The organism is Xanthomonas sp. NCPPB 4467 (genome assembly GCF_041475665.2).
Taxonomy (GTDB): domain Bacteria; phylum Pseudomonadota; class Gammaproteobacteria; order Xanthomonadales; family Xanthomonadaceae; genus Xanthomonas; species Xanthomonas dyei.
Genome location: NZ_CM191260.1, coordinates 230,687 through 344,570, shown reverse-complemented (window position 1 = coordinate 344,570; position 113,884 = coordinate 230,687). Strand labels below are relative to the sequence as shown.

Here is a 113,884-nt window from a genome sequence, read left to right as displayed (position 1 = left end):
GGGAGAAGGAAGCAACGCAGAAAAGGAAGCAACGTGGGGAAGCAAGCAGCGCCGGGAAGGCGAACATTGCGCGTCGCGCTTGAGCCCCTCTCCCGCCTGCGGGAGAGGGGTTGGGGTGAGGGGACGCTTGCGCAGATGTCTTGCAGGCTGAGTGGACGTTTCGACCTCTCTTGGCGCTTCTGCCGCCGGAGGAACTGCTGTCTTGAGCCAGCAGTGGCGAGGGTGCCCCCATCCGCCCTTCGGGCACCTTCCCCCGCAGGCGGGAGAAGGAAGCAACACAGAAAAGGAAGCAACGTGGGGAAGCAAGCAGCGCCGGGAAGGCGAACATTGCGCGTCGCGCTTGAGCGCCTCTCCCGCCTGCGGGAGAGGGGTTGGGGTGAGGGGACGCTTGCGCGGATGTCTTGCAGGCTGAGTGGACGTTTCGAGCTCTGACCCAGGCACACCAACATCACGCCGTCTGCATTGCTCCCAACCCCGCCATTTCCCAGCCAAACAACGCACACGCCTTGGCAAATTCCACATCCAGCGGCGCGGTGACGCTGATGCGCCTGCCATCGGCCGGATGCGGAAATTCCAGCCGTTCGGCGTGCAACAACATGCGGTGGATGCCGAGCATGCGGAAACTGCGATTGTGGCGTCCATCGCCATGACTGGTGTCGCCGATCATGTGATGCGACAGATGCTTCATGTGGCGGCGAATCTGCCGGAAGCGCCCGGTCTGCGGTTGGCAGCGCAGCAACGCATAGCGTGACGTGGCAAAGCCGGTGGACGGGATCTCCAGCTCGCCGGTCGCCAGCCGCTGGAAGTGCGTCACCGCCGGTTTCTTGACCGGTTTGCCGGGGCCGCCGTCCAGGTCGTGATCGACGATGAACCGATCCTCGGCCGGCCAGCCGCGGCACACGGTCAGATAATTTTTATCTACCTCGCCGGCCATCAAGGCCTTGCCCAGCGCGCTGGCGCTGTCGCGGTCGAACGCCAGCAGCAGGCAGCCGCTGGTGGCGCGGTCGAGCCGGTGGACCAGGAAGATCGGCTTGCCCAACTGCTCGCGCAGGCGGTCGGCCAGAAAGTCGTCCTCCCCGCGCGCCAGCTTGCTGTCATGGACCATCAGGCCCGCGGGTTTGTCGACAACGGCCAGAACATCGTCCTGGTAGAGAATCTGCAGATGCTTTGGGGATGTGCTCACCGGCGGATTATCCGCATCGCTGACACCGCATGCCACTGCGCGCTCTGCCCACCGCGCGTTGACCCCATCACGCGGCTGGCACAGCATGCGGGTTCCCCTTGATGGAGCGTCCCCCATGCGCACCTTGCTGCTGCTTTGCCTGCTGGCGGTCGCACCGCTGGCACAGTCTTCGACCCTGCCGTACGACGACCATGCCGACGCCGGCACCCAGCTGCGCGATGCGTTGGTCGCCGGCAAGAAAACCCACAAACCCACGCTGGTGATTTTCGGCGCCAACTGGTGCCACGACTGCCGCGCGCTGGATACCTCGCTGCACAGCGCAAAGAACGCGCCGCTGATCGCTCGCTCGTTCGTCGTGGTCAAGGTGGACGTGGGTAACTTCGACCACAACCTGGACATCAGCCAGCGCTACGGTGACCCGATCCAGAACGGCATCCCGGCTGCGGTGGTGGTATCGCCGGCCGGCACGCTGCTCTACACCACGCATGCCGGCGAGCTGGCCAACGCACGCAAGATGAGCGACGACGGCATCTATCAGTTCTTCGACCAAGTGGCGCACGCCCACCGCGCGCCCTGAGGTGCGGGTGTGCACGGTTGGCGGTGCGGGCTCACACCAGGGCGCGAACCGCCAGCCGTTCGCGCAAGCCGGGCAACATCGCGCTGCATGTCACGGCCGCGGTGTGCAGCGATGCGCTGCACGCGGGCAGTGCAGCAGCGTGCACGCGCGGATTGTCGCGCAGCCAGTTGCCTAACGACGCAGCCACGCGACCAGCAACGCGACCGACCCGGCGCCGCCGCTGATCCAGCTCCACACCGGCACCGTGCCCAGGTACCAGCCATCCGGATGTAGGCCGTACAACACGGCCGCCACCACCAGCAACCCGCTACCGGTGATGGCCGTGACCACGCGGGTCTGCAGCTTGCGCAGGCTGATGTCCAGCGCGCGCAATTCGCTCGAACGGATGTCCAGCTGATGCCGGCCTTCCACCTGCTGTTTCAACCAGCTGTGCACCAGGCGCGGCATGTCCGGCGCATGGGTCATGATTTCCGGTAGCCGCTTGCTCAACTCGCCCAGCATGCGACGCGGGCTGTAGCGCTCGCGCAGGATGCGCTCCAGCACCGGTCGCGCCACCGCCCAGATATCCAGCTTGGGATCGAGCTGACGGCCGACGCCTTCGATGTTGAGCAGCGTCTTCTGCAGCAGGATCAACTGCGGCTGCAAGGTCAACTCGTAGCGCTGCGCAACGCGGAACAACTTGATCAGCACCTGCGCCAACGAAATTTCCGACAGCGGCCGGGTGAAGTACGGCTCGCACACCGAGCGCGCGGCCGCTTCCAGCTCGTCGATGCGCACGTTGGACGGCATCCAGCCCGCCTCCACGTGCAGCTCGGCCATGCGGCGATAATCCTTGTGGAAGATCGCCATGAAGTTCTCGGCCAGGTAGTACTGATCTTCCTGCGAGAGCTGGCCCATGATGCCGAAATCCAGCGCGATGAAACGCGGATTGAGGCGGCGCTCCGGGTCCGAATCGACCCAGATGTTGCCGGCGTGCGCGTCGGCATGGAAGAAGTTGTCGCGGAATACCTGCGTGTAGAACACGCGCACGCCCTTGGCCGCCAGCGCCTTGCGGTCGATGCCGGCGGCATCGAGCTTGGCGATGTCGTCGGACGGAATGCCGTACACGCGCTCCAGCGTGAGCGCGCGCTCGGCGGTGTGCGACCAGATCACTTCCGGCACGTACAGATCGTCCGAGCCTTCCCAGAACCGGCGCAGCACGCTGGCATTGGCGCCTTCGCGCTGCAGGTCGAGTTCGGCCGACAAGGTGCCTTCGATCTCGGCCACCACTTCGCGCGGACGGATCTTGTCGGCGCGCGGATGGGTGCGTTCGACCAGCGTGGCCAGCGAATGCAGCAGCGCGATATCGGCGTCGATCTGACGCTCGATGTCCGGGCGCAGCACCTTGACCACCACTTCGCGGCGCACGCCGTTGGCGTCCGGCGGCAAGGTGGCCGCATGCACCTGCGCGATCGAGGCCGATGCCAGCGGCACGGTGTCGAAGGAAGCGAATGCCACGCTGACCGGCAGGCCCAGCGCGCCTTCCACGATCAGGCGCGCAGCCTCGCCGTCGAACGGCTTGACCCGGTCCTGCAGCAAGGTGAGTTCTTCGGCCACATCGGCGGGAATCAGGTCGCGACGGGTCGACAGGATCTGCCCGAACTTGACGAAGATCGGGCCGAGTTCCTGCAACGCCAACCGCAACCGTGCACCGCGCGATTGCGCGGCGATTTCGGCACTGGCACGCGGCACGAACGGCTTGGCCACACGCAGCCAGCGTTCGGCAGCGGTGCCTTGCAGCAGGTCGTCCAGGCGGTAGCGCAGGATCACCCGGCCGATGCGGCTGGCCCGCAAAATCGCCTTCATGCCGCGCCTCCGGCGGCACGCAGGCGGCTCACGCGCGCGGCCATCCGCTCCACGTCGTCGCGCAGCTCGTCCACGTCATCGTGGAAGGCCTCGAGCTCGGCACGCGGCACCACATCGCGCGATTCTTCGGTGACGAATTCGGCCGCGCTCTGCGCCAGATCCGAGGCGCTGCGACGCGCCTGCTGCAACGCTGCACGCACCGCGCCGGCGATCTGCACGCCCAGGATCTCGCCGAACACCGCCACGAACGGCAACTGCCAATCCGGGTCGAAGCGGCCGGCCAGTTGCTGCAGCTGACGCGCCAGTTCCGCATCGCCGGAGACCTTGAGCCGCCTCGCCGGTGCGCCGCTGTGGCGCGCGTTGGCCAGAAACGGCAGCTGCCCCAGCAAACCGGCCAGGCTGCTGCGCACCGCCAGATCCGGCTCGTGTGTCTGATCCACCGGGCCGACCAGCAGCCGGCGCTCCTGCACGCGGATCTGCAGCGCCACCGCGGGCGCGTCCAGGGTCAGCGCGATGCGCTGGCCTTCCAACGGCAACAGGGCGTCGCGGGTATCCGGGTCCAGCGCCAGTGCGCGATTGAGCGCGGCCTGCAGGGCCTGGCCGGCGAGCGGCTTGAGAGAGTTGAAAAGTGATCCGGGCATGGGCGCATTCTACCGCCCCTGCATGTCGCAGCTGACTGACGATGGTGGGCGCTGCGCGCCGGAGGCTGCCGCAGTGGCCATGGCAGGCGCTTGCCTGGCGGTGGAGCGATCGATGCAGGGGTCGCTACCTGGATTGCCTGGCCGGCAGGCGCAGCACTGGGGCTCGCCGGGATGCGGCGCTGTGCAGGCGGCACGTCATGGGCCATCGCGCCCTGCGACGATGAGCGCGGCGTCCGTGCACAGCTGCCGACTTCCTTCGGCCGGCCGGTCACGGGCATGCTGGCGCCCTTCTCGAACAGTTGGCAGGAGCAGGCGATGGGCAAGATCCGGGTCGGTCTCATCTTTGGCGGCAAATCCGCCGAGCACGAGGTTTCGCTGCAATCGGCGCGCAACCTCCTGGACGCGCTCGACCCGCAGCGCTTCGAGCCGGTGCTGATCGGCATCGACAAGCAGGGCCAGTGGCATCTGAGCGCGCCGGACGGCTTTCTGCACGATGCCGACGACCCGGGCCGGATCGCCCTGCACCGCAGCGGCCGCTCGGTGGCGGTGCTGCCCGGCGCCGAGCAGGCGCAGCTGCGGCCGGTGGATACCGAGCAGGCACTGGCGCAGATCGATGTGGTGTTTCCGATCGTGCACGGCACCCTGGGCGAGGACGGCTCGCTGCAGGGCTTGTTGCGCATGGCCAACCTGCCCTTTGTTGGCTCCGGCGTGCTCGGCTCGGCGGTGGCGATGGACAAGGACATGGCCAAGCGCGTACTGCGCGATGCCGGCCTGGCGGTGGCGCCGTTTGTCTGCTTCAACCGCCACACCGCCGCGCAGGCCGATGTGGATGCGCTGATCGCCCAGTTGGGGTTGCCGCTGTTCGTCAAACCGGCCAACCAGGGCTCGTCGGTCGGCGTCAGCCAGGTGCGCAGCGCGGATGCGTTTGCCGCCGCGCTCGCCTTGGCGTTGTCCTACGACCACAAGGTGCTGGTGGAAGCGGCCATTATCGGTCGCGAGATCGAATGCGCGGTGCTGGGCAATGCCACGCCACAGGCCAGCGTGTGCGGCGAAGTGGTGGTGCACGATGCGTTTTATTCGTACGACACAAAATACATCAGCGCAGATGGCGCCGACATCGTGATCCCCGCCGATCTCGATGCGCAGACGCAGCAGCGCATCCAGCAACTTGCGGTGCAGGCCTATCAAGCGCTGGACTGCGCCGGCATGGCGCGCGTGGATGTGTTCCTGTGCGCAGACGGACGCATCGTGATCAACGAAGTCAACACGCTGCCGGGCTTCACCCGCATCAGCATGTATCCAAAGTTATGGCAGGCAAGCGGGCTGGACTATCGCACCTTGATCACGCAGTTGATCGAGCTGGCCTTGCAACGGCATGCAGACGATCAACTGCTGCGCAGCGCGGTGGACGCGCGCGCATGAGTGCGGCGCAGTTGCGCGCAGTGCAAGCGCACGACCATGCGGCACTGCTCGCACTCAACAATACGCACGCCACCGCACTGTCGTTGCTCGATGCCGATGGGCTCACCGCGTTATTGCAGATGGCCTGGCATGCACGGCTCGTCTCACCGGCCGACGGCCTGCTGATCGCACTGGATCAGAGCGCTGCCTATGCCAATGCGAACTTTGCATGGCTGGCGGAGCGCTTCGCACGCTTTGTGTACGTGGACCGCATCGTGATCGCCGCCCATGCGCAGCGACGCGGCCTTGCTGTGCAGTTGTACGACGACCTCATCCGCAGTGCGCGTGCAGCAGCGCAACCGCGCGTGGTGTGCGAAGTGAATCTGAGCCCGCCCAACCCGGCCTCCCTCGCATTGCATCGACACCTGGGATTCGTACCGATCGGCGATGCGGTGCTGGCCAATGGCAAGCAGGTGCAATATCTGGAAAAGCTGCTGTGAGATGCAAAAACCCCGCTGAAAACCGCCACAACGCACATGGCCCGCCTCCTTGCGGAAGCGGGCCATGTGAGCGCCGACCGGCAGCGCCGCTGCCGGGACGTACCGCGGTGAGGCGTTAGACCTTGCCGCGACGGAACATCGAGATCACTGCCAGGATCAGGAACACCACAAACAGGATCCAGGCGATGTTGGTCGCCGCACCGGCGATACCGCTGAAGCCCAGCACAGCGGCGATGATGGCGATGACGAAAAAGATGATGGCGTAATGCAGCATGGCAAGGGTTCCAGAAATTGTCGTGCCGAATCGGCGCAGACGTATCCTGATCAGATGGCGGTCTTTATCGAGTGATGGCAATGTCGTTGGAAGATGAGGATCGCAGCCGATTCAGGCCTTCTTCGATGCTGATACGCGGCACATAGCCGAAGTCGCGGCGCGCTGGTTCCATGCTGTACCAATGCGGCGTACACAACTGTTCGACCAAGAACCGCGTCAACGGTACTTCGCCTGGCAGACGCAACAGTGGCCATAAGGTTTCGCACACCGCACCGATGCGATACGCGGTCTTGAACGACAACGAGCGCGTCACTGCCGGCGCGTCCACGGCCGCAAGCAAGCGATTGAGCAGCTCGCGCATCGGCAATGGTTGGCCGTTGGAAATGAAGTACGCCTTGCCCGCGCAGGCAGCACCCTGCGCAAGATGGTCGAACGCATCGAAATGCGCTTGCGCGGCGTTGTCGATGTAGGTGCTGTCCACCAGGTTGCTGCCATCGCCCACCATGCGCAGGCGACCGGCGCGCGCGCGCGCGGCCAGACGCGGCAACAGATGGTTGTCGCCCGGCCCCCAGATCAACCGCGGACGCAACGCCACCGTGGCCAGCTGCGCATCGTTGGCCGCCAAGACCGCACGCTCGGCGATCGCCTTGGTCGCTGCGTACGCGGCGCGCAGGTCTTCGCCATACGGCACCTCGTCGGCGCCCAGGCCCTCCACCGGATGGGTGGCGCGATGGGTGACGCTGGGTGTGGAGGTGTAGATCAGCCGCGGCACGCCATTGGCGCGGCATGCGTCGAGCACGTTCTGCGTGCCCACCACATTGGCCTGGTGATAGCTGTCGTAGCTGCCCCAGGCGCCGGCCTTGGCGGCGTTGTGAAACACCGCATCGATGCCGCTGAAGGCATGCCGCACAGCCTGCGGGTCGGCCAGGTCGCCACGGATCTGGCCCACGCCCAGCGTCTGCAGCACCGGGTAATCGCCGCGCTGGAAACTCACCACCTCGTGCCCACGCGCACGCAAGCCGCGGCACAACGCCTGGCCAAGAAATCCACCACCGCCGGTCACCAGCACTTTCATTACGCCACACCCATCGCTCCTGCAGGGCGCACACAATAGCCGGACAGGACCGTCAGGGCGACGCGGCGTGCGTTTCTTCTCGCGAGCGGCGTGGCTAACCCATTGATCGCAAAGACCTTCATAAATCTTCATTGCGGCATCAGGTAGTTCATTCGCGGCGCAGGCGTCATGGCCGGACCCTCGATCGCTGGAGTTGCCATGACCCGCCTGTCACTGCTGTTGCTGCCCCTGCTTTACGTCTCCGCGCTGCACGCCGCGGCGCCAGTTGCCGCCTCGACAGCAGCAACGCCCGCGCCGCCAGCCGCCACACCGCTGGCCCTCGACGACGGCTGGCCGGTCGCCAACGCTGCCGCCAAGGGCTGGAACCTTCCAGTGCTGGCGCAGATGGAGCAGGCGCTCGCCGCCGATCTGGCCCCCTCCACCACCAGCCTGGTGATCGCCCGCGACGGCGCATTGGTCTACGAGCGCTACCTGGGCGACGCCGATCGACAGACCTTGCACGACACCCGCTCGTTGACCAAGAGCGTGACCGGGCTGCTGGTCGGGGCGGCCATCGCGCGCAAGCTGATCCCCGACGTGCAGACCAAGGTCTATGACGCTTTTGGCGAGCGGCACTGGCAAAACGCCGATCCGCGCAAGCGTGCGATCACCGTCGAAGACCTGCTGACAATGAGCTCGCAGCTGGAATGCAACGACGAAAATGAATTTTCGGCCGGCAACGAAGAACGCATGTACGTGAGTGCGGACTGGACGCAGTTCGCGCTGGATCTGCCGATCCGCGGCTATGCGCCGTGGACGCCGCGGCCCGCACAGAGCCCGCACGGCCGCGCGTTTTCGTATTGCACCGCCGGCTCCTTCCTGCTGGGTGCGATGCTGGAAAAAGTCGCCGGCAAGCCGCTGCAGGCCTTTTCGGCGCAGGTGCTGGAAACACCGCTGGGCATCGAGCGGGCGCAGTGGAACCTGTCGTCCGAAGGCGTGGGCATGGGCGGTGGCGGCACCCGCTATCGCAGCCGCGACCTGGCAAAGCTCGGCCAACTGCTGCTGGCGCACGGCCGCTGGCAAGGCCGCCAGGTGATTCCCGCCGACTGGGTGCAGGCGATGACCAGCGTGCATGCGCAGGCACGCGAGGATGCCGATTACGGCTATCTGATCTGGCACTTCCGGTTTCCGGTGCGCGGTGTGCAACGCGATACCTGGGCGATGTCCGGCAATGGCGGCAACTACGTGTTCGTCGTGCCTGACGAACGCCTGGTGGTGGTGCTCACGCGCAGCGCGTACAACACGCGGCAGATGCACCAACAGTCGCAGCGCTTGCTGACCGACTATGTGCTCAAGGCGCTGCCCGAGCACTGAGAGCGGGTAAGACAACGTCGCGAGCAGTCCTCAGGTGGGTGTGGACGGCGCGCTCTGACTCGGCATGTCCGCGTGGCACATGCCGGACCGAGCACCGGTCGCATCTGTCTGGCGGTGACTGCAGCTGTCAGTTAGTCGCTCCAAGCATTGGCTGGCATGCATCGCGTGTTCGCCACCCGGACCTGGCAACCGATGCGCTACCACACCGACGCGCCGCAGGGCGCGGCCGGTGCCTGGTGCGGCGCAGATCTCGATGGCTCACTCTGGATCTGGCCTCACCGTCTGAGCATGCAGTCGGACCGTCCTGACCACGCTCACCCAAGTGTCAATCGCCGTTGGATGTTGCCTGCGCACGCAGCACATCGGCACGCCGCAACTGCCCACGCTGGGCAGCAAGATCGGCATCGATACGTGCCAGCAACGCGGCAAACTCCGGCGAGCCGCGCAATGGCTGCAGTAGCGGCGATTGACGCAGATAGCCGGCGTTGCGGTAGCCGGCGGCGTCGGCGCGTTGCAGGGCGCGCATCGCCGCGTCGGGCGCATCCGCACCCAGCAACAACACGGCGGCATCGACTGCATCGAACGGGTCGCCGCCACGCGCGACGCTGCCGAGCAACTCCTGCGCATGCGCGTGCAGCGTGGCGGCTGACGGCGGCGGCTCGGCGTGCAGCGCCCACACCACCGTCTGCGCAAAGCTGCCCTGTGGACGCAGCTGCAAGGCCCGCCGCGCCGCGCTGCGTGCCAGCGCGGTGTCGCCACGCGACCACGCCAGCTGCGCCTGCAACAAGGACAGCCCGGCATAGTCGGTGCCGCGGCCCAATGCCTCGTTCAATGCCGTCTGCGCCTCTGCCGCACGGCCATGCTCGAACAGAAACGTGGGCCAAGCCAGATTGGAAAACGCATCGTCCGGGTACAGCTGAAAGTTTTGCCGATAGCGCGCTTCGGCGGCACTCGCATAGCCGAGCAGGCTCAGGTTGCTGGCAATCTGGATCGGTAGAAAGCGCACGCGTTTTGGCTCGCGCACGGCCAGGTTGGCCGACAGCGCCTGCACCAGTTTGCCCTGTCGCTCGTACAGGTAGGCGGCCGAGCCGCGCACGGCATCGGCCGCCGGATCCAGCTGCAACGCCTGCTCGTAGGCGGCCAGTGCAGCGCCATTGCGGCCCTGGCAATCCAGCGCGTAACCACGCGCGGCGTAGGCCGCCGCAAGACGCGGTTGCGCCTTGATCACCGCATCGGCCAGGTGCTGGGCCTGCTGTGCAAATCCGCCATCGCCATCGTATTGGCACACGCGTGCGGCGTAGGCACGACTGAGCCCGAGCTGGGCCTGGCGGTCGTCCGGCGCTTGCTGCAGACGTTGCCGATACAGACCGATTGCGCGGTCGTTGTCGTCGCGCTGGCCGATGCCGGCGTAGTAGTCGGCACGTTGCAACAACGCCGCCTTCGCCGGTGGTGCGTCGCTGCGCTGCACCCACCAGGCCGCAGCGCCGCCCACCACGACCAGCATCGTCACGGCAGCGGCGATCCACACGCCATGCCGCCGTGGCGCGGGCACAGGCGGCGCCTGTTCCTGCTGCACCGGCACGCACAGTTGATACCCCTGCCCCCGTACCGAGCGCAGATAGCGCGGCTGCCGCGAGTCGTCGCCCAAGGCCTGCCGTAGCAGCCGCACACGTTGGGTGACGGTTTCTTCGTTGACCAGCGCCGGTGCCCACACGTTCTGGATCAACGCGTCGAAATCCACCACGCGTTGGCCCTGCTGCAGCAGGTAGTGCAGCAGGCGAAAACTCAGCCCACCCACCTCAAGCGCCACGCCGTCGCGCTCCACGCGCTGCCGCGCCACATCGATGCGCAGATCATCCAGGCGATAATGCGCGGACATCGTGGACGTCAGGAGCGCTGCGCCGCCGCCCAGACCGCCAGTTTTTCGCGGCCGATCTTGGCGTTGTGGCGAATGTCGACCGGAAAGCCGGGATGCCGCAGAAAACGCGCAATACCGGCGGTATGCGGATGCGCCGCGCCCAGCGCACGCAATGCGGTTTGCACGTCCGCAAAGGCCGATGCCGACACGCCCGGCTGCAACTCCACACACAGCACCGGTTGCTGTTGCCCGGGCGCGCCCACACCGACCAAGGCGGTGCGCCGCACCTGTGGATGCACGTTGAACACCGGCTCCACCTGTTCGGTATACAGCGGGCCGCTGGCCGTTTCCACGCGATGGGTCTTGCGCCCGCAAAACCACAAGCGTCCTTCGGCATCGAAATAGCCGACATCGCCCATGCGGTGCACGATGCGCTCGCTGCCATCGTCGCTGCGCTCACGGATCTTGGCGATGCGTGTGGCCGCATCGCGATTGAAGTAGGTATCGGTGGTGGTGGGGCCGGCGACAGTGATCTCACCGACGTCGCCCACGGCCAGCACGCGCGCGCCGCTCCAATCGGCAATGGCCGCATCGTCGATGGCGATGATGCGCACCTCATTTGGCGCGACGACCTGCCCCACGCAGGTGCCGGCCCCGGCTTCGGTGGCGGCGCGGGTCGCGTCCAGGGTGCGGCCTTCGATCGCCGCTACCGGCAGACATTCGGTGGCGCCGTATGGCGTCCAGAATTGCGCATCGGCCGGCAGCAGCGCGCGGATGGTGGCCACCACATCCGGCGGCACCGGTGCGCCTGCCGACGTCGCCAGGCGCACGTTGGGCAGCGGCTGCCCATAGTCGGCCAGCACGCGCATCAACGCCGGCGAGCCGAACAACTGCGTCACTCCGAAGCGGTTGAGCGCATCGTGCAGCTTGCGCGGGTCGGCGGTGGCCGGACGGGTCGGGTCCATATCCGGGATCACCGAGGTCAACCCCAGTGCGGGATCGAACAAGGCAAACGGTGGAAACGTCGGCAGATCCACACCACCGGGCTGCATGCCGAAGGCGTTGCGCAGCAGCTCGATCTGCCCGACAAAATGCCGGTGCCGGTACACCACGCCCTTGGGCACGCCGGTGGAGCCGCTGGTGAACAGGATCGCCGCCACATCGTTCGGTGCGGTATCGGCCAGTTGGCTGCCAGCGCCGGCGCCATCGCGCTCCACCCGTGCCAGCGTCACCCCACCCCAGCCGTAGCGTCCACCGACGCTGACGATCTGCTTGGCAGAGCGCGCCCAGCGCAGCAACCGGCGCGCCAGCTGCGCGAGCGGAATGCCGATAAACGCCTGCGGCTGCGCTTCGTCCAAGCACTGTTTGAGCGCGCGTTTGTCGATGCCCGGGTCGACCAGCACCGGCACCGCACCGGCCTTGAACAACGCAAACATCAGCAGGAAGAACTCCGGCGACGGCCGCACCATCACCACCGCGCGCGCGCCACGGCCGATGCCGTGCAGCGCCAGGCCGGCCGCAATCGCATCGCTGCGTGCATCCAGTTCGGCATAGCTCAAGGTCACGTCGTAGGCCGCAAACCCGTTGGCGGCGCGGCGGCCGGGGCAGCGGATGGCGATCTGATCGGGGCGCTCGCGCGCCAGCTGCGGCAAGGTGGCAGCGATATTGCAGAGAGTAGTCATCGCCGTATTATCACCCATGCACTTACGGTGCCGGCTGCTTGTTTCTCTCTCCAGGATCAGGCGTGCACTTAAGAGCAGCCAACAAAACGACTGTGCAGCCGCCAGGCGGGCGCGGCCGGTGCTCGGTGCGACATGTACCACCAGTACACTCCGGTTCCTCCGCGCCGTCCACGCCCACCTGACGACTGCTCGCTACGTTTTGTTAGCCGCTCTAAGTTCCTGCAGGGATCGCGCACGCCGTACGCCGCGCCCGAACTGATCGAACCGAAGCAGACGTACGGATGCGGCGCATGGTTGGCGCTGTACGCCTAACCACCGCGCAATGCATGCATGCTCTTCGCCGGTCCTGATCGGTCCAGGCAGACGAATCGCTGACCTGCACGCCACCACGCCTCTTGTATCGCAGCACGGTTCGGTCAGAATGCCGCGCTCCCCACGCGATTTCGCCGCGCCAGGCCCGGCATTCCATGGCACATCCCTGCCTTACCTGCGGCGCTTGCTGCGCCTATTTCCGCGTCAGTTTCCACTGGAGCGAAGCCGACCCCGCATTGGGCGGCAGGGTGCCGATCGAACTGACCGACTCCTTGCGCACGCACGAGCGCGTGATGCGCGGCACCTCGCAATCGCAGCCGCGCTGCATCGCGCTGGATGCGGACATCGGCCGCTACAGCCGCTGCAGCATCCACGACCGCCGCCCGTCCTCCTGCGCCGCCGTCCCGGCCTCGCTGGAATTCGGCGAGCGCAGTGCGCAATGCGACAAGTCGCGCCTGGCGCATGGGCTGCATGCGCTGACCGAGGCTGACTGGTCAGACGTACGTGAGAGCGAAAAGAATCCATTGCCGGATATGTAAAGCACTAGAGTTCAAACTGTAGTTTCAGGCTTTTGCCGCAAATGCGAGCAGTCGAGAGACATTCGTCATAAAAATTTTTTTGGGATCAATGGAGGGTTGACCCGCCTCCATGAACTCCATGTATTGATGATAGACCTGGAAATCGATCTCACGCCCATCCTCTCCCAGCCTGTAGAGGAACCATGCGTGGTTGAACGATAGCCTCCTCCACAAGGAAAGATGAGGCCGAAAAGCCTCTACGGCCTGCTCCAGCTTCGGATAAACGGACCGAAGCCTTGCGTCAACGTTAGAAGGCCAGTTCGACGGTGTCGGATACATGCCTGAGAACGCCTCAAGCAGGGCTAGCCTAAATATATCCGACGCACGCTTGGCGCTAGCGCGATGCTGAAGAAAGGCACCGCTGAGCGCTCCTGTTAAGAAGCTTGAAAGGGCAATCCCTATCGTCAGGGGACGCAGATCTGACAGGCCCGCTAGCAAGTCGCCCATGCAAATCAGCCCTCAAGCGGATGCGTGTCCAGAAACGTGCGGATCGCCGGCACCAACACGTCGTGCTTGTCTTCGAGCACGTAGTGATTGGCATCCTCGAATGCAGTCACTTCCGCATTCGGCAATGCGCGGCGAAAACCGGCGAGAAAGTGCTTGTCGAAGCAGATATCGCGCAGGCCCCAGGCGATAAACGCAGGACGGTCGGCAAACGACGGCAAGGCCTGTGCGGAACGCTCCAGCAACGACCAGCCCTTGTCGGCCGGCGACAGCGGAATGTCCTGCATGAAACGGATCGTGGAGATGCGGTTGCGCCAAGTGTTGTAGGGCGCCACATAGGCGCGCCGCACGGCCGAGGGCATGCGCTTTGATACGCCGAACCATGAGGCGCCGGACGAAAACGCATTGAAAGTGCGGATAAACCATTCGCCCGGCCGCCAATGGCGCCCCATCGCGATCTGCCATGGCATCGGCTTTTCCGGCGGCAGCGGGAATGCGGCGGTATTGGTGATCACCAATCGCTTGACCTGCGCATGATGCGACAACGCCCAGCCGAACCCGATCATGCCGCCCCAGTCGTGCACCGCCAGCGTGACCGGGCCGGTGATGCCCAGGTGCCGCAACAAGGTATCCAGATCGTCCACGCGCGACTGCAAGGTGTAGTCATAGCGCGGCTGCGCATCGGGTGCATCGTCCGGCTTGTCGGACAAGCCCATGCCGATATGGTCGGGCACGATGCAGCGGTAGCGATCGGACAGCCCGCTGACCAGATGCCGCCACAGATAGCTCCACGACGGATTGCCGTGCAGCATCACGACCACCTCGCCATCGCGCGGACCCTCGTCCAGATACGACATCGCAACGCCTGGCCGCACATCGAGGCGCTTGGGGATGAAGGGGTAGCCTGGGTAGTTCATGCCAAAGGGATCCGGTTTGTTTCAAGAAGAGCTACATCGCGCTGGCGTTGGCCCGAGCGATGCAGATAAAAATCCTGCAGCGATCGCATGCTGCGCCCTATCAGACGGCAGCACTGGATGCATAAAGTGGCAGCAGTCTTAGAAATCATGGAGTTTCTTGCGGACTTTCTCGGTAAGGCGGCAGTTGATGACCGTCAGCGGAGAGTAGTTGCAGGAAGGCCGGATGCAGGAACAACTTCTCCTTGCCCAGACGCTGCTCCTTGAGCACGCCGATATCCACCAGTTCCTTGAGATGACGCGCTGCGGTCTGGCGCGTCACGCCGAGCGCATCCACCACGTTTTGAATGCGGCAGCACGGCTGGTTGAAAATCACATCGACAAGCTCCCGGCTATACGCCTTGGGTGCAAGGCGGCGAACGTGATCACGCGCCTGCGTCTCCAGGCCACGGATTGCCTGAATTTTCGCGGTTGTCCAGGCAGCGGTCTCCGCGACCGCAGCGAGCATGTAATGAATCCACTCGGCCCAGTCCCCATGCCGCGTCACGTCCAGCAGCAGGCGGTAGTAATCGCTGCGATGGCGAATGATGTAGCGCGACAGATACAGCACCGGCACATCCAGCAGACCCTGTTCGATCAGCATCAACAGATTCAGCACCCGGCCCGTGCGACCGTTGCCGTCGGTAAACGGGTGGATCGCTTCGAATTGGTAGTGCGCCACCGCCATCCGGATCAGTGGATCGACGTCGGTGTGCTCATGGATGAAGCGCTCCCAGTTCGCGAGCTTGTGGCGCAGCAGCGTTTCGCCAACCGGCGGGGTGTAGATGATCTGCTGCGTTTGGTCGTTGGCCAGCGCAGTGCCCGGCACGCGACGAATCTGCATCCGCACCGCTTTGATGCGGCTACACACCACAACAGCGGTGTCGGTACACAGCGGCCGCTGCTGGAGCGATTGAAACCCCTCGTACAGCGCACTGCGGTAACGCAGCACTTCTTTGGTCGCGGGATGTTGCGCGCGCTCCTGATCGTCTGCGTAACGAAACAACTCGTCTGTGGTGGTGACGATGTTTTCGATCTCCGAACTGGCCTGCGCCTCCAGGATCGGAATCGTATTGATCAGCACGGTCGGATTAGGCAGCAGCGCGGTGGCCTGCTTCAGCTCGGCCAACGCGGTGCGGGCAACGATGCAGGCCTTGAGCAGGCTGCGGGTTTCGATATCTCCCGCCGGCGGTAGCGGCGGGAGAGCGTTGTGCGGCTTGGTCGGATCGAAATTGGTTGGATCGAAAACGGAGGTGTCGTCCATGTCACCTACTTATGTTGCGAAAGCGAACATGATGCAGCGACGCGTTCTAAAAATCCATTTTTTTTAACACATCCTCGTAGCACTCACCAAACCACTTCCGCCATCGAGCAGTTCAGCCCCGAGCCGATTCCCAGCAGCGCGATCCGGTCGCCCTTCTTCAGACGGCCCAGTTCCTTGAGCTTGCTCAGCACGATCGGCACCGAGGCCGGGCCGATGTTGCCGTGTTCGCCGAAGATGGTCATGACCTTGGCCGGGTCGATGCCGAACGATTTGACGAATGCGGCCGTGTGCGGGCGGCTGACCTGGTGGATCACGAACTGGTCCAGCTCATCGACCGCCCAGCCCAGCACCTGACGGGCCGCCAGGAAGGTCTTTTGTGCCAGCTTGATGCCTTCGATCAGCAGCAAGCGGGTGTCGGTGACCATGCGGTCCAGGTTGCCGCGGCACAGCTTGTTCCACTCGGTAGCCGAGCGGGTCACGCCACCCTTGTAGCGCGGCGCGTCGGGCACCAGCTCGGTGCGTGCCATCACCATCGCGGCAGCGCCGCAGCCCAGGGTCAGCGCGGCGAGTTCGTTGCGGAACTCCTCCTCGGTGACGTCCGGGGAGGTCATGCGCTCCAGGGTCTTTTCATAGACCAGGTTGGCGGTCTCGCCATCGACGACCAAGGCGTAGTCGATCTCGCCGCGCTCCAGCATGCGCGCGGCGATGTCCATGCCGTTGATGAAGGCAAGGCAGGCGTTGGTCACATCGAAGGTCACGCAATGGTCGCTGACCCCGAGGTTGCCGGACACGATGGACGCCGTGGACGGCTCCAGGTAGTCGCGGCTCACCGAGGTGTTGACCAGCAGGCCGATCTTCTCGATGCCGATGCCGGCATCGATCAGCGCCTTGCGCGCGGCCTGGGTAGCGGCGTCGGATGCCTGAACATCCTGGTCCCACAAGCGCCGTGCATGGATACCGGCAACGTCGCCCAACACGTCGGTCTTGATCCCGAGGCGGTCGTAGGTCGGTTGCAGGCGCTCGTTGATTTCCTTGGAAGTCAGCGTGTGCGGCGCATCAATATGCGCCAGTCCCGCGATGGAGACATTCTGGAAGAGCATCGAAGTAGCGCCATGGCGTCAGGCGAGGGGGCGCTAGTCTAGCCGCTGGCTGGTTTTACCGCATCTTTACATTTGAACCGCCCGCGCCCAAGCCCAACGGTTCAGCGCGGCGGGCAGCGGAAGGCGTTGAAGCGCTGGCTTCCGTCGGCCGGCTGGCCTTGTGCCTGCACGGTGTTGGCGTTGGCGCCCGGCGCCTCGTTGCGCGCCAGGGTTTCCAGTTCTTCCTGCACGCGTAGCGGGTTGCGGTTGTAGAAGCCGACCTTGCTCTTGACCGTCACCACGACCTCGCCCTGCTGCTGACAGCCAGCCGGCACAGGGCCTGCGGGCAAGACCTGCACGCTCTTGCCGCTTTGTTCGATCGGCACCCAGGTGCACGCCGCAGTGGTGGTGGCAACCAGAACAGACAGCATCAGCACGCGCATAAGTCATCCACACCGAAGGGCAAAGCCGGATTGTGCCGCAGTTGTCCGGTGGTCAAACGCGTGCCCGGCATGTGCCATACGCCTCATTCAGCACACCGGAACCTGCCGCCAGCTGCCCATTGCCAGCGGCGGCGGCGCTGTCCACTGCCCGCAAACGCGTCCGGGTGTCCGGACGCGGACACCCGCGGATTCAAACAACTCCTTTCAAAACAATGCATTCGAGATGGCACGCGGTTTGCTCTATCCACCAGGCAACCGAAGTCGAGAACGCAAAGCTGACTTTTTGCTGAACAAATAAATCAGCCCTCCGAAAGTTCTTGCACGTACCGAAACGGTGTACTACCTTACTACCACACCACTGATCACCCACACCAAGAGACCTCGCCATGAAGACCCAGACCCTGCGCATCGCCCTCTCCGCCGCCCTGCTGGCCGGCACCACCTTCGCCGGTTTTGCCCAGGCCGCCAGCCTGACCACACTGGACACCGTCCAGGTTCGCCCGGCCGCCGACCAGATCGCCCAACAGACGCTGGAACGCAGCAGCGACATCCGCACCCTGACTGCGGTGCAAGTGCGCCCGTCCGCCGAACAGCTGGCTGCCTTCGCTGCCGAACAGGCCGGCCCGCGCGTTGTCACCCTTGCCGCAGTGCAGGTCCGTCCGTCGGCCGAACAGCGCGCCGAGCTGGTGGTCCGCAGCAGCGCCGCCACTGCCCAGAGCGCCTCCGGCCAGACCGCCGCCGCCATCGGTGCGTTGATGGGTCAGGTCATGGTCAATCTGCCGGTGCCGCAGCTGCAGCCGTCGCCGGCCGAACTGGAAGCGCTGGTCAGCGCCGCCATCAGCCTTTAAGCACGCGCGCAGCTACACTTGCGCGCATGTCAGCACCCGTCCTCGATGTCATCCTGTTTCAACCGGAAATTCCGCCCAACACGGGCAATGTGATTCGCTTGTGCGCCAACACCGGCGCGCGCCTGCACCTGATCGAGCCGCTCGGCTTCGACCTCAGCGACAAGCAGCTCAAGCGCGCGGGCCTGGACTACCACGAATACGCGACCCTGCACGTGCACGCCGACCTGCCAACTGCATTGGCTGCCATCGCGCCCACGCGTGTGTTTGCCCTGAGTACGCGCAGCACGGTGCGCTACGACACACCGCAGTTCGCCGACGGCGATGCGTTTTTGTTCGGCCCGGAAACCCGCGGCCTGCCGGCCGAGGTGCTGGAGTCGATCCCGCCGCAGCACCGGCTGCGTCTGCCGATGCGCCCGGACAATCGCAGCCTCAATCTGTCCAACACCGTGGCGGTGATGGTGTTCGAAGCCTGGCGGCAGTGGAACTTCGCTGGCGGTCAGTAAGCGCGACGCAGCGCAATCGCCAAACACTGCGGCTCTGCTCCCGGCAATCGGCAATCGGCATGGACCACTGCAAACTCAGTGCTCGAGCGAAATGCGCCCGCGTCTACCGATCAGGTGCTGCAGTTGTTGGCCAGGCGTGATCGAACGCCACACACCCAGCACTGCCCACAACTCACAGCACGCTCGTGATTGCCGTGTTGCCTGCCTGCGCACTACGCGTCTTCCGTCCTTGCATCAAAGCGTGCGATCTTCGACGACACAGCGCAATTGCACACCACGCACCGCTGGCGATGGACGTCACTACACACGCGCTTTCTTGCACGCACCTGCGCCGCCACTACGACGCGGTCTGCACGTCGGCCGCTGCCTGCAACAGGCCGCGGCAGCCGGCCCATAACGCCACTGCCAGCAAGGCGATGGCGCCCAGGCTCAAAAACGCGATGCGGTAGCCGAAGGCGTGCGCGAGCCAGCCGCCAAACGCCGGGCTAAGCGCCGCGCCAACCCCCTGCACCGTCATCACCGCGCCCTGGCCGACGTTGACCCGGCCGGTGCCGTGCAGCAAGCGCGCCACCAATGCCGGCACCACCACGCTTTGCAGACCGGCGCCGAGCCCATCGAGGATCTGCACCGGAAATACGCCCCAGCCGTGAATCACCGAGGCCGCCACCAGCGCGCGCAGCGGCAAGGCCATGAAGGCCAGCAGCAACACCCCCCAATGCCCGTGCACGCGGATCCAGCGCATCGCCAGCAACGCAACCACCACCATCGTGGCTTGGGCAACCACAATCGTGGTGGCGGTCAGCGCGCTCGGGTCGCCGGCATGCGCGGCCACGATCGCCATGCCGTACAACGGCAGCATCGCCGCGTTGCCCAGATGAAACAGCCCCAGCGTGACCGCCAGCAATGCAAGCGACCGGCAGGTCAGCAACACCCGCCAGGCGCTCAATGCGTCTGCACCATCGGCATGCCCCAGGCCGCGTGCAGCGCGATGGTCGATGGCGGTTGCCGGAATCGACAGCACGGCCGTCAGCGCCAACACGCCGAACACCGCCGTGAGCGCGAAGATCGCGCCAAACCCGTAGCGCCATCCCAACCAGCCGGCCAGCACCGCCGCCAGCATGTTGCCGGCATGATTGGCGACCTGGTTGCGCGCCAGTTGATGATCGAACCCGCGCGCGCGCACCAGGCCCAACGTGATGCCGGTCAGCGCCGGGCCGATGCCGGCCGCCGCCAGCGCCGATGCGATCTGCGCGGCGACCACGCCGGAAGGCGTCGGGCTTAGCCAGATCAACGCGGTGGCGAGCAGGATCGCCAGACAGCCGACCACCACCACGGCGCGCTTGCGCCGGGTGACATCGACCAATGCGCCAGCCGGCGTGGTGGCGAGCATGCCGGCAATGCCGCCCACGCTCATCACCGTGCCGATCACGCCCACCGACCAGCCCTTGGACTGCAAAAACACGCTCAAAAACGGCCCCAGCCCGTCCTGGACATCGGCCACGCTGAAATGCAGCGCTTCCAGCGCGCGCGTGCCACGCGGTCGGGTCGACGTGCTCATGCGCATCGCCCTGCTGCGTGTTGCCCTGCACGGCCTGCCTGCAGGGCAACACCGATGACGCCTGTCTCATTGCAGCGCAGCGGGCACATTGCGGCGCCTAGTGCTTGGGCTTGGGCTTGTGCGCGCCCGGGCCATGCGGCGGACGGTCGATCTGCTTCAACGCAGCAGCCTTGCTGCCCAGCGCATGCGCGTGGATCAACACGCCATGCGGTGTGGCCTTGGTGTCGCCTTCGACCACCAACGGCTTGCCGACCACCAGCTGCTTGGCCAAGTCGGCGCCGGCATGCGGCGGAAACCGCACCGTTACCCCGTCGTCGAACAGCACGCCATGCACCTGCCCGTGCGGGCCATGCAGCAGCCGCGCGATGGTGCCGACGTGCTGGGTGAGCTGCGGCTTGGGCGGCTTGCCGGCCGGCGGTTTGGGCTTGGGCTTGGCATGCGGCCCATGCGGGCCTTCGTCGAGGATGCGCTTACCGCCGTCCGGGTCGATCGCCAGGGCCACCAGCATGTCCACATCGCGTGGCTTGAGGCCGCGCACGGTCAATGCGCTGCCGGGCTTGAGCGCCTTGAGCAAGGCCGCCGACAGATGCGGCGGCGTGTGTACTTCGGTGCCATCGGTGAGCAGCAGGCCGTCGATATCGGCCTTGGGATTGAGCAGAAAACGCGCCAGGGTGCCGCGGGTTTCAGGGAGGAAATCAGGATCGACCCAATGCATTGTGGACTCCAACTAGGTAGGACCGGCCAACGCCGGCAAGCCGCGCCCGCCGCCACGCGGGTGGCATGGCGGAGGCGCGTAAACGAAGGTCTGGGTGGGCGCCGCCGTCGCGTTCGCGGCGGCGGCTTGCTTCAGCGCGGTGTGGGTGGGGCCGCTGGCGGCACGGGCGGCCCGGGTGGTGCCTGCGGTGGTGGCGGTGGCGGTGGCGGTGGCGGTGGCAGCGGGCCATCCGGGCGCGGAGGAACGAACAACGCACGCTGCGACGCGCGGTCACGCCCCACCTCGGTGGCTTCGATCGCGCGCCCGGCCGCGGTGGCGACACCGAACCCGCGCACGCTCAGCGGTGCACCGGTGCGCAGCAGGTCACGCAACTGCAATGCCAGATGCGGCGGCATCCGCACCACAGTGCCGTCGCTCAGCAACGCACCGTTGGTTTCGCCGCCCGGGCCGTAGACCAGGCGCTCGATGCGTCCGTCTGCGGTTAAAGGCGTGAGTGCGGCAGGCGCGGGCAGCGGCATGTCGCCGGCCAACGGCGGGCGGTCCACCACCTCACGCTTGCTGCGCGTGGAGCGGATGCTGCTGGCACGCAGTACCGGCAAGTCGCCCAGGCGATAGCCTTGCACGCTCACCGCATCGCCGCGGCGCACGGCTGCCTGCAGGTCAGCGGACAGATGCGGTGCAAACGCCACCTGGGTGCCGTCGCGCAACCACAGCCCGTCCACGTCGCCGTTGGGATTGAGCATGAAACGCTCGACGGTGCCGCCGACCCGCACCGGCGTGGCGGCCACCGGTGCCGGCGGCGCAGGCGGCATGGGCGGCGGTGGGGGCGGCGTGCCCACCGGCGGACGCGGTGCGACCGGCGCGGCAGGCGGCGGCGGAACCTGCGCCGCCGCGGTAGCCACGCTGCAGGCCAATGCAACAGCAAGTGCGGTCTGACGAAGCATGTGATGTCTCCAGCGCGGCAGGAGCGCCGCTCGCAATGCGTACAACGCAGACATCGTGCCAACTCGGGAAGCCTTGTTTTTCAAGGCTGATGGACTTGAACAGGGCACCTAAGATGTCTGCATTTCATCCAGCGTTGTCCGTTTTGCAGACACGTGCGCTGCGGTGTCCCCTGTCCGGGCAGCATCGGAGGCCGGCGTTCGCGATTGCAGGCTGTGGCTGTGGCTGTGGCTGGCTGCACGGCTAATGCTAACGCTGGTCCATTGCCGCCTGTCGATGCACTGGCGATGGGATGCCTCTGTTTGCAACGTCCTGCCGGCAATCGGGCTGGGCGGGCGAACCACTCGATCGGCACCGGTTCGTCACCCATCCGCACAGCCTCGCATGCGCCAGCCCGCGCGCCTACTGCAAGCCGTAGTCGTCGAGCTTGCGATACAGCAGCTGCCGATGAATGCCGAGCCGGCGTGCGGCCTCGGCACGATTGCCGCCGCTGTGTGACAGCGCATCCTGGATCATCTGTTTCTCCAGCCGCGCCACCGCTTCGGGGAGCTGCATTTCCGGAGCCGCCGGCGGCGCCTGCGGCGGCGCGAGGTCGCCGAGCGCCTCGTCCAGATCGTCCGCCTCGATGCTGCGCCCGCGCACCAGCACCTGGCTACGCTGCATGACATTGCGCAGCTCGCGCACATTGCCCGGCCACGGGTAGGCCAGCACGCGCGCCTGCGCGGCCGGCGACAGCGCGCGTGCACTGCCCTGCCCTGTACGTAGAAAGTAGTCGGCCAGCAGCACGATGTCCTGCCCACGCTCGCGCAGCGGCGGCAGCTCGATCGGCACCACGTTCAAGCGGTAACGCAGGTCGCTGCGGAACTGCCCGGCGGCCACCCACGCGGCCAGATCGCGATGAGTGGCCGCCAGCACGCGCACGTCCACCTTCTGCGCACCGCGGCCGCCCAGCGGCGTCACTTCGCCTTCCTGCAGGAAGCGCAGCAGCTTGGCCTGCATCGGCAACGGCATGTCGCCGATTTCATCCAGAAACAAGGTGCCGCCATCGGCCTCGCGGATCAGGCCGATGCGGTCGCTGGTCGCACCGGAAAAGGCGCCCTTGCGATGACCGAACAACTCGCTCTCCATCAACTCCAACGGAATGGCCGCGCAATTGACCGCGACAAACGCCGCATTCGCACGCGCACTGGCGCGATGCAATGCACGCGCGGCCAACTCCTTGCCGGTGCCGGTCTCGCCGGTGATCAGCACAGGCAAGTCCGATGCGGCCGCCAGGCCGATGCGCTTGTGCACGGTGCGCATCGCCGGGCTGTGGCCGACCAGCGCATCGTCTTCTTCGGGCAGCGGGATCGGCGGCTCGTCGGCTGCAGCATCGGCGCGGCTCAGCAACGCACGTTCCACCACATCGACGATATCGGCACGCCCCACCGGCTTGACCAGATGATCGAACGCACCCAGCGTCATCGCCTCGATGGTGTTGCCGCTGGACACATGGGCGGTAAGCATCACCAGCGGCACCTGGGCCGCCTGTGCATCGCCCGCCCGCGCGCGCAACACCTCGATCCCGTCCATGCCAGGCATGCGGAAATCCACAAACGCCAGATCGACACCGCCTTCGCGCAACTGCGCCAGTCCTTGCGCTCCGTCGCTTGCGGCAATCACGCTGTGCCCGAGCGAGCGCAGCGTCGCCTGCAAGGTGGCGAGAAACGCTGCGTCGTCGTCGATGATCAGGATGCGCGCCATGGCAGCTCCACATTGAAATGGGTCATGCCATCGGCATGGGTGTACTGCGCCTGGCCGCCGTGCGCGCGCGCGATCTCGCGCACCAGTGCCAGCCCCAGCCCATTGCCGTCGCTGCGGCCGCTGACGAACGGTTCGAACAGCTGCGCCGCAATCGGCTCGGGTACGGGCGCACCGTGATTGCTCACTTGCAAATGCAACATGCCTTGGCGCTGCTCCGCACACATAACAATCTGCGTGCCTGGGTCGGCGTGCTGCAACGCATTGCGCAGCAGATTGTGCAATGCGCGCCCCAGTTGCTGCGGATCCAGTGACCACTGCAGCGGCGCATCCGGCACCTGCAGCTGCAATTGATGCGCGGTGTGCGGCAACGGTGTGGGATCCAGCAGCTCCTTCAGCCAGTCCTGCACCACCACTGTCTCCAGTTGCAGGCGGATCGGCTGCACCATGCCGAGCAGGCTTTCGACCACGCCATCCAGGCGCCGGATCTGCGCCAGCATCAGCGCGCCATGCGCGGCATCGTCGGGAGTGACATCGCGGCGGGCGATCTCGTTTTCCACCGCAAGCCGCATGGTGGCGATGGGGTTGCGGATTTCATGCGCCACCGTTGCAGTCATGCGCCCGAGCGCGGCAAGCCGCTCGTGCCGCGACAGCTCGTCGGCCAGCTTGCGTGTCTGCGCCAGCGCCTGCGCAGTGCGCTGCGCGTAACCCGTCACCGCAGCGCCAAGTCGATCGAGTTCGGGCGCGCCCGTGTGCGGAATCTGCGGCATCTCTGTATCGGCCGCCAATGCGTGTTGAATCTTCTGCAGACGCTGACTCCAGCGCCGCACCACCACGCCCAGCGCAATCGCCGGCACCGCGACCATCGCAAAGATCAACACCATGCCGACCACCAGCGGCCGCCACGCATCCGCACTGCTCGCCGGCACCCGCGACATGGTCCACGCCGCGGTGCCGGCCGCCAACGGGCAGGCGCTGATCAGCAGCACCTCGCGACTGCCATCGCGGCGGAACTGCACGGGCTTGTGTCCCTGCGCGCTTTGCCGCGCGGTGCCCACGATGGTTGTCCACTCGGCTGCGGGGATATCGGTCTTGTGATCGCTGCCGTCATAGGTGGGGTAGGCATAGGCGATGAAGCCCTTGTCCACATTCCACACGCCGCCTTCCACGCCCGGCGCATCGGCCAACACCAATTGCACCACCACCGCAGCCAAGCCGGCGCCGTTGTCGCCGCTGCGCGCGGCCTCGCTTGCGCCGGCATAGCGCTGCACGATGCGCATGCACTGGCCGCTCAACTGTTGCCGAGCGTCTTCCAGCCGCACACCTTCGGTCTGGCGATACAGGCCATACAACATCGTGGCCACGCCCAGGCAGGCGGCCACGATCACCACCCAGATCAGCAACAATTGCCGCAGTAGCGAACGTGGCATGCAAGCGATCCGGGCAAGGGCGGCCGATGATAGAACTGGTCGCGTTAGCGCAGGTTGGTCTTGACCAGCTCGATCACCTCATCGCCCCGCCCGCTCATCACCGCCTTGAGCAGGTACAGGCCCATGCCCTTGGCCTGTTCGAGCTTGATCGCCGGCGGTACCGCCAACTCCTGCGTGGCGATGCGCACATCCACCAGCGCCGGACCGGAATGCGCAAAGGCCTGCCGTAACGCACGCTCCAGCTGCGACGATTCGTCCACGCGGATGCCCAGGATGCCCATCGCATTGCTCATCGCGGCAAAATCCGGGTTGCGCAACTCGGTGCCGGTATCCAGATAACCGGCAGCCTTCATTTCCATCGCCACAAAGCCCAGCGAGGCATTGTTGAACACCACGATCTTCACTGGCAGGTTCAACTGCGCCAATGAAATGAAATCGCCCATCAACATCGCAAAGCCGCCATCGCCCGATAGCGCAATCACCTGCCGCCCGGGGAACGCCGCCTGCGCACCCAGCGCCTGCGGCATCGCATTGGCCATCGAGCCATGGTTGAACGACCCCAGCAAACGGCGCTTGCCATTCATGCGCAAATAGCGCGCCGCCCACACCGTGGGCGTGCCGACATCGCAAGTGAACACCGCATCCTGATCGGCAATCTGGCTGATCAGCCGGGTCACGAACTGCGGATGCAACGGCTCACCAGGATCGGCCGGCACTGCCAGGTCATCCAGCCCTTCGCGCGCCTTGCGGTAGTGCTCCAGCGATTTTTCCAGGAAGCGGCGGTCTTCGCGCCGCTGCAACTGCGGCAGCAAGGCCGCGATGGTTTCGCCCACATCCGCCGCAATGCCCAGCTGCAGCGGCGTGCGCCGGCCCAATGCACCCGGATCGCGGTCCACCTGCACGATGGTGGCGTCCTTGGGATAGAACTGCCGATACGGGAAATCCGTGCCCAACATGATCAAGGTGTCGCAGTTGAGCATTGCGTGGTAGCCGGAACTGAAGCCGATCAAGCCGGTCATACCGACATCGAACGGGTTCTCCCACTCCACGTACTCTTTGCCACGTAGCGCGTGCACGATCGGCGCGCCCAGCCTCTCTGCCAGCGCCACCACCGCATCGTGTGCGCCTGCGCACCCGCTGCCGCACAACAAGGTCACCGCCTTGCTCTGCTGCAACAGCTCGGCCAACTGCTGCACATCCTCGGCCGCAGGCAGCACGCGCGGCGCGCGCAGGGCCGGCCATGCGCTGGACAGATGCTTGTCCACCTCCAGCAACGCGATATCGCCGGGAATCACCACCACCGCCACGCCTTGCTGCAGGATGGCCGTGCGCATCGCACGATGCAGCACTTCCGGCAGCTGCGCCGGATTGGTCACCAGCTCCACAAAGTGGCTGCACTCGCGGAACAGCTCTTGTGGGTGGGTTTCCTGAAAATAGTTCAGACCGATCTCGGACGACGGAATATGCGCGGCGATCGCCAGCACCGGCTGCCGGCTGCGATGGCAGTCGAACAAGCCGTTGATCAAGTGCAGATTGCCCGGCCCACAACTTCCGGCGCACACCGCCAGCGTGCCGGTCACCGCGGCCTCGGCGCCTGCGGCAAATGCGGCAACTTCTTCGTGGCGCACATGCATCCACTCGATGGTCTGCATCTCGCGCAGTGCATCGGTCAAGCCATTGAGGCTGTCGCCGGTCACGCCCCAGATCCGCTCCACACCCGCGCTCTGCAGCGTCTCGGCCAGAAACCGCGCCACCGTCTTCTTCTTCGCCACGATGCAGCTCCGCTACTAGTCGACAAGCGTGCAATGCTCCCAGCGGCGATGTCAGTGCAATGTGCTCATGCACGAAAAATGCAGGAAAACCCGATGATTTCTGGACGTGTGCGCACGCGTCTCATCTTGCGGGCGCGCAATGAATGCCGCGTCACGTTTTACATGTGCGTTACGCGCATCCGCTGGGGACCACAAGAAAGCGCAGCTGAATCTGGCGCGATGATTCATTCACTGCTCAGTTCAAAATTCATGTCGCGTTCCATCGAATAACGGAGAATTTACATCTCGGCAGCGAACGGCATCCGCCTCAGCGCCGGCCCAAACCATAAGTACAGGTATTGATCATGAAGACTTCACTGCTGGCCCTCGGCCTCCTCGCAGCCCTGCCGTTTGCGGCCTCCGCTGCTGAAAACCTCTCCTACAATTTCGTCGAAGGCGACTACGTGCGCACCCCGACCGAAGGTCGCGATGCAGATGGTTGGGGCCTGAAGGCTTCTTACGCCGTTGCTCCGAACTTCCACGTGTTCGGTGATTACAGCAAGCAGAACGCTGACGACAACGACAGCGTGTTCGAAAGCTCCAACTCCGACTTCCAGCAGTGGGGCGTCGGTGTGGGCTACAACCACGAGATCGCCACCAGCACCGACTTCGTTGCCCGCGTTGCTTACCGCAAGCTGGACCTGGACAGCCCGAACATCAGCTTCGACGGCTACAGCGTGGAAGCCGGCCTGCGTAACGCCTTCGGCGAGCACTTCGAAGTCTATGCCCTGGCTGGCTACGAAGACTTCTCCAAGAAGCGCGGCATCGACATCGGCGACAACTTCTACGGCCGCCTTGGCGCCCAGGTGAAGTTGAACCAGAACTGGGGCATCAACGGCGACATCCGTATGGATGGCGACGGCAACAAGGAATGGTCGGTCGGCCCGCGCTTCAGCTGGTAAGCCGCACGTTTGACTGCAACGCGACTCTCTCCCGCGTTGCATTGGAAGCCCGGTCCCCCGACCGGGCTTCTTTCTTTTGCGCGATGGATACACAAGCGCGTGCAGAAACGGCAGCAAGGCGATGCGACGCATGTGGCCTTCAAAGAGGCAATGCGCTTGATCGGCTGCAATACGCCCCTGAGGGGTGCGATCGTCAGCCAACAAAAAGCCCGGCATTGCCGGGCTCTGTTGATGCCATGTGGCGCGCAAGCACGCGACGCTGCGATCAGGTAAACAAGGTCTGCGGGTACTCGGGCTTGCGCTCGCGGGCCAACAGCCCCTTCAACCCGGCTTCCGGGGTGATCTCGCCATGCAGGACCGCACGCACGGCGTTGGAGATCGGCAACTCGATGCCGTGCTGTTCGGCCTGGCGCATGACTTCGTCGGCGGTTTGTACCGACTCGACCACCTGACCGATTTCGCGGATCGCATCGTTCAAGCTCTGCCCGCGACCCAACGCCAACCCCAGCCGGCGGTTGCGCGACAGATCACCGGTACAGGTAAGCACCAGATCGCCCAACCCGGCCAGGCCCATCAACGTTTCCGGGCGCGCACCGATCACTGCAGCCAGGCGCAACATCTCGTTCAAACCGCGCGTGATCAGACCGGCGCGGGCATTGAGGCCAAGCTGCATGCCGTCGGCCACTCCGGTGGCCACCGCCAGCACGTTCTTCATTGCGCCACCGAGTTCGGCACCCACCATGTCATCGCCGGTGTAGGCGCGGAAGGTGGGGCCATGCATCGCATCGGCCACGACTTGCGCAAACGCCGCATCGTCGCCGTGCACGGTGATGGCCGTGGGCAAGCCGAGCGTGACTTCCTTGGCGAACGACGGCCCGGTCACCACCGCCAGCGGAACGCTGGGGCCGAGCAGATCGCGCGCCACTTCATGCAGAAAGCGCCCGGAACCGGGTTCGAATCCCTTGGTCGCCCATGCCACGCCAGCGTTGGCCGGACGCAACGGAGCGATCACGCGGATCGTTTCGGTGAATGCATGCGAGGGCACCACGACCAGAATCCAGCTTGCATCGGCCATGGCCGCCTGCAGGTCGGTGGTGGCACGCAAGGTCTCCGGCAGCGGAATGCCGGGCAGGTAACGCACGTTCTCGTGGGTGCGGTCGATGGCATCCACCATCGCCGCATCGCGTCCCCAGAGCACGGTCGAGTGACCGTGTCTGGCGAGCAGCGCGGCCAGGGCCGTACCCCAGGAGCCGGCGCCAAGAACGGCGATCTTGTGGGTCGAATCGCTCATCGGCGCAGACGGTGCTTAGGCGTTGCCAGCCGGCTCGGAATCGGCCAGCGAGGTGCCTTCGCCCTGCGAGCGCTGACGCAGGGTTTCGGCGTACAGCGCTTCGAAGTTGATCGGCTGCAGGTAGAACGGCGGGAAGCCGCCGGCCTGGATCAGGTCGCTGACCAGGGTGCGCACGTACGGGAACAGGATGTTCGGGCACTGGGTGCCCAGCAGCACGTCGATCGCCTGCGGGTCCAGGCCGACCAGGCCGAACACGCCAGCCTGCTGCACTTCGGCCACGTAAGCGGTCTTGCCACCGGCGGTGCAGGTCAGGGTCACGGCCAGCACGACTTCGAAGGCGTTGTCGTTGAGGCGCTGGACCTTCTGATTGAGGTTCAGCTGCAGCTCGGGCTGGTTGGCGTCATTGAAGACGGCCGGCGCATTCGGCGATTCGAAAGAAACGTCCTTGACGTAAATCTTTTCGATGGTGAAAGCGGGGCCAGCAGCGGCGTCGGCCGGCGCGGCGGCGCCGTTGAGGATTTCGTCGGACATTCCTAACTCCAAAAGCGGTTCGGTGGGTGCAGCGTTGAGTGATGCAGACGTGAAAACGCGAGTATCTCACGCAAGCAATGGGGGCTTGCGAGCTGCCGCACAAGGCGGATCAGCGGCCCTTGATCAGTGGCAACTCGGCCATTTGCCAGGCGGCGATGCCACCTTCGAGCCAGTACACCTTTTCGAAGCCGGCTTTCTTCAGCGTCTTGGCCGCACCTGCGGAGGTGTTGCCGCTACGGCAGACCACCACCACCGGCGATGCCTTGGCGTTGGCCAGCAGCTTGCTGGCCGGGTCGAACTTGGCCAGGGCCACGCTGCGGCTACCGGCGATATGGCCTTTTTCGAAATCGGCGGTGGGCGACAGATCGATCACCAGCGCGTCTTCGCTGTTGATCAAACGGGTCAGCTCGGACGGCTTGAGTGCGCGATACCCGCGGAACAGGCGCGCAACCTCGGTGACGATCAGGGCAATGGTCAGGCCCACCAGGGCCAGCGACAACATGGGGTTGCGGCCGACAAAGGCCTGCAGCTCTTCGAAATTCACGGGGTCAGGGTCAGTCGAGCGGGCGGGAATTGTCGCACAGCTGGCGCGCGCGACGGCCAGCAGGCAGAGGCCGGGCTACTGGCCCTTCCACAGATCGGGCAGGCCGCTGACCAGCCACCAGCGCTTCTGTTCCGGATTCCAGTGCCAGATCTCGCTGCTGCGCACCAGCCGTTCGGCCTGGGTATTGCGGTTGATCACGCGCAGCTCGACTTCCCGGCGCAGGTCGCCATTGGGCTCTTCGCCCACGCGCAACTCGCGGTAGCCGGAGATCTGCACCTGCTCATAGCGCGAGCGTTCCAGGTCGCTGAGCGGATGGGCCTGGGCGTAGGTCGGTTCGACAAACCCCTGCGCGGCATCGAAATCGCTCCAGCGCACCGCCGCCGTATAGGCGGCCTGGGTGGCTTCCAGCGCGCGCGCCTGGGCACGACTGCCGGCAGTGGCCACCCCGCTCAGCATCGCCAGCCCCAGCAGGACCACCGCTCCCATCAGTGCACGCATGCGCATTCCCCCCTTGATCCAGCCCGCATCCTACCGTTTTGGAAACGCTACGAAACGCCCGCTCAGTGTGGCCGCCGCTGCGCCCGAGCCCAGCGCGATCTGCGCGCGCATGCCGATGCGCGCCTTGCCGCGCTGACGGAAGGTCGCCAGAAAGGCGTCCCAGCCGCCCGACTCGGCAGGCCCGGCATCGGCCACCAGGTCTTCGTACACCGGCGCGACATAGCGCAGCTGGCTGTCGGCGACATACACGTCGGCTTCGTGGCCGGCCAATTGCAGTTGCAGCGTCAGCCACCCCCAGCTGGCCAGCGTCATCAACGAGGCCAGGCTGCCGCCGAACGCATTGGCTTTGTCGTTGACGTTGGCCTGCAGCGGCGCGCGCAGGCGCAGCGCGCCATCGTGCAAGCCATCCACGGCAATGCCCATCGACAGCACCGGCGGCATGGCGATGAACTGCGACTGCAGCGACTGCAGGGCGGAGACGAGCGTGCACGAAGGAGTCATCGGAAGGCTGGCAGACGGCGAAGGGCGGCATCATGCCGCAATGTCCGGCGAGCGTCTTGTGCATATGGATGACATGCGGTACCGCATGGTGAACGCGTGCAGGATCGGGCGATCGCACGCGCTGGTATTACGTCGTCAAACCGGTGGATCCCTCGGCATCAACTGCTGCGGGCTGCGCGCGCAACGGCGGCGTGCGAATGCGCACCTGCAAGGCCTGCGATCAGCGGCGCCACCGTGTCGATCACTTTTTACGGTGCGAACACAACCTTGCGATAGCCCTGCGCCACCCGTAACAGCGTGGTTGCCTTGGCTTTCCAGCGCGCGCTGCGTTGCTTTTGCGCGCGCGTCAGCGGCGCATCGATGGTGCTGGTGAACACGATCTGCTCCGGCGCTGCGTGGAAGAACTTGTCCTGGATGCAGGCGGCCGGCGAGAGCTGATAAGTGGACAGCTGCTGCGCCACCGGCGATTCGTTCCAGCCGAACAGAAAGATATCGGCCATGGTGTGCCAGCGCGCGTCGGCGGCCAGCAGCAGTCGCGCCGCCTCGCGGCTGATGATCAGCGCGCCGGCGCACACCGGCCAGCAATGTTGATAAGTCGATGGACGCACCAGCCGCAGCTGGCGCCCGGCGATGTCGGCGACCTTGGCATCGAGCTTGATCCGGTTGTAGGACGGCTCCAGGCGCACGATGCTGCTGCCCGACGGGAGCCAGTCGGTGCTGCGCAACAGCGCCGGCAGCGCATCGGACAGGTGCATGTCGTCTTCGAAGATGGCGGTGTACGCAGCGTCGGACTCGGCCGCGATGCGCCAGGCCGCCTGATGGCTGAGGAAGCAGCCGATGTTGGACGCTGTCCATTTGCGCGGGCCGGTGCTGAACGCATCGCCGGAGTTTTCCAACGGGCGCTCACGCACGAAATCGGCGATCTGCGCAGGCGTGAGCGTGGCACCATCGACGGCGGGAAGGCGCTCGAACGGGATCCCCAATGCCTGGAACCGCGCCGCCATCGCCTGCAGGCGATCGCCGCTGCGCTGCATGTTGATGAGGTAGGACTTGATCACGCTGCCACTCCGGCTCGATTGTCGTGGCGGATCGTGGGCGGAGGCGGCAATCGGCACAGACCCCAACACGAGGTTCTGGCCGCAGAAACGCAGGCATCACGCTGCGCGGCACACAACGCACGACGGGGCGCATCAAAACGACTGCGCCACCACCAAACTGGCGTGGCCTGTGCCGGGAATCGGCGTTTACCAGGCGTACGTTCCAGCTTCAGTAAGCCGTCGGAAACCGCCTGGCAGCGGCTCGCTACGGTTTTGGGGCGACTCTAAGTCCTCGTCCGCACCGATACCGCACGCAATACCCACCCCGAGACGACAGCGCTCTCGCATAATCGCCAGATGACCCGCCCTCGCCTGCTCGCCGATCCCTGGACCCTGCTCTCGCTGCGTCCCAGCGGTGAGCACGCGCCGTTGCGGCGGGCGGTGGCACGGCATGGCGGCCGGCTGCTTGCATTGTCGCCGTGGCGCCTGCAGACCAACGACACCGCGCAGGCGCGCGCCGCTTTACAGCGCGCGCTGGAAGCGCCCATCGCGGTGTTCACCAGCCCGGCAGCCGTGCGCGCCGCGCATCAACTGCGGCCCTTGCAGCGGCCACCCCAGGCGCAGTGGGTGAGCGTGGGCGAGGGCACCGCGCGCGCGCTGCAGGCCTGTGGCATCGACGCGGTCGTGCGCCCTGCGCGCATGGACAGCGAAGGCCTGCTCGCCTTGCCGCTGTTCGCAGCGCCGTTGCAGCGTGTCGGCCTGATCACCGCGCCGGGTGGACGCGGCATGCTGGCCCCTGCCCTGGAACAACGCGGTGCGCGCATCCTGCGCGCGGATGTGTATCAACGCGTGCCGCTGCGCTTGCGCCCGTCGGCGCTGCACGCCTTGACCGATGCACTGCCGCGCAGCGTGCTGGCCATGAGCAGTGCCGAGGCGCTGACGCTGGTGCTGCAGCAGTTGCCCGCCGCGCTGAGCGAGGCAGTGCGGCAACGCCCGTTGGTGGCCTCCAGCGAACGCCTATGCGACGCCGCGCAAGCGACGGGCTTCTGCCACGTCGTTCGCGCGGCAGGGCCGTTGCCGGAGCAATTGGTCGCTGCCGCTGCAGCGATCGTGACACCATCGCGACCTTGCTGAACTGCGAACTCAAACACAGCTTGCGGCGCTCTGCCGGCGCACGCCATGCTGTGCCAGATGACTGCGGCGCCTGCGCCGGTCGTGACCGCCCGAGGATGTTCGAATGACCGAAATGCCCGCCACCACGCGACGGTTTCCCTGGGCCTGGCTGCTGCTTGTGCTGGCCGTTGCCGCCGTGGGCGTGGCGCTGTTTCTTGGCTGGCGTGCGTGGCACAACTATCACGACGCGCAAGTGCAGGCCGCGCAGGCGCAGCAGCAACGCTGGGACGGCACCCAGCAATTGCTGGAAACACTGCGACGCGATCAACGCCTGGCCAATGAGCGGCTGCAAGACGCAGCGGCGACCAATCGCGTGCTGCGCGATGAAATGCTGGGCCTGAGCCAGCGCAGCGCCTTGCTCGAAGACACCGTGCAGAAGCTTGCCGACCCGAACCGGCATGGCGCGCAGGCGCTGCGTCTGGACGAAGTGGAACTGCTGCTGCGGCTTGGCCAGCAGCGGCTGAGCATCGCCGGCGACGCCGATGGCGCCCGACGCGCCTACGCACTGGCCAACGGCGCACTCAACGGCATCGATGATCCTGGCTATCTCAATCTGCGCCAGGCACTGGTGCAGGAGCGCGATGCGCTGGACCGCCTCGGCGCCGGCCCGCAGGCACAGGCGGCGCAGGCGCTCGACCAGTTGGCCATCGATCTGCAGCGCCTGCCGGAACAATCCTCACAAACCACCGAAGCGGTGCGGCCGTGGTGGCAGAAAGTGCTGGCACCGTTGGTGGACATTCGCCCCAGCCGTGGCGACGCTTTGCTGACCGCTGGCGACCGCCACGCCGCCAGCGATGCCTTGCAGATCGAAATCAGCCTTGCGCGCGCCGCCGCAGAACGCGGCGATCCGCAGGGCTTTGCACAATCGCTGCGCCGAGTGGAGACCTGGGCCACGCGGTTGTGGCCGGACTCGCCGCAACGTCGTCAGGTGCGTACGCGCCTGCGCACACTGCAACAAACGCCACTGCGTCCGCAATTGCCGGAACTGGGCACCACCCTGCTGCAACTGCAGGCCATGCGTGAAGGGAGATCCACCCAATGAAAGTGTTGCGTACCGTCTTGATCCTGTTGGTGGCCGTGGCGCTGGGCGTGCTCGGTGCGCAGTGGCTGTCGCATCAGAACAGCTACGACCTGGGCAACGTGGTGGTGAGCGTGGGCGGCAACGACTACCGCGCCGCAATGCCGCAGGCGGCGCTGATCCTGATCATCGCGCTGCTGGTGATCTGGCTGCTGTGGACGCTGATCAGCCTGCCGTTCCGCGTGTGGGGCAAGTACCGCCGCAAGAAGGGCCGCGCGCGCCTGATCGAAGGCCTGCGCGCGGCCGACCACGGCCAGTGGCAACGCGCCGAGCGCCTGCTGGTCACTGCCAGCGAAGACGACGACGTCAGCGGCATTGCGCTCGCCAGCGCGGTGCGCGTGGCCGATGCACGCGGCGACGAGGCATCGGCCACTGCGCTCGCACAGCAGTTGGCCGAGCGCGACCCCACCGCGTACGCGCTGTTGCAGGGTGAGCGGCATCTGGCGCGGCAACGGCCGGTCGAGGCGATCAACGCGCTCGATGCTGCCAATGCCCAACCGCTGCCGGCACGCGGCCTGTTGCTGCGCACGCATGCGTTGACGCAGATCGGCCGTGCCGATGAAGCCTACGGCCAGCTCGGCGCCTTGCGTCAACAGGCGGTGCTGGCACCGGAGGCCTACAGCGCGCTGGAGGCAACGCTGGCCGAACAGACCCTGTTGCAGGCCGGCGATGCCAATGCGCTGGCCGAGCGCTGGGAGGCACTGCCCAAGCCGCTGCGCACCTACCCGGCCGTGGTCGGTGCCTACGCGCAACGTGCCGCGGTGCTGCATTGGGACGATGCCGCCGTGCACAGCCTGGAACAGGCGCTGGATACGCAGTGGGACGAATCGCTGGTGCGCCTGTACGGCGTGTTGCCGCTGGAGAAATACGATTCGCGCCGGGCCAGTGCGCAGCGCTGGCTGACCCAGTCTCCGGACAGCCCCGGCCTGCTGTTGACGCTGGCGCGGCTGGCACGCCATCAGCAGCAGTGGTCGCAGGCCGAAGAGTTCCTGCACCGCGCGCTTGCCAATGGCGCCGGTAGCGAAGCCTGGGAAGAGTTGGGCCATGGATTTGCCGCCGCTGGCGACCTGCTTTCTGCGCAGCATTGCTACGCCAATGCATTGCGCGCCGCACGCGGCGAGCCGGTGCATGAGCCCATGCCACAGCAGTCGCTGCGCGGGCCGATCGTGTCGACGGGTCCGACGCCTGCGGCCGAGCCAATCGCCCCGGACGATCGCACCCTGTAATCGCTGCGGTTGTTCGATCTTGCAGCGGCGCACACCACAGGTGCGCCGCGTTGCATCAACGCTGGCGCGATGCCTGTGGCGGTGGCGGCAAATCGCTCAGGAATGCATCGCAGGCACCCAGATACCGTGACTGCGCATGGTCGACCTGCGTCGGCGACAACACGCGCGAGCCCAGGCGGCCGATCAACAGCATCGCTGCCATCACGCCGGCACCGATCACCCAGCGTAACGGGCTGTCGATCGACAGCCCGCACACCAGCAATGCCAACACCGATGCCATCGCCACCGCGACGTAACGCACGCGGCGGCGCTCGTGTTGCGCGCACAAGCTGAGCACATGCGCGCTGCGTTTGCGTAGCGCAATGGCCAGGATCACGTACGGCAACACGCCCAGCAATAGCGCGGCGTAAATCACCGGGTGGTGCCAATGAAAGATGTAGCGACGTGGCGGCATGTCGGCCGGCGCATTGCACTTGACGCACCGCGGCGGCAGGTTGGCGCCCGCAGTACACACCAGCACATCACCCTCGCGCCACACATCGCCGTTCGCCGGCGGTAGATACAGGCTGGGCGGCACGCGAAACGCGTCATTCGACATCCATGCGTCCTTGCTGGTTTGGGAGTGGGGATTGGGGAGTAGAGATTCGGGATTAGTAGAAGCCGGATTTCTCTAGCGAATCTCCAATCCCGGTGCGCAGCAGCCTAGCGCTCGACGATCGCCACCACGCCCATGCCGCCGGCGGTGCAGATCGAAATCAGCGCGCGGCCGCCGCCGCGTTCTTCCAGTTGCTTGGCGGCGGTGGCTACCACGCGCGCGCCGGTGGCGGCGAACGGGTGGCCGGTGGCCAGCGACGAACCCAATGGGTTGATCTTGTCCGGGTCGATGCGGCCCAGCGGCGCGTCCAGGCCCAGGCGATTGCGGCAGTAATCCTCGCTCTCCCACGCGCGCAGCGTACACAGCACCTGCGCGGCAAAGGCTTCGTGGATTTCGTAGATGTCGAAGTCCTGCAGGGTCAGACCCTGGCGCGCCAACATCTGCGGTACCGCGATGGTCGGCGCCATCAGCAGGCCTTCGCCATGCACGAAATCCACCGCCGCCACCTGCGCATCGCGCAGGTACGCCATCGGCGTGTGGCCATGCGCCAGCGCCCAGGCCTCGCTGGACAGCAGCACCGCGGCGGCGCCATCGGTCAGCGGGGTGGAATTGGCGGCAGTCAACGTGCCACGGCCGGAGGTCTTGTCGAACGCCGGGCGCAGGGTGGCCAACTTTTCCAGCGAGGTGTCGGCGCGCAGGATGTTGTCGCGCGACACCCCACGGAACGGGGCGATCAGCGCATCGAAGAAGCCGCGCTCATACGCAGCGGCCAGCTTGTGGTGCGAGGCCACCGCCCATTCGTCCTGCGAATCGCGCGAGATATTCCATTCCTTGGCCATGTCCTCGCAATGGTCGCCCATGCTCTTGCCGGTGCGCGGCTCGGCCACGCCGGGAAACTCGGGCTTGAGCTCGCTCAGCTTGAAGCCGCGCAGCAATGCCTTGAGTTTGTCGCCAGTGGCCTTGGCGCGGTTGGCGGCCATCAGGCGCGCGCGCAACTTCTTGCCGTAGACGATCGGCACTTCGGAGGTGGTATCCGAGCCGCCGCCGATGCCCGAATCGATCTGCCCCAGCGCGATCTTGTTGGCGATGGTGATCACCGAATCCAGGCTGGTGCCGCAGGCGCGCTGCAAGGTGATGCCCGGCGTCAGCGGCGACAGGCCCGACGACAGCGCGGCCTCGCGGGCCAGGTTCCAGTCCGAGGAGTGCTTGATCACCGCCCCCATCGCCACTTCGCCCAATTGCTGGCCGTGCAGGCCGAAGCGTTCGACCAGCGCACCCAGCGTGCGCACCGACATGCCCAGGTTGCCCACGTCCGCGTATGCGGTGTTCTGACGACAGAACGGGATACGAACGCCGCCCAGAATGGCGACGGGACGGGCTGCGGGCATCGGTTGACCTGGCATGAAGGACTCGGGGACATGGCCTGCACAGGGCCGGCAGGCATAATGGCCGCAGTGTAGCTTCGACCCCGTGATGGGCCAACCGCGAATCATGAGCAAGACCGAACACGGCGTGACCGCCATGGGTGTAATGGCGCTGGAGTTGACGGGCGGCACCGCCCCCGAGCGCGGCGCTCTGGCGCCGGAGCAGGCCGGCATGCTGGCCGAACGCATCGGCCGCGACCTGGCGCAGTGGATCCCGGAGATCCGCGCCCTGGAGCTGAGCGTGGCGATGGCGCATTTCGACCCGGCCGAAGTGCTGCGGCCGGGCTGGCCGCTGCATCGCCGGCTGGAAGAACTGCATGCCCGCGCGCCGGGCCGCGACCAGGGCCCGCGAGTGCTGGCCTTCGGTGCCGATGCGCACGGCGAGATTCCGCTACCGTTCCAGGCCGATGCCCAGTTGACCGGCGGCGGACTGCGCGTGCTGCCGTTCCTGCTGTCGGGCGACCCGCAGATCGTGGCGAACGTCGCCGATGCGATGGAAGAAGTGCTGCTGGCCCAGGGCATGGCCCAGGCCGATACCGCGCTGCTGGCGCAGGAGAGCTTCGGCGCGCGCATCGAGCACGCCCGCTATCTCACCGCGCACGATCTGGCGGCGATGATTTCGATGCAGTACGACAACCAGGGCCTGGCACCACTGTGGCCGCTGATCGAAGCCGCCCTGCTCGCTCCCGACAGCGAAGAATGGCTGCAGCAAGCGCCCGAGCCGGTGCTGCGCTATGTCGATGGCGAAGTGCGCATCGCATTGTTCGACCCGGCCGGCTGGTGCGATTACTACACGCACGACCGCGAGAATTGCGAGCGCCTGCGCGGTGTCTACGAACAATTCCTCTCGCGTCAGCGGCAGATGGCTGCCGTACTGGAAGCGCACGGATTGCCGGTGCTGTACGTGCATGTGGAGCCGGGCCAGGATCCGCGACAGGCGCTGGCTGCATAAGCCGCCGACCGGCTCCACGGCTCCCGCAGTTGCGGGGATCCTGGAGACGCGGCTGTATGGGCCGGTCTCGAACGTATCTGTGCGTTCAATGACCCCGATCGGCACCTGAGTCGCACTGGCGATGTCTGGGCTCTGGCCGAACGACTGAGCGTGCACGTCATCGGTTGACGGTTACATCGCGCGTTGCAGCGCTGGCTGCTCAGCATCCCGCATCTGTCCGTGATGCCCGGAAGCATGGCCAGGACATTGCCCGCCGACAGGAGGCGCCACCGCGACCGCGGCGGGTGGCCCTTCGAATGCTGACAGCGGTGCAACCAGTGCTCTGCAACTGCATTCCAATTGGGATGCCGCGCGCGTGTCCACGACCACCCGCAGCGCACGTCGACGCGGGCCGACGTTAGAGCGGCTCACAAACCGCAGCGAGCAACCGCCAGGTGGCTATAGACGGAACGCTCAGCAACGGAGTGCACGCGTAGTAATACATGCCGATTCCGGGCAACTGCCACGCTCGCCTGGCGATGAGCGCAGTCGTTTTGCTAGCCGCTCCTGGACGTCGAACGACTTCCTGATCGGGCAATGCCCACCCTGATCGTCGATCACGCTACCTGCAGCGTTGGTCAATATCACGCCGGAAGTGTTTATGACCAACTGCGGCACCATCGCTCAACCGGATGCAACACATGCGCTTCCGCGCACTTGCTCGTTTATGACATAACGTCTTCGCGGTCGAAATGGATGCGCGCTTAGGCATCAGGCACAGTGTCGCGCGATTGGACGGAAGCAGCACGCATGCTCTCACGCTCAAACTCCGGCTACTGCCATTACGACCGCGCGCAGTATCGACCTTGCCGGCCGACAACCCAGTGCGCATCGGTTGCAGCCGTCCGCAGTGGCGCGCGCAGCCAAATACATGGCGTAACCGCAGGCCGATTTGCGCCCACTCTCCCGCTGATTACCCAGCGCGAATAAAAACGTCATCGGGAACGCGTAACCACTCAGCGCAGCACGCAGCGACTCGACCAACTGCCTTCCGCTCCAACGCTTCGCCGAGCTTCGACTCAACTGGTACAGCTGATCTCCATCCTGCACTTGAGAGAACACATCCATGCGCACAAAGCCCACACAACCCTTGGCCACCATGCAGCGGCTTCTTGCCTCCAACCGCTCGCAGGCGCATTCCCCGTGTGCGTCGCCGTCCACAGCGTCTGGCACCACCGAGACGAGCGGCTTGCTGGGGGCCTTGCCCGCGCGAAAAGCCAGGCAAGCAGCGCAAGAAGGCACACACCAGGAAAACGTCGGCCGCGGCGCACACTGGGCCTCTCGAGCCGCCAAATACGCGCTGGGAGTTGCCGGCGCCGGTTATGTCGCAGACAATTTTTTCTTGTCCACGACCTCGCTGGTGGATGGCAAAGCCGGATTTACCAGCAATGATCGGTTGGAGAAAGCATGTGCGAAAGCGGAGAAATATCACGCTCGCTACCGCAGCGCCACCGAAGACGAACGCGCATCCCATAGCCGCCCTTTCGTACCGATCAAGACATGCGGGTCCAACCAGTTCGCCACCATGAGCGACTACCGCGCGGCCACCAAGGTCCATCTCGGCCATCTCTTCGATACCAGAACCGCACGGGAATCGCTGCTCACCAACCTCGCCTGTCTCAAGGGCGAGCGGATCAAGCAGGAATGCATCGCCAAGTATTCGCCTGCGAAGGTCCCGGCCGATCCGGACCTGAGCAAGAGCCAGATCTACGACAAGAAAAACAAGTACTCGTTGACTGGCGTACCCAATACCCACACCGGAGCAAGCGGATATACCTCGCGCTCCATCACCCAACCCTTCATCAACCGCGGCATGCAACATTTCAAAGAGGCTTCCCAGAGCGACAAGGCACTGTCTCTCAAACAATGCATGGAATCGCTTGAACGCGCATTGTCCGGCAATGACACGCTCAGCACGCAAGCACAGCACGCCGCCGGCCAGGCAATCCTGAATTTCCGGCAGGTCTATGCTGCAGACGAGCATTGGGGTCACCCAGAAAAAGTCATCATGAAGACCCTGATCGCCAACGGACTGCTGTCGCAGGAGCAAACCGACAAGATCGATGCAACCTTGATGTTCGAGGATCCATCCATCAGCGTCTTGAAGAGAAACACCAGTATCGCCGGGCCGTTATTGCAAAAACTGGAAACGAAGATGCAATCCAGGCGCCTGCAGGATCAACCGGAAGCGCTCGCCGATTTCATGGAGATGGCAAAGCAGAAGAATATGGAAGGCCTGCCAATCGCGCACTTCAAACTCAACGCGGAAGGCACCGGCTTTGAAGATTGCTCTGGCCTGGGCGACTCGTTCACCAGTGCAAATGCCGTTGCATGCATCAACCACGCACGTTTGATGAGCGGTGAGCCGCGCCTTTCGAAACAGGATGTCGCGGTGGTGGTGGCATGCCTCAATGCCGTCTACGACGATGCCAGCAGCATCCGGCATTCGCTGCATGAAATCGCACGCGGATGCTTCGTGGGAGCCGGCTACTTCACCGAGGACGCCGATGCCTTCTATGAGGAGATCTGCCAGGACGCTGCACAGGCGTTCTATGCAGGGAGGTCCATGATCAACAGCAACTAGGGCGGTTTTTTAATCGCCTCTTGCCCACCTCATACGCGCCGGAGACAACACGGCGCCGGGTAAACATTGCGCACTCGCGATGGATGCGACTGCAGCCTTGCGCCGCGGTGTGGGCCGCGGCGCAAGGCATGCGCTTACTTGGTTGCCGCCTGCGCGTTGTCGGTGGTGATCACGCCGCAGGCCAGACGGCCGCCGGCGTTGCCGGTGGGCTGGGTTTTGTAGTCGTCGGCATCGGCATGCACGATCACCGCGTGGCCTGCGATGTCGAACTGATCGGCCTTGCCCAGGTTGACGTTGCTGGAGACCGGGCCGTCGATGCTGGCATTGCCCTGCGCGTCGGACTTGATGTTGGGCATGTCGCCGCCGTGATGCGGGTCGGCACCGACGTTGCCGTGGTCGGACTGGGCCGGGTTGAAGTGGCCGCCGGCGCTGCTGCCGTCCGGGGCGCTGCAATCGCCCTTTTCGTGGATATGGAAGCCGTGTTCGGTGTTGGGCTTGAGCCCACTGAGCTGACCGGTCACGCGCAGCGCGCCGTCGACGGTCTTGAAGGTCACCGTGCCCTTGACCTCACTGTCCTTGGTCGGCTTGAGCTCGGCGGTCGCCGTGGTGGTGGCGGCCGCCCCGGTCACCATGGCGGCGGCATGCTCGCCACTGTGCGCCGCATCGGCTGGCGTGCTGGCGGTCGGTGCGGGCGTGGGCTCGGCCGGTGCGGGCTCATCGCGCTTGCACGCGGTCAGCACCAGAGCGGTTGCCAGGAACAGGGTGGTGGGAAGAATACGCATGGGAAAACTCCTGTAGAGACCGCAGTTGCGGCCATTGATGCCCAAATTCAGGGCTGCGAAGGGGGTGTACGCCACTGGGTGACGCGGATGACGCCGCAGGCCAGACGGGCGCCTGCATTGCCGCTGGGCTGGCTGCGATAGTCGTCGGCGTCGGCATGCACGATCAGCGCCTTGCCGATCACATCGCTGGGCGCGCCGTCGCCCAGGCTGATGCCAGACAGGATCATGTCCAGATGCGCGACGCCCTCGGCGTCGGCACGCAGGTTGTCCATATCGCCTAGATGATGGGTGCCGCTGCCGGCGCGGCCGTGCGACGCGCCGGTCGGGTTGAAATGCGCGCCCGCGCTGCTGGCATCGGCCGCGCTGCAATCGCCGCGTTCGTGCACATGGAAGCCCGCCACGCCGCCTGGGCGCAAGCCACCGACCGTGCCGGTGATGCGGATGCCCTGCAACGCCGGCACCAGCACGACCCGGCCGCTGACCAGGCTGCCCGACGCCGAAGCTAATGCGGCCTCGGCCTGCTGCACCGGACGCGTGGGCACCACACGTGCTGCTGGCGGGGGTGGCGGTGGAGGCGGCGGCGTACTGCTGCAAGCGGCAAGCGCCAGAGCGGTGAGGGCAACGATCGTGGACGACCGATAACGCATCGAGCTGTTCTCCTGATCAGGCTGAAACCTATGCGGGCGCATGTTCACGTGTCATGAAATGCGTTTGGGGCAGCCCAGGAGTTTACGGGGTTGGTGTGGATCGCCGGGTTGTTTGCGTGCCCGCTGTGCGGCATGCGGTGCGGGGAGCCTTGCAAGGCACGCGCGCCCGAGGCGCGCAAGCCGTGCCTTCTCGCCCCGCAGGCGGGAGAGGGAATTCATCGCAGCGATCTTATGGCTTCATCACGGCGATCGGGGCTTCATCAAACCGATCATGGGGGTTCATCGCAGCGCTTGAGGGCTTCATCGCAGCGATCGGCAGGGTTTGCCGCAGGCATCACCTGACTGCCTTCTCCCGCCTGCGGGGGAAGGTGTCCGAAGGGCGGATGGGGGCATCGTTCGACACCGGGAGACCAAAGCAGTTGCGCGCACGCAAGCGCAAAAACGCCCACGCATGCACCCAGGCATGATGCCGATCCCGCCCGGGTAGCCACCGGAGCGCTCAGCGACGCTTGCGGCCCGGGCCGAGTTTGCGGGTGACGGTATTGCGGCCCAGGCCCAGGCGGGCGGCGGCTTCGGCACGGCGGCCCTGGGTGAGTTGCAGGGCGGCTTCGAGCAGGGTCCTGTCCAGGCGTTCGCGGGCTTCGGCATGCAGGCCCTGGGCGCCTTCGCTGAGGCGTTGCGCGGCCCAGCTGGACAGCATGTCGTCCCATTGCCCGACGCTGCTACGGCCGGTGCGCTGGCGGCCGCGTGCCAGGGCAGCGTCCACGTCGACCACATCGATGATGTCGGCGGTGGCCAGGGCGGCCAGGCGCCAGCAGACGTTTTCCAGTTCGCGCACGTTGCCGGGCCAGTCGTATTGGCGCAGGTCTTCCAGTGCGGCCGACGACAGCCGCTTGGGCAGCATGTCGAGCTTGCGCCCGGCCATGGCCAGGAAATTTTCCGCCAGTTGCGCGATGTCGCCACGGCGTTCGCGCAGCGGCGGCAATTGCAGGCGCACCACATCCAGGCGATGCAGCAGGTCGGCACGGAAGCGGCCTTGTTCGACCAGCGCTTCCAGGTCCTGGTGGGTGGCGGCGATCACCCGCACATCAACCCGGATCAACTCGCGCCCACCGACGCGAAAGAATTCGTTCTCTGCCAGCACGCGCAACAGGCGCGTCTGCAATGGCAGCGGCATGTCGCCGATTTCGTCCAGGAACAACGTGCCGCCATCGGCTTGTTCGAAGCGGCCGATGTGCCGTTTGGTGGCGCCGGTAAACGCGCCGGTTTCGTGGCCGAACAACTCGCTTTCCAGCAACTCGGCAGGAATGGCGGCAGTGTTGAGCGCGACGAAGGGTTTGCGCGCGCGCGGCGATTCGTTGTGCAGCGCGCGCGCGACCAACTCCTTGCCGGTGCCGGTTTCGCCGTTGATCAGCACCGACAGCGGCGCCTGCGCCAGCCGGCCGATCGCGCGGAACAAGGCCTGCATCGCCGGGGTGTCGCCGATCAGCGCAGCCGAGCCTTCGGCCAGCGGGGTGCCGATGATCTTGTCGACACCGGCATCGGCGTCGGGCAGCGCGCGTGCGGCCAGCGCCACCGCATCATCCAGATCGAACGGTTTGGACAGGAATTCGTGCGCGCCACCGCGAAAGGCGCCGGCGGTGCTGGCGACATCGGTATAGGCCGACATCACGATCACCGGCAGCTGCGGGTGCTTGGATTTGAGCTTGTCGAGCAGGCTCAGGCCGTCTTCGCCGGGCATGCGCACGTCGGTGAACAACAGGTCCGGCATCGGCCGCATCGACAGAGCCTGCAGCGCGGCGGCGGCGCTGTCGAAGCCATCGACGGCGTAGCCGGCGTCGCGCAAGGCCGTGGACAGCACGAAGCGGACCGAACGGTCGTCGTCGACCACCCAGATGTGGTGGGATGCGGCGGCGGCCTCAGCCATGCAGATGCTCCTTGTCGTGATCGCCGGCCAGCTCGGGCAGCAGCAGGGTGAAAACGGTATGGCCCGGACGCGAGCGGTAGGTCAGGGTGCCGTGGTGTTCGCGCGAGACCTGCTGGGCCAGCGCCAGGCCCAGCCCACTGCCTTCGGCGCGGCCGCTGACCAGCGGCAGGAACAGGTGCTCGGCCAGTTCTTCCGGCACGCCGCCGCCGTCGTCGATGATTTCCAGCCGCAGCGACATCGCATGCACACGGTCGCGGATGCGCTGGCCGTGCTCGACGCGGGTGCGCAAGGTCACGCGGGTGGCGCCGGCCTGGAAGGCGTTGCGCACCAGGTTCCACACCGCCTGGGTGAGCCGGTCCACATCGCCCAGGATGTCGGGAATGCTGGGGTCGTAATCGCGTTGCACCTGCACCGACCAGCCGCCCTCGGCTTCGGCCAGGCGCAGCACGCGCTCGAGCACCACGTGGATGTTGAGGCGATCGTGCGGACGCAGCGGCGATGGCGAGAGCAGGCGCTCGAGCAAGGTGTTGAGGCGCTCGATCTCGGTGCCGATCAACTCGATCAGCTCACGCTCGTCTTCATCGCGGCCGGCCGAGCGGCGCGCCAGCAACTGCGCGGCGCCCTTCAAACCGGCCAATGGGTTGCGCAGTTCGTGCGCCAGGCCCTTGAGCGCGGCGCTCAAGGCATTGGGCAGCGCGTGGGTGGGATCCAGCGCGGGGAATTCGTCGACCGGGTGGGTTTCCAGCAACCAGCCGCCATCGTCCAGCCGCGACAGCCAACCTTCGGCAAAGCGTGGCGCGTCGTTGGGCAGGCCCAGCGCCAGCCGATGCAGGCGCAGCACATCGCGCTCGTCGTTGAGCAGGAAGCGCGCCAGCGCGTCGCCCTGTACTTCCAGCGCGGCCAGCGGTTGGTCGACCAGCCGCCGTGCGCTGACGCCGAGCCAGCGCGCGAACGCCGGGTTGACCCCCAGCACGCGACCGTCGCGGTCGGCCCAGGCCACCGGGGTGCCCAGGCTGTCGAGCGACGGGGTGGAGGTCGTCATCCGCATTGCACCAATTTAGTGCAAGCAGCATCGGCGTGCGCGGATGGCGCGCCAAACGCAGCGTGCATCGAAGTGTTTCGGGCCGGGTCGCAATGGCGTGGCCAGACCTGGCTCGCATCCGCGCCGACAACGACGGGCGTGGGGCTGGTCATGCAGGCACCTCGGCAATAAGGCCGCGCCGGCATCGGCCGCGGCAGAAACCAACCCGGCGCGGGCAGCGCCGGCCGGGTCGTTGCGCCACCCGCGGAGATCTCGCCGCGGGTGTGCATGCTCAGGACTCGTATGCGGCTTCGCCGTGCGAGGTGATGTCCAACCCCTCGCGCTCGGCTTCTTCGGTGACGCGCAGGCCGAACACCAGCTTGGCGACCAGGAAGCCCACCACCGACACCACACCGATCCAGCCCACGGTGATGCCCACGCCCAGGGCCTGGATACCGACCTGATGCAGCATGTCGTAATCGCCGCCCTTCTGGCCGCCCAGCGAAGCCGCCGAGAACACGCCGGTCAGGATCGCGCCGATGATGCCGCCCAGGCCATGCACGCCGAACACGTCCAGGCTGTCGTCGGCACCGAGCAGGCGCTTCAGACCGGTGACGCCCCACACGCACAGCACGCCGGCCGCCAGGCCGATCACGATGGCGCCGAACGGACCCACGGTGCCGCAGGCCGGGGTGATGCCGACCAGACCGGCAACCATGCCCGACGCCACACCCAGGGCGGACGACTTGCCCTTGATGATCTTCTCGGTGAGCGACCAGCCCAGGATGGCGGCTGCGGTGGCCAGCAAGGTGTTGAGGAAGGCCAGCGCCGCACCGGCATTGGCTTCCAGGTTGGAGCCGGCATTGAAGCCGAACCAGCCCACCCACAGCAGCGAGGCGCCGACGAAGGTCAGGGTCACGTTGTGCGGCTTGATCGCCTCACGCCCCAACCCGGCCCGCTTGCCGACGAAGTAGGCACCCACCAGACCGGCGATACCGGCATTGATGTGCACCACGGTGCCGCCGGCAAAATCCAGCGCGCCCAGCGCAAACAGATAGCCGCCGGTTGCCCAGACCATATGCGCCAGCGGCAGATAGCCGAAGGTGAACCAGATCACCGAGAACAGCAGCACCGCGGCGAACTTGGCGCGTTCGGCGAAGGCACCGACGATCAGCGCGCCGGTGATGCCGGCAAAGGTCGCCTGGAACGCGACGAACACGTATTCCGGCAGGCTCACGCCCTTGGTGAAGGTGGCCGACAGGCTCTCGATGGTCACACCCTTGAGCAGTGCTTTATCCAGATTGCCGATCCACGGGCCTTCGCCGGAAAACGCCAGGCTGTAGCCGTACAGCACCCACAGGATGGTGAGCAGCGAGAACACCGTTGCGACCTGGATCAGCACCGACAACACGTTCTTGGCGCGCACCATGCCGCCGTAGAACAACGCCAGGCCCGGCACCACCATCATCAGCACCAGCAGCGTGGACGTCAGCATCCAGGCGACGTCGCCCTTGTCGACCACCGGCGCGGCTTCGGCGGCAGCAACCGGCGCGGCGGCCGGCTGCGCGGACGGCAGCGGTTCGGTGGTGACCGGCTCGGTCGGCAACGGGGTGACCTGCGGGGTGGACTGCGCTTGCGCGCTGCCCATGCCGCCCACCACCAGCGCGCTGAACAGCATCAGCATGCACACGCTATAGAACCGGGCTTTCCACCCGGCAAACAGAGCTGTCTTCATACGACCTCCAGAGGTGGGGGACTCAGAGCGCATCGGCGCCGATTTCGCCGGTGCGGATCCGCACCACTTGCTCGATCGCAGTCACAAAGATCTTGCCGTCGCCGATCTTCCCGGTGCCGGCCGCGTTCTGGATCGCTTCGACAACGGCGTCCAACCGGTCGTCGGTCACCACCGTTTCGATCTTGATCTTGGGCAGGAAGTCCACGACGTACTCGGCGCCGCGATACAGCTCGGTGTGGCCTTTCTGCCGCCCGAAGCCCTTGACCTCGGTAACGGTGATACCCGACACGCCAGCGGCGGACAGGGCCTCGCGGACCTCGTCGAGCTTGAACGGCCGGATGATGGCGGTGATCAATTTCATGCGCATACCCCGAAAGGTGGAAGGAACCGGCCGGCATTGCGCCGCCCGGCGGTGTCAGTCACCTGGATGCCAACCCCGGCATCCAATCGTTCGCGGATCGCGCAGACCCCGACGGATGCCATGCATCCGCCTCGTGGGAGAGGTCAGGCCCGCGCGTTGCGAACGGTGTGCTCTCTCGTACCCCTGGGCTCCCTGGCGGTGCCAGGGAGCCATCGAACATGTGCGGCGATGGCGGAGGTGGGAGGGGGGGCCTCCGCCATCACCGCGGTGGAACTCAGTTGCCGTAGTACAGCTGGTACTCCAACGGATGGGTCGCAGCGCGGAACTTGGTGACTTCCTGCATCTTCAGTGCGATGTAGCCGTCGATGAAGTCGTCGCTCATCACGCCGCCGGCCTTGAGGAACTCGCGATCCTTGTCCAGCGCTTCCAGTGCCTGGTCCAGGCTGGAGCAGACCTGGGGGATCAACTTCTCTTCTTCCGGCGGCAGGTCGTACAGATCCTTGTCGCTGGGCGCGCCCGGGTCGATCTGGTTCTTGATGCCGTCCAGGCCGGCCATCATCAGCGCGGTGAAGGTCAGGTAGCCGGACTGCAACGGATCGGGGAAGCGCATTTCGATGCGGCGCGCCTTGGGGTTGGTGACCCACGGAATGCGGCACGAGGCCGAGCGGTTACGCGCCGAATAGGCCAGCATCACCGGCGCTTCGAAGCCCGGGACCAGGCGCTTGTAGCTGTTGGTGCCGGAGTTGGCGAAGGCATTGATCGCGCGGGCGTGCTTGAAGATGCCGCCGATGTACCACAGCGCCAGCTGCGACAGGCCGCCGTAGCCGTCGCCGGAGAACAGGTTGCTGCCGCCCTTGGCCAGCGACTGGTGCACATGCATGCCGCTGCCGTTGTCGCCGACGATCGGCTTGGGCATGAAGGTGGCGGTCTTGCCGTTACGGTAGGCGACGTTCTTGATGATGTACTTCATCGTCAGCAGTTCGTCGGCCTTCTGCACCAGCGAGCTGAACTTGGTGCCGATCTCGCACTGGCCGGCGGTGGCCACTTCGTGGTGGTGCACTTCGGTTTCGATGCCGACCTGTTCCAGCGTCTTGATCATTTCCGCACGCAGGTCGTGCAGGGTGTCGGTCGGCGGAACCGGGAAGTAGCCGCCCTTCACGCCCGGACGGTAGCCGCTGTTGCCGCCGTCGTACTTTTCACCGGTGTTCCAGGCCGCTTCTTCCGAGCCCACCTGGAAGAAGGTGTGGCCCATGTCGTTGGCAAAGCGCACCGAATCGAAGATGAAGAATTCCGGCTCCGGGCCGAAGAACGCCTGGTCGGCGATGCCGGACGACTTCAGGTAGGCCTCGGCGCGCTTGGCGATGCCGCGCGGGTCGCGCTCATAGCTCTGCATGGTGGCCGGGTCGAGGATGTCGCAGGTCAGCACGATGGTCGGATCGGCGAAGAACGGATCCAGGTACGCGGTGCCGGCGTCGGGCAGCAACACCATGTCCGACTCGTTGATGCCCTTCCAACCCGCGATCGAGCTGCCATCGAACATCTTGCCTTCTTCGAACAACGCCGGCTCGATGATGCTGGCCGGGAAGGTGATGTGCTGCTGTACACCACGCATATCGACGAAGCGCAGGTCGACAAACTCGACCTTGTTGTCCTTGATCAGCTTTTCAACGTTTTCCACGGACATCGGAAGAAACCTCGGATTGGAGTGAAGTGGCTCGTGGGCGGGACTACAGCAGGGACCATGCCAAATCACTAACGTTTACAAGTCGTTGATTTTGCTTGCATCGCTTGAGACCGCTCACGGTTTGATAGCACTAAATTGGTGCTACCTGTGCTGAGCATGCACCGATGTGGTGCATGCCGCAATGCACTATCCTGACGCCTCCCCCCCAACCCTCCCCTCCCGTCCGATGTCCGATCTGATTTCCGCCCTGCTACTGGGCATTCTCGAAGGCTTGACCGAATTTCTGCCGATCTCCAGCACCGGCCACCTGTTGATCGCCGAACAATGGCTCGGACGCCGTTCTGACTTCTTCAATATCGTCATCCAGGCCGGCGCCATCCTGGCCATCTGCCTGGCGCTGCGGCAAAAGCTGTGGACCCTGGCCACCGGCCTGGGCGAGCGCGCCAACCGCGACTACGTACTCAAGATCGGTGTGGCCTTCATGGTCACTGCCGTGGTCGGGCTGATCGTGCGCAAGGCCGGCTGGCAACTACCGGAAACCGTGCATCCGGTAGCCTGGGCGCTGCTGATCGGCGGTCTGTGGATGCTGGTGGCCGAGCACTTTGCCGGCAAGCTGCCCGAGCACGACGTGGTCACCTGGAAGGTCGCCATTGCGGTGGGCCTGGCGCAGGTGGTGGCCGGCGTGTTCCCCGGCACCTCGCGCTCGGCCTCGGCGATTTTCCTGGCCATGCTGCTGGGCCTGAGCAAGCGCTCGGCAGCAGCGGACTTCGTGTTCATGGTCGGCATCCCCACCATGTTCGCGGCCAGCGGTTACGCGCTGCTGGAGATGTACAAGGAAGGCGGGTTCGGCAGCGAGAACTGGACCGATGTGGCGGTGGCCTTCGTGGCAGCGACCATCACCGGTTTTGTGGTGGTGAAGTGGCTGCTGGGCTACATCAAGAAGCACCGCTTCACGGTGTTTGCGGTGTATCGCATCGTGCTCGGCGCCGCCCTGCTGTTGTGGTTGCCGGTCGCGGCCTGAACCGCAACACGCACCTGCCCTGCCCGTCGCCGTAGATGCGATCGGCAGGGCAATTGCGCGGGCAGTGACGCCGGTCATTGCCGCCGCCGCACGCTGGCGGTATCACTGAGGCCTTGATCGCCTGGAGCCGCCGATGCGTGCCGTGTTCTTTGCCCCAGCCCTGCTGGCGGCGGGCGTGACGGCCTGCGGCTCGGGCGCGACATCCGGTGCCGACGGCGCCGCGCCAGGCACAACTGCCGCCTCGACCGCAGCGGCCGCGCCGGCGCGCGACAACGTCCCGTTACGCGCCGCCTTGCAAGCGCAGCACTGGCAGCTGCAGCAGGCCAGCGATGCGCACGGCACCGCTCTGCGTAGCCTGTTCGTGGCCGGCAGCGCGCCGCTGCAACTGGACTTTGCCGATCAACGCATCCAGGTCAGCCAGACCTGCAACGCGCTCGGTGCCAACTACAGCGTGGCCGAGACGCAACTGCAGATCGGCCGCGTGGTATCGAGCAAGCGGCTGTGTGCGCAGCCGCGAAAAATGTCCCAGGAACGCGCCGCCAGCGACCTGTTGTCCGGCCGCTTTGCGGTGACGCTGGACACCGCACAAGCCGCGCCGCGGCTGACCTTGACCCGCAGCGATGGCACCCGCCTACTGTTCAACGGCGTGCCCACGGCAACCACCCGCTACGGCGGGCCGGGGCAAACGCTGCTGATCGAAGTGGCCGCCGACACCGTGCCCTGCGACAACGACCGGCCGCGCGCCTGCCTGCAACTGCGCGAGCGCACCGATGCACAGCCGGCGACCGCATCCTGGCAACCCTTCGACGGCAGGATCGAAGGCTTCAACCACGAAGCCGGCATCCGCACCCTGCTGCGCGTCACCCGCTATCGGCCAGCCGCCGGTCAGGGGGGTGCACCGGTGTATGTGCTGGAGCAGATGATCGAGGCGAGCGGCTAGCGTTGGGAGTTGGGAGTTGGGAGTTGGGAGTTGGGAGTTGGGAGTTGGGAATCGGGAATCGGAAATCGGAAATCGTCGAGCGTTGCGCGATTGGTGATGCGATTGGCGCATCGACAGCGTTGACGCGCTCGGCGCTGCAATGCGCGTGACGGTCGGCCAGCTGGGTGCCGTCACAGCAGCGGCCCGGTCATCGTGGCCTGGTGCAGACGCCATGCCGGATGCGCTCTTTGGCTTGCGCGTCGCACGGCATCAAGACCAGGTCGCCGGCACCCCGGCCCGCCGCAAAGAACTTACCGGCTGAGCACATCCGCGCATACCACGCGTGTGCGGGGGATCGGCTTGCGTCCAGGATGATGCGCAGTGGCCAGTCAACGCATGCATCAGATCGATACGCGCTGTTGTTGCGCTTGACGGGCATCTACGCACCTTTTCCGGGAGCGCTCCGCTAGACGGAAGTGGATCATTGCGCGCGTCCACGCGGGCTTTGCGCAACCGCACGTCGGCCGGATTGCCCGGACAGAACGTGCGGATGCGGCGCTTGCAGCTTCCTTGGATACTCGTTGCCGCCCTGACCGCGCAGCCTGGCGGCCATGCGGTCCTCAGCGCAGCGATGGATTCAGCGTGTAGGTGCCGTGCAGCGCCGCTTCGGCCAGGACGTGACCCTGGATGGCCGACAGCACATCGGCTGCAGTGAAGCTGGCGGGCAGGCTGAGCGTGGCCACATCCAGCGCGAACACGCGGAAGAAATAGCGGTGCAGCCGCAGGTCGTTGAACGGCGGGTACGGGCCGTCGTAGCCCAGATAGTCGCCGGCCATGTCGGGGTTGCCGGCAAACCACTGCGTGTAGGAGTTCAGGCCCTGGCGTGCGCCTGCCGGACCAGCCGGCAGCTGCTTGCCCTTGGGAACAAAGCCGTCGCTGCAGCTGCCTGCGGCAATCTCGTGCACGTCGGCGGGGATGTCGGCCATCGCCCAATGCACGAAATCGGCGCGTGGCTGCTCGACCGGAATCTGCACATCCTGGCGCCCCACCGTTTCCGGCACCGTCGGCACATCCGGGTCCAGGCACAGCAGCGCGAACGAGCGCGTGCCTTGCGGAACATCGCTCCAGGCCAGATGCGGGTTGCGGTTGGGCGCGAAGCCATCCGGCGTGCCGGCGGCAAATTCCACCGCGATGGGCTTACCGTTTTCGATGCTGGTGCTGGTCAGACGCATGCAAAGTCTCCGTGGATCCAAGCGCCCAGCCTGCCTGGATTGGCGCGGCAACGGAAGCCGCTGCAGTGGAACCTTGTGTGGCGCGGCTGGCGCGGTTGCGTGCACGTGTCGTCAGGCGCGCTTAAGTTGTGCACAGCGGCCAGTGCCGCGTGAGCGAGCAATGGGACAACCGTTGGCATGCCACTTCGCCGGGCAGGGATCGCTGGAATCGTTATCCGCCCCCGGCATCCGTGCGCGCCGCGCCATCCGGATACCTGGATATCCGGACATCCGTAGGAGCGGACCTGGCCGCGACGGGCTTCACCGCTATCGATACCGCCTCGTCGCGGCCGGGTCCGCTCCTACGACAGCACTGCGGCTGGGAGATGTAAGCGGCAGGCCGTGCGCTGGTCAGTGCTCCAGATCTTCCGTCGATGCCATGGCGAGCGGCGGCGCCGCAGCAAGCACCGCACCAGCTGTACCTATGTCACCGCTACTGTCACCGCTACAGCGCGGATCGCTGCCATCGTTATCTGTAGCCCGCTTTATCTCGCCTGCCATCCACGCGCACTGCGCCATCCGAACATCCGTAGGAGCGGACCTGGCCGCGATGGGCTTCACCGCTATCGGTAACGCCTCGTCGCGGCCGGGTCCGCTCCTACGACAGCCTTGCGCTGCGAGATGTACGCCGCAGGCGGTGCCTCAGTCCTGCGGGTATCCGAAGCGCACTGCGATCAAGGTGAGCAGGTCGAACTGGGCGCCGAGTACGCCGCGATAACTGCGCCAGCGACCGGACGCCAGGCGGGCCGGGCCGCGCGGTTCGACCAGCGGGAAATTCAGCCCGAACGCCTGCTCCAGTGCGGTGGAAATGCCCTGCGGGTCGCTTTCGATGCCATCCAGGCGGATGATCCGGTGCGGGTACAGATCGCGTTCGTGCAGCACGGCCAGCTGTTCCAGCGCCGCCAACAACCAGTCGGTGGCCTGCTGCGGCGACTGCACCGCCAGCGGCGAGGATGCGCCGGCCGAGAGCCAGTCCAGCAGCATGTCGCGCGGGTCGCGCAGCGCAATCGCCAGGCGCCCCTCGGGCAGATGCGGGCGTAGCGCGGTGAGCAAGGTGTTGTCCCACCACAGCAGCCAGTCGATGACATTGCCATCGTCGATGCCGCGGCGCAGCAGCTGTGCTTTCCAGCCTTCCACCAAGGCCATCGGCGCCAGTTGCCCGGATGCCAATTGCTCGACGCTGCGGTAGCTCTGCAACGCATCGGACGGCGGCGTGGCGCCGTAACGGTCGCCGCGCACCAGCGGGGTGGCGGCGTCCATCACCGCGATCAGGCGTTCGACATGCGAGCCCGGGGTGCCCCAGACAAACAGCGGACGCGCGGTAACGGTGTCAGGAATGCTGCCCAGCGCCGGCCACTGCATCGGTTGTTTGGCAGCCTGCGGCGGCAACGGCAGTCGGTGCTGGGCCTGTTCGCGATGGAACTGCATCCAGGTGGCTAGCGCGGCGTCGGGCTGGCCGGCACGGTCCTGCACATGACCCAACCACGGCCGCAGCACGGTCTGCTGCGGTGCGGGCAACGACTCGATCAAGGATTCGACACAGGCGATCGCCGCCGGCGGGTCGCGCTCCAGCAGCGCTTCGACGATGCGCTGTTCGCCGCTGATGCGGCCCGGCTCCACCGCCACGATCTGCCGCGCCACCATTTCCGCGTCCTCGGCGTGGCCCTGCATGTCGTGCACGCGCATCAGCGCTTCCAGCGCGGGCAGATGCTCGGGCATGCCCAGCAGCCAGCGCTCGATCACCGCCTGCGCCTGCGGCCCGCCGACCGGCTCCACCGCCAGCCGCGCCAGCCATAGATCGTGCGCATTGCTGGAGGTGGCCAGCGCCGCATCCAGCGTGTCGCGCGCATCGTCCACCGCGCCCAGACGCTCCCAGGCGGTGAGCAAGGCATGCAAGGTGCGCCGGTCTGCCGGCCAGTGGGCCAGCGCCAGACGCAGATGCGCGGCCGCCTGATCGGGGCGACCGGCCTGCAATTCCATCTCGCCGGCCAGCCGGCGCATCGCCGGGATGTCGCCATCGGGCTGGGCCAGCACGCCCTGCATCGCGGTCAGCGCATCGTCCAGGCGGCCCTGGCGCTGGGCCAGCTGGGCAATGAACGCGCGCAGCGCAGTGCCCGGCGGATTGAGCTCGACCACGCGCTCGAAGGCGCGCTCGGCGAACGCGAAGTGTTCCTTCTGCAGATACGCAAAGCCCAGCGCGAACATCACCCGCGGGTCGTCCGGCAACTGCTCTGCAGCGCGGGTCAGCAGCGACAGCGCGCGGTCGCTCTGGCCACGACGCATCTCCACCACGCCATCGACCGCCAGCAGCTGCGGGTGGTCCGGCGCCAGGCGTGCGGCGGTACGGCTCAGCCGCTCGGCGTCGTCCAGATCGCCGCGCCCCACCGCCAGATGCGCCTGCATCACATAGGCGTTGAACTGGTTCGGGTCCAACGCGGTACTGCGCGACAACGCGGCATCGGCCGCCGACAAATTGCGCGTGGCCAGCAGCAGCCCGGCGTGCAGCAGGTGAAGATCGGCGTCTTCCGGGGTCAGCGTCAGCGCGGTTTCGATACTGGTCAGCGCCAGCGCCGGTTGGCCTTGCTGCTGCAAGGACAGCCCGAGCCAGCGGTGCGCGGCCGCGTTATCCGGCGCGGTGGTCGCCCACTCGCGGGCCAGCACCACCGCATCGTCGGCCGCATTGCGGCGCAGGGCTTGAAGAATGGCGTCTTGCATGGCGGCGGCGTGTCCCGGACAAACCGCTATTGTAACGATGCGCGCTGCGGCGCCGACCTACGTGTGCGCCGCCAGCCGCTCGGCCACCCAGCGTTCGGCAAAGCCGTCGCCGCGGGCGTTTTCCAGAAAGCCGCAATGCCCGCCCCAACGCGCGATTTCCAGGTGCGCGTGCGCCGGCAGTTTCCAGCCGGCGAAGTCCTCGAACGGAATCACCGGGTCGTCTTCGGCCATCAGGATGTCCGAGGGCACCTGCAGTCCGGCCAGGCGTTCGCCGGCGATCGAATAGCTGTCGAAATACGCTTCCAGCGAGCCGTGGCCGGTGTGCTGCACCGCCAGCCAGGCCATCAGCTCGCGCATGTCCAGCGCCAGGGTGGCGTCGTCGTAGCCGTGCTGGTCCGGGAACAGCTTGCGCTTGCGCAGCAGCGATTCGCGCCATTTGCGGCGGAAGTACCAGTCGTAGAACTGCGGGCCTTTTTCCAGCTGGGCCATGGTGGCGGCTGGGTCCAGCAACGGACACACCGCCGCCACCCGCGCCAGCGGCAGGCCCGCTGCCGGTGCCCGCAAGGCCAGCCGCAGCGCGAAGTTGCCGCCCAGCGAATACCCGGCCGCCAGCAGCTGCGGCGCGGGAAAGCGCCGCCACAGATCGCCGGCCGCGTTGACCACCTCGTCGATGCGATCAGAGTGGAACAGGTCCACATTGAGATGGTGGGTGTCGCCGTGATCGCGGAAGTTCAGCCGGAACACCTGGTAGCCCAGGCCGAGCAGGCGCGCGGCGGTCAGCCGCATGTAATTGGAATCGGCGCTGCCTTCCCAACCGTGCAGCAGCAGCACGGTACCGCGCACCGGCGCATCACCGGGCGGTACGCTCATCCAGCCCTGCAGCCGTACGCCGTCGCCGCCGTCGAGAATATGTTCGCTGGTGACCGCGCCGCTGGCGCTTAGCAACTGGCGGCTGCGCAACCGGCGCAAGCCGCTGCTGGCCAGCACCGATTGCACATGAGGATTGCGCAGCCAGCGCGGCGGCTGAAAGTCGGAGGCGTTCATGCGCGCATCGGGCCAGGTACGAGGACGCCAGCCGCTGGGTGGATGAGCGCGTGCATCGCCGGCTCAGGACTCCATCGCGGCGATGATGCGTTGACGCGAGGTGTCGGCCAGGCGGCGACGTCCTTCGATATCGAACGCGCCGATCGGCTCCAGGAAATGGAGTTCGGCCAGGCGCGACGGCTCGCCGAGCAGGCGCACGATGTTGGCGAAGAAACTCTCGCGCTCGCCAAAGGCCACCACCGCCTGTGCATTGCCGCGCACGCCGTAGCGCAGCGCCACCGGCTGCACCGGCACACCGGCTTCCACCGCCGCCTGGAAGATGCGCGCATGGAACGGACCCACTTCGGTACCGCCGCGGGTGCGCCCTTCCGGAAACACGCCGACCGGCTTGCCACTGCGCAAACGCTGCAGCATTTCCAGCAGCACCCCGCCCAGCGATTCGGTGTTGCCGCGTTGATGAAAAATGGTCTGGCCCTTGGCCGCCAGCCAGCCCACCAGCGGCCAGCCGGCGATTTCGCGCTTGGCCACAAAGCCCATCACCCGCTGGCTATGCAGCATGGAGATATCGACCCAGCTGACGTGATTGGCCACGAACAAGGTGGCGCCCGACAGCGGCGTGCCGAAGCGGCGCAGACGAAACCCGAAGATACGCATCAGGTTGCCCTGCCACCAGCGGATCATCAGTTCGTCCAGGGTGTCCTGGGGGCCGGTGCGGATGCGCGCCAGCGGCGGCGTCACCACGCACAGCATGGTGATCGGCAGAAACACACACAGATGCAGCAGCAGCAGCGGCACCCGATACAGGTACCGGAACCAACGCAGCGGGCCGCCAGCGTCGCGCGTGGCGTCCAGGGATGACTCGCTCATTCGACGAACGGGACCGGTAACGGGGGAAGGAGGCACGGCTATTGTGACAGCAGCTCGGCCGCGGCGCAGTGCCGGCAGCGGATGGCGCTGTTCCACCCATGCAGCTGCCAGGCGTGTTCAGCCATTGGTGCGCGCCACCACCGCCAACGTCAGACGCGAGACGCAGACGCGCTTGGCGGCCGGATTTTCGATGACGATGTCCCAGACATGCGTGCTGCGCCCCACATGCACCGCGCGCGCGGTGCCGGTGACCAGTCCCTCGGTGGCCGCGCGCAGATGGTTGGCGTTGATCTCCAGCCCCACGCACATCTGGGTGCTCATCTCCACGCACAGATTGCCGGCGCTGCTGCCCAGGGTTTCGGCCAGCACCACCGAGGCGCCGCCATGCAGCAGGCCATACGGCTGCTTGGTGCGCGCATCCACCGGCATGGTGGCGCGCAGCCAGTCGTCGCCAGCGTCGGTGAACACGATGCCCAGCTGTTCGATCAGGGTGTTGCGGCTGGAGGCGTTGAGGGCGGCGAGATCGACGGGAGCGCGGAAGGTCATGGGCTGGGGATTGGGGATTGGGGATTGGGGATTGGGGATCGGGAATCGGGAATCGGGAATCGGGAATCGGGAATCGCAACAGCATCTGCGAGATTGCGGCTGGTGCAACGCCTGCCGCTGTCTGGTGGATTCAAGGCTACTGCAATCGTCGGTGTCGCTGCTTGCCCCGGATTGGCGGGAGTGGTCGCGCCGGCGGGTGCCAGGGTGGTTTTACCAGCTCCCGGCAGCGCACGCCGCTTGTTGCTGTCGAACGATTGCAGCCCTAGAGCGGCTAAAAACCGCAGCGAGCAGTTGTCACGTGGGTGTGGACCGCGCGCTCAGAGCCGGAGTGTACGGGTGGTAGATGCCGCACCGAGCGCAGGCCGCGCCTGGCTGGCGGCGAGCACAGTAGGTTTTGTCAGCTGCGCTTAGCTGTCGATTACAGAATCGGCACCAGGCCGGCGCCGAATGCGGTCAGCATGCGCACCAGCAACCATTTCGGGCCGACGTTGACCTCGGGGAAGTCGCCCACCGCCACATAGCACTTCCGGAACTGCGGGTCCTGCCGCTTGAGCGGGAACGGGCAGTCGGGGCCGGGCTGGAACTCGTAATTGGTCGCGTAGCGCCACGGCCAGAAGTCCAGAACCGGCAACGCTTCGGACACCTTGCCCACGCTGTAGTTCAATCCGCTCAACACCGGCGGTTTTTCGCGCGGGGCCACCGTCCAGGCATTTTCCGGGTTCATGTCGCGCTCGATGCTGGCCGCCAGCGCCTGCGCAAAGCGCGCATCGTCGATCACCACCGCCGCTTCGGTGTTGTAGTTCTCGCTGCGCGGATCGAAGTTGTGCGTGCCGATCACGCCGATGCGGCGATCCACCACCAGCGATTTAGCGTGCAACCCCATGCGCGCACCGGCGCGGGTCACCGGCAGCGGTTTGTTGACCGCGCGGGTGCCCAGAAACGACGGCCGGGTTTCGGTACGTAACACGCGGCGATCGACCTCGCTGCCGCCGGGCGCACGGCCGGCGCCACTGCTGCCGCGAATCACGCTGCCGCCAGTACCGCGGGTGTCTGCACCGCGGCTGCCACGCATCGCATTGCCGGCCGCACTGCCGCCGATCAAACGAGTGTCGCGGCTGTCTTCGTTGATGTCGGAGGCGGGATTGAGCGGGTCCGGCACCAGATTGGCGTAATCCACCGGCGCGTCCAGCGGAAACGGCTTGAACTCGTACAGATTGAAGCCCAGCTCGCGCATGTTGCGGCGTTTGAACTTGTACGACAGCGCATACACGATGGGGTTGTCGGTGGCTGCCAGGCTGTTGGTCGACACCACGATGCGCGGCGGCTGCGGGCGTTTGCGCAGCGCGCGGAAGATCGCCTGGGCCTCGTCGGACAACACCAGATACGGCGTTTGCAGCAGCACTTCCTGCTGCGCGCCGGCGATCAGGCCGTCCAGTTCCGGCGCCGTCGATACCGCCTTGGCGGCGTGTTCCCTGCGATGCTTCTGTGGCAGGTCGGCCACATAGAGCACGCGCTGCACCGGTATCGCCGGGGTGACAAAGACATCGCGCACGAACTGCGGATCGCGCGCTTCCTGGTCCACCCGCGCCACCCGATCCGGGCGCCGGAACTGTGCGGGCGGCATCTGCGGCGCGCCCTGCTCCAGCAGCAGCCGGCCCACATCGTTCAGGCGCTCGGCCGGCACGCTGCGCCGCGCGCGCCAGAACGCATCGAAGTTGGCCGCCATCGCGCGCACTTCCGGGCCGGCCACAATCACGTCGCGGTCGCGGAAGTTGTATTCGCTGTCCCAGTCGTAATAGTCGTCCTGGTAATTGCGCCCGCCGACCACGCCCAGCACATCGTCCACCACCAGCAACTTGTTGTGCATGCGCTGGTTGAAGCGCCGGAAACAGCACACCACGCTGCCGGCGTAATCGAAGTAATTGAGTTTGACCTTGCCGAAGGTGGGGTTGTAGACGCGCAGCTGCAGGTTTTCGTGGGTGCTGGCCAGCGCGCCGAGAATCTGCAGATCGGCGATTGCCGACAGCTGATCGATCAGGATCCGCACCTTGACCCCGCGCTGGGCTGCGTCGGTCAGCGCGTCCAGAATCATGCGCGCGCTGTCGTCCTTGTCGAAGATATAGGTTTGCAGGTCGATGCTGCGGGTGGCGCTGCGGATCAGGTTGAGCCGCGCCACCAGCGATTCTTCGCCGTGGTCGACAATGGTGGCGTAATGCCGCGGCGCGGCCGGTGTTGAGGCAGTGATGGCCTCGCCGCCCAGCGTGCGCAGCGGCGAGGGCTGGGCGCAGTGATTGGCCTGGGTGCAGCTGACCACGGTGCTGCGCGCCGCAGCGGCAACGCCGACAGCACGATGACGTTCGGTTTGCGACAGGCCGGCGCATCCGGTGCCGAGCAACAGAGTTGCCAGCACAAGCAGCCTCAGCAGGAACCTCACGGGCGCCGCGCCTCCAGCAACCGCCCACGCAGAATGAATGTCACCCTGTCGCCCAGGGCCATCTGCCACGCATTCATTCCGTAACGTCCACGCAGGACCGTACCTCGACTGATCACGTCGCAATCATAGCCCGGCCGCGCGCATTCAGCCGGTGCGACATGCAGGGTCTCGATGTGGGTGATTCCGCGGATGGTCAGGTTGCCGGTGATGTCGCCGCCGCCTTTGACCACTTCTTCGGCGTAAGGCAGCGACTCGAATTCCACCACCGGGTAGCGCGCCACGTCGAAAAAATCCTCGCCGCGCATCCAGCTGGTGTAGCGGTCCTTGCCCGGAATCTCCACCTGGGAGGCGTCCAGCCGGAAGCGCACCTGCATGCGCCGGTCCGGCAATTCCACCAGTTCACCGCGAAAACGCGGGAAGAACCCCTCGATCTTCATGCCGAAGCGGGTCTTGATCTCGAACCCGAAGCGCGACTGCACCGGATCGATGACGTGCACTTTCTGCTGCGCAAGGCAGGGGAGCGCGACCCAGAGCGCGAGCCAGGCGAACCAGCGCAGCGACGATGACACGGATCAAGGCCACCAGAAGGCGGTCAGGCGGGCGATCCCTGGCTCGATGCTAGCGTCCAGCGGCAGCGCCAGCAGGGCGATCGAGGCGGTAGGCATACCGCGGTAGTCGCCGGTCTGCCCGCTATGCATCAGCGCAGCCAACCGCTCCAGGCCCGGGTTGTGACCGACCAGCAGCAGGCGCTCGGCCTCGCGATGTTCGTCCACCAGGCTGGCCAGGGTGCCCGGGGTCGCTTCGTAGATGCGTTCGTCCAGGCGTTGTTCGATATAGCCAGTGAGCTCGAGCACTGCCTCCAGGGTCTCGCGGGAACGCCGCGCCGGCGAGCACAGCACCCGGTCGGGGACCAGCCGCTGTTCGCGCAACCAACGCCCGGCAGATTCCGCCTCGGCGATGCCGTGCGGGGACAGCGGGCGGTCGAAGTCGGCCTGGCCGGTATCGGCCGGCTCGGCATGGGCGTGTCGCAACAAGATCAATTCGCGCATAAGAACTTTCCGGTTCTAGGACTTCTTGAGCCACTTCAACAGCGGCTCCCAGTCCTGTTGATGGTCGCGCACCTGCGCCGAGCGGTAATCGAACAAGCTGCGCCCCAGCCCGGCCATGACCACGTAGGCCTGGGTGTCGCGCAATTGGGTCACCAGCGGATAAGGCCAGGTCCCGATCATCTCGGCGGCCTGCTGGGCGGTCTGGGTCCAGGGGCGGGCGCGGTTGAGCACCAGGCCGACCGGGAGCTTGCGCTGATGCACGCGCGGCACCTTGGCCAGCGTGTTGAGAAAGCCCACCACCGCTTCGATGTCCAGGGCCGAGGACAGCACCGGCACCACGATGGCGTCGACGTGGTCCAGAAAGCCGCTCAGGTCGTCGGCCATCGCACCGGCCGGCGCGTCGATGATCAGCTGGTCGGTGCCATCGGGGACTGCCGCCTGCCAGTTGCGGCGCTTGGTGGCGTCGATCGGCAGTACCGCACTGTCGAGGCTGGCGCGTCGCTGCGCCCAGCGTGTGGACGAGCCCTGCGGATCGGCATCTGCCAGCACGGTGCGCTGGCCTTGCAAGGCCGCGTATGCGGCCAGATTGGTGGCGATCGTGGTCTTGCCGACGCCGCCTTTGGAAGCGGCCACCAGGACTGTCTTCATGCACGCCTCGCTTCCGGGAGCAAGCCGGCAGCGTACACCGCGGCAAGGTGAGGGAGTAGTCGAAACGCGTTAAACGCGATGCGTGCGTTCGTCATCGCAGTGCAGCAAACGCGCACGGTTCAGCCGCGCACATTTGCTGCGCACCTTGTGTCTCAGCGAATTGCGGCGACGGGATGCCAGCCCGCCGGTGGCAAGGCGGTAACGCCGCTGCGTTGCAAGGACGCGCGCAATGCGGGGATTTCACCTTGCGTCAAAGTGATCTCAACCTCAGCAGTGGCAGTGGCAGTGGCAGTGGCAACACTGGGCGTGCGGCGATGTTGATGCTGCTGCAACCACCGCAACTCGCGTACCCGCGCGTGCCAATACGCAGCATCGCGGCCGGTGCTCAGCGCTGCCATGCGCTCGGAGCCGATCAACGCCGTTACCAGCATTGCGTCGTCGTTGCCCAGGTTGCCGAGGATGACCATGCACTCATCGCGCAATGCAGGTGCGGCGATGGGCGGGGTGCATCGGCGCGTGACCTCAACCAGCGACGGAAGTGCGTGCGCCGCCCAGGCGCCCATCACGTAGCCCATCGCCATCTCCGCACCAGTGGACGGCAGACCTTGTGCCTGCAATTGCGCGCGCAGCTGCGACGATTGCAGGTGTGGCCATTGCATCCCGGCATAGGCCGCGTGCAAGGCCTGCCCCAGCGCAACCGCGCCGCTGTCGAAATGGTCCGCGCGTGCGGCGGCCTGCCAGGCGGATTCGGCGGCGAGCCGATCGCCGCGTCGCTGCGCGGCGCTGAAGGCCCGCAACGGCGCATCGGCGTTGCCGGCATCGGCCTGTTCCAGAAAAACCACTGCGCCGGCCGGGTCGCAACGCAGCTCCGCCGGGCAGTCGTTGGCCTCTACACGCGCGACCAGCAGATCGCGGGGCCGTGCATCCAGCGCGCCTTGCAGCACTGCCCGCTGGGCTGGCGCATCGCCGGTGGCGGCGGCCTGCGTATCAGTCTGCGCGTCATCGCTGAGCCACAGCAGGCCTGCAACATAACGCTGACGCGGCTGTTCGCTGGCGGCCAGGGTCTGCAGCCGCGCCTGCATGGCCTGGCCAACTTGCTGTGCCCACTGCTGCACCTCGGGTGCATTGGCGGGATCGGGTGTGGCAGGCGCTGTTGCCGCAGAGGCCGACAGGCTGGTGCCAAGGCACAGCAGCGCAACTGCGATCTGACGATATCCCTGCATGTGCTTGTCTTCCGTGTGAGCGCGGCACCATGCCGCAGGCCAGCATTTCATGCCGCTGCGGGCGTATCAAGCCACCAGGCGCGCCAGCAACCAGGACCAGGCGGGCAAGGTCAGCAGCGAGAGCAGGATGCTGTAGCCGACCATGGCGGCCGCCAGCCTGGGGGCCAGCCGATGCGAGATCGCCAGCGCGGCGGCGGTGATCATGGTGGGCATGGCCGATTCGAGCACGGTGGTCTGCAGCATCAGCCCGCGCAGGCCGAGCGCCCAGGACAGCGGCAGCGCCAGGATCGGCATCACCGCCAGCTTGAAGATCAGCCCCACCGCCAGCGGCTTGAGTTCGTCGGCGGGCAGACGCAACTGCAGCGAAAAGCCCACCGCCAGCATCACCAGCGGCAACATCGCATCGGCCAGGCTCTTGAGGCCTGCGCCGATCCAGGCCGGCGGCTGCGCGGGCATCAACGTCAGCGCAAACAGCAGCGCCCACAGCGGCGGGAACTTGAGGACACGGGTCAGTATGATTTTTGCGGTGGGCGGCGTATCGCCGCTGTAGCGCGCCAGCACGTACAGGCCGAAGGTGGACAACAGCACGAAGGTGCCGAACTGGTCGTACACCACCGCGTACGGCAGGGCCTGGTCGCCCAGCAGCGCGCGCACCATCGGAAACCCGATGAAGCTGGAGTTGGTGAACACCACGCACATCAGCAGCGCGGCGTACTCGGCACGGCCGAAGCGCAACACGTGGCTGCAGCCCCACAGCAGCGGCACGATGATGGCGGTCAGCAGCCATGGCGTGGCGATCACCCCGCCCAGCGAGGCGTCCAGATGCAGGCGCGGCACGTAGGTCAGCACCGAGGCAGGCAGGCAGATGTACAACACGATGCGATTGAGCACATCGGCGCTGTTGTCGGGCAGCACCTTGAGCCGCGCGAATACCAGGCCAAGCCCCAGCATCGCCAGGATCAACGCAAATGCATCCACCGCCATGGCTGATCGTGTCTGTTGGAGAGCGATGCACAGGATCGCACAGCGCCGGGCCCAGGCATTGGAGGAAGGCTGGCTTGGCGTCGCGCTCGCGCGAAGAGCGCGTCGGCCCGATGGCCAAGCACTTTACGGCGCAACAGATCGAGCCGGAACAAGCGGTCGCGCGCGCCATTGGATCCCTGCACGAAGAGGGCGCGCCATCGGTGCGCAGCGAGACTTCCCTCGTTTGCCTATTCCGAAGCCAGTCTGTGGAGGGCGCGGTGCCCTCGCCGCTCGCAGGACACGCCGTGACCCCGTCCCTGGGGGCTCGATGGCGGTATCACGCCGCCAACGGTCCTGCAATCGGCGAGGACACCGCAGCAGACAGGTTGCCGGCTGCGTGATTGAACCCTGTGCGCAACGACCATCGCGACTGTCATTGCTCGCTCACCTTCGCGGGACCTGACGCGCCGTGAATGCCGTGCAAGAGCTGGTATGGACGTCCTTGCAGCGTGTCCCGCGATGGTCGGCGGGCAGGACCCTGCAGCAAACCTGCAGACCACTGCACGGCATGCGCTGCAGGCAATCCCTGCAGCGCGGCGTACCGCTTACGGAAACGCTGGCGGGTTGGCCTGCCATGCCGCAAAGACCTCGGCCAGGCTGGTGCGCTCAGCCTCGCGCCAATCCGGCAGCAGGCTGGCGTAATTGGCAGTGCTGCCCCAACGATCGGGCCAGGTGCGCACCGCGGCGGCATACCACTCGGTAGCCTCCTGCTTGCGACCTGCCCGCCACAACGTCAAGGCGGCGGTGGTGGGCAACCATTCCGGCGTGGCCGGGCGACCATTGGCCAGGTTGGCCCACTGCTGCAACGCCTTGTCGGGCTTGTCGGCGCGCAGCAGGTCCCAGCCGTAGTTCCAGCTGATGGCCCGATATTGCTGGCTGCCATTGGAGACCAGTGCCAACGCCCCCTGGTACAGCTCATCGCCCAGTTGCGTGCGTCCGCCGGCATAGGCCAGCGAGGCCAGCTGGGCGCGCGGCTCGGCGGCGCGTGCGTCCCGCTGCACCATCGCGGCCAGACGGTCGACCACGGCATCGCCCTGCCCCGGCACCGCGACCACCGCCTTGGTGGTGCTGCGGTCTTCGTCGAAATAGAACTCCTTGGGCTTGGGCAGGCTCTGTGCCTGCGCCAGCGACCACACGCCTCCAAGCAGGACCAAGGCGGCCCATGCGTATTTCCTTTTCACTGTGTTTTCCCCTGAACAGCAAACGACCCTTCCCGTCCCCATCCTACCCGCAGCGCGACGGCGGCGCATCCGCATGCGAACGGGCGCGTGAAGGCTGACTGTTACACTTTGCACCGCCGTTTTGGAATCCGTCGGGCGCGTCATTGGTTTCAGATGACACGCACCGGGTCCCAGCCACCCTTTCCGGGCACGCCATGACCAGTACCGCTGCACTCTCTTCTCCCGACTCTGCCAACACGCCGGAGCTCGGCCGGGTGGATGCGGACTACACGCTGGACCACAAATACACGCGCACCGATGGGCGCATCTATCTGTCCGGCGTGCAGGCCCTGGTGCGGCTGCCGTTGCTGCAGCGCCTGCGCGACGACGCGGCCGGCCTGGACACCGCCGGCTTCATCAGCGGCTACCGCGGCAGCCCCTTGGGCGGGCTCGATCTGGAACTGTGGCGCGCGCGCAAGCATCTGGATGCCGCCAGGGTGACCTTCACCCCGGGCCTCAACGAGGACCTGGCCGCCACCATGGTGTGGGGCACCCAGCAGACCAACCTGTTCCCCGGCGCCAAGGTGCAGGGCGTGTACGGCATGTGGTACGGCAAGGGCCCGGGTGTGGACCGCAGCGGCGATGTGTTCAAGCACGGCAATGCTGCCGGCACTTCGCCGTTTGGCGGCGTGCTGGCGCTGGCCGCCGACGACCATGCCTGCCGCAGCTCGACGCTGCCGCATGGGTCGGAAGACGAATTCGTCAGCGCGATGATGCCCATCCTCAACCCGGCCGGGGTGCAGGACATCCTGGACATGGGTTTGCTGGGCTGGGCGATGAGCCGCTACACCGGGCGCTGGATCGGCTTCAAGACCATCGCCGAGACGGTGGAATCGTCCGCGTCGGTGCAGGTGGACCCATTCGCGCGCAGCATCGTGCTGCCGGAGGATTTCGCGCTGCCGCCGGGCGGTTTGAGCATCCGTTGGCCGGACCCGCCGGTGGATCAGGAAATGCGCCTGCATCGCTATGCGGTGGCGGCCGCGCAGGCATTTGCGCGGGCAAACCAGATCGACCGGATCGTGCTGGATTCGCCGCGCGCGCGGCTGGGCATCGTCACCACCGGCAAGAGCTATCTGGACGTCTTGCAGGCGCTGGAATACCTGGGCCTGGATGCGCAGGCCTGCGCGCAGATCGGTATCCGCGTGTACAAGGTCGGCATGACCTGGCCGCTGGAACCGGTGGGCATCAGCGCGTTCGCGCAGGGTCTCGACGACATTGTGGTGGTGGAAGAAAAGAAGGCCTTCATCGAGCGCCAGATGAAGGAGCTGTTCTACAACTGGCCGGCCAATGCCGGTGCGCGGCCCAGCATCGTCGGCAAATACGACGAACACGGCGCATGGATTTTGCCGTCGACCGGCGAGCTGACCCCGGCCACGATCGCCGCGGTAATCGGCAAGCGCATCCAGCGCTTTTTCACTGCCGATTCGATCGAGCAGCGGTTGCGCTGGATGGAGACCAAGGAAGCGGAAATGGCCTTGCCGCGCGCGCAGTTCCCGCGCGTGCCGCATTACTGCTCGGGCTGCCCGCACAACACTTCCACGGTGGTGCCGGAAGGCTCGCGCGCGCTGGGCGGCATCGGGTGCCATTACATGGTGACCTGGATGAACCGCTCCACCGACACCTTCACCCACATGGGCGGCGAAGGCGTGACGTGGTCGGGGCAGGCGCCGTTTACCGACACACCGCACGTGTTTCAGAACCTGGGCGATGGCACGTATTTCCACAGCGGCTCGTTGGCGATTCGCCAATCGGTCGCCACCGGCGTCAACATCACCTACAAGATTCTCTACAACGATGCGGTGGCCATGACCGGCGGCCAGCCGGTGGACGGCACGCTCACCGTGCCGGACATCGCCCATCAGCTGCGCGCCGAAGGCATCCACGAGATTGCGATCGTCAGCGACGACATCGGCAAGTGGACGCGGCGGCGCGATCTGTTTCCCGCCGATGTGGCATTTCATGATCGTGGCGAGCTGGATGCAGTGCAACAGCACCTACGCACGGTCAAGGGGGTGTCGATCCTGATCTTCGATCAGACCTGCGCCACCGAAAAGCGTCGGCGCCGCAAACGCGGCAAGCTGGTCGACCCGCCCAAGCGCGTCATGATCAATTCGCTGGTCTGCGAAGGCTGCGGCGATTGCGGCGAGAAAAGTTTTTGCGTGTCGGTGCTGCCGAAGGAAACCGAATTCGGGCGCAAGCGGCAGATCGATCAATCCAATTGCAACAAGGATTATTCCTGCGTCTCCGGGTTCTGCCCGAGCTTTGTCACCGTGCATGGCGGTGCGCCGCGCAAGGGCAAACAACGCGATGCCAGCGCATTGCTGGATAACCTGCCCGCACCGCCGCAGCGCACCACGTTGGAGCAGCCCTGGAACATCCTGATCACCGGCGTCGGCGGCACTGGCGTGGTGACCATCGGTGCGCTGCTGGGCATGGCCGGGCACCTTGAAGGCAAGGGCGCCACGGTGCTGGACCAGACCGGCCTGGCGCAAAAAGGTGGCGCGGTCACCACGCATATCCGCATCGCGCGCACGCCCGGCGATATCCATGCGGTGCGCATTGCCGCCGGCGAAGCCGACCTGGTGGTGGGCTGCGACATGGTGGTGGTCAACGATTATTGGGCGCTGTCCAAGGTACGCGATGGCCGCACCCAGGTGGTGCTCAACACCTATGAGGCGATGCCGGGCAGCTTCACCACGCAGCCGGATCTGCAGTTCCCGGCTGACGAGATCATTGCCGGCGTGCGTACCGCGCTTGGCGGACAGGAGCCGTTATTGCTGGATGCCACGCAACTGGCCACTGCATTGCTGGGCGATGCGATCGCCAGCAATCTGTTCGTGCTGGGTTATGCCTGGCAGCACGGACTGGTGCCGTTGTCGCATGCGGCATTGATGCGCGCGATCGAACTCAATGGCGCAGCGGTGGCGATGAATCAGCAGGCCTTCGCCTGGGGCCGGCTGGCGGCGGTGGATCTGCCGGCGGTGCAACGCGCTGCAGGTCTGGCCAACGCTGACGCGTCTGCACATCGACACGGTGACACACCCGCCGCACGTGCGCCCGGTAGCTGGGAAGACCACACTCTCAGCGGACAAAACGCACCGCGTGCGTTGGCGCAAACCGATGGCAGCACACTGCATGGCGATGTGGATGCACCGGTGCATCCACTCGACGATGAGCAGCTGGCGCAGTCGCTGGACGAAGCGATTACCCGCCGCATCGCGTTTCTCACCGACTACCAGGACGCTGCCTACGCGCAGCGCTATCGCGCGCTGGTGGAACGCGTGCGTGGACACGAGGCCCAACGCGTCCCCGGCAGCACGGCGTTGATCGAAGCGGTGGCGCGCTACGCCTTCAAGCTGATGGCCTACAAGGACGAATATGAAGTTGCGCGGTTATACACGCGTGGCGATTTCCAGCGCCGGCTGCAGCAGCAGTTCGAAGGCGACTACACGGTCCGCTTCCACCTGGCACCACCGCTGCTGGCCAAGAAGGATGCACACGGCCATGCGATCAAGCGCGAATACGGGCCGTGGATGTTCAGCGCTTTCAAGCTGCTGGCACGGCTGAAATTCCTGCGCGGCGGCAAGCTCGATGTGTTCGGCTACACCGCAGAGCGCCGCAGCGAGCGGCAGCTGATTGTCGATTATCTCGCCACCGTGGACGGGCTGCTGGAGCGTCTGGATGCCGACAACGTGGGCCTGGCCGCGCAGATCGCCAGCATCCCCGAACACATCCGCGGCTATGGGCACGTCAAGGAGGCGCATCTGCGTGAGGCCAAGGCGCGCGAAGCGACCTTGCTGGCGCAGTGGCGCAATCCCAAGGTGCTGCATGTGGTGCAGGCCGCCTGATGTCGCCGAACGATGACATTTTTTTCATGTCATCGCTCGACGACATTTTATTGGAGACATTGGGTGGTTCGGCGCGATTGGCCTTTCGAATGTAAGCGATCGTCGACATTGCGCCAATGTCGCCGATCGCTTACATTGCAGCCATGGATACTGTCCGTACACCTTCCGATATCGGTAACATCATCCGCGCCAGGCGCAAGCGCCTGGGCTGGGATCAGGCTCGCCTGGCCAACGACATCGGTGTGAGCCGGCAATGGGTCGTCGATATCGAGAAAGGCAAGCCGCGTGCGGAACTGCAATTGATCCTGAGAGCGCTGCAGGCGTTGGGACTGGAGTTGATGCTGGGCCCAGGCGTTGCTCAGGTTCCGCAGGCGAGCGTGCCCGATCGCGGCACCGTGACGCCGATCAATCTCGATGCGATCGTTGAACATAACCGGTCCAATCCGCCATTGGGAACCAACGCTCTCAATGCGTTCAACAACACTATCCAGACTCAATTCTCGTCGCTCGATAGGCTGAAAAACGCTGGCTTGCACAGACCATTTCCGGCATTGGATGCTCTAAAACAGTCTCCGGCGCAGGCAGCATTAGCTGCAGCACTGAATAAATATCCCTCGCTGATCGATGCACCGAATGAAAAACATGGAGTGAATGAAGTCTTGCAGAACCAGGTCTCCGCACGTGATCGTTCGAAGGTTGGCAAGGCAGCGAAAATTTCCAACGTCATATCGGCATCTTCTAAAAAGAAGGGCGATCCGTGAGACTGCTCGCACTGATCGAACACCAGGTGATCGGTCATCTTGCGTCCGACCCGCATGGGCTTCCACGATTTACCTACACGCCGGACTGGCAGCATTCGAATAGTGCGATACCGCTGTCGTTGAATCTTCCGCTTAGCAAGGAGGATCACCGCACAGAGGCGGTCGACGCAGTGCTGTGGGGCCTGCTGCCAGACAACGAAGCCACACTGCAACGCTGGGCCTCCAGGTTCCAGGTCTCTCCGCGCAACCCGCTCGCCCTGTTGTCGCACGTCGGCGAGGATTGCGCTGGTGCAGTGCAGTTCGTCACCGAAGCCCGACTTGAGGATGTGCTGTCCGGCGCCAGCGACGCCATCGAACCGCTCACCGATGGCGAACTGGAAGCACGCTTGCGCAGGCTGCGCCAGGATGTGGGTGCAGCACGCCAGGTCGATGACGTCGGTCAATTCAGCCTGGCCGGCGCGCAGGCCAAGATCGCGTTGCTGCACGACGGGCAGCAGTGGGCCATCCCGGCCGGACGCATCCCGACCACGCATATCCTCAAACCACCGAGCGGGGAATACGACGGGTTCGTCGAGAACGAGCTGTTCTGCCTGCGCCTGGCGCGCAGCATCGGCCTGCCGACCGCCGCCGCCCAGGCGCTGCGCTTCGGCGATGAAACCGCCATTTGCGTCGAACGTTACGACCGCATCGGCAGCGACGGCAGGCTGCTGCGCATCCACCAGGAAGACGTCTGCCAAGCGCTGGGGGTGATGCCGCAGATCAAATACCAGAACCAGGGTGGCCCGGGACCGGCTGCGTTGTCGCAGCTGTTGTGGACGCACTCCTCACGGGCGCGGCAGGACGTCGAAACCCTGTTCCAGGCGTTGGTCTTCAATCACCTGATCGGCGGCACCGATGCGCACGCGAAGAACTATTCGCTGCTGCTCGGCCAACACCGGCAGGTACGGCTGGCACCGTTGTACGACATCTCCAGCGCCCTGCCGTATCCGCAACTGCAACAGCGCAAAATCAAGATGGCAATGAAAGTCGGCAGCCACTATCGCTGGTGGGACATTGGTCCAGGCGACTGGCGGCAATTGGCCGAAACGCTGCGCCTGGACGCCATGACCTGCCTCGCCTGGATGGAGATGGCCGCAAGCGACCTGCCCGATCAGGCGCGTGATCTTGCCGTCGTGCTTCGACAGGAAGGCGTCGCGCATCCGGTCCTGGATGCGCTAGTGGATGCCATCGCCGCGTCGTGCCAACGCATGCGCACCCTGTTGCAATCGAACTGATCGTTGGTTGGAACCGTATCGCCAGGCCGCACTCGGCCATGGTGGCCATCCGGTTCGCTTACACCGGGCGCAGCAAGCGCAGCCCGAACCAATCCTTCGCATCGTTCCAGCCGTGCGTGACCTTGAGCCCGGCGGCTGCGGCCAGTTCGGCAAAACGCGCATCGGTGTATTTGTAGCTATATTCGACCTGCATGGCTTCGCCTTCGGCAAAGGCGAATTCCTTTCCGCCCACGTGCACGCGTTGGTCGCGCTGACTGATCAAAAAGGTTTCGATGCGGCCGCGTTCGCGCGCATACACCGCGTGGTGACGGAAGCAGTCCAGATCGAAATCGCTGCCGATCTCGCGATTGAGTCGCGCCAACAGGTTCAAGGTGAACTCGGCAGTGACGCCGGCCACATCGTTGTAGGCGGCTTCGATCAGGCCGGCGTCCTTGTCCAGATCGATACCGATCAACGCGCAGCCATCGCTGCCCATGGTCTGGCGCATCGCATCCATCAAGGCGATGGCGGCGGTGTCGGTGAAGTTGCCTAGCGTGGAACCGGGGAAGAACATCACGTGGCGACGCGAAGGACGCTGCCCATCGGGCAGGCGCAACGGCTTGGTGAAGTCGGTACAGACCGGTAGCATCTGGATCTGCGGAAATTGCTGGGTCAACCGCGCTGTGCTTTCCAGCAATGCGGTGCGCGAAATTTCCAGCGGCGTGTACGCCACCACATCGCGCAGGCCTTGCAGCAGCAGCTCGGTCTTGCGGCCACTGCCGCTGCCGTATTCGACCACATGCACGTCGGGGCCAATCGCCTGTGCGATCGCCGGCATGCTGGCTTCCAGCAACGTCAATTCTGTGCCGGTGAGGTAGTACTCCGGCTGCCGGGTGATGGCTTCGAACAGCTGCGAGCCACGGGCATCGTAGAAGTATTTGGACGGCAGGGTCTTGGGTGTTTGCGACAGGCCGGCCAGTGCATCGGCGGTGATGTCGTCCGGCTGCGGACGCAGGTCGGTCAACGCGGCATGGGCGCGTTGCATGGCATGGGCGGCGGCGTTCAAGGCAGATCCTTGGCAAGGCGCACGCCGGCAAACTGCCAACGCGCATCGGAGGGGAAAAAGTTGCGGTAACTGGCGCGGATGTGACTAGCCGGCGTGGCGCAGCTGCCACCGCGCAGCACCCATTGCGCATTCATGAATTTGCCGTTGTATTCGCCCAACGAACCGGGCCACGGCGCAAAACCGGGATACGGCAGATAGGCGCTGCCGGTCCATTCCCAGACATCGCCAAACAGCTGCTGCATGCCGGTATCCACGGCCTGCGCAGCGCGCGGATGCAGTGCGTCGGTATCGACGAAATTGCCCTGCACCGGCACCCCGGCGGCCGCCTGTTCCCACTCGGCTTCGGTGGGCAGACGCGCACCGGCCCAGCGGGCGAACGCATCGGCTTCGAACAGGCTCAGGTGACAGACCGGCGCGTGCGCATCGCGCGAGCGCCAGCCATCCAGGGTGAATTCGCGTCCATCTGCATCCCAGTACAGCGGATGCTGCCAGCCCTGCGCCTGCACCATCGCCCAGCCATCGCTCAGCCAGGCACCGGCGCTGCGGTAGCCGCCGGCGTCGATGAACTCCTGGAACTCGGCATTGGTGACGACACGGTTGGCCAAGGCATGCGCCCCGATCAGCACGCGGTGACGCGGGGACTCGTTGTCGTAGGCAAACGTGTCGCACTGCGGCCATGCGGCTGCACCGATCTGCGCAATCTGTTCATCGCGCGCATGCCACCGCAGTGCACTCGGCAATGCAGCTTCGGGGGCGGGCGCATCACGGTAGGCCGGCTGCAGCGGATTGCTCCACAGCGCGTGCTTGATGTCGGTCAGCAACAATTCCTGGTGCTGCTGCTCGTGCTGGATGCCCAGTTGCACGATGGTGCACGCCTGCGCGTCGAGCGCGCCATCGTGCAGGCGCTGCTGCATATGGGTGTCGACGGCCGCGCGATAGTCGCGCACCTGCTGCAGCGATGGCCGGGACAACACCCCGCGACGTGTGCGCGCATGCATCGGGCCCACACTTTGATAGTAACTATTGAACAAGAAGTCCCACGCCGGGTCGAAGACGCGGTACGCAGGGTCGGCCTGCAACACGAAGCGTTCGAAAAACCAGGTGGTGTGCGCCAGATGCCATTTGCTGGGGCTGGCATCGGGCATGCTCTGCACCATCGCGTCTTCCGCGCTCAGGGGTGCGGCAAGGCGGTCGCTCAACGCGCGGGTCTGCGCGTAGCGTTGCAGCAGCGTCAGCTGCTGTTGCTGGCGGTCGACCGCCAGGGGGGAGAGTGCAGACATCCCCATATGCTTGGGGAGCGTCCGTGAACGCGCCGTGTCGGCGGCATGGCAGCCAGCGGTAAGCTGTTGGCATGCCATCGTCTTCGCTGCCCAGTTCGCTCCCCACCCCTGTCGCCTGGGAACACCGGCACCGCGCATTTGCGCTACCCGATGAGGTCATCTATCTGGACGCTGCTTCGCGCGGGCCGTTGCTGACTGCGGTGCAAGCCGTGGCGCATCAGGCGGTCGATGCGATGGCCGCGCCGTGGCGGTTGCCGTTCGATGCATGGCTGCACGACATCGAGCAGCTGCGCCGCTTGGCCGCAGGTCTGTTCGACCACGATGTCGATGCGGTGGCGTTGCTGCCGTCGGCCGCGCATGGGCTGGCCACGGCTGCACGCAATCTGCCACTGCATGGCGGCGATGCGGTGCTGCTGCTGGACGGGCAATTCCCGTCCAACCTGCTGATCTGGCAACGGCGCTGCACGGAGGTCGGTGCACACCTTGTGGCGGTGCCGACCACTGCCGGCACAGTGCTGACCGATGCGGTGCTGGAGGCGGTTGAACACACGCCTGCGCTGCGCATCGTCAGCCTGCCGCATGCGTACTGGCTGGACGGGCGGCAGCTGGACCTGGAACGGATCAGCGCGGCGGTGCATGCGCGCGGTGCGGCGCTGGTGCTGGATCTGAGCCAGAGCCTGGGCGTCATGCCGACCGACCTGCCGCGCTGGAAGCCGGAGTTCGTGGTCAGTGTCGGCCATAAATGGTTGCTGGGGCCGATGGGCCTGGCCTGGCTATGGGTGGCGCCGCAGTGGCGCACGCGGGGCGTGCCGATCGAAGAACACTGGATCGGCCGGGATGCCGGCAGCAGTTGGGAGTTTCCGGTGGCGAAGGCGCCGCAGTATCGCGAAGGGGCACGGCGGTTCGATGCCGGCGGCGTTGCCGACCCGTTGCGGATTGCGATGGCAACGGCCGCCCTGCAGCAGGTGACGGCCTGGCAACCTGCGCGTATCGCTGCGGCGCTCGGCGCACTGACCGCGCAGTGGGATGCGGCGTTATCCGCGCGCGGGCTCGAGCATTGGTTCACGCCTGGTCATGCGCCGCATCTGACCGCGCTGCAGCCGCCGGCCACCCAATTGGATGCGGTGGCAAAGACGCTCGGCGAGCAGGGGGCGATCTGCACGCGGCGGCATGGACGTTTACGTATCGCACCGCACCTGAGTGTCGCCGACGATGCCCTCCTACGCTTGATTGCTGCGCTGCCGGGCGAATGACGCGGTACCCCAGCGCATGTAGGAGCGGACCTGGCCGCGACGGGGCGTGATCCGAGTAAGGCGGTGTCGCGGCCGGGTCCGCACCTACGAGTTCATGGAGGATTATTTGTCCGCTGCTCAACCGCGCCGACTGAGCCGCAGGCCGCGTGGGGTTGCCCAACGCTCCAGCCCTTCGAATGCCGCCTGTACCAGCAGGGCGAGGACGGCGGCAGGGATCGCGCCTTCCAGAATCAAGCCGATATCGTCCAGACGGATGCCGGTGAGAATTGGCTGGCCATACCCACCTGCGCCGATCAGCGCACCCAAGGTGGCGGTGCCCACGTTGATGACCGCAGCGGTCTGGATACCGGCCACGATGGTGCGGCAGGCCAGCGGCAATTCCACGCGCCACAATCGCGTCCAGGCCGGCAACCCGATCGCTTCGGCGGTCTGGCGTAACTCGCGCGGAATCGACGTGAGCCCGGCATGGGTATTGCGCACGATCGGCAGCAGGCTATACAGGAACAACGCGGCAATTGCCGGCTTTGCGCCGATGCCGAACAGCGGAATCATGAAGACGAACACAGCCAAGGAAGGCAGCGTCTGCAACACACCGGTCAACGACAACACCACCTGGCCCAGCCGCGGCCGCCGCGCTGCGAGCACACCCAAGGGCAGCGCGATCAGCAACGCGAAGCCCAGCGAGATGCCGACCAGCGCCAGATGCTCGCGGGTGTGACGCAGCAACCGGCCGATGCGCGAGTCCGCCTGCGCCGTGGCCGCAACGCCCAGCCATTGCGCGGCCACCGCCGCCTCGGACTGCCGCTCCAATTTCACCTGCGCATTGAGCCGCTGCATGGTGGCTTCGTCGATCCGTCCCTGCAGACCTTGCAAAGCCTTGAGCATTGCCGGTGCGCGCTGCGCCAGATCCTTGCGATACAGAAATACCGCCTGGTACTCCGGGAAGTACTGGCGGTCGTCGCGCAGCACCTGCAGCTGGTAATACGGAATCTCCGCATCGGTGCTGTATAGATCGGTGACCTCGATCGCCCCGCTTTGCAGCGCGCGATAGGCCAGATCGTGATCCAGCCCGGTGGCGGTTTGCGGCAAGCCGTACGCCGCACGCACGCCGGGCCAGCCGTCGGCGCGCTGCATGAATTCATTGCTCAAACCGATCTTCAGTGCCGGGTGGCGGGCCAGATCCGAGAGCGATGCGATGCCCAGCGCCTGCGCACGCGCACGGCGCATGCCAAACGCATAGGTGTCCTGAAACCCCAGCGACGCGGTCATCGCCAGACCGCGCGCGTCCAGCGCCGCGCGTAGCTCGGCGTGGCTGGCCTTGGGCAACTGCAGCAATTCCTGCGCCAGGGTGCCGGTGTATTCGGCATAGGCATCGATCTGGCCGGTTTCCAGCGCGCGCCACAGGATGCGCGTGCCGCCAAGCTGGGCGCGGTGTTGCACGTCCACGCCATCGCGCCGACCGGCCGCAGTGGCGATTTCGCCCAGGATCACTGCCTCGGTGAAGTTCTTCGAGCCGACCGTCACCGGCGCGGCCTGCGCGCCGAGGCTGCAGATCAGCAGCAGCATTGCCGCAAAGAGGCGCGCCATCATACGGCGTCGCCGATGCTGCGTTGTGCGGTGAGAAACCGCTGCACGAACGCGTCGGCCGGCTGCTCAAGCAGCTCGCGTGCACTGCCCTGCTGCACCACGCGGCCAGCGCGCATCAGCACCAGGGTGTCGGCCAGATACGCCGCTTCGGCGACATCGTGGGTGACCAGCACCACGGTCTTGCCGAGCTGCGCAAACAGCGCGCGCATCTGCGCCTGCAGGTCGTAACGCACGATCGGGTCGAGCGCGCCCAGCGGTTCGTCCAGCAGCAGCGCGGGCGGGTCCAGCATCAAGGCACGGATCAAGCCCACGCGTTGGCGCTGCCCACCGGAGAGTTCGGCCGGATAGCGCGCCAGCAACTGCGGTGGCAACTGGCACAACGTGCACAGGCTATCCAAGCGCGCATCGATGCGTTGTCGCGTCCAGCCAAGGGTCTGCGCCAGCAGCACCACATTGCTGCGCGCGTCCAGGTGGGGAAACAGCCCACCTTCCTGAATGACGTAGCCAATGCGTTGGCGTTGCGCCTGCAGGCTGGCGCGTTGCAGCGGCATGCCGTCGAAGGCGACCGTGCCGCTGTCAGGCCATTCCAGCCCCACCAGCATGCGCAACACGGTGGACTTGCCGGCGCCGCTGGGGCCGATCAACGCCGTCGTAACGCCGCTGGCAAAGCCCAGCGTGACCGTGTCGAGTGCAATGGCCTGGCCGTAGCGGCGGCTGACCTGGTGGAGAGTGAACATGCGTGCGAGCTTGCCGAACGCGACGTCAGACACGCGCGAAGGTGCGCATCAGCGCGGCGGCGCCAGCAGTTCGCGCGCGCTCAGAGTGCCATCGCCGTTAGCGTCCTGGCGTGCGAAGCGCTCGATCAAGCTGGCGCGATGCGCAGCGCGGGTGATCGGCTTGCCGCGCCGGCCCGGCAGTTCGTCGCCTTGCAGCACACCGTCGTGATCGACATCGCGCTGATCGAAGGCGTAGCTCATCCAGGCCAGATATTCATCGCGGCTGACGCGGCCATCGCCATCGGTGTCCATGCGTTTGAGATAGTCCTGGCTGTCCTGCACCTGGGCGTGCGCCGCAGACGCGCACGCACAGACGATGCAGGCCATCAGCAACGCGCGCCTCACCGAACACTTCCACCCACGTGCGCCCACCGCAGCACGCGTGCCGCTGCGCTCACGCGCCACTCAGCGCATAACCCTTGAGCCGCGCCGCGTATGCCTGCAGCGCGGCGTTGCCACTGGCTTCGGCCTCATGGCACCACTGCTGCAACTGCTTGAGACGCTCGGACGCATCATGGCTACGCGCTTCCAGCACCGCGGTCAGGCGCGCGCGGTACTCGACCAACGTGCGCATGCGCGGACGCTGCGCCACCCAGGCCTGCAACTGCGCGCGCGCATCCGGCTTGAGCCAGCGCCCGTCATCGACCAGGCCCTTGCGCAAACGCCGCGGCAACAACTCGCGCAGCTTGGCGCCGGTGGCGGCGGCTTCCTCGCGCAAGGCCGGCTTGAGCACGTTGCGCTGGTAATCGGTCATGGCCTGAAAGCGATGCGACAACAGCGCTTTCAGCGTATCGGCATCGGGCACGGCGATATTGGGGCGGATATCCAGCGACGGGGCAACACGCAGCACCTTGGCCAGCCCCATGGCCTGCAACCCACGAATCGCGATCCAGCCGATATCCAGTTCCCAACGCCGCATCGAAAACCGTGCCGAACTCGGGAACGCGTGATGGTTGTTGTGCAGTTCTTCGCCACCGATCCACAGCGCCCACGGCGTGAGGTTGGTGGAGGTGTCGGCGGATTCGAAATTGCGATACCCCCACCAATGGCCCAGGCCATTGACCACACCCGCCGCCCAGAACGGAATCCACGCCATCTGGATCGCCCATAGCGCAATGCCGGGCAAGCCGAACAACACGCCGTTGAGCACCAGCAGCGCGATCGGGCCAGCATTGGCGTGCGGGGTGTACAGATGCCGCTCGATCCAGTCGCTGGGCGCGCCCTTGCCGTACTGCTCGATGTCGGCGCGTTGCGTGCGCGCCTCGCGGTACAGCTCCACGCCGCGCCAGAACACCTGCTTGATGCCCTTGATCTGCGGGCTGTGCGGGTCGTCCTCGGTTTCGACCTTGGCGTGGTGCTTGCGATGGATGGCTACCCATTCGCGGGTGATCATCGAGGTGGTGAGCCAGGTCCAGAAGCGGAAGAAGTGCGCCACCACCGGATGGAAATCCACGCCGCGGTGCGCCTGGCTGCGATGCAGGTACAAGGTCACCGCAAAGATGGTGAGCTGGGTGAACACCAGCAGTACTGCCAGCATGCCCCACACACCCAGCCCGGCGACGCCGGCGGTCAGGAAGTCGATGATCGGATCGGACAGCATCGGCAGTTCCACGGCAGCGGTTTCTCGTTGGTCGATGCAGACATGATGGGGGCGATCGCGGCAAACTTCACCCTTCGGATGCGTAGGGTGATGCCTGCTTTTCTAAAACGGTTCACTCCTGCTCTTCTCCTACTGCCTGATGTCTTGCGTATGACTGTTTCCACCGATGTTGCCGATACGTTTGCCGATGCGCCTGCGCTGATCGAACTCGACCAGGCAAGTGTGATGCGCGGCCAGGTCCGTGTGTTGCACGCGTTGCGTTTGCGCATTGCGCTTGGTCAGCACACCGCCATCCTCGGCCCCAACGGCTGCGGCAAATCCTCGTTCATCAAGCTCATCACGCGCGAGCTGTATCCGTTGGCGCGTGGCGATGGCCAGCCTGCGGTGAAGGTGCTGGGGCAGGCGCGCTGGCAGGTGGAGCGGTTGCGCTCGCAACTGGGGATCGTCAGCGGCGATCTGAGCGTCAACCTGGCCGACATGCCGGGGCTGGATGTCGAAAGCGCGGTGTTGTCCGGCTTGTTCGCCAGCTACGTGGTGCCACCGCATCACGAGGTCAGCGACGACATGCGCGCGCACGCACGTGAGGCCTTGGCGCTGGCGCGCGCCTTGCCGTTGCTGGATCGACCGTTTGCCGAGTTGTCGGCCGGCGAGACCCGCCGCGTGCTGATCGCACGCGCCCTGGTCAACCGCCCGCAGGCGCTGTTGCTGGACGAGCCATCCACCGGCCTGGACCTGGTGGCGCGCCAGCACCTGCTCGACACCTTGCGCGACCTTGCACGGCAAGGCATCACGCTGGTGCTTGTGACCCATCACATCGAAGAGATCGTGCCGGAAATTGCGCGGGTGATTCTGCTGCGCGCCGGCACGGTGATCGCCGATGGTCCGCGCGATGCGCTGCTGACCGATGCCAGCCTGTCGGCAGCGTTCGACGGCCCGGTGCGTGTGCACCGCGATGGCGAGCGCTATTGGGCGACGGTGGGGGAATAAGCGCGGCTGACACAACGTGGCGAGCTGTCGCCGGGTAGGTGCGGGCGGCACACTCAGCACCGGAGTGGACGCGTGGACCATGCCGCACCGAGCACCGGCCGCGCCCGCTTGGCGGTAAGTGAGCACAGTCGTTTTGGGAGCTGCTCTAAGCCGGCGGCGCCAATGCTGCAGTCAACGTGACGCCGTTTCCGGATGCAAGCGCTCGCTACTGCGGCCTACTTCAGCGCAACCGCCTGACCACGACCGCCTCGGCAGCATGCCGGCCCGATGGCACGCGTGGGGTGTCTAGCGGCCGCAACCCCGCCTGACCGCCTTGCACGGCATGACCTTGGACACGGGACGCGGTGGCCGTTGCTGCGGCTAGACTCGCCGCACACACCGACAGGAGTCGTCCCGATGGCCCAGTGGTATTTCCATATTCCCGGACAGGCCGACCGTATCGGCCCGCTCGACGATGCCAGCGCCCGCGCGTATGCCCAGCGCCAACCCGATGCGCTGGCCTGGCGCGATGGACTCGATGGCTGGACGCCGGCCCGTCAGCTGGTCGACCTGCAGGGCGCTGGCAGCGCACCGCCACCGCTTGGCAGCATCGCCAGCGCCGGGCGCGCCGATGAGATCGACTACCGCATCGTCGGCAACGACATGCAGTTTGTCGAAGTGGAACTGGACCCGGGCGAGAGCGCCATCGCCGAAGCCGGCGCGCTGATGTACAAGGATGCGGCGGTACAGATGGACACCGTGTTCGGCGACGGCTCGCATGATGGTCAGGGCGGCAGCAGCGGCGGGCTGATGGGCAAATTGCTTTCCGCCGGCAAACGCGTGGTCACCGGCGAAAGCATGTTCACTACCGTGTTCACCCATACCGGCAGCGGCAAGGCCAAGGTGGCCTTCGCCGCGCCCTACCCCGGCACGGTGCTGGCGCTGCGGCTGTCCGAGCACGGCGGGCGCCTGATCTGCCAGAAAGACAGCTTCCTGGCCGGCGCGCGCGGTGTGTCGTTGGGCATCGCCTTCCAGAAGAAAATCCTCACCGGCTTGTTCGGCGGCGAGGGCTTCATCATGCAGAAACTCGAAGGCGACGGCTGGGTGTTCGTGCACGCCGGCGGCACCGTGGTCGAACGCGACCTCGGCCCCGGCGAGCGCATCGACGTGGACACCGGCTGCGTGGTCGCCTATCACGCCGGCGTGGACATGGACGTGCGTCGCGTGGCCGGATTGAAGAGCATGTTCTTCGGCGGCGAAGGCGTGTTCCTGGCCACCCTCACCGGCCCCGGCAAGGTGTGGCTGCAATCGCTGCCGTTCTCGCGCATGGCCGGGCGCATGCTGCAGGCCGCCCCGCAAGCCGGCGGCCAGCAACGCGGCGAAGGCTCGGTGCTCGGCGGCCTGGGACGGCTGCTGGATGGCGATAACCGGTTTTGATGGTTGGCGCGGCGAGGCCGTGTCGATGTTCGCGGCTTTTTGCGGCCCGGCCAGTGTGGTGGCCGGTGTGGAGCACCGCATACATGCCGGAGACGCCCCACTGCGGCAGGTCCAGGTCCGGCGCGCTTCGGGAGCACGCCTGTCTTGATCGACTGCCGGCGATTCCCCCCATCCGCCCTACGGGTCCCTTCCCCCGCACGCGGGAGAAGGGACGTCGCGCGCAAGTCGGGACGTTGCTCCGGGGAATCGGGATGTCGCACTCCGGCGTAGGAACGTCGCCATCGCACGCGCACTAGCCCCTCTCCCTCGTGCGGGAGAAGGGGGGTGAGGGGACGACGCGAAGCCACACCTGCAATGGCATGACACCAGGTTTCGCGCACCCTCATCCGGCGCTGCGCGCCAGCGTTTTCCCGCCAATAGAAAGTGCAGCAGAGGCTTGCACCACCAACAGCCTGTGCAAGTTCTCGATCACCTCCACCATCGACCACCCCGCAGCACAGCAGCGACCGTGACGGCACGCGTGTATTCTCCCTCGCCTTTCCCATCGACGTTTTCCCCATGACCGCGCTCCGCCGCCCCCGCTCGCTTACCCTGTTGTCCATGCTCGGTCTGCTCTCGGCCTGCGGTGGCGAGCCGCGCCCGGCAACGCCGGCGCCGGTGGTGCAGGCGCCTTCGGCCGCTGCGGCCAAACCGGTGAAGATCGGCATCGCGCTTGGCGGCGGCGCAGTCAAAGGCTTTGCGCATATCGGCGTGATCAAGATGCTCGAAGCCAACGGGTTTGCGCCTGTGGTGGTGTCCGGTACCAGCGCCGGCAGCGTGGTCGGCGCGCTGTATGCCAGCGGCATGGACGCGTTCGAAATGCAGGAAAAAGCGGTGGCGCTCGACCAGACCAGCATCCGCGATGTGCGGCTGTTTTCCGGTGGCCTGGTGCAGGGCCAGAAGCTGCAGGACTACGTCAACGAGCAACTCGGCGGCAAGCCTATCGAGAAGTTGCGCAAGCCGTTTGCGGTGGTGGCCACGCGCCTGGAAGACGGCGAGCGCACCGTGTTCGTGCGCGGCAACGCCGGCCAGGCGGTGCGTGCGTCCAGCAGCATTCCCGGCGTGTTCGAGCCGGTGACCATCGGCAAATACCATTTCGTCGACGGCGGTGTGGTCAGCCCGGTGCCAGTGGATGCCGCGCGTCAGCTCGGCGCCGAATTCGTGGTGGCGGTGGATATCTCCAGCAAGGCCAGCGGCAAGAATCCGGGCGATCTGCTGGGCACGGTGAACCAGTCGATCTCGATCATGGGGCAGCGTCTTGGCGAAGCCGAGCTAAAGCGTGCAGATGTGGTGGTGCGCCCCAAGGTCAACGATATCGGCTCGGCCGATTTCAATCAGCGCAGTGTCGCCATCCTGGAAGGCGAACGCGCGGCGATGGCCGTGATGCCGCAGATCCGCGCCAAGATCGCGCAGCTGCAGGCCGCGCGCAGCAGTGCCACGCGTAACGCCGCCGACCAGGCCGCGTCGGCAAAGCAGCAGGCCTATCAGCGCTGCCTGGAACAACGGTCGCGCTGGCAAAAACTGCGCGGCAAGGACGAGGAATGCGTGGCACCGTAAAGCGGTTGTGGTGCGGCGCGATCTGCGTTGCGCACGACGCTTTGTTGGATTGGAGGTGCAGGGTGATTGCGGGGCTTGCATGTGGCAGGCAGGTGCTGCGGTTCTACTGCTCACGGTAAGCCGCGGTCCGCAAGGTCAAGCAAGAAACCGAGCGCCTGCATGTGGCGGGGTGTGTGCAATGGAGAGTTGCATGTGCTCACTTGGGCGCGGATGAGCGGGTTCTTCTGTTGTTGTGTAAAACGTTTTTTGCGCATCGGCGCTATCGGGACGGCGTCGCGGCCAGGTCCGCTCCTACGAAATGCGGCATCTCGCTCGCTTGATTTACCGCCTTCTGCGCGTTTTCCGCTCGCATGGGTTACGAGGTTATCTGCCTGCCGTTCGCACATTGCACGCTGTGGCGTGCGAGGCGTTGATCCAGGCGAATGAACTCTTTTGCGTTGCTCGATGCCTGCTGCGGAAGTACCGATGCTGTGTCGGGACGGCGTCGCGGCCAGGTCCGCTCCTACGCAACGGCAGATACGTTGGATGCTGCCGTAGGACCTTGGTTGCGATGCCGGGCCGACCATCGTGGCGCATGCACTGCGAGGTGATCGGCCGGCATCGCTGTTTCCTCAGTACCGCCAGCGCAGGGACACGCTGACAAAGCGTGGTTCGCCGTAGTTCTGGTAATCCAGGTTGGCCCAGTAGGTCTTGTCGAACGCGTTGCGTACCGCCAGCGTGGCGGTCCACTGGTCGCTGATGCGGTAGTTGGCGTTGAAGTGCACCAACGCATACGGGTTCTGCACCACGGTGACCGGTGTGGTGGCGCCGCTGCCATCGCCGGTGGGGCGTGCGATGTTGAAGCCGCGCACCGCGCTTTGCCAACTCACGCCACCACCGATGCTCAGGCGATCCCACGCGCCGGGCAGGCGTACCTGGGTGGACAGCTGCAGATAGTCTTCCGGCAGGTTGGCGTAGATCGCATCGGTGGGTGCGCGCGTGACCTTGACGTGGGTGTAGCCGGCATTGACCGTCCAACCCGGCAGCATCTCGCCGTTGATATCCATCTCCCAACCGCGACTCTTGGTACCGTTCACGCCGATATACGCCGAGGTTCCATCGGGCAGCGACGATTCGGGCTGGGTCATGTCGCGCACCGCGTAGTTGTCCTGCTTTGCTTCGAACACGGCGGCGGTGGCCATGGCGCGGCCACCGAGTAATTGCGCCTTGACGCCGGCTTCCAGATTGGAGCCTTCCACCGGTGCGAGCAGGTTGTTGTCCTTGTCGCGGTAGTTCTGCGGATTGAAGATTTCGGTGTAGCTGGCGTACACCGACACATCCGGCACGATGTCGTAGACCAGGCCCACGTACGGGGTGACTTCATCGCTCACCTTGTAGCGGCCGGTGGTGCCGGTGTAGCCGCCGCTGACGTTGAAGCCCTGGGTGCGCGTCTGCCAGGTGCTCAGGCGCGCGCCAGCGATCAGCGACAGCGGGTCGGCCAGGCGCAGACGTGTGGAGGCGTACACGCCGCGCTGGGTGGTGCGCGCTTCGCGGCGGGATCCGGTGCGGCGATAGGTCACCTCGGGGGCATCGCCATCCCAGTTGCGGATGTCGGGAATCCGATAGCAGCGCTCGGACCCACCGCTTTCGTTGATGCACGATCCCCAGCCGCTGGGGTACTGCTGGGTAATGCCGTAGGTGGTCGATTGCAGATCCTGCCAGCTGCCACCCAGCACCACGTCGTGGCGGCGGCCGAACAGCGAGAACCCGCCCGACAGATACACATCCACGCCATCGCGGGTGTCGCTGGTTTCGCCGGTGCCGGTGCGCAGGAACACGCCACTGCCATCGGCGGCCGGGTAACCGGTGCCGTAGACGCGAATGCTTTGCACATCGCCCTTGGTGTGCGCGGTGTTGACGCGCAGCAACCAGTCCTCGCCGAAGCGTTGTTCCAGATTGGCGAATGCCGTGCTGGTTTCGCGCTGCCAGCGTGTCCATTCCGGTGCCATGTTGGTCGAGCGCGACAGATTGGCAAAGCTGCCATCGGCCGCAAAGAACGGCACCGTGCCCCAGGTCGAACCGACCGGGCTGTTGTCCTGACGTTGATACCCAACGGTGAGCGTGGTGCTGTCGGTCAGATCGCCCTCCAGCACCGCCATGCCGGACATCTTGTTGTCGTGGTAACGGTCGTAGTAGTAGTCGCGGTCCTGCCAGGCCGCGACCACGCGGCTGCGGAAACGACCATCGTCGGTGAGCGGTGCATTGACGTCGGCCTGGGTGCGGCGGAAGTCCCAGGTGCCGGCGCTTGCGGCAACCGAGGCGTCGAACGTCTTGCCCGGGCGCTTGCGCAACAGGTTCACCGTGGCCGAGGGAATGCCCGCACCGGTCAGCAGGCCGTTGGCGCCGCGGATCACTTCGATGCGGTCGTAAAACACCGTGTCGTATTCCTGATTGGTCGCACCGCTATAGGTGGGCAAGCCATCGACCTGGAAGTCGGTGATCTGGAAACCGCGCGCAAAATACAGCGGCCGCTGGGTGTCGTAGAACGACACGTTGACGCCGGTGACGTTGCGCATCACGTCATCGATGCTGAAAAGCGACTCGTCCTCCAGGCGCTGCAATCCGATCACGCTCACCGACTGCGGCGTCTCCTGCAGGGTCAGCGGCAGGCGCGTGGTGGTGGCCGGCTGCGCGCGGCTCACCGTGCCGTTGACGGTGACCTGGTCCAGCGTCTTGGCATCGGCCAGGTCGGCTGCGTGCGCAGCGGCAGGCCAGGTCAATGCGCAAAACAGGGCGACAGACAGGGTGGTCAGTGGGTGGGTCAGTGCAGGCATCGGTCTCTCATCGATCGTGGGCGCACGCTAGGGCGTGGCGACAGGAAGCAGGCAGGCGTCGGCGTGCTGCTCGGGCGACGAGCTGGCTGGCCTGGCAAGGCTGGCGGATCGACGAACAGGACATGGCCGGAGCCGGCCAGACGTTACGTAAATGTAAATCGTTATCGTTTGGCGAGCAAGTGCGGTCTACCTGGGAGCGTCTGCTCCTGCCGGCGCGATCCGCGCGACGGCGCCCGCTGCCGGACCTCGCAGGTCAGCCAGATCAGTTGATCGCAACAGGCTGTACGCGCGACCGGGTGCGCCCGATTCCGCCGGCAGAACGCGTTTCGCAGCCGGCCCAGGCGACTGACGCCTCACGCCAGATGCGACAGCGGCAGGCCTTCGGGCGTCTTGACCGTGCGCAGGACGAAACTGGAATTGACGTCGGACACGCCGGTAGCATTGAGCAAGCGATCCAGCAGAAACCGCGAAAAATGCTCCAGATCGCGCACCTGCACCTGCAACAGATAATCCATGTCGCCGGTCAGCGCCCAGCACGCCACCACTTCGTCCCAACCGCGCACACCGTCGGCGAACAGCGCGATATCGGCCTGACCGTGCTGCTCCAGCTGCACCCGCACGAAAGCCTGCAGCCCCAGCCCCAGCGCGCGCGCATCCAGGCGCGCACCGTAGCCGGCGATGATGCCGACGGCCTCCAGCCGTTGCGTGCGCCGCAGGCAGGCCGACGCGGACAGATTCACCTGCACGGCGAGCTCGGCGTTGCTGGTGCGCCCCTGCGTCTGCAACAGGGCGAGTAACCGCAGATCGGTGCGGTCCAGGGCGATTGGTTGGTCCATATGTTGCGCAGCATCAGATTAAGACGCACAAATCTTGCGCGTAAGTGCCGGCACTGCGCAAGATTCGCAATCCTGTTGCGCGGCGATCCGGCTAAGGTGAATCCTTGGTCGCTACGGAAGTCCTGCCGCATGAACACTGCCCCGCGCCGCGTCGAAAACCAGCTTACCGACAAGGGGTATGTGCCGGTCTACACCACGGCCGTGGTCGACCAGCCGTGGGACGGCTATAGCAGCGACGACCATGCCACCTGGGGCACGCTGTATCGCCGCCAGCGTGCGTTGCTGGTGGGCCGCGCCTGCGATGAGTTCCTGCAGGCGCAGGACGCCATGGGCATGGACGACGGCCAGATCCCGCGCTTCGACGCGCTCAACGCGGTGCTGCAGGCGGCCACCGGCTGGACGTTGGTGGGCGTGGAAGGCCTGCTGCCGGAACTGGATTTTTTCGATCACCTGGCCAACAAGCGTTTTCCGGTGACCTGGTGGATCCGCCGCCCCGATCAGATCGATTACATCGCCGAGCCGGACCTGTTCCATGACCTGTTCGGGCATGTGCCGCTGCTGATGAACCCGTTGTTTGCCGACTTCATGCAGGCCTATGGCCGTGGCGGGGTCAAGGCGCACGGCATCGGCCCGGACGCGCTGCAGAACCTCACCCGGCTGTATTGGTATACGGTGGAATTCGGCCTGATCACCACGCCGCAAGGTCTGCGCATCTACGGCGCCGGCATCGTGTCGTCGAAAGGCGAATCGCTGTATTCGCTGGACTCGCCCGCACCCAACCGCATCGGCTTCGATCTGCAGCGCATCATGCGCACCCGCTACCGCATCGACAGTTTTCAGAAGACCTATTTCGTCATCGGCAGCTTTGCGCAGTTGATGGACGCGACCAGCCCGGACTTCACGCCGATCTACGCTGCACTGGCGCAACACGCGCAGGTGCCGGCCGGCGATGTGCTGAGCAGCGATGCAGTGATCCAGCGCGGCAGTGGCGAAGGCTGGAGCCGCGACGGCGACGTGTAAAGCAGCCACGTTGCGCTGCCCGCCGCGTTGCACGCAGCGGCCAACGCGGTTAACGCCGCGAAGGACTGTACGTCCGTGTGGCCTGCGCTGCGTGTCGGACACCGTGAGGTGCAAGGCTGAAAGTAGCGCGCCGTGGTACTTCGCTGCATTGCGCTGCCCTGTTGTGCCTTGGCCAGACGGCGGCGTCGCGCTGGCAAGGCGATGCGACGCACGTGCAGTTCGCGCTGCGGGACAGCGAAGTGTGCAGCGACTCGACACCACTGCCAGCGCGGACTATGGTCGAGACTCCCCATATCGTCTTCGCTCAATGGAACTGACGCATCTGTGCATCCGGCGCCTGGAGCTGGACGACACCCGCCTGCTGTTCACCCTGGCCAACGGCATCCGCATCGACGAGCCCATCCAGGCGCATCGCTTGTTGCTCAAGGCGACCCCGCCGCAGCGCGCGCACTGGCAGATCACCGAGGACGGCCATGGCGTGAACTGGCCCGCGATCGTACCGCCCACAGCGGAAGGGCTGCTCAACATGCCCGAGCTGCTGTGGCGCCGTCGCACCGCACGCGCGCAGGCAAAACTGGTCACCTTGCGTGGGCATCTGGACGCGCTATCGCCGGGCGAACGCGAGCTGGTCGCGCTCGCGCGGCTGGATGCGGACATGCTTGAGAGCGGCTACGCCCGCTACTTCGACCGCTGGGATGCGGCCACCCGCAGCGACGCAGTGCGCGGTCTGGCGGCCATGGGCGCAGCGCAGACCCGGCAGGCCATCGAAGGCCTGGGCGCGGTGTTCGAACGGCTGGAAGAAGACCCCGACCTGCTCAGCATCGAAGACATCCTGGATGCCATGAACGAGGCCGACCGCCAACGCGTGCAAGGCTGGGAAGAAGTCTATTACCGCCGCTCCAGCGACCTGGCGCGGCTGGGCCTGGTGCATTACGGGGTGGATAAGGCCTGAGCTTTCATTCATGCGCTGCCGCCGCAGATGCCACTGGCCACGCAAGGTTGCAGACGAACGCGCCGCGACCGCGGGATGCGAATGCAATCCCCGTCGCGCATGCGGGCACCTCAGCAACGCAGTGATCCGGCAGCGGAACCGATAGCTGCACGTGCGCAACGGCGCACCGGATGGCCGGGTGCCTATCCGCAGACAGGCACGCCTGCGCGCATCAGCGCCGGCTCACAGCCGGCATTGCGCATCGTCCGCCCCAGGCACGCGCTCCCATTGCCAGGCGTCCACCTGCTCGCCGCGTGGCAGATAGTCCACATCGAACTCCTTGCCGTCGCGGCGCAGGCGCAACTGCAGGCGCTCGGTCTGATTGCCCTGGATACCGTCCTGCGGCACCGGACGCACGATCTCATCGCCATCGCGCACTCCTGCCTGCGCGGCCGCCGACGCTGCCATCAGCCCGCGCACGACGCGCTTGGGTTCGGCCAGCACCGCCGGCTCGAATCCCAGCACATACCGCCGCAGCGGCTTGCTGGTCCTGCGAAAGCACGGCCCGAACGCGTCCGACGCCGGCAGCGGCGGCGTGCCGGCCAGGAAGGCATGAAAGTCCTGCACCGCCGCCGCGCCCAGCTCTGCCTTCAACAAGGCCTCCCAATCGGCCTGCGTCGCCTCGCGCTGCTGCCCGATCGCCAGCAGCGCACGCAGCAGGTCGTCCAGCGAACGCTGGCCCTGCGATCGCTTGCGTAGCGCATCGTTCACCGTGGCCAGATACAACATGCCGCGGTCGTAGGCGAGCGTGCGGATGCGGGTGTCCTTCCAGAATCCCTCATCGATGCGTGCGTTGGGCAGATTTCCCAGCGCATTGGTGTAGTAACGCGCCGCGGTCATGTTGAGCGAATCCAGAAACTGCTGTGGGGTGAGCAGCCCGAATCGCAACGGCAGCAACGCCTCGTAGAACACCGCCGAGCCTTCGCTGAACCAGGTCGTGGACTCGGGCCCGTGCCCGGAAAGGCGCGGCTGATAGGTATGGAACATTTCATGCGACAAGGTGAGCTTGATCAGGTTCACGTCGGCGCCGCCCCCTGCGCCATAGGTGGTGACGAAGGACTGGTTCAGTGCGGTGCCGCCGCCCGCGTTGACCGGGTTGTAGCGCAGGAAGATCGTGTAGGGCCTGGACGCGGGCTGCGGAAACGCCAGCTCGAACTGCTCGTGCAGCTTGCCCACCCACGCGGATAACGCATTGGCATCGAAGGGCGGTTGCCCCTGCCAGGCGACCGAAAACCCGTCCGCACGCGGCACGCTCGGCCAATGTCCGACCCGCCCGGCCATGAAGAACAGGCCGGACAAACCGCCGCTATCGATCTCATCGACCCGCACATCGCCCTCGCCGAACGAACTCACGCCCTTGGCGCCGTCGGGCAGATGCGACAGGTCCCAATCGATGTTGAGTACGTAGGTCTGCCGTTTCGGTGGCACCACCAAAAACACACTGGCCGCCGCAGAAAATGCCTGGTCATCGTTGCGGAAGGCGATCGGCGGTGCCGGGCCGCGCGGAGGCCGCGTCGCATTCGCAGGTACCCGGTAGCGCAAGGTCAGCGGGCCGCTGAGCGCGCGTGGCGCAGTCCAGACGCGCAACGGCTGATCCTCGCTTTCTTCCGCGGTGGAGTCGCGTGCTGCAAGTTGTACCTTGCCCTGCGCATCGCTCGCTTCGATCGAGGCAATGTTTTCGGCAGCGGTATCGACGTTGCCCGCCATCATCGGCAGGTACACGACGATCTCGTCGCGCGCGATCGCCGCCTTCGCAAAGCGCAGGCGCACTTCCAGCGTCTTCACCTCGCCCTTGTCCGCATAGGGAACAAGTTGCAGATCCAGGGCGACCGGTGCAGGGACATCCGGCGCCGGGCTGGCCAGTGCGCCAGGCGCCAGCGCGATGAACACACACAGAAGCAGCCAGGGAGTTTTCATACGCGCCGAGCGGTTTGGGATCGTCGATCATGCCGCCGGTCGAGGCCGCCTGCCAGCATGCCGAAGGTCATGCGGCGCAATGCACGGCGATGGCTGCAGGCCTGGATCGAATGCCACCGGGGTTGCAGCGCTGGGTCGGCGGGCATCGCTTGGGTGGCGCGTCTGCGGCGCCCATACCTGCGCTGCATTGCGCCGACGGTTCACCCTGCCGGCGCTGGCAGGTAGGCCAACAACAGCACCAATGGTGCGTCGCCAGCTTGCTGCAATGCATGGGTGCTGCCCGGGCGCGTCAGCAGTGCATCGCCCGCTGCGACGTCGTACTGCTTGCCATCCAGCGCATACAGGCCGCGGCCGCTGACGATGTAATAGATCTCGTCCTTGTCGTGCAGATGCAGGCCGATGCCGGCACCTTTGTGCAGCACGCGTTTGCGCAACACGAACTTCAACTCCGGCGCGTCTGCGAAAAAGGGATGCGCCGTGGTGGGGCCGGCGCCGCCGTGCGGGCCGGGTTGTTCGCGGGCGAGATCGCGCTCGTGCACAACCAGCGACGGATGCGCCTGTGTGGCGCGTTGCGTAGCGGTATCGGGCGCTGCGCCGCAATCGGCGTCGCGACGCAGCTGGGGTTTTAACTCAGGCTGTAGCTGCACCCAGCCGTGCACGACCAGGCAGGCCACTGCGGTGGCGCCGGCACGGCTGAAATGGGTGCCATCTGCCTTGTTCTGCTCGGGCACGAACAGGAAATACGGCTTGGCGGCTTGCTCGCCGAGTGCGCGAATCCAGTCGCTGGAACTGGCGTTGAGATCGATCAGGCCGACGTGTTGGTCGGCCGCCAGTTGCTGCATGGCCAGGGTGTAGCGGCCGTGCGTATCGAGCAATGCGCCGAAATCGTAGAGCAGGCGCGCGGCCGGGGTGATCAGGATCGGCGTGGCGCCCTTCTCGCGCGCGGTGGCGATGTATTGGCGCAGGAACCGCACGTAGTCGCCTTGCGGGTCGGTATAGCGCGTGGGGTCTTCGCGTTTGGCATCGTTGTGCCCGAACTGGATCAGCAGGATGTCGCCACGTTGCAACTCCTTGGCAATGGCGTCCAGGCGCCCTTCGGCGATGAAACTGCGGGTACTGCGGCCGCCTTTGGCGTGGTTGTGCACTTGCCACTGCGCGGGGTCGAACCACGCTTGCAACATCTGGCCCCAGCCGGCTTGCGGTGCACGATCGGCGCCGTACTCGGCCGCAGTGGAATCGCCGGCGATAAAGATGCGATGGGGCGCAGCATGGGCGTGGGCGATGCCGGTGCAGAGCAGCAGCATGGCGATGAGCAGTCGACGCATGTGGAGCTCCTGGTGAGTGCGGTGTTTGTTGTTGTTGCTTTTGGATCTGGTCTTGCTGCTATCTGCAGTGCGGTACCGACGTATAGCTGCACGCTTGATGCATGATTTCGATGCGACTGGCATCCGTACTTCGCGCGTTGGCTGGATCCAGAACGGGTGGCGTGATGCTTCGGCGGGTCATCGACAACATCGGCAGTTGCTGGTTATTGAGCGGGTCCGATGCCTGCGCTTGACTGCCGGTTGGCTGTCTTCCTCCGTACCCTCACCCCAACCCTCGCTCCGCGTCCCGACCCGCGCTTGCGGCGCGGGCGCTCCAAGGCATGCGCGCCCATGGCGCGTAAGCCGTGCCTTCTCGCCTCGGTGGGAGAGGGGCTCGATGCACGCGCGCTTTCGGTTAAATGCACGAGTGCTTCTGGACGAATGCACATGTGTTTCTGCTCGCGTCCACGCACGCTCTCTATTCGCAGCGGATGCACCCACGCTTTTGGGGCGCCGGCATCGGAGTCAGTCACGGCAGGGTGTGCAGTGACTGTCACCTACTGTTGTATCAGCAGTGGGTGACGCCGTGCGATGCCTGACGCGTCAGCGACGTCTCACGCACTCGCCTTGCTGACGCATGCCTGCTCCCGGTGCAGAGCAACACAGGCATGCGCATGCGGATGCACTCAGGCAGCAGCGGCTTCGCTCTTGCCCAGCAGGCCGGCGACGAAGTTGCGAATCTCCGCATCCTGCGCATTGTCGAAGAAGCACTGCTGGAAGCGCTCGCCGCCGATGGCCTGCTTGATCAGTTCCGCATCGATGGCGCGCAGGCCGTCGAGGTAGGACTTGGCGGTGGCCTGCTTGACCTGGGTCAGGATGCCGGCGTTGGCGGCCTGCGATTCGCGACGCTCGGCCGGATAGCCCAGGCCGCGCTCGCCGCTGAAGGCTTTTTCGAAGATGTAGCGCACGTTGATTTCCGCGCCCCAGCCGTAGCCCTTGGCGAATGCCAGCGACAGCGCGTTGCCGTTGTTGACCTGGGCGAACAGGTAGGCGTCGGTCGGCTCGATGCAGTAGCCGCAGAACACGCCCGGGTGGGCGTTGAGCGACATCATCGCGCCCTGGCCGGTGCCGCAGCCGGCGACGACGAAGTCGACCGCCTTGGAGTTCAGCAGCAGGCTGGCGACGATGCCCAGGTGGATGTAGGTCAGGCGGTGATCGTTGTCGCCGTCCATGCCGACATTGAACACGCTGTGGCCTTGTTCGCCGGCGACGTCGTTGAGCTGCTGCAGGATCACCGGGTTCTTGGCGGCCTGACTAAACTCATTCATGAGTGCAATTTTCATGGGAATGCTCCGATTGGTTGGGGAAGAGTGGTTCGGAAAAGGATGGAGGCTAGGGACTGCCGCGTGGTGCGTTCGATTGCGGTCCCCATCCGGGGCTTCGGCACGAAACGAACAAGCAGTGACCAAGACTCTGCGCACCCCTTGATGACGGTCCCGGACGAGTTGCTGCCCTCATCCGCCCTGCGGGCACCTTCTCCCGCTCGCGGGAGAAGGACGTGGTATCGCGGGACACCAGGAGCGGCTGCGCGCCTCTGACAGTACGCGCCATCGCCATGCGATCTGGATCAGCGCGCCAGCCAGCCGCCATCGACCGGGATGATGGCGCCGTTGACGTAGTCCGAGGCGCTACTGGCCAGGAACACCGCGGTGCCGCCGAGATCGGCCGGCACGCCCCAACGCGCGGCCGGGATGCGATCCAGGATCGACTTGTTGCGGTCTTCATCGGCACGCAGCTGCGCGGTGTTGTTGGTGGCCATGTAGCCCGGCGCGATGGCGTTGGTGGTCACGCCCTTGCTGGCCCATTCGTTGGCCAGCAGACGGGTGATGCCGGCGATGCCCGACTTGCTGGCGGTGTACGAGGGCACGCGGATGCCGCCCTGGAACGACAGCATCGAGGCGATGTTGATGATCTTGCCGCGGCCCTGGGCGATGAAATGACGGCCGGCGGCCTGCGCCATGAAGAACGCCGACTTCAGGTTGACGTTGAGCACGTCGTCCCAATCCTGCTCGCTGAAATCGACCGCGTCGGTGCGACGGATCAGGCCGGCGTTGTTGACCAGGATGTCCAACCCGCCCAGGCCGGCGATGGTGGCCTCGACGATGCGCTGCACCGGCTCGATGCTGATCAGGTTGGCTTCGATGGCGATAAAACGGCGGCCCAGCGCCTTGACCTTTTCTTCGGTCTCGGTGGGCGCCTGGATGCCGGCGGCGGCGATGTCCGCGCCCGCTTCGGCCAATGCCAGCGCGATGCCCTGGCCCAGGCCGGTGTTGGCACCGGTGACCAATGCGACCTTGCCTTCGAGACTGAACGGATTGCTCATTACCTTATCGCTCCTGCTGGATGTGCCATGGTGTGATGAGTGAACCGCGCAGTGCGCGGCAGAGTGCGTTTGCATTGTTTGAACTGGTGCTTCGCCAACGCCGCGTCGGGGCGCGCTGACGTTGCCGGCGCTCGCCTGGAAAGACGGCGTCACTGGAGCGAACAATGGATCGAAACCGGGCTTACTTGAGCTGGCAGATATCCAGCACGTGCATGTCGGTGTAATCCAGGTTTTCGCCGCCCATCGCCCAGATGAAGGCGTAGTTGCTGGTGCCGGCGCCCATGTGGATGGACCACGGCGGCGACACCACCGCTTCGTTGTTCTGGATCACGATGTGACGCTGTGCTTCGGGCTCGCCCATGAAGTGATAGACGCGGTCGTTGGCGCCGAGGTCGAAATAGAAATACACCTCGCTGCGACGGTCGTGCAGATGCGGCGGCATGGTGTTCCAGACGCTGCCCGGCTTGAGCACGGTCAAGCCCAGCAGCAACTGCGAGGACTGGCAGGTGGCCGGCACGATGTACTGGTAGATGGTGCGCTCGTTGCTGGTTTCCAGCGTGCCACGGTCCAGCGCCACCGCATCCTTGATCGACAGCTGCTTGGTCTCGAAGCGCGCATGCGCCGGTGTCGAGGCCAGATAGAACTTGGCAGGGTTGGCGGCATCGTCCGAGGCGAAGCTGACATCGGTGCTGCCCATCGCCACGTACAGGCCGTCCTTGGGGCCGAGCGTGTAGGCGGTGCCATCCACGGTCACGGTGCCGGTGCCGGCGCCGACGTTGATGACGCCCAGCTCGCGGCGCTCCAGGAACGGGTGACCGGCGGCGGCGGCCGGCTCGGTCTGCTTGGGCAGTTCCAGCGCGGTGCCCAGCGGTGCGGCGCCCCCGAGCACGAAGCGCTCGTAATGGGTGTATTTGAGCGTCACCGCACCGTCGACGAACAGGCCGTCGAGCAGATACAGCGCGCGCAGGTCGTCGTTGCTGGCGCCCTTGATGGCATCCGGGTGGGTGGCGTAGTGGGTCTTGCAGTACAGGGACATGCGCGATCTCCGTGGCAAGCGGGGGGAAGAGGGCTTGCTCCGTGGGTAGTCTACCGGCTCTGGTTAACCGGTGTCATTGCGCAGTGCACGATAGTGCCTGACGGCGCGGGAATCCCTTCTGCCCTCGGGAGAAGGTGGCGCGCAGCGCCGGATGAGGGTGCGAGGCAACGCGCGGCGTTTAGAGCAGCTGACAAAACTACTGTGCAGCCGCAAGGCGGGCGCGGCCAGTGCTCGGCACGGCCTGTACCCCTCGTACACTCCGGTTCCTCCGCGCCGTCCGTACCCACCTGACGACTGCTCGCTACGTTTTGTTAGCCACTCTTAGTGCGGGGTTTGATGGGTCGGGTAGAGGCTTGTGAGCCCCGTACCTCAGCTAACGGCTGAGCTTTCAGATGGCTGTCTGCCGCCGTGCCCTCACCCCAAGCCCCCGCTCCGCGCCCTGGCCCGCGCTTGCGGCGCGGGCGCTCCAAGGCGGTCGCTCCAAGGCACGCCGCAAGCCGTGCCTTCTCGCCCCGCAAGCGGGAGAGGGCGTCACCGCAGCGATCGGCGCACTCCCTTCCCCCGCCTGCGGGGGAAGGTGCCCGAAGGGCGGATGGGGGCCAGCCGTTGGCCGATCGAGGCAGCTGTTCTCACCTTGACCGGCACAACGTCCTGCAAGGTGGAGCGGAAGGCCCGCGCCGCTTGGGGTCGCGGCGCGCGGTGCTCAATCTTCCGGCGGTTGGCAGGAGTCGCGCACGATCAGGTGCGGGCGCACGCTGGCGGTGGGCAGTTGCGGGGCGTTGTCGGGCTGGATCAGCATGGCCGCGGCGGTGCGACCGGTGTCGCGGGTGTGGCGACGCACCGAGGTCAGCGGCGGCCACAGGCGCGAGGCCAGCGAGCTGTCGTCGTAGCCGATCACCGACAGCTGGCGCGGGATGTTGATGCCGGCGCGCAGGGCGACCTTGTAGATACCGGCGGCCATTTCATCGTTACCGGTGAAGATGGCGGTGGGGCGCTTCTTGCCCAGCAGCAGCTTTTCGGCGGCAGCCACGCCGGATTCGAAGGTGTAGCCGGCTTCGACGATACGCTCGGACGGCAGTTCGATGCCGCGCCGGGTCAGCGCGTCGGCAAATCCCGAGGTGCGTTCGATCGAGGAGCGGTAGGCGCTGGGGCCGGTGACCAGGGCGATGTCGCGGTGGCCGAGTGAGAGCAGGTAGTCGGCCGCCTCGGCGGCGCCGTCGCGGTCGTGGGTGATCACCGTTTGCGAGGTGGTATCCAGCGCGACCGAGGCGATACGGGTGTAGCGGCAGCCGATCTCGGCCAGCATATCGGCAAGCGCCTGATCTTCGGACGCGCGCGGCACCAGGATCACCCCGTGCAGCTTCTGCGCCTGGGCGAAACGCCGCACGCCTTCGATGTAGCCCGGGCTACGGCTGTCGCAGGGGTGCACCACCAGCTCGAAACTGGAGCCGCGCAGCGCGTCCAGCGCGCCGTATTGCATGTCCACGATGTATTGCGCGGTGGGGTTGTCGTAGACCATGCCGATCAGGAACGAGCGCCGGAACGCCAGCCCGCGCGCGAGCGGGTCGGGCGAGTAGCCAACCTCGCGCATCAACGTCTCGACCTTCTCGCGGGTGTCCTGGCGCACCAGCGGCGAGTTGTTGATGATCCGCGACACGGTCTTCTTGGACACGCCCGACATCCGCGCGATGTCGTTGATCGTGGCTACCTTGCCCTTCGGCAGGCCGGGCATTCCCTCTTCAGGCATCTTGCGGGCGGGCATAGCGGTCAACCAGTGAAGTTGATTGGATTCTACCGGCCAGACGGCCGGCAGACCTGAGCGAAGCCTGCCGCCACCCCGGACCCGCCGCGCAAGGCACGCCGCAGCGGCCATCGCGGCGGCATGCCCGGCGATGCAGAACGGTCAGTCCAGGGCGCGGTAGCGGAAGTTGCGGAACTCCACCTGGCCTGGGCCGGCGGCATACAGCGCCGGCTTCAATGCCAGGAACTTGCCGGCCACGTTGTGGTGGTAACCGGACACTTCCATCTGCACCGGGTACTTGGTCCACGTCTTGCCGTCGGTACTGCTGTGGATGGTGACGATGTGGCGGTTGTTGGTGACCCGCAGCCACAAGGTGCCACCGGTAGCACTGGGGGCCAGCGTGCCGGGGCGTTCTTCGCCGTAGCGGTGCATGACGAAGTGTTCGCCATTGCTGCCCACGCCGGCGTAGAGCTTGTCGCTGTAGAACAGCAGCGCCCCGCCCTGCCCGCCCGGTGCCACGGTCATCTGCACCTCGAACTGGTAGGCCTGGTCGGTGGCGATCACCGTCAGCGGCGAGGCGTTGCGCGGGGCGGTGCCCTTGCCCTGCAGGCGCAACACGCCATCGCCCACCTGCAGGCGCTTGGCTTCGTCGGCCGCCGGGTTGAAGAACGCCCACTGCGGGCCGAGCGTGCTGGCGCGGAAGTCGTCCGACAACGCCAGGCCGTGGGCCAGCGCCTGGCCGCTGGGTTTTTTCAGCGGGGTGCCCAGATCGCCGCCCTTGGCGACGAACCAGCCGTCCGGGGTCCACTCGATCGGGTCCAGCAAGGCCTGCCGGCCCAGCGTCCAGAAGCCGTGTTCGTAACCGTGGTACAGCATCCACCAGCGTTTGTCGGTGCCTTCCACCAGGGTGGCGTGGCCACGCGACCACCACGGCTCGTCGGCGCTCTTGGTGCGGGTGATCGGGTTGTTGGGCGCGTTCTGCCACGGACCATGGATGGAGCGCGAGCGCGCGGTGATCACCATGTGCCCGGTCGGCGGGCCGGCGGTGCCGCCCACGGCGGTGGTCATGTAGTACCAGCCGTTGTGGCGGGTGATCTTGGGGCCTTCCTGCGCGTAGCCTTCCACGTCCCAGCTTTCCGGGTACTTCCAGCCGTCGTAGACGTGCTTGGGCGTGCCGACCACGGTCAGGCCGTCGTCGGAGAGCTGCACGTAATCGCCGCCGCTGAGGAACAGATAACGCTTGCCGTCTTCGCCCACCGCATGACCGGGGTCGATGTACTTGCCCAGGCCGATGTCGATCGGCGTGCTCCACGGGCCGGTGATGTCATCGGCCCACACCACGAAGTTGCTGCGCTCGCCCTGGTCGCCGCGCCGGGCCGGGAAGTAGATGTAATAGCGCTTGCCGTGCTTGATCAGGTCCGGCGCCCAGATCGCACCGACGTTTTGAGTGATGGCGTGGCCCAGCGGCTGCCAGTTGACCAGATCGCGCGAATGCCAGATCGGCAGGCCCGGATACGCGTCGAACGAGGACAGCGTGAGGTAGTAATCGTCGCCGTCCTTGAGCACCGACGGGTCGGGGTGATCGCCGGCCAGGACCGGGTTGAGGAAGGTGCCGTTGCCCTGGTCGGCGATGCGCTGATGTTCGATACCGCGCTTCCAGTCGGCCGCGCCACTCAGGCCGGCGCACAGCAGCAATCCGGCGGCAACCAACCAGCGCAGACGGGGCGAAGTGATACGGACACGCATGCTGTCTCCTAGGCCCCGGGAGTGGGGCGATGCGGTCACCGGCAGGCAATGCCACCGGTTAACCGAATGAGGCGGAAACCTCCCGCCAGCAGCAACGTCCTGCACGCTCGGCAAGGCGTCGCACGCGCCCGGCAGGTGAGGCGATCGACGCGGCATCGCCTGCCGCATCCATCACACCCGTCCACCAGGCACCGGATCGCTCAGTGCGTCATGCCCTCACGCGCGCAGCGCGCGTGGCAGCCACAACGACAGCTCCGGGAAAAACGCCACGATCAACAGCACGCACAGTGCCGCCAGCCAGAACGGCCAGATGGTGCGCATGCTCTGGGCAACGGTGATTTGCCCGATGGAGGTGCCGATGAACAGCACCGAGCCGATCGGCGGCGTGATCAGGCCGATGCCGCCGGCCAGCACCATCACCAGACCGAAGTGGATCGGGTCGATGCCGTAGGCCTTGACCACCGGCAGAAAGATCGGCGTGCAGATCAGGATCTTCGGTGCCAGGTCCATGAACATGCCCAGCAACAGCAGCATCACCACGATCATCAGCAGCACGGTGTTCTTGCTGTCGGCGATGGCCTGCAGGAACTTCACTGCCGCTGCCGGCACCTGCAAATAGGCCAGCAACCAGCCGAACACCGCCGCGGTGGCGATCACGAACAGGATCACGCCGGTGGTACGCGCGGCATGGGTGACGGCGGCGAAGAACTCGGCCCAGCGCAACTGGCGATACAGCAGCGCGGTGACGATCAACGCATAGACCACAGCGATGGCGGCGCTTTCCACCGCGGTGAAAATGCCGGCGCGGATCCCGATGAAGATCAACGCCACCAGGCCCAGGCCCGGCAATGCGCCGAACAGGCGCAAGGCCACCGCACGCCAGCCCGGGAACGGCTCGGTGCCGTAGCCGCGATGGCGCGCCACCGCATAGCCGGTGACCATCATCGCGGCGGTCATCAGCAGCGCGGGCACGATGCCGGCCGCGAACAGATCGGCAATCGACAGGCCGCCACCGGCCGCTGCCGAAAACAGGATCAGGTTGTGCGAGGGCGGCACCAGCAACGCCACCAGTGCGGCGGTCATGCTCACGTTCACCGCGTAATCGCGGTCGTACCCGCGCTTGATCATCTGCGGAATCATGGTGCCGCCCACCGCCGACACGTCGGCGATCGCCGAGCCGGACACGCCACCGAAGAACAGCGACGACAGCACGCTGACCTGCCCCAGGCCACCGCGCACGCGCCCCACCAACGACGACGCCAGCGCGATCAAGCGCTCGGAAATGCCGCCGCGCAACATCAGCTCGCCGGCAAAGATGAACAGCGGAATCGCAATCAACGATGCCGAGCCGCTACCGGCGGAAATCTGCTGCACCAGCACCACGGTGGGCAGGTCCAGGTACAACAACGTGGCCAGTGCGGCCGCGCCCAAAGCGTAGGCCACCGGCACGCCGATCAGCAGCAGCACCACAAAGGTTCCCAACAACATGGCGATGCCCATCAGCGCACTCCTCCGGTGTGGATCGGGCGCAGCACACGCCACAACTTGTACAAGGCAAACACCACCATCAGCGCACCGCCAACCGACAACGGCAGGTAGTTGATGCTCTGTGGCATCTGCGCGCCGGCCATCTTGATGTCCAGGCCATCGATCAGCAGCGCCGCGCTCCACCGCGCCAACACCGCGCCGATGGCCATGATCATCAGCGGGCGAATCAGATCGAACACTTTGCGCACCAGCGGCGGTACGTGTTCGCCCAGCAGATAGAAGCCGAAGTGGCGATTGGTGTGCACACCGGCGGCCGCGCCCAGACTCAGCGCGGTACTCAGCAGCAACAGCGTCACCGGCTCGGTCCAGCTGGGCGAGTCGTTGAGCACGTAGCGGGTGAATACCTGCCAGCCCTGCACGACCACCAGGCCCAGCAGCGCCAGCGACGCCACGCCAATGGCAATATCGGAAACGCGGTCCAGCGCGCGCTGCAACGGCGCGACCGGGACGGCGACGGTCTCGGGTTCGGTCATCGGGATACCTCTATGCGAAATCGCGGATGCGGCGGTACAGCGCTTCGATCTCCGGCTGCTTGCGGTATTCGGCCAGCAGCGGGGCGGCGGCGGCGCGGAACGCCGGCATGTCGACCTGGTTGAGCTTCACGCCGTAATCGATCACCTGCTTGCGCGCGACCGTTTCCGACGCATCCCACAACTCGCGCATCACCGGCACCGACGCGCGCGCCAGTTCCACCACCAGGCCGCGGTCGGCCGGGCTGAGCGATTCGAAACTCTTGCGCGACATCACCAGAATGTCCGGCGCGTAGGAATGCTCGCTCTGCGACCAGTATTGCGCCGCTTCGAAATGACGGCTGGACTGGAAGCTGCGCATATTGTTTTCCGCACCGTCGATCATGTGCGTTTCCATCGCCGAAAACGTCTCGCCCAGCGACATCGGTGTGGGGTTGGCGCCCAGCATGCGCATCAGTTTGAGAAAGATGTCCGACGAGGCCACACGCAGTTTCAGGCCCTTGAGATCTTCCGGGCGATGCAGCGGATGCTTGGTGTTGTAGAAGCAGCGCGCGCCCGAATCGTAGATCGCCAGCCCCACCAGATCGCGCTGCTCGAAGCTGCGCAGGATGCTGTCGCCGACATGGCCGTCGATGACGCGGCGCAGATGCGGCACCGAGTCGAACACATACGGCAGGCACAGCGCCTGGGTCAGCGGAAAGGTGTTGTTCAACGCACCCGAATACACGCGGGTGATGTCGATGGCGCCGAAGCGCGCCATGTCGATCGCCTCCGACTCGCGGCCCAGCTGGCCGGAGTGGTACTGGCGCAGTTTGAGCCGGCCGTTGGTGCGTGCTTCGAGCTGTTTGCCGAACCACCGCACCGCCTCCACGGTGGGGTAGTCGCCGACGTGCACGTCGGTGGCGGTGAGCAATTGCCCGCCCGGAATCGGCGTGGTGGCGCCGGCACCCAGCCAGGGCGCGGCCGCGGCGGCGCCGAGCCCGGCACCGAGAAAATGTCTGCGTGTGATCATTGGCGCCCTCCCAAGCGTCTGGTCACGGGGTCCACCGTTAGTTGGCGGACACGGCCGTACAGGAAATGTCGCCGATGCCGGCGAAGCGAATCAGGGCACGCTGTCCCACTTCGATGTCATGGATACCGGTGGCATTGCCCGTGGCAATGAGATCACCGCGCTTGAGCGGACGCCCGCGCTGGGCAGAACGGCTGAGCGCAAATGCGTAGGCCGCGCGCAACCCGCCAGGCAGCGTGGTGGCGCCGCCGGTGCCCACTACCTGGTCGTCGATCAGGGTTTCGGCGCTCAGCGCAGCTTCGTCGCGGCCCAGCCAGTCGCTCACTTCCGGGCCCAGAATCAGCCCGTTGTTGTTGCCGAAATCGGAAATCACCACGCGCGGGCCCAGCTTGTTGATGGTCGCCAGCGGGCTGCTGGCAATCTCCACGCCGATGAACAGCGTCGCCGGCAGGGCCGCGGCCTGCTCCGGGGTGAAGTGACTCTGGTCGGCCGGCGCGTCGGCGTCCAGGCGCAACACGTACTCGGCTTCGACTGCACCGAAGCCGCCTTCATAGATCGGAAACTCGGTTGTTCCACCGGTAGCATTCCAGAGCTTCTGAGAGAAGATCGGGCCGAGCAGACGCTCGTCGCCGGAGGCGTCGCGGCGCTCGGCGGCGATATAACCCACCTTCCAGCCGACCACGTGGTCGTGCCACTGACTGATGGCAATATCCTGCACCTGATAGGCGGTGACCAGATCATCGGGGATTTGCCCGGGAAAGTCGGGAAGCGAGGCCCCTGCACGGCGTGCCTCCACAAAGCGCTGGGCGATGTCGGACAGCGTGGATGTGGACGTTGGCGGGGTGGCGGCGTCGTTGCTCAAGGGTGTCTCCCTGATAGGTGTTTTGTTGCACTGCCAATCGACAGCGGCACGGTGTGCTGTATATGGTAAACCGGTGTCATTGGCAATGTGCAGTGCGACATTGTGACCGCGATACCGAAGTGGCCCTGGGAGGGGTAGATGCAGCAGACACGCCAAAAACCTTGTGGAAACCGGGCATTGCGGGCCCTGCGCCGCTGCCTGGCAGTGACCGTCGCCACCTTTGTACTGGCCAGTGTGCCGGCCTGGTCGGCAGAACGCCCCAGCACCGATACCGCCGCCGAGCAGGCCAGCCGGATCGCCCTGTGGCCGCAGGCGATGGCACCGGGAGACAAGGCGTTGCCGCAGCCGCAGCGCATTGTGGACCGCAGCAGCGATGCCGCCCTGCCCGACCGCTATATCCAGAACATCAGCCAGCCCTATCTGGTGGTCTACCGCCCCAAGCGGCCCAACGGCACCGCGCTGCTGGTCACGCCCGGCGGCGGCTATCAACGCATCGTGCTGGACAACGAAGGCAGCGCGCTGGTGCCAGGCTTCGTCGACCAGGCCGGCATCACCTTGTTCGTGCTGCGCTACCGGCTGCCCGGCGAAGGCCACCCCAATGGCGCCGACGTGCCGCTGGCCGATGCGCAACGCGCGCTGCGGCTGATCCGCGCCAATGCGGGCCGCTATGGCATCGATGCGCAGCGGGTCGGGGTGATGGGGTTTTCGGCCGGCGGCCACGTCGCCGCCAGCCTGGACACGCGCTACGCCGCGCAGGTGTACCCGGCGCAGGACGCCGCCGATGCGCTGAGCGCGCGGCCGGACTTCGCATTGCTGATCTACCCGGTGATCGACATGGACAGCGCCAATGCGCACATGGGCTCGCGCGAGCGCCTGCTCGGCAAGACGCCCAGTGCTGCGCAGGTCAGTGCGTATTCGCCGCAGTTGCACGTGGACGCGCGCACCCCGCCGACATTCTTGCTGCACGCTCAGGACGACACCGTGGTATCGGTGCGTAATAGCCTGCTGATGCACGACGCATTGCTGCGCGCCGGCGTGCCCAGCGAACTGCATGTTTTTCCGCAGGGCGGGCATGGTTTCGGCATCGCCGCCGCCAGCGGGTTGACCGTGGCGGTGTGGCCGCAGCTGGCGCAGGCGTGGATTGCGCACGTCAGCAAGCCATCGGCTGCCGCGCAGGACGCGGCGCGATGACGGCGCCATCCACGCCCGACGCGCGCCGACGCACGCTGCTGCGCAGTGGATTGCTCGCCAGTGCCGCCGTCGCGTTACCCGCTGTCGCCGCGGCCGTGGCGCCACCGCCGCGCGAGGACAGCGCACCGCTGGCACAGGTGCGTAGCGGTGCGTTGCGCGGGTATCGCGAGCAGGGCATCTGCGTGTTCAAGGGCATTCCGTACGGCGGCGACACCGCCGCACGGCGCTTCCAGGCGCCCGTGGCGGAGACCGCGTGGAGCGGCGTGCGCGATGCCAGTGCCTTCGGTGCCGCCGCCCCGCAACCCAAGGCCAGCGAACCCACCAGCGAGGACTGCCTGTTCCTCAATGTCTGGACGCCCGGCCTGCGCGATGGCGGCAGGCGGCCGATCCTGGTCTATATCCACGGCGGCGGCTACACCACCGGCTCCGGCAGCGACCCGCTCTACGACGGCGTGCGCCTGTGCCGGCGCGGCGATGTGGTGGTGGTCACCGTCAATCACCGGCTCAACCTGTTCGGCTATCTGTCGCTGGCCCAGCTGGGCGATGCCAGCGTTGCCGATTCGGGCAATGCCGGGCAGCTGGATCTGATCCAGGCGCTGCACTGGGTGCGCCAGCACGCGGCCGAATTCGGTGGCGATGCCGGCAATGTCACCGTGTTCGGGCAATCCGGCGGCGGCGCCAAGATCGCCACGCTGATGGCCATGCCCGCCGCGCGCGGCCTGTTCCATCGCGCCTGGACCATGAGCGGGCAGCAGGTCACTGCGGCCGGGCCGCGCGCGGCCACCCAGCGCGCGCAATTGCTGCTGGAGGCGCTGAAGATTGCGCCGGCCGATCTCGCGCGCCTGCGCAGCGTGCCGGTGGCGCAGCTGCTGGCGGCCGCACAGGTGCGCGACCCGTCGCGGGTGGAAAACAGCGCGTTGTATTTCGGCCCGGTGCTGGATGCGCGCAACCTGCCGGTGCATCCGTTCTGGCCGAGCGCACCGCTGCAGTCGGCGACGATTCCGATGGTGATCGGCAATACCCGCGACGAGACGCGCGCGTTTCTCGGCAACGATGCGGCCAACTTCGCGCTGACCTGGGACACGCTGCCGGCCAAGCTGGAAGCGCAGCAATACGTGGACCTGTTGCCGCAGGTGGTGATTGCCGAATACCGCCGGCTGTATCCGCACTATTCGCCATCGGAGGTGTTCTTTGCCGCCACCACCGCCGGCCGCTCGTGGCGCGGCGCAGTGGAAGAAGCCGAAGCGCGCGCACGCCAGGGCGCACCGACCTGGGTGTATCAACTGGACTGGGGCTCGCCGCTGGACGGCGGCAAGTTCGGCGCCTTCCACACGCTGGATATTCCGCTGGTGTTCGACACCATCGGCCAGCCCGGTTCGCGGACCGGCGACAGCGCCGATGCGCAGCGCATGGCCGACCAGATGAGCGCTGCGTTGATCGCGTTCGCGCGGCACGGCGACCCCACGCATCGTGGTGCCCCGCGCTGGCGGCAGTATTCGTTGCAGCGCCGCGACACCCTGCTGTTCGATGTGCCGAGCCGGATGGAAAACGATCCGCGCGGTGGCGAACGTCGGCTGTATCAGCAAGCGCCGTTTATTCAACGTGGCACGTTCTGAGCGCTTGTTCTAGTGAGCGACGAACAGCACGTGGCAGGCAGTCGCCATTCGGATTCTTATGGCGCGCTCGCTACACCGGGTTCCGAGCGCTACAGACCGACTCGGGCACCGCCCGCACGCTTGCTGCGATCGCGCAGCAGTCTTTACAGCGGCTAAAAAACGTCGCGAGCAGGTGTCAGGTGGGTGTGGACGGCGCGCAGGAACCGGAGTGTCCGAGTGGTCATGCGCACCGCGCACCAGCTGCGCCCGTCTGGCGGTGAGCACAGTCGGTTTGTTAGCTGCACTTATTCGATCTTGAGGTGATCCATGCGTAGGTATTGCTTTGCCCCATCCATGCTGCTGACTGCGCTGGCAGTTGCCTGCATTCCGTTCGCTGATGCCACCGCTGCCGCCCTGGTCGACACGCCACTCGCCTCCACGGCATCCGCGACCAACACCTTAAGCAGCAACGCGCCGGCCACCACACCTGCGTTTGCGGCCAGCAAGATCGTGCTGGTGGGCGACTCCACCACGGCCGTGCAAGGCGGCTGGGGGCCGAGCTTCTGCGCGCAGCATGTGACCTCGTTTCTGAGCTGCCTCAACCTGGCACGCGGGGGACGCAGCACCTCGAACTATCGCGCCGAAGGCTCGTGGGAGATCGCGCTGAAGGAGCTGCGCAGTGGCGGCTATCGGCAGGTGGTTGTGTTGATCCAGTTCGGTCACAACGATCAACCCGGCAAGCCGGGGCGCTCTACCGACCTGGCCAGCGAATTCCCGGCCAACCTGCGCCGCTACGTGGCCGAAGCGCGCGCCGCCGGCGCGGTGCCGGTACTGGTGACGCCGTTGACGCGGCGGCAGTTCGAGGCCGGCCAATTGGTGGATGACCTGGGCCCCTGGGCGCAGGCCACGCGTGCGGTCGCGCGCGAGCTGCAGGTGCCGCTGGTGGATCTGCATGCGCGCAGCCGCGCCCTGGTGCAGGGCATGGGGCCGGTACTGGCGATGCGGCTGGCGCAGCGCCCCGCCGAGCCGGCACAGATCGTCGCCGCGCAATCGGGCACCACCATCGGCAAAACACCGGCGCAGACGGTTGCGCCATCTCCGGCGTCAGCGTCAGCGTCGAAGAACACAGCCACGACCAACCCCGTTGCCACGGCCCAGGACAACGCCAGCGCCGAGCCGATGGGCCAGGCCAAGCTCGCGTTCGACTACACCCATCTCGGCCCGGACGGCGCGGATCTATTTGCCGCCATCGTGGCCGACGAACTGGCGCAGCAGCTGCCTGCGCTGCGGCCGTTATTGATTCCCTGAGGGCCACAAACCAGCGAGGGGCGAACCGACATCTGCACGCCGATGCCGGACCCAGTGTGACGTTCAACCGGTACGGCCTTCGCGATACCAGAACAGCGCCGAGCCGAGTGCTTCGCCGGTCAGACGTCCCACCACGATGCCATGGGCGACACCCTGGCCGTTGAAGTGAGCCACCAGCGCAGCGATCGCCATGCATGGCAACGACATCCTCGCCACCCAAGGGCGTTGGGCAAGGCTGCGCGCCTGCGCGGCACGCATGTGTTTGCGCTGCAGCCGCGCGCGCGTCTCCGGCAGCATGATGGCTTCGGCGATGGCATCGGCCTGCGTGCGGTGCACATGACGCGTGTCCTCAAGGTCGATCATGACGCCCGCCGCGATGGCGGACTCTTACGTGAAGCGTCGGTGGCTCCGACTTGCTGCACAAGCAAACAGGAGAGCAAGGTGCGCATGGCGATCGATACGCTGGCGAAGCGATCAAGATTGCTTTTGTAGATCAGGGCTATACCGGCCAGGAGCAGGCACAGAATGCAGCAACGCTCTCTCAACAGTCGTAACACGCTCCAGGAAAGATCTGAGCAGCGCTTCCGTGAGATTTCAGCCGACAACCGAGACAATCTCCATCGAGCACAGTGTTGGTTTGTCAGCAAGTCGATGGCGGAGGTGCCTGATCGCGGCGCCTGCTGGGGCTTCACGTGGGAAACCGATGATTTTTCTTCGAAAAATCCATCGTCGCGGCCAATCCTCTCCAGCCGGGGAATGGACCCCACACCTGCGGCGGCGCTACGGAAAACCGGAGAAACGCTGGTACACCCAGTAAAGCCTTGACGTCTCGGTGTCGTAGGCCATGACGTTAATTGCATTCAAAGAAGATGGCAAGTTCGGACCAGCATAATCCGCTGGGTTCGACACCCAGGCGAAGAAAAAGCGTGAGGAATTTATTTCAGGGGGTTTCGGACATCCCTGCAAGTCATCGAACGGCATTTCAAATTTAAATAGATAAAATTCGTCATACTTGTCAAGGCCTCGGAACCAAATCCCGCGCGCCGCGTGACTTTCCCAGAACGTGTCTGGAATGCTCGCCACATCGACAGCGTAGAAGTAGTACATGTCTCCGAAAAAGTAATCGGTTTTCCCGCAGACTTGCGGTATCCCGCGCAAGGACGTGACCTGCCCGAGTCCACTGCGCTGCAACTGTTCGTGCATGCTGACGATGGCATCAAGGCGTTGCTGTAGTCCTAATACCATTTACAGATGCACGCCCGCTGCTGCGACGACCCCACATGCCAGCACAAGACGCTTCAATAGTTTGATCAGAATGCACATTGATCATCCCGAGAACCGATGGTATTACCATCGCATGGCGGCGCCCGCCACGCTAGCAGCCGGGCTTTGAGCAGCATCGAATTGTCTGGGCGGTTGCGCTTGCGTCGCAGACCATTGTTTGTGCCTGCGCAAGCGCATCATCTTCGGATAGCACAGCAGCAGACCGGTTGAGCATGCGCGTGCTGCCATGGCTGGCCAATCCGCCACTCGTTGCAGTCGGCCATAGAGTCAATGCGATTCGAACACCTGCAATGCCGCGCGCGGCGGTCCGTTGCCCAACCACAACGTTGCCACACTGATCGGCAACTTGAAACGACGCGGACCGGCACTGCCCGGATTGATATACAGCACGCCATCGCGCGTCTGGATCGAGGGCTTGTGCGAATGCCCGCTGATGACGATATCTGCCGCCACGCCCGGTGCCAGCGTTTTCAGATCGTGCAGCACATGGAGGCGCATGCCATCGATCAGCAGATCCAGCGTCTGCGGCAAACCCGCGGCCCACGGCTTGTCGTCGATATTGCCTGCGATGACATGCAGCGATGCCAATGCCCACAACGCCTCGAGCACCTCCGGTTTGCCCACATCGCCGGCATGGATGATTTGGTTGCAGCCATCGAGCGCGGCAAGCGCTTCGGGCCGCAACAGCCCATGCGTGTCTGAGATCACACCGATCCGCGTGCCAGTCCCCATCTCGCCATGACCTCCTTTGAGCACAACCAGCTGGATGACTTACTGCAATAGTCTCGATCTGGGGACATCAACGTCGTCACGGTCAATCGCGACATCGGTATGCAGTCGATGCCGCCGCATCACCCACCTTGCAAACGATGACCTGATGCATGAATTAGAGCGGCTAACAAACCGTAGCGAGCAGTCGTCAGGTGGGTGTGGACGGCGCGGAGGAACCGGAGTGTACGGGTGGTACATGCCGCACCGAGCACCGGCCGCGCCCGCCTGGCGGCTGCACAGTCGTTTTGTTCGCTGCTCTTAGCTGCGGCATACCACCGGGCCAACTGCCCGGTGGTATGCGCAGGACGCATCAACCGTGCGGTGTGAGCACGATGACGCCCAGGGGCGGCAACAGCAGCGGCAACGACTGGGCGTGGCCGTGCATGGATTGTTGTTCGGCGGTCACCACGCCACCGTTGCCCAGGTTGGCACCGCCATAGATGCCGGCATCGCTGTTGAACACTTCGCGCCACTGGCCGCCCTGCGGCACGCCGATGCGATAGCCGTGCTGCACGATTGGGGTGAAGTTGATCACCACCAGCACCGGCGCATCGCCGCGTTTGCCCTTGCGCAAAAACGCCACCACGCTGTTGGCCGCATCATCGCCAACCACCCAAGTGAAGCCGGCCGGGTCGTCGTCGTGCACGTGCAGCGCCGGGTACTCGGCGTACATCCGGTTCAGATCGCGCACCAGTGTCTGCACACCGCGATGGCGCGGGTCGTCGAGCAAGTGCCACGGAATGCCGCCGTCGTGATTCCATTCGGTGGGCTGGCCGAACTCGCAGCCCATGAACAGCAACTTGCGCCCGGGGTGGGTGAACATGAAACCCAGGTACGCGCGCAGATTGGCGAACCGCTGCCAGTCGTCGCCCGGCATGCGGCCCAGCAACGAGCCCTTGCCGTGCACCACTTCGTCGTGCGAGATCGGCAGCACGAAGCGCTCCGAATACGCATAGACCATGCTGAAAGTCAGCTCGCCGTGGTGGTAGCGGCGGTAGATCGGGTCCAGCCCCGCGTAGTGCAGGGTGTCGTGCATCCAGCCCATGTTCCACTTGTAGTGAAAGCCCAGGCCACCATGCGCGACATCGGCGGTGACGCCGGGAAACGCGGTGGATTCTTCGGCAATCATCACCGCGCCCGGGGTGTGCTCACGCACCACTTGGTTGAGCCGGCGCAGGAAGGCGATGGTTTCGTAGTTTTCGCGGCCGCCATGGATATTGGGCACCCATTCGCCGGCATTGCGGCTGTAATCGCGATACAGCATCGAGGCCACCGCATCCACGCGCAGGCCGTCGACGTGGAAGCGCTGCAGGAACTCCAGCGCGCTGGCGATCAAAAACCCGGAGACCTCGCGGCGGCCGTGGTTGTAGATCAGCGTATTCCAGTCGCGATGGAAGCCTTCGCGCGGGTCGGCGTGTTCGTACAGCGCGGTGCCGTCGAAATGCGCCAGGCCGTGCGCGTCGGTGGGAAAGTGCGCCGGCACCCAATCGACGATGACGCCGATGCCTTCGCGGTGGCAGCGATCGACAAAGCGCGCAAAGCCATCGGGCGAGCCGAAGCGCGCGGTCGGTGCGAACAAGCCCAAGGGTTGATAGCCCCACGAGCCGCCGAACGGATGCTCGGTCACCGGCATCAGTTCGACATGGGTGAAACCCATATCTGCCACATACGGAATCAAGCGGTCGGCCAGGCCATCCCAGTCCAGGTCCACGCCTTCTTCGCGCAGCCAGGACCCGGCATGGATCTCGTAGATGCTCATCGGCGCGTCGTGCGCCTGGCGGCGCGCGCGCGTGGCCATCCAGCCGTCGTCGCTCCACTGGTGCGGCGTGGGGTCGGCCACGATCGAGGCGGTGCCCGGCGCAAGCTCGGCGCGACGCGCGACCGGGTCGGCCTTGGCCGGCAGCTCGTGGCCGTGTGGGCCGCGCAGCTGGTATTTGTAATGCGCGCCGGGGCCGACATCGGGCACGAACAGCTCCCACACGCCGGACTGGTGACGCAGCCGCATCGGGTGACGGCGCGCGTCCCAGCTATTGAAGTCGCCCACCACCGCCACGCGCGAGGCATTGGGTGCCCACACCGCAAAGCGCGTGCCGCGCACGCCGTCCACCTCGACCACGTTGGCGCCCAGCGCATCGGCCAATTGCAGATGGTGGCCTTCGCTGATCAGGTGCAGGTCGAAGTCGCTGAGCTGCGGACCGAACGCGTACGGGTCGGCCGTCTCCTGCTCGCCGCCGGGCCAGCCGATGCGCAGCCGATACGCGCCTTGTGCCGGCAACTCACCGGCAAACAGGCCGGCTTCCGGGCCGGCCTCCAGGGCAATCGTCTGCCCGTCATCCAGCACGGCGCTGACACGCTCGGCGCCCGGCAGGTAGGTGCGCAACAAGCGCCCTGCGTCGGTCGGGTGCGCGCCCAACACGGCGAAGGCATCGCCGTGGCGCGCGTCGGCCAGGGCGCGTACCACGCCGGGATCCCATCGATTGGTCACTGCTGTCATCACTCCACTCATCATGTGTCTCCTGCACCGACGCGTGCACGTTGCAGGATGCGGCGCAAGCCTTCGACCGGCACCATCAACCAGCCCGGGCGATTGGCCGCTTCGTAACGCACTTCGTAACAGGCCTTCTCCACCAGGAACAGCAAGGTGGCGGCGTTGAACGCCGCCGGCGCAATCCACGGATGGGCGCTGGCGTCGAGCACCGCATGGTAAGCGTCCAGGAAGGCTTGCGTGGAGCGGCGGCGGAACTGCGCCAGAAATTCATCCAGATGCGTGTCCACACCCACACCCGCACGTGCGGCGGTGCCTTCTTCGCCACGTGCCGAAACCTCGCTGGCGTAATCGAGCGAGCGCAGGAAACCGGCCACATCGCGCAACGGGCTGGCCTTGGCGCGACGTTCGTCCAGCGGCTTGGCCGGCTCGCCTTCGAAGTCGATCAACACCACATCGTCGAAGGCCACCAGGATCTGGCCCAGGTGGAAATCGCCGTGCACGCGGGTCAGCAGCGAATCGGCCAGCACGCTCGGCGCCTTGGCCAGCAGGCTGTCCAGCTGCGGGCGCTCGGCGAGCACCGCTTCCAGTGCTTCGCGCTCGGCTGCATCTTCGCTGCCGGACAAGCGCGCATTGACCATCTCCCACATCTCTTCGACCTGCCGCGCCACACCGGCCACCACATCGTTGGCGGTGGGCAGATCGATTCGCTGCGGCGCGAAGTTGGTATCGTCGGTCTGCCGCGACAGCGCTTCGTGCAACTCGGCCAGGCGCTTGCCGACCACGGCCGCAAACGCGTCGTAGCCGGCAATGGCTTCGGCGCGCGACTCGTCGGTTTGCGCGGTGGCGTATTCGTCGAAACTGCGCGCCAGATGGTCCAGCGTCCAGCGCCAGGCATCGCCCTGATTACGGATAAAGCCCTGCAGCAACGCGATGGTGGTGGTGGTGCCCTGCCCGTCGACGCGGCTGACGCTGCCCAGCAGCGGCGCCGCATTGGCGTAGCCCAGCTCGGTCAGGCGGCGGCCGATTTCGATTTCCGGATTCGCACCGATCGCCACATGCCGCAGCAGCTTGAACACCGCCTTGTCGGCGACCACCAGCGAGCTGTTGCTCTGTTCGGCCGACAACCAGCGGATATCCGGATCGGCAGGGATCTCCAGCTTGGCCAGCGCCGGCGTCGCTTCGAAGCGCACCTGGCCCTGCTGCGAAGGATCATCGCCATCGCAGAAGTCCAGCGTCGCATTGGTCCGCAAGGCATCGATCACGCCGCGCACCATCGGCTTGAGCGCGAACGCATCGGTGAGATAGCCCACCTCGCGCCCTTGGCGCACGCGCGCCAACGCGAGTTGTTCGGCCAGGGTACTGGGCTGGTCGCGCTCCCACACGATGCCGATCGGCAGCATGTAGGACGCGTGGTGGCCGTCTTCCAGCTCCACGTCCAGCTCCAGCAGGCTCATCGGCTCATCGCCCGGCAATGGCGTGCGGCGCGAGATGCGCACGCTGCGCAGTGCCTGATCCTTGGCCGAGAACCAGCGCCGCGCCGACAGCCACGCCGGCAGGATTTCGCCTTCCAGGGTGGGCAGATGCGGCAGCAGCGCGTTGCTTTCGTCGGTGTCGCTGCGCAGCACCAGCGTGCGGTAATCCGGCAGGGGCACCGGGCTGGGCACATGCCAGTCCGGCAAGGTGCCTTCGCTGACCAGCTGAAACGCGTAGAAGCCGAACGGCGGCACGGTGAGCAGATAGGTCAGCCGGCCGATCGGTGGGAAGCTGCCGCCACCGATGATGTCCACCGGCACGCGGCCTTCGAACTCGGACAGATCCAGTTCCACCGCCTGCAGTGTGTGCGACAGGTTGGCCACGCACAGCACGGTTTCGTCCTGATAGCAGCGCAGATACGCCAGCATGCGGCGGTTGCCCGGATACAAAAAGCGCAGCACGCCGCGTCCGAACGCCTGATAGCGCTTGCGCACGCTGAGCACGCGGCGGGTCCAGGTCAACAGCGAATGCTGGTCGCGGATCTGCGCTTCCACATTCACCGCCTGAAAACCGTACAGCGGGTCCATCACCGGCGGCAGCACCAGCTGTGCCGGGTCGGCGCGCGAGAAACCGCCATTGCGGTCGATCGACCACTGCATCGGGGTGCGCACGCCATCGCGGTCGCCCAGATGGATGTTGTCGCCCATGCCGATCTCATCGCCGTAATACAGCACCGGCGTGCCGGGCATGGTCAGCAGCAACGAGGTCATCAATTCGATCCGGCGGCGGTCGCGCTCCAGCAGCGGCGCCAGGCGGCGACGGATGCCCAGATTGATGCGTGCGCGGCGATCGGAGGCATAGGTCTGCCACAGATAGTCGCGCTCCGAATCGGTGACCATTTCCAGTGTCAGTTCATCGTGGTTGCGCAGGAAGATCGCCCACTGGCAGCTCTCCGGAATCTCCGGGGTCTGGCGCATGATGTCGGTGATGGGGAAGCGGTCTTCGCGCGCGATCGCCATGTACATGCGCGGCATCAGCGGGAAGTGGAATGCCATATGGCATTCGTCTGCGTTCTGGCCGAAGTATTGCTGGGTGTCTTCCGGCCACATGTTGGCTTCGGCCAGCAGCATGCGGTCCGGGTATTCGGCATCCAG

96 protein-coding genes and 8 other RNA genes (1 of these 104 only partly in view) are annotated in these 113,884 nt (G+C 65.8%); 29 read left to right on the top strand and 75 right to left on the bottom strand.

Going from position 1 to position 113,884, the window contains the following annotated elements:
• Window positions 1–448 precede the first annotated feature (448 nt).
• Entirely contained in the window at window positions 449–1,219 is a 771-nt protein-coding gene (locus tag ACCQ06_RS01395; protein ID WP_104617239.1) for a pseudouridine synthase, read from the bottom strand.
• 79 nt (window positions 1,220–1,298) lie between these two features.
• On the opposite strand from ACCQ06_RS01395, the gene ACCQ06_RS01390 reads away from it, so the two are divergent.
• The gene (locus ACCQ06_RS01390) at window positions 1,299–1,760 is read left to right on the top strand and encodes a thioredoxin family protein (RefSeq protein WP_316689930.1); all 462 of its coding nucleotides are present in this window, start codon (window positions 1,299–1,301) and stop codon (window positions 1,758–1,760) included.
• Window positions 1,761–1,931: 171 nt separating this feature from the next.
• Here the strand turns inward: ACCQ06_RS01390 and ubiB are convergent, their stop codons facing one another.
• Together ubiB and ACCQ06_RS01380 are read right to left on the bottom strand one after the other, a co-directional pair.
• Window positions 1,932–3,605 carry a ubiquinone biosynthesis regulatory protein kinase UbiB gene (ubiB, locus tag ACCQ06_RS01385; protein WP_104617215.1) on the bottom strand — a complete coding sequence of 558 codons (1,674 nt, stop codon included), beginning with the start codon at window positions 3,603–3,605 and terminating at the stop codon, window positions 1,932–1,934.
• Complete coding sequence (locus tag ACCQ06_RS01380) at window positions 3,602–4,246, bottom strand: ubiquinone biosynthesis accessory factor UbiJ (protein ID WP_316689929.1); 645 nt, start codon at window positions 4,244–4,246, stop codon at window positions 3,602–3,604. Before ACCQ06_RS01380 ends, ubiB begins: the two co-directional genes overlap by 4 nt.
• Before the next feature lie 315 nt (window positions 4,247–4,561).
• Here ACCQ06_RS01380 and ddlA point away from each other — a divergent pair, with 315 nt between their 5' ends.
• Together ddlA and ACCQ06_RS01370 are read left to right on the top strand one after the other, a co-directional pair.
• Window positions 4,562–5,668, top strand: a complete 1,107-nt coding sequence (gene ddlA / locus ACCQ06_RS01375; RefSeq protein WP_228324899.1) for a D-alanine--D-alanine ligase — start codon at window positions 4,562–4,564, stop codon at window positions 5,666–5,668.
• Window positions 5,665–6,147, top strand: coding sequence for a GNAT family N-acetyltransferase (locus ACCQ06_RS01370; protein WP_228324898.1), 483 nt, complete (start codon window positions 5,665–5,667; stop codon window positions 6,145–6,147). Before ddlA ends, ACCQ06_RS01370 begins: the two co-directional genes overlap by 4 nt.
• A 115-nt stretch (window positions 6,148–6,262) precedes the next feature.
• On the opposite strand, the gene ACCQ06_RS01365 is transcribed toward ACCQ06_RS01370, so the two are convergent.
• Window positions 6,263–6,421, bottom strand: coding sequence for a DUF1328 domain-containing protein (locus tag ACCQ06_RS01365; protein WP_003468167.1), 159 nt, complete (start codon window positions 6,419–6,421; stop codon window positions 6,263–6,265).
• A 64-nt stretch (window positions 6,422–6,485) separates the two neighbouring features.
• Window positions 6,486–7,496: a 2-alkyl-3-oxoalkanoate reductase gene (gene oleD / locus ACCQ06_RS01360; protein WP_170068724.1), complete on the bottom strand. Its 1,011-nt coding sequence runs from the start codon at window positions 7,494–7,496 to the stop codon at window positions 6,486–6,488.
• Window positions 7,497–7,694: 198 nt separating this feature from the next.
• Between oleD and ACCQ06_RS01355 the strand changes: the two genes are divergently transcribed.
• Window positions 7,695–8,849, top strand: coding sequence for a serine hydrolase domain-containing protein (locus ACCQ06_RS01355; protein WP_372364850.1), 1,155 nt, complete (start codon window positions 7,695–7,697; stop codon window positions 8,847–8,849).
• A 4-nt stretch (window positions 8,850–8,853) separates the two neighbouring features.
• Here ACCQ06_RS01355 and ACCQ06_RS01350 read toward each other — a convergent pair.
• The 3 genes from ACCQ06_RS01350 to oleC form a co-directional block, all read right to left on the bottom strand.
• Window positions 8,854–8,930: non-coding RNA, sX9 sRNA (locus ACCQ06_RS01350), on the bottom strand.
• A 244-nt stretch (window positions 8,931–9,174) separates the two neighbouring features.
• On the bottom strand, window positions 9,175–10,728 hold the full coding sequence (locus tag ACCQ06_RS01345) for a winged helix-turn-helix domain-containing protein (RefSeq protein ID WP_316689928.1): 1,554 nt from the start codon (window positions 10,726–10,728) through the stop codon (window positions 9,175–9,177).
• 8 nt (window positions 10,729–10,736) lie between these two features.
• A complete protein-coding gene (oleC, locus tag ACCQ06_RS01340) occupies window positions 10,737–12,389 on the bottom strand; it encodes an olefin beta-lactone synthetase (RefSeq protein WP_316689927.1) in 1,653 nt (550 codons plus the stop codon).
• Window positions 12,390–12,521: 132 nt separating this feature from the next.
• Here oleC and ACCQ06_RS01335 point away from each other — a divergent pair.
• Together ACCQ06_RS01335 and ACCQ06_RS01330 are read left to right on the top strand one after the other, a co-directional pair.
• Window positions 12,522–12,597: non-coding RNA, sX9 sRNA (locus ACCQ06_RS01335), on the top strand.
• A gap of 259 nt (window positions 12,598–12,856) precedes the next feature.
• Complete coding sequence (locus ACCQ06_RS01330) at window positions 12,857–13,240, top strand: YkgJ family cysteine cluster protein (RefSeq protein ID WP_228324893.1); 384 nt, start codon at window positions 12,857–12,859, stop codon at window positions 13,238–13,240.
• Between the two features lie 24 nt (window positions 13,241–13,264).
• On the opposite strand, the gene ACCQ06_RS01325 is transcribed toward ACCQ06_RS01330, so the two are convergent.
• From ACCQ06_RS01325 to ACCQ06_RS01305, 5 genes are all read right to left on the bottom strand, one after another.
• Window positions 13,265–13,726, bottom strand: a complete 462-nt coding sequence (locus ACCQ06_RS01325) for a hypothetical protein (RefSeq protein ID WP_316689926.1) — start codon at window positions 13,724–13,726, stop codon at window positions 13,265–13,267.
• Window positions 13,727–13,731: 5 nt separating this feature from the next.
• Complete coding sequence (locus ACCQ06_RS01320; RefSeq protein WP_316689925.1) at window positions 13,732–14,640, bottom strand: alpha/beta fold hydrolase; 909 nt, start codon at window positions 14,638–14,640, stop codon at window positions 13,732–13,734.
• 145 nt (window positions 14,641–14,785) lie between these two features.
• Window positions 14,786–15,940 (bottom strand): protein adenylyltransferase Fic, encoded by a 1,155-nt coding sequence (gene fic, locus ACCQ06_RS01315; protein ID WP_316689924.1) that lies wholly within the window; start codon window positions 15,938–15,940, stop codon window positions 14,786–14,788.
• 83 nt (window positions 15,941–16,023) lie between these two features.
• Complete coding sequence (locus ACCQ06_RS01310; RefSeq protein ID WP_104617225.1) at window positions 16,024–17,040, bottom strand: 3-oxoacyl-ACP synthase III; 1,017 nt, start codon at window positions 17,038–17,040, stop codon at window positions 16,024–16,026.
• Window positions 17,041–17,141: 101 nt separating this feature from the next.
• A complete protein-coding gene (locus ACCQ06_RS01305; protein ID WP_055853702.1) occupies window positions 17,142–17,462 on the bottom strand; it encodes a DUF4156 domain-containing protein in 321 nt (106 codons plus the stop codon).
• A gap of 386 nt (window positions 17,463–17,848) precedes the next feature.
• On the opposite strand from ACCQ06_RS01305, the gene ACCQ06_RS01300 reads away from it, so the two are divergent.
• On the top strand, window positions 17,849–18,310 hold the full coding sequence (locus ACCQ06_RS01300; protein WP_055853704.1) for an XAC0231 family protein: 462 nt from the start codon (window positions 17,849–17,851) through the stop codon (window positions 18,308–18,310).
• 26 nt (window positions 18,311–18,336) lie between these two features.
• Window positions 18,337–18,813 carry a tRNA (cytidine(34)-2'-O)-methyltransferase gene (locus tag ACCQ06_RS01295; protein WP_316689923.1) on the top strand — a complete coding sequence of 159 codons (477 nt, stop codon included), beginning with the start codon at window positions 18,337–18,339 and terminating at the stop codon, window positions 18,811–18,813.
• Between the two features lie 337 nt (window positions 18,814–19,150).
• Here ACCQ06_RS01295 and ACCQ06_RS01290 read toward each other — a convergent pair whose 3' ends face one another.
• The 6 genes from ACCQ06_RS01290 to poxB form a co-directional block, all read right to left on the bottom strand.
• The gene (locus tag ACCQ06_RS01290; RefSeq protein ID WP_316689922.1) at window positions 19,151–20,377 is read right to left on the bottom strand and encodes an MFS transporter; all 1,227 of its coding nucleotides are present in this window, start codon (window positions 20,375–20,377) and stop codon (window positions 19,151–19,153) included.
• Window positions 20,378–20,468: 91 nt separating this feature from the next.
• On the bottom strand, window positions 20,469–21,086 hold the full coding sequence (locus ACCQ06_RS01285) for a hypothetical protein (RefSeq protein ID WP_316689921.1): 618 nt from the start codon (window positions 21,084–21,086) through the stop codon (window positions 20,469–20,471).
• Window positions 21,087–21,217: 131 nt separating this feature from the next.
• A complete protein-coding gene (locus ACCQ06_RS01280; RefSeq protein WP_316689920.1) occupies window positions 21,218–22,030 on the bottom strand; it encodes a hypothetical protein in 813 nt (270 codons plus the stop codon).
• 400 nt (window positions 22,031–22,430) lie between these two features.
• On the bottom strand, window positions 22,431–23,771 hold the full coding sequence (locus ACCQ06_RS01275; RefSeq protein WP_104617231.1) for a sigma-54-dependent transcriptional regulator: 1,341 nt from the start codon (window positions 23,769–23,771) through the stop codon (window positions 22,431–22,433).
• On the bottom strand, window positions 23,756–25,198 hold the full coding sequence (locus ACCQ06_RS01270; RefSeq protein ID WP_316689919.1) for a sensor histidine kinase: 1,443 nt from the start codon (window positions 25,196–25,198) through the stop codon (window positions 23,756–23,758). The genes ACCQ06_RS01275 and ACCQ06_RS01270 overlap by 16 nt, the downstream gene beginning before the upstream one ends.
• Before the next feature lie 44 nt (window positions 25,199–25,242).
• On the bottom strand, window positions 25,243–26,952 hold the full coding sequence (gene poxB, locus ACCQ06_RS01265; RefSeq protein ID WP_316692471.1) for a ubiquinone-dependent pyruvate dehydrogenase: 1,710 nt from the start codon (window positions 26,950–26,952) through the stop codon (window positions 25,243–25,245).
• 362 nt (window positions 26,953–27,314) lie between these two features.
• Between poxB and ACCQ06_RS01260 the strand changes: the two genes are divergently transcribed.
• Window positions 27,315–27,911 (top strand): OmpO family porin, encoded by a 597-nt coding sequence (locus tag ACCQ06_RS01260; protein ID WP_104611926.1) that lies wholly within the window; start codon window positions 27,315–27,317, stop codon window positions 27,909–27,911.
• Window positions 27,912–28,176: 265 nt separating this feature from the next.
• Here the strand turns inward: ACCQ06_RS01260 and ACCQ06_RS01255 are convergent, their stop codons facing one another.
• The 6 genes from ACCQ06_RS01255 to ACCQ06_RS01230 form a co-directional block, all read right to left on the bottom strand.
• Entirely contained in the window at window positions 28,177–29,202 is a 1,026-nt protein-coding gene (locus tag ACCQ06_RS01255; protein WP_316689918.1) for an NAD(P)H-dependent glycerol-3-phosphate dehydrogenase, read from the bottom strand.
• A 15-nt stretch (window positions 29,203–29,217) separates the two neighbouring features.
• On the bottom strand, window positions 29,218–29,733 hold the full coding sequence (gene secB / locus ACCQ06_RS01250; RefSeq protein WP_104616279.1) for a protein-export chaperone SecB: 516 nt from the start codon (window positions 29,731–29,733) through the stop codon (window positions 29,218–29,220).
• A gap of 109 nt (window positions 29,734–29,842) precedes the next feature.
• Window positions 29,843–30,277: a rhodanese-like domain-containing protein gene (locus ACCQ06_RS01245; protein ID WP_104616278.1), complete on the bottom strand. Its 435-nt coding sequence runs from the start codon at window positions 30,275–30,277 to the stop codon at window positions 29,843–29,845.
• A gap of 75 nt (window positions 30,278–30,352) precedes the next feature.
• A complete protein-coding gene (locus tag ACCQ06_RS01240; protein WP_104616292.1) occupies window positions 30,353–30,775 on the bottom strand; it encodes a hypothetical protein in 423 nt (140 codons plus the stop codon).
• A gap of 30 nt (window positions 30,776–30,805) precedes the next feature.
• Window positions 30,806–31,276: a YiiD C-terminal domain-containing protein gene (locus ACCQ06_RS01235; protein ID WP_104616277.1), complete on the bottom strand. Its 471-nt coding sequence runs from the start codon at window positions 31,274–31,276 to the stop codon at window positions 30,806–30,808.
• 248 nt (window positions 31,277–31,524) lie between these two features.
• Window positions 31,525–32,334 carry a glycosyltransferase family 25 protein gene (locus ACCQ06_RS01230; protein ID WP_316689917.1) on the bottom strand — a complete coding sequence of 270 codons (810 nt, stop codon included), beginning with the start codon at window positions 32,332–32,334 and terminating at the stop codon, window positions 31,525–31,527.
• Between the two features lie 336 nt (window positions 32,335–32,670).
• Between ACCQ06_RS01230 and ACCQ06_RS01225 the strand changes: the two genes are divergently transcribed.
• From ACCQ06_RS01225 to ACCQ06_RS01215, 3 genes are all read left to right on the top strand, one after another.
• Window positions 32,671–33,447: a uroporphyrinogen-III synthase gene (locus ACCQ06_RS01225; protein WP_316689916.1), complete on the top strand. Its 777-nt coding sequence runs from the start codon at window positions 32,671–32,673 to the stop codon at window positions 33,445–33,447.
• Between the two features lie 103 nt (window positions 33,448–33,550).
• A complete protein-coding gene (locus ACCQ06_RS01220; protein WP_316689915.1) occupies window positions 33,551–34,528 on the top strand; it encodes a uroporphyrinogen-III C-methyltransferase in 978 nt (325 codons plus the stop codon).
• Window positions 34,525–35,790 carry a heme biosynthesis protein HemY gene (locus tag ACCQ06_RS01215; protein ID WP_228324719.1) on the top strand — a complete coding sequence of 422 codons (1,266 nt, stop codon included), beginning with the start codon at window positions 34,525–34,527 and terminating at the stop codon, window positions 35,788–35,790. Before ACCQ06_RS01220 ends, ACCQ06_RS01215 begins: the two co-directional genes overlap by 4 nt.
• A gap of 55 nt (window positions 35,791–35,845) precedes the next feature.
• Here the strand turns inward: ACCQ06_RS01215 and ACCQ06_RS01210 are convergent, their stop codons facing one another.
• Window positions 35,846–36,388 carry a hypothetical protein gene (locus ACCQ06_RS01210; protein ID WP_316689914.1) on the bottom strand — a complete coding sequence of 181 codons (543 nt, stop codon included), beginning with the start codon at window positions 36,386–36,388 and terminating at the stop codon, window positions 35,846–35,848.
• Between the two features lie 104 nt (window positions 36,389–36,492).
• Window positions 36,493–37,788 (bottom strand): acetyl-CoA C-acetyltransferase, encoded by a 1,296-nt coding sequence (locus tag ACCQ06_RS01205; protein WP_228324720.1) that lies wholly within the window; start codon window positions 37,786–37,788, stop codon window positions 36,493–36,495.
• A gap of 88 nt (window positions 37,789–37,876) precedes the next feature.
• Here ACCQ06_RS01205 and ACCQ06_RS01200 point away from each other — a divergent pair, with 88 nt between their 5' ends.
• Window positions 37,877–38,761: a hypothetical protein gene (locus tag ACCQ06_RS01200; protein WP_170068657.1), complete on the top strand. Its 885-nt coding sequence runs from the start codon at window positions 37,877–37,879 to the stop codon at window positions 38,759–38,761.
• Window positions 38,762–39,165: 404 nt separating this feature from the next.
• Here the strand turns inward: ACCQ06_RS01200 and ACCQ06_RS01195 are convergent.
• Window positions 39,166–39,245: non-coding RNA, sX9 sRNA (locus ACCQ06_RS01195), on the bottom strand.
• A gap of 621 nt (window positions 39,246–39,866) precedes the next feature.
• Between ACCQ06_RS01195 and xopAG the strand changes: the two genes are divergently transcribed.
• On the top strand, window positions 39,867–41,384 hold the full coding sequence (xopAG, locus tag ACCQ06_RS01190; RefSeq protein ID WP_316689913.1) for a XopAG/AvrGf1 family type III secretion system effector: 1,518 nt from the start codon (window positions 39,867–39,869) through the stop codon (window positions 41,382–41,384).
• 134 nt (window positions 41,385–41,518) lie between these two features.
• On the opposite strand, the gene ACCQ06_RS01185 is transcribed toward xopAG, so the two are convergent.
• From ACCQ06_RS01185 to glnA, 7 genes are all read right to left on the bottom strand, one after another.
• Window positions 41,519–42,166, bottom strand: a complete 648-nt coding sequence (locus ACCQ06_RS01185) for a superoxide dismutase family protein (protein WP_104616269.1) — start codon at window positions 42,164–42,166, stop codon at window positions 41,519–41,521.
• Window positions 42,167–42,213: 47 nt separating this feature from the next.
• Window positions 42,214–42,813, bottom strand: a complete 600-nt coding sequence (locus ACCQ06_RS01180) for a superoxide dismutase family protein (protein WP_316689912.1) — start codon at window positions 42,811–42,813, stop codon at window positions 42,214–42,216.
• Between the two features lie 499 nt (window positions 42,814–43,312).
• Window positions 43,313–44,740, bottom strand: coding sequence for a nitrogen regulation protein NR(I) (gene ntrC / locus ACCQ06_RS01175; RefSeq protein ID WP_104616268.1), 1,428 nt, complete (start codon window positions 44,738–44,740; stop codon window positions 43,313–43,315).
• Window positions 44,733–45,782, bottom strand: a complete 1,050-nt coding sequence (locus ACCQ06_RS01170; protein ID WP_104616267.1) for a two-component system sensor histidine kinase NtrB — start codon at window positions 45,780–45,782, stop codon at window positions 44,733–44,735. The genes ntrC and ACCQ06_RS01170 overlap by 8 nt, the downstream gene beginning before the upstream one ends.
• Window positions 45,783–46,053: 271 nt before the next feature.
• Window positions 46,054–47,496, bottom strand: a complete 1,443-nt coding sequence (locus ACCQ06_RS01165) for an ammonium transporter (RefSeq protein ID WP_104616266.1) — start codon at window positions 47,494–47,496, stop codon at window positions 46,054–46,056.
• A 22-nt stretch (window positions 47,497–47,518) separates the two neighbouring features.
• Window positions 47,519–47,857, bottom strand: a complete 339-nt coding sequence (locus ACCQ06_RS01160) for a P-II family nitrogen regulator (RefSeq protein ID WP_002808480.1) — start codon at window positions 47,855–47,857, stop codon at window positions 47,519–47,521.
• A gap of 274 nt (window positions 47,858–48,131) precedes the next feature.
• Window positions 48,132–49,541: a type I glutamate--ammonia ligase gene (gene glnA / locus ACCQ06_RS01155; protein ID WP_316689909.1), complete on the bottom strand. Its 1,410-nt coding sequence runs from the start codon at window positions 49,539–49,541 to the stop codon at window positions 48,132–48,134.
• Between the two features lie 226 nt (window positions 49,542–49,767).
• Here glnA and ACCQ06_RS01150 point away from each other — a divergent pair, with 226 nt between their 5' ends.
• Window positions 49,768–50,562 (top strand): undecaprenyl-diphosphate phosphatase, encoded by a 795-nt coding sequence (locus ACCQ06_RS01150; RefSeq protein WP_316689908.1) that lies wholly within the window; start codon window positions 49,768–49,770, stop codon window positions 50,560–50,562.
• Window positions 50,563–50,695: 133 nt separating this feature from the next.
• The gene (locus tag ACCQ06_RS01145; protein ID WP_316689907.1) at window positions 50,696–51,502 is read left to right on the top strand and encodes an META domain-containing protein; all 807 of its coding nucleotides are present in this window, start codon (window positions 50,696–50,698) and stop codon (window positions 51,500–51,502) included.
• A 599-nt stretch (window positions 51,503–52,101) separates the two neighbouring features.
• On the opposite strand, the gene ACCQ06_RS01140 is transcribed toward ACCQ06_RS01145, so the two are convergent.
• The 13 genes from ACCQ06_RS01140 to ACCQ06_RS01080 form a co-directional block, all read right to left on the bottom strand.
• Complete coding sequence (locus ACCQ06_RS01140) at window positions 52,102–52,713, bottom strand: YbhB/YbcL family Raf kinase inhibitor-like protein (protein ID WP_316689905.1); 612 nt, start codon at window positions 52,711–52,713, stop codon at window positions 52,102–52,104.
• 681 nt (window positions 52,714–53,394) lie between these two features.
• Window positions 53,395–55,467 carry a tetratricopeptide repeat protein gene (locus tag ACCQ06_RS01135; protein WP_316689904.1) on the bottom strand — a complete coding sequence of 691 codons (2,073 nt, stop codon included), beginning with the start codon at window positions 55,465–55,467 and terminating at the stop codon, window positions 53,395–53,397.
• 57 nt (window positions 55,468–55,524) lie between these two features.
• Entirely contained in the window at window positions 55,525–56,511 is a 987-nt protein-coding gene (locus tag ACCQ06_RS01130) for a YheT family hydrolase (protein WP_316689903.1), read from the bottom strand.
• A gap of 63 nt (window positions 56,512–56,574) precedes the next feature.
• A complete protein-coding gene (locus ACCQ06_RS01125; RefSeq protein WP_316689902.1) occupies window positions 56,575–57,474 on the bottom strand; it encodes a lysophospholipid acyltransferase family protein in 900 nt (299 codons plus the stop codon).
• Between the two features lie 21 nt (window positions 57,475–57,495).
• On the bottom strand, window positions 57,496–57,924 hold the full coding sequence (locus tag ACCQ06_RS01120) for a hotdog fold thioesterase (protein ID WP_316689901.1): 429 nt from the start codon (window positions 57,922–57,924) through the stop codon (window positions 57,496–57,498).
• A gap of 269 nt (window positions 57,925–58,193) precedes the next feature.
• Window positions 58,194–58,269: non-coding RNA, sX9 sRNA (locus ACCQ06_RS01115), on the bottom strand.
• Between the two features lie 73 nt (window positions 58,270–58,342).
• Complete coding sequence (locus tag ACCQ06_RS01110; protein ID WP_228324727.1) at window positions 58,343–60,358, bottom strand: phospholipase D family protein; 2,016 nt, start codon at window positions 60,356–60,358, stop codon at window positions 58,343–58,345.
• Entirely contained in the window at window positions 60,355–60,927 is a 573-nt protein-coding gene (locus ACCQ06_RS01105; protein ID WP_104616256.1) for a YceI family protein, read from the bottom strand. Before ACCQ06_RS01105 ends, ACCQ06_RS01110 begins: the two co-directional genes overlap by 4 nt.
• A gap of 3 nt (window positions 60,928–60,930) precedes the next feature.
• Window positions 60,931–61,407, bottom strand: a complete 477-nt coding sequence (locus tag ACCQ06_RS01100; RefSeq protein ID WP_104616255.1) for a SixA phosphatase family protein — start codon at window positions 61,405–61,407, stop codon at window positions 60,931–60,933.
• Window positions 61,408–61,422: 15 nt separating this feature from the next.
• Window positions 61,423–62,055: a ParA family protein gene (locus ACCQ06_RS01095; protein ID WP_104616254.1), complete on the bottom strand. Its 633-nt coding sequence runs from the start codon at window positions 62,053–62,055 to the stop codon at window positions 61,423–61,425.
• Window positions 62,056–62,207: 152 nt separating this feature from the next.
• On the bottom strand, window positions 62,208–63,278 hold the full coding sequence (locus ACCQ06_RS01090) for a hypothetical protein (protein ID WP_316689900.1): 1,071 nt from the start codon (window positions 63,276–63,278) through the stop codon (window positions 62,208–62,210).
• 66 nt (window positions 63,279–63,344) lie between these two features.
• Window positions 63,345–64,262 (bottom strand): AEC family transporter, encoded by a 918-nt coding sequence (locus ACCQ06_RS01085; RefSeq protein ID WP_104616252.1) that lies wholly within the window; start codon window positions 64,260–64,262, stop codon window positions 63,345–63,347.
• A gap of 584 nt (window positions 64,263–64,846) precedes the next feature.
• The gene (locus ACCQ06_RS01080) at window positions 64,847–65,482 is read right to left on the bottom strand and encodes a tetratricopeptide repeat protein (protein WP_104616250.1); all 636 of its coding nucleotides are present in this window, start codon (window positions 65,480–65,482) and stop codon (window positions 64,847–64,849) included.
• Window positions 65,483–65,676: 194 nt separating this feature from the next.
• Between ACCQ06_RS01080 and ACCQ06_RS01075 the strand changes: the two genes are divergently transcribed.
• From ACCQ06_RS01075 to ACCQ06_RS01065, 3 genes are all read left to right on the top strand, one after another.
• On the top strand, window positions 65,677–69,369 hold the full coding sequence (locus tag ACCQ06_RS01075) for an indolepyruvate ferredoxin oxidoreductase family protein (protein WP_316689899.1): 3,693 nt from the start codon (window positions 65,677–65,679) through the stop codon (window positions 69,367–69,369).
• 116 nt (window positions 69,370–69,485) lie between these two features.
• Window positions 69,486–70,130: a helix-turn-helix transcriptional regulator gene (locus ACCQ06_RS01070; RefSeq protein WP_316689898.1), complete on the top strand. Its 645-nt coding sequence runs from the start codon at window positions 69,486–69,488 to the stop codon at window positions 70,128–70,130.
• Complete coding sequence (locus ACCQ06_RS01065; RefSeq protein ID WP_228324734.1) at window positions 70,127–71,404, top strand: type II toxin-antitoxin system HipA family toxin; 1,278 nt, start codon at window positions 70,127–70,129, stop codon at window positions 71,402–71,404. Before ACCQ06_RS01070 ends, ACCQ06_RS01065 begins: the two co-directional genes overlap by 4 nt.
• A gap of 58 nt (window positions 71,405–71,462) precedes the next feature.
• Here ACCQ06_RS01065 and egtD read toward each other — a convergent pair whose 3' ends face one another.
• Both egtD and egtB read right to left on the bottom strand, forming a co-directional pair.
• The gene (gene egtD / locus ACCQ06_RS01060; protein WP_228324735.1) at window positions 71,463–72,449 is read right to left on the bottom strand and encodes an L-histidine N(alpha)-methyltransferase; all 987 of its coding nucleotides are present in this window, start codon (window positions 72,447–72,449) and stop codon (window positions 71,463–71,465) included.
• Complete coding sequence (gene egtB, locus ACCQ06_RS01055; RefSeq protein WP_228324736.1) at window positions 72,446–73,735, bottom strand: ergothioneine biosynthesis protein EgtB; 1,290 nt, start codon at window positions 73,733–73,735, stop codon at window positions 72,446–72,448. The genes egtD and egtB overlap by 4 nt, the downstream gene beginning before the upstream one ends.
• A gap of 65 nt (window positions 73,736–73,800) precedes the next feature.
• Between egtB and ACCQ06_RS01050 the strand changes: the two genes are divergently transcribed.
• Window positions 73,801–74,982 carry an aminotransferase class V-fold PLP-dependent enzyme gene (locus ACCQ06_RS01050; RefSeq protein WP_228324737.1) on the top strand — a complete coding sequence of 394 codons (1,182 nt, stop codon included), beginning with the start codon at window positions 73,801–73,803 and terminating at the stop codon, window positions 74,980–74,982.
• A 117-nt stretch (window positions 74,983–75,099) separates the two neighbouring features.
• Here the strand turns inward: ACCQ06_RS01050 and ACCQ06_RS01045 are convergent, their stop codons facing one another.
• From ACCQ06_RS01045 to ACCQ06_RS01030, 4 genes are all read right to left on the bottom strand, one after another.
• On the bottom strand, window positions 75,100–76,572 hold the full coding sequence (locus ACCQ06_RS01045; protein ID WP_228324738.1) for an ABC transporter permease/substrate-binding protein: 1,473 nt from the start codon (window positions 76,570–76,572) through the stop codon (window positions 75,100–75,102).
• On the bottom strand, window positions 76,569–77,306 hold the full coding sequence (locus ACCQ06_RS01040; protein WP_316689897.1) for an ATP-binding cassette domain-containing protein: 738 nt from the start codon (window positions 77,304–77,306) through the stop codon (window positions 76,569–76,571). Before ACCQ06_RS01040 ends, ACCQ06_RS01045 begins: the two co-directional genes overlap by 4 nt.
• A 48-nt stretch (window positions 77,307–77,354) precedes the next feature.
• On the bottom strand, window positions 77,355–77,672 hold the full coding sequence (locus ACCQ06_RS01035; RefSeq protein ID WP_228324767.1) for an EF-hand domain-containing protein: 318 nt from the start codon (window positions 77,670–77,672) through the stop codon (window positions 77,355–77,357).
• 67 nt (window positions 77,673–77,739) lie between these two features.
• Window positions 77,740–78,945 carry a DesA family fatty acid desaturase gene (locus ACCQ06_RS01030; RefSeq protein WP_228324768.1) on the bottom strand — a complete coding sequence of 402 codons (1,206 nt, stop codon included), beginning with the start codon at window positions 78,943–78,945 and terminating at the stop codon, window positions 77,740–77,742.
• A 150-nt stretch (window positions 78,946–79,095) separates the two neighbouring features.
• On the opposite strand from ACCQ06_RS01030, the gene ACCQ06_RS01025 reads away from it, so the two are divergent.
• Window positions 79,096–79,932 (top strand): ABC transporter ATP-binding protein, encoded by an 837-nt coding sequence (locus tag ACCQ06_RS01025; protein ID WP_228324740.1) that lies wholly within the window; start codon window positions 79,096–79,098, stop codon window positions 79,930–79,932.
• Window positions 79,933–79,936: 4 nt separating this feature from the next.
• On the opposite strand, the gene ACCQ06_RS01020 is transcribed toward ACCQ06_RS01025, so the two are convergent.
• Window positions 79,937–80,013: non-coding RNA, sX9 sRNA (locus tag ACCQ06_RS01020), on the bottom strand.
• A 315-nt stretch (window positions 80,014–80,328) separates the two neighbouring features.
• Between ACCQ06_RS01020 and ACCQ06_RS01015 the strand changes: the two genes are divergently transcribed.
• Together ACCQ06_RS01015 and ACCQ06_RS01010 are read left to right on the top strand one after the other, a co-directional pair.
• On the top strand, window positions 80,329–81,348 hold the full coding sequence (locus tag ACCQ06_RS01015) for a TIGR00266 family protein (protein WP_104616242.1): 1,020 nt from the start codon (window positions 80,329–80,331) through the stop codon (window positions 81,346–81,348).
• 558 nt (window positions 81,349–81,906) lie between these two features.
• Entirely contained in the window at window positions 81,907–82,944 is a 1,038-nt protein-coding gene (locus ACCQ06_RS01010; protein WP_104616241.1) for a patatin-like phospholipase family protein, read from the top strand.
• A 611-nt stretch (window positions 82,945–83,555) separates the two neighbouring features.
• On the opposite strand, the gene ACCQ06_RS01005 is transcribed toward ACCQ06_RS01010, so the two are convergent.
• Window positions 83,556–85,757: a TonB-dependent siderophore receptor gene (locus ACCQ06_RS01005; RefSeq protein WP_316689896.1), complete on the bottom strand. Its 2,202-nt coding sequence runs from the start codon at window positions 85,755–85,757 to the stop codon at window positions 83,556–83,558.
• A 353-nt stretch (window positions 85,758–86,110) separates the two neighbouring features.
• A complete protein-coding gene (locus ACCQ06_RS01000) occupies window positions 86,111–86,593 on the bottom strand; it encodes an Lrp/AsnC family transcriptional regulator (protein WP_104616239.1) in 483 nt (160 codons plus the stop codon).
• Between the two features lie 129 nt (window positions 86,594–86,722).
• On the opposite strand from ACCQ06_RS01000, the gene phhA reads away from it, so the two are divergent.
• Window positions 86,723–87,613: a phenylalanine 4-monooxygenase gene (gene phhA / locus ACCQ06_RS00995; RefSeq protein ID WP_316689895.1), complete on the top strand. Its 891-nt coding sequence runs from the start codon at window positions 86,723–86,725 to the stop codon at window positions 87,611–87,613.
• 307 nt (window positions 87,614–87,920) lie between these two features.
• Entirely contained in the window at window positions 87,921–88,565 is a 645-nt protein-coding gene (locus ACCQ06_RS00990) for a DMP19 family protein (protein WP_228324746.1), read from the top strand.
• Window positions 88,566–88,787: 222 nt separating this feature from the next.
• Here the strand turns inward: ACCQ06_RS00990 and ACCQ06_RS00985 are convergent, their stop codons facing one another.
• The 5 genes from ACCQ06_RS00985 to kduI all read right to left on the bottom strand — a co-directional run bounded on the left by ACCQ06_RS00985 (window position 88,788) and on the right by kduI (window position 95,244).
• The gene (locus ACCQ06_RS00985; protein ID WP_228324747.1) at window positions 88,788–90,521 is read right to left on the bottom strand and encodes a M61 family metallopeptidase; all 1,734 of its coding nucleotides are present in this window, start codon (window positions 90,519–90,521) and stop codon (window positions 88,788–88,790) included.
• Window positions 90,522–90,721: 200 nt separating this feature from the next.
• Complete coding sequence (locus ACCQ06_RS00980) at window positions 90,722–91,846, bottom strand: GDSL-type esterase/lipase family protein (RefSeq protein WP_228324748.1); 1,125 nt, start codon at window positions 91,844–91,846, stop codon at window positions 90,722–90,724.
• Window positions 91,847–92,511: 665 nt separating this feature from the next.
• On the bottom strand, window positions 92,512–93,168 hold the full coding sequence (locus tag ACCQ06_RS00975; RefSeq protein WP_228324749.1) for an RpiB/LacA/LacB family sugar-phosphate isomerase: 657 nt from the start codon (window positions 93,166–93,168) through the stop codon (window positions 92,512–92,514).
• 284 nt (window positions 93,169–93,452) lie between these two features.
• On the bottom strand, window positions 93,453–94,208 hold the full coding sequence (gene kduD / locus ACCQ06_RS00970) for a 2-dehydro-3-deoxy-D-gluconate 5-dehydrogenase KduD (protein ID WP_228324750.1): 756 nt from the start codon (window positions 94,206–94,208) through the stop codon (window positions 93,453–93,455).
• A gap of 181 nt (window positions 94,209–94,389) precedes the next feature.
• Window positions 94,390–95,244 (bottom strand): 5-dehydro-4-deoxy-D-glucuronate isomerase, encoded by an 855-nt coding sequence (kduI, locus tag ACCQ06_RS00965; RefSeq protein ID WP_228324751.1) that lies wholly within the window; start codon window positions 95,242–95,244, stop codon window positions 94,390–94,392.
• A 241-nt stretch (window positions 95,245–95,485) separates the two neighbouring features.
• On the opposite strand from kduI, the gene ACCQ06_RS00960 reads away from it, so the two are divergent.
• Window positions 95,486–95,561, top strand: a non-coding RNA gene (locus tag ACCQ06_RS00960) — sX9 sRNA.
• Window positions 95,562–95,947: 386 nt separating this feature from the next.
• Here ACCQ06_RS00960 and ACCQ06_RS00955 read toward each other — a convergent pair.
• From ACCQ06_RS00955 to ACCQ06_RS00930, 6 genes are all read right to left on the bottom strand, one after another.
• Window positions 95,948–97,006, bottom strand: coding sequence for a LacI family DNA-binding transcriptional regulator (locus ACCQ06_RS00955; RefSeq protein ID WP_211287704.1), 1,059 nt, complete (start codon window positions 97,004–97,006; stop codon window positions 95,948–95,950).
• A 141-nt stretch (window positions 97,007–97,147) separates the two neighbouring features.
• Window positions 97,148–98,731 carry a family 43 glycosylhydrolase gene (locus tag ACCQ06_RS00950; RefSeq protein WP_228324752.1) on the bottom strand — a complete coding sequence of 528 codons (1,584 nt, stop codon included), beginning with the start codon at window positions 98,729–98,731 and terminating at the stop codon, window positions 97,148–97,150.
• Window positions 98,732–98,947: 216 nt separating this feature from the next.
• Window positions 98,948–100,231 carry a TRAP transporter large permease gene (locus ACCQ06_RS00945; protein ID WP_064507995.1) on the bottom strand — a complete coding sequence of 428 codons (1,284 nt, stop codon included), beginning with the start codon at window positions 100,229–100,231 and terminating at the stop codon, window positions 98,948–98,950.
• Window positions 100,231–100,752 (bottom strand): TRAP transporter small permease, encoded by a 522-nt coding sequence (locus tag ACCQ06_RS00940; protein ID WP_228324753.1) that lies wholly within the window; start codon window positions 100,750–100,752, stop codon window positions 100,231–100,233. Before ACCQ06_RS00940 ends, ACCQ06_RS00945 begins: the two co-directional genes overlap by 1 nt.
• Window positions 100,753–100,762: 10 nt before the next feature.
• Window positions 100,763–101,761: a TRAP transporter substrate-binding protein gene (locus ACCQ06_RS00935; RefSeq protein ID WP_228324754.1), complete on the bottom strand. Its 999-nt coding sequence runs from the start codon at window positions 101,759–101,761 to the stop codon at window positions 100,763–100,765.
• A 37-nt stretch (window positions 101,762–101,798) separates the two neighbouring features.
• Entirely contained in the window at window positions 101,799–102,620 is an 822-nt protein-coding gene (locus ACCQ06_RS00930; protein WP_228324755.1) for a 2-keto-4-pentenoate hydratase, read from the bottom strand.
• Window positions 102,621–102,758: 138 nt separating this feature from the next.
• On the opposite strand from ACCQ06_RS00930, the gene ACCQ06_RS00925 reads away from it, so the two are divergent.
• Together ACCQ06_RS00925 and ACCQ06_RS00920 are read left to right on the top strand one after the other, a co-directional pair.
• Window positions 102,759–103,811, top strand: a complete 1,053-nt coding sequence (locus tag ACCQ06_RS00925) for an alpha/beta hydrolase (protein WP_228324756.1) — start codon at window positions 102,759–102,761, stop codon at window positions 103,809–103,811.
• Entirely contained in the window at window positions 103,808–105,427 is a 1,620-nt protein-coding gene (locus ACCQ06_RS00920; protein ID WP_316689894.1) for a carboxylesterase/lipase family protein, read from the top strand. The genes ACCQ06_RS00925 and ACCQ06_RS00920 overlap by 4 nt, the downstream gene beginning before the upstream one ends.
• A gap of 150 nt (window positions 105,428–105,577) precedes the next feature.
• Here the strand turns inward: ACCQ06_RS00920 and ACCQ06_RS00915 are convergent.
• Window positions 105,578–105,651: non-coding RNA, sX9 sRNA (locus ACCQ06_RS00915), on the bottom strand.
• Between the two features lie 109 nt (window positions 105,652–105,760).
• On the opposite strand from ACCQ06_RS00915, the gene ACCQ06_RS00910 reads away from it, so the two are divergent.
• Complete coding sequence (locus ACCQ06_RS00910; protein ID WP_372364810.1) at window positions 105,761–106,714, top strand: rhamnogalacturonan acetylesterase; 954 nt, start codon at window positions 105,761–105,763, stop codon at window positions 106,712–106,714.
• A gap of 63 nt (window positions 106,715–106,777) precedes the next feature.
• Here the strand turns inward: ACCQ06_RS00910 and ACCQ06_RS00905 are convergent, their stop codons facing one another.
• The 6 genes from ACCQ06_RS00905 to treS all read right to left on the bottom strand — a co-directional run.
• A complete protein-coding gene (locus tag ACCQ06_RS00905) occupies window positions 106,778–107,077 on the bottom strand; it encodes a hypothetical protein (RefSeq protein WP_228324759.1) in 300 nt (99 codons plus the stop codon).
• 417 nt (window positions 107,078–107,494) lie between these two features.
• Window positions 107,495–107,959 (bottom strand): hypothetical protein, encoded by a 465-nt coding sequence (locus ACCQ06_RS00900; protein ID WP_316689891.1) that lies wholly within the window; start codon window positions 107,957–107,959, stop codon window positions 107,495–107,497.
• A gap of 306 nt (window positions 107,960–108,265) precedes the next feature.
• The gene (locus ACCQ06_RS00895) at window positions 108,266–108,760 is read right to left on the bottom strand and encodes a metallophosphoesterase family protein (protein ID WP_316692470.1); all 495 of its coding nucleotides are present in this window, start codon (window positions 108,758–108,760) and stop codon (window positions 108,266–108,268) included.
• Window positions 108,761–108,891: 131 nt separating this feature from the next.
• A non-coding RNA gene (locus tag ACCQ06_RS00890) (sX9 sRNA) lies at window positions 108,892–108,967 on the bottom strand.
• Window positions 108,968–109,079: 112 nt separating this feature from the next.
• Window positions 109,080–111,263 carry a 1,4-alpha-glucan branching protein GlgB gene (gene glgB, locus ACCQ06_RS00885; RefSeq protein WP_316689890.1) on the bottom strand — a complete coding sequence of 728 codons (2,184 nt, stop codon included), beginning with the start codon at window positions 111,261–111,263 and terminating at the stop codon, window positions 109,080–109,082.
• An 11-nt stretch (window positions 111,264–111,274) separates the two neighbouring features.
• Window positions 111,275–113,884: the 3' portion of a maltose alpha-D-glucosyltransferase gene (gene treS, locus ACCQ06_RS00880; protein WP_316689889.1), read on the bottom strand. It continues 741 nt past the right edge of the window; 2,610 of the gene's 3,351 nt are visible here — the last part of the coding sequence; its start codon lies off the right edge, out of view; the stop codon is at window positions 111,275–111,277.

Excerpts from the sequence above, each read along its gene's own strand:
- ACCQ06_RS01390 (WP_316689930.1), top strand. The coding sequence starts at position 1,299 with ATGCGCACCTTGCTGCTGCTTTGCCTGCTGGCGGTCGCACCGCTGGCA.
- ubiB (WP_104617215.1), bottom strand. The coding sequence starts at position 3,605 with ATGAAGGCGATTTTGCGGGCCAGCCGCATCGGCCGGGTGATCCTGCGC.
- ACCQ06_RS01380 (WP_316689929.1), bottom strand. The coding sequence starts at position 4,246 with ATGCCCGGATCACTTTTCAACTCTCTCAAGCCGCTCGCCGGCCAGGCC.
- ddlA (WP_228324899.1), top strand. The coding sequence starts at position 4,562 with ATGGGCAAGATCCGGGTCGGTCTCATCTTTGGCGGCAAATCCGCCGAG.
- ACCQ06_RS01370 (WP_228324898.1), top strand. The coding sequence starts at position 5,665 with ATGAGTGCGGCGCAGTTGCGCGCAGTGCAAGCGCACGACCATGCGGCA.
- ACCQ06_RS01365 (WP_003468167.1), bottom strand. The coding sequence starts at position 6,421 with ATGCTGCATTACGCCATCATCTTTTTCGTCATCGCCATCATCGCCGCT.
- oleD (WP_170068724.1), bottom strand. The coding sequence starts at position 7,496 with ATGAAAGTGCTGGTGACCGGCGGTGGTGGATTTCTTGGCCAGGCGTTG.
- ACCQ06_RS01355 (WP_372364850.1), top strand. The coding sequence starts at position 7,695 with ATGACCCGCCTGTCACTGCTGTTGCTGCCCCTGCTTTACGTCTCCGCG.
- ACCQ06_RS01345 (WP_316689928.1), bottom strand. The coding sequence starts at position 10,728 with ATGTCCGCGCATTATCGCCTGGATGATCTGCGCATCGATGTGGCGCGG.
- oleC (WP_316689927.1), bottom strand. The coding sequence starts at position 12,389 with ATGACTACTCTCTGCAATATCGCTGCCACCTTGCCGCAGCTGGCGCGC.
- ACCQ06_RS01330 (WP_228324893.1), top strand. The coding sequence starts at position 12,857 with ATGGCACATCCCTGCCTTACCTGCGGCGCTTGCTGCGCCTATTTCCGC.
- ACCQ06_RS01325 (WP_316689926.1), bottom strand. The coding sequence starts at position 13,726 with ATGGGCGACTTGCTAGCGGGCCTGTCAGATCTGCGTCCCCTGACGATA.
- ACCQ06_RS01320 (WP_316689925.1), bottom strand. The coding sequence starts at position 14,640 with ATGAACTACCCAGGCTACCCCTTCATCCCCAAGCGCCTCGATGTGCGG.
- fic (WP_316689924.1), bottom strand. The coding sequence starts at position 15,940 with ATGGACGACACCTCCGTTTTCGATCCAACCAATTTCGATCCGACCAAG.
- ACCQ06_RS01310 (WP_104617225.1), bottom strand. The coding sequence starts at position 17,040 with ATGCTCTTCCAGAATGTCTCCATCGCGGGACTGGCGCATATTGATGCG.
- ACCQ06_RS01305 (WP_055853702.1), bottom strand. The coding sequence starts at position 17,462 with ATGCGCGTGCTGATGCTGTCTGTTCTGGTTGCCACCACCACTGCGGCG.
- ACCQ06_RS01300 (WP_055853704.1), top strand. The coding sequence starts at position 17,849 with ATGAAGACCCAGACCCTGCGCATCGCCCTCTCCGCCGCCCTGCTGGCC.
- ACCQ06_RS01295 (WP_316689923.1), top strand. The coding sequence starts at position 18,337 with ATGTCAGCACCCGTCCTCGATGTCATCCTGTTTCAACCGGAAATTCCG.
- ACCQ06_RS01290 (WP_316689922.1), bottom strand. The coding sequence starts at position 20,377 with ATGCGCATGAGCACGTCGACCCGACCGCGTGGCACGCGCGCGCTGGAA.
- ACCQ06_RS01285 (WP_316689921.1), bottom strand. The coding sequence starts at position 21,086 with ATGCATTGGGTCGATCCTGATTTCCTCCCTGAAACCCGCGGCACCCTG.
- ACCQ06_RS01280 (WP_316689920.1), bottom strand. The coding sequence starts at position 22,030 with ATGCTTCGTCAGACCGCACTTGCTGTTGCATTGGCCTGCAGCGTGGCT.
- ACCQ06_RS01275 (WP_104617231.1), bottom strand. The coding sequence starts at position 23,771 with ATGGCGCGCATCCTGATCATCGACGACGACGCAGCGTTTCTCGCCACC.
- ACCQ06_RS01270 (WP_316689919.1), bottom strand. The coding sequence starts at position 25,198 with ATGCCACGTTCGCTACTGCGGCAATTGTTGCTGATCTGGGTGGTGATC.
- ACCQ06_RS01260 (WP_104611926.1), top strand. The coding sequence starts at position 27,315 with ATGAAGACTTCACTGCTGGCCCTCGGCCTCCTCGCAGCCCTGCCGTTT.
- ACCQ06_RS01255 (WP_316689918.1), bottom strand. The coding sequence starts at position 29,202 with ATGAGCGATTCGACCCACAAGATCGCCGTTCTTGGCGCCGGCTCCTGG.
- secB (WP_104616279.1), bottom strand. The coding sequence starts at position 29,733 with ATGTCCGACGAAATCCTCAACGGCGCCGCCGCGCCGGCCGACGCCGCT.
- ACCQ06_RS01240 (WP_104616292.1), bottom strand. The coding sequence starts at position 30,775 with ATGCGTGCACTGATGGGAGCGGTGGTCCTGCTGGGGCTGGCGATGCTG.
- ACCQ06_RS01235 (WP_104616277.1), bottom strand. The coding sequence starts at position 31,276 with ATGACTCCTTCGTGCACGCTCGTCTCCGCCCTGCAGTCGCTGCAGTCG.
- ACCQ06_RS01225 (WP_316689916.1), top strand. The coding sequence starts at position 32,671 with ATGACCCGCCCTCGCCTGCTCGCCGATCCCTGGACCCTGCTCTCGCTG.
- ACCQ06_RS01220 (WP_316689915.1), top strand. The coding sequence starts at position 33,551 with ATGACCGAAATGCCCGCCACCACGCGACGGTTTCCCTGGGCCTGGCTG.
- ACCQ06_RS01215 (WP_228324719.1), top strand. The coding sequence starts at position 34,525 with ATGAAAGTGTTGCGTACCGTCTTGATCCTGTTGGTGGCCGTGGCGCTG.
- ACCQ06_RS01210 (WP_316689914.1), bottom strand. The coding sequence starts at position 36,388 with ATGTCGAATGACGCGTTTCGCGTGCCGCCCAGCCTGTATCTACCGCCG.
- ACCQ06_RS01205 (WP_228324720.1), bottom strand. The coding sequence starts at position 37,788 with ATGCCAGGTCAACCGATGCCCGCAGCCCGTCCCGTCGCCATTCTGGGC.
- ACCQ06_RS01200 (WP_170068657.1), top strand. The coding sequence starts at position 37,877 with ATGAGCAAGACCGAACACGGCGTGACCGCCATGGGTGTAATGGCGCTG.
- xopAG (WP_316689913.1), top strand. The coding sequence starts at position 39,867 with ATGCGCACAAAGCCCACACAACCCTTGGCCACCATGCAGCGGCTTCTT.
- ACCQ06_RS01185 (WP_104616269.1), bottom strand. The coding sequence starts at position 42,166 with ATGCGTATTCTTCCCACCACCCTGTTCCTGGCAACCGCTCTGGTGCTG.
- ACCQ06_RS01180 (WP_316689912.1), bottom strand. The coding sequence starts at position 42,813 with ATGCGTTATCGGTCGTCCACGATCGTTGCCCTCACCGCTCTGGCGCTT.
- ntrC (WP_104616268.1), bottom strand. The coding sequence starts at position 44,740 with ATGGCTGAGGCCGCCGCCGCATCCCACCACATCTGGGTGGTCGACGAC.
- ACCQ06_RS01170 (WP_104616267.1), bottom strand. The coding sequence starts at position 45,782 with ATGACGACCTCCACCCCGTCGCTCGACAGCCTGGGCACCCCGGTGGCC.
- ACCQ06_RS01165 (WP_104616266.1), bottom strand. The coding sequence starts at position 47,496 with ATGAAGACAGCTCTGTTTGCCGGGTGGAAAGCCCGGTTCTATAGCGTG.
- ACCQ06_RS01160 (WP_002808480.1), bottom strand. The coding sequence starts at position 47,857 with ATGAAATTGATCACCGCCATCATCCGGCCGTTCAAGCTCGACGAGGTC.
- glnA (WP_316689909.1), bottom strand. The coding sequence starts at position 49,541 with ATGTCCGTGGAAAACGTTGAAAAGCTGATCAAGGACAACAAGGTCGAG.
- ACCQ06_RS01150 (WP_316689908.1), top strand. The coding sequence starts at position 49,768 with ATGTCCGATCTGATTTCCGCCCTGCTACTGGGCATTCTCGAAGGCTTG.
- ACCQ06_RS01145 (WP_316689907.1), top strand. The coding sequence starts at position 50,696 with ATGCGTGCCGTGTTCTTTGCCCCAGCCCTGCTGGCGGCGGGCGTGACG.
- ACCQ06_RS01140 (WP_316689905.1), bottom strand. The coding sequence starts at position 52,713 with ATGCGTCTGACCAGCACCAGCATCGAAAACGGTAAGCCCATCGCGGTG.
- ACCQ06_RS01135 (WP_316689904.1), bottom strand. The coding sequence starts at position 55,467 with ATGCAAGACGCCATTCTTCAAGCCCTGCGCCGCAATGCGGCCGACGAT.
- ACCQ06_RS01130 (WP_316689903.1), bottom strand. The coding sequence starts at position 56,511 with ATGAACGCCTCCGACTTTCAGCCGCCGCGCTGGCTGCGCAATCCTCAT.
- ACCQ06_RS01120 (WP_316689901.1), bottom strand. The coding sequence starts at position 57,924 with ATGACCTTCCGCGCTCCCGTCGATCTCGCCGCCCTCAACGCCTCCAGC.
- ACCQ06_RS01100 (WP_104616255.1), bottom strand. The coding sequence starts at position 61,407 with ATGCGCGAATTGATCTTGTTGCGACACGCCCATGCCGAGCCGGCCGAT.
- ACCQ06_RS01095 (WP_104616254.1), bottom strand. The coding sequence starts at position 62,055 with ATGAAGACAGTCCTGGTGGCCGCTTCCAAAGGCGGCGTCGGCAAGACC.
- ACCQ06_RS01090 (WP_316689900.1), bottom strand. The coding sequence starts at position 63,278 with ATGCAGGGATATCGTCAGATCGCAGTTGCGCTGCTGTGCCTTGGCACC.
- ACCQ06_RS01085 (WP_104616252.1), bottom strand. The coding sequence starts at position 64,262 with ATGGCGGTGGATGCATTTGCGTTGATCCTGGCGATGCTGGGGCTTGGC.
- ACCQ06_RS01075 (WP_316689899.1), top strand. The coding sequence starts at position 65,677 with ATGACCAGTACCGCTGCACTCTCTTCTCCCGACTCTGCCAACACGCCG.
- ACCQ06_RS01070 (WP_316689898.1), top strand. The coding sequence starts at position 69,486 with ATGTCGCCGATCGCTTACATTGCAGCCATGGATACTGTCCGTACACCT.
- egtB (WP_228324736.1), bottom strand. The coding sequence starts at position 73,735 with ATGGGGATGTCTGCACTCTCCCCCCTGGCGGTCGACCGCCAGCAACAG.
- ACCQ06_RS01050 (WP_228324737.1), top strand. The coding sequence starts at position 73,801 with ATGCCATCGTCTTCGCTGCCCAGTTCGCTCCCCACCCCTGTCGCCTGG.
- ACCQ06_RS01045 (WP_228324738.1), bottom strand. The coding sequence starts at position 76,572 with ATGATGGCGCGCCTCTTTGCGGCAATGCTGCTGCTGATCTGCAGCCTC.
- ACCQ06_RS01040 (WP_316689897.1), bottom strand. The coding sequence starts at position 77,306 with ATGTTCACTCTCCACCAGGTCAGCCGCCGCTACGGCCAGGCCATTGCA.
- ACCQ06_RS01035 (WP_228324767.1), bottom strand. The coding sequence starts at position 77,672 with ATGGCCTGCATCGTCTGTGCGTGCGCGTCTGCGGCGCACGCCCAGGTG.
- ACCQ06_RS01030 (WP_228324768.1), bottom strand. The coding sequence starts at position 78,945 with ATGCTGTCCGATCCGATCATCGACTTCCTGACCGCCGGCGTCGCCGGG.
- ACCQ06_RS01025 (WP_228324740.1), top strand. The coding sequence starts at position 79,096 with ATGACTGTTTCCACCGATGTTGCCGATACGTTTGCCGATGCGCCTGCG.
- ACCQ06_RS01015 (WP_104616242.1), top strand. The coding sequence starts at position 80,329 with ATGGCCCAGTGGTATTTCCATATTCCCGGACAGGCCGACCGTATCGGC.
- ACCQ06_RS01010 (WP_104616241.1), top strand. The coding sequence starts at position 81,907 with ATGACCGCGCTCCGCCGCCCCCGCTCGCTTACCCTGTTGTCCATGCTC.
- ACCQ06_RS01005 (WP_316689896.1), bottom strand. The coding sequence starts at position 85,757 with ATGCCTGCACTGACCCACCCACTGACCACCCTGTCTGTCGCCCTGTTT.
- ACCQ06_RS01000 (WP_104616239.1), bottom strand. The coding sequence starts at position 86,593 with ATGGACCAACCAATCGCCCTGGACCGCACCGATCTGCGGTTACTCGCC.
- phhA (WP_316689895.1), top strand. The coding sequence starts at position 86,723 with ATGAACACTGCCCCGCGCCGCGTCGAAAACCAGCTTACCGACAAGGGG.
- ACCQ06_RS00990 (WP_228324746.1), top strand. The coding sequence starts at position 87,921 with ATGGAACTGACGCATCTGTGCATCCGGCGCCTGGAGCTGGACGACACC.
- ACCQ06_RS00985 (WP_228324747.1), bottom strand. The coding sequence starts at position 90,521 with ATGAAAACTCCCTGGCTGCTTCTGTGTGTGTTCATCGCGCTGGCGCCT.
- ACCQ06_RS00980 (WP_228324748.1), bottom strand. The coding sequence starts at position 91,846 with ATGCGTCGACTGCTCATCGCCATGCTGCTGCTCTGCACCGGCATCGCC.
- ACCQ06_RS00975 (WP_228324749.1), bottom strand. The coding sequence starts at position 93,168 with ATGAAAATTGCACTCATGAATGAGTTTAGTCAGGCCGCCAAGAACCCG.
- kduD (WP_228324750.1), bottom strand. The coding sequence starts at position 94,208 with ATGAGCAATCCGTTCAGTCTCGAAGGCAAGGTCGCATTGGTCACCGGT.
- kduI (WP_228324751.1), bottom strand. The coding sequence starts at position 95,244 with ATGTCCCTGTACTGCAAGACCCACTACGCCACCCACCCGGATGCCATC.
- ACCQ06_RS00955 (WP_211287704.1), bottom strand. The coding sequence starts at position 97,006 with ATGCCCGCCCGCAAGATGCCTGAAGAGGGAATGCCCGGCCTGCCGAAG.
- ACCQ06_RS00950 (WP_228324752.1), bottom strand. The coding sequence starts at position 98,731 with ATGCGTGTCCGTATCACTTCGCCCCGTCTGCGCTGGTTGGTTGCCGCC.
- ACCQ06_RS00945 (WP_064507995.1), bottom strand. The coding sequence starts at position 100,231 with ATGGGCATCGCCATGTTGTTGGGAACCTTTGTGGTGCTGCTGCTGATC.
- ACCQ06_RS00940 (WP_228324753.1), bottom strand. The coding sequence starts at position 100,752 with ATGACCGAACCCGAGACCGTCGCCGTCCCGGTCGCGCCGTTGCAGCGC.
- ACCQ06_RS00935 (WP_228324754.1), bottom strand. The coding sequence starts at position 101,761 with ATGATCACACGCAGACATTTTCTCGGTGCCGGGCTCGGCGCCGCCGCG.
- ACCQ06_RS00925 (WP_228324756.1), top strand. The coding sequence starts at position 102,759 with ATGCAGCAGACACGCCAAAAACCTTGTGGAAACCGGGCATTGCGGGCC.
- ACCQ06_RS00920 (WP_316689894.1), top strand. The coding sequence starts at position 103,808 with ATGACGGCGCCATCCACGCCCGACGCGCGCCGACGCACGCTGCTGCGC.
- ACCQ06_RS00910 (WP_372364810.1), top strand. The coding sequence starts at position 105,761 with ATGCTGCTGACTGCGCTGGCAGTTGCCTGCATTCCGTTCGCTGATGCC.
- ACCQ06_RS00905 (WP_228324759.1), bottom strand. The coding sequence starts at position 107,077 with ATGATCGACCTTGAGGACACGCGTCATGTGCACCGCACGCAGGCCGAT.
- ACCQ06_RS00900 (WP_316689891.1), bottom strand. The coding sequence starts at position 107,959 with ATGGTATTAGGACTACAGCAACGCCTTGATGCCATCGTCAGCATGCAC.
- glgB (WP_316689890.1), bottom strand. The coding sequence starts at position 111,263 with ATGACAGCAGTGACCAATCGATGGGATCCCGGCGTGGTACGCGCCCTG.